The 114365-nt window shown below is 70.9% G+C and carries 101 protein-coding genes and 1 pseudogene (2 of these 102 only partly in view); 51 read left to right on the top strand and 51 right to left on the bottom strand.

Going from position 1 to position 114365, the window contains the following annotated elements:
• Both AB0M36_RS18045 and AB0M36_RS18040 read right to left on the bottom strand, forming a co-directional pair.
• Nucleotides 1–1090 carry the 5' portion of a methyl-accepting chemotaxis protein gene (locus tag AB0M36_RS18045; RefSeq protein ID WP_364158612.1) on the bottom strand. The gene continues 518 nt to the left of window position 1, outside the view, so 1090 of the gene's 1608 nt are visible here — the first part of the coding sequence; the start codon lies at nt 1088–1090; its stop codon lies beyond the left edge, outside the window.
• Between the two features lie 66 nt (nt 1091–1156).
• On the bottom strand, nt 1157–1612 hold the full coding sequence (locus AB0M36_RS18040; RefSeq protein ID WP_364158610.1) for a MarR family transcriptional regulator: 456 nt from the start codon (nt 1610–1612) through the stop codon (nt 1157–1159).
• Between the two features lie 185 nt (nt 1613–1797).
• On the opposite strand from AB0M36_RS18040, the gene AB0M36_RS18035 reads away from it, so the two are divergent.
• On the top strand, nt 1798–2163 hold the full coding sequence (locus AB0M36_RS18035; protein ID WP_364158608.1) for a PLD nuclease N-terminal domain-containing protein: 366 nt from the start codon (nt 1798–1800) through the stop codon (nt 2161–2163).
• A gap of 24 nt (nt 2164–2187) precedes the next feature.
• Here the strand turns inward: AB0M36_RS18035 and AB0M36_RS18030 are convergent, their stop codons facing one another.
• Nucleotides 2188–2508 carry a DUF4326 domain-containing protein gene (locus AB0M36_RS18030; RefSeq protein ID WP_364158605.1) on the bottom strand — a complete coding sequence of 107 codons (321 nt, stop codon included), beginning with the start codon at nt 2506–2508 and terminating at the stop codon, nt 2188–2190.
• A gap of 83 nt (nt 2509–2591) precedes the next feature.
• Here AB0M36_RS18030 and AB0M36_RS18025 point away from each other — a divergent pair, with 83 nt between their 5' ends.
• The 5 genes from AB0M36_RS18025 to AB0M36_RS18005 all read left to right on the top strand — a co-directional run bounded on the left by AB0M36_RS18025 (nt 2592) and on the right by AB0M36_RS18005 (nt 8473).
• Nucleotides 2592–3422, top strand: coding sequence for a PIG-L family deacetylase (locus AB0M36_RS18025; RefSeq protein WP_364158603.1), 831 nt, complete (start codon nt 2592–2594; stop codon nt 3420–3422).
• Between the two features lie 113 nt (nt 3423–3535).
• Nucleotides 3536–4873, top strand: coding sequence for an MFS transporter (locus tag AB0M36_RS18020; RefSeq protein ID WP_364158600.1), 1338 nt, complete (start codon nt 3536–3538; stop codon nt 4871–4873).
• 157 nt (nt 4874–5030) lie between these two features.
• On the top strand, nt 5031–6347 hold the full coding sequence (locus AB0M36_RS18015) for an ABC transporter substrate-binding protein (protein WP_364158598.1): 1317 nt from the start codon (nt 5031–5033) through the stop codon (nt 6345–6347).
• A 13-nt stretch (nt 6348–6360) separates the two neighbouring features.
• Nucleotides 6361–7743: a diguanylate cyclase gene (locus AB0M36_RS18010; protein WP_364158596.1), complete on the top strand. Its 1383-nt coding sequence runs from the start codon at nt 6361–6363 to the stop codon at nt 7741–7743.
• Between the two features lie 157 nt (nt 7744–7900).
• The gene (locus tag AB0M36_RS18005; protein ID WP_364158594.1) at nt 7901–8473 is read left to right on the top strand and encodes a hypothetical protein; all 573 of its coding nucleotides are present in this window, start codon (nt 7901–7903) and stop codon (nt 8471–8473) included.
• Here AB0M36_RS18005 and AB0M36_RS18000 read toward each other — a convergent pair.
• Entirely contained in the window at nt 8464–8865 is a 402-nt protein-coding gene (locus tag AB0M36_RS18000; RefSeq protein WP_364158592.1) for a hypothetical protein, read from the bottom strand. The two genes, AB0M36_RS18005 and AB0M36_RS18000, sit on opposite strands and share 10 nt — an antisense overlap.
• A gap of 252 nt (nt 8866–9117) precedes the next feature.
• Here AB0M36_RS18000 and AB0M36_RS17995 point away from each other — a divergent pair, with 252 nt between their 5' ends.
• Nucleotides 9118–9759 (top strand): flavin reductase family protein, encoded by a 642-nt coding sequence (locus AB0M36_RS17995; protein ID WP_364158589.1) that lies wholly within the window; start codon nt 9118–9120, stop codon nt 9757–9759.
• A gap of 260 nt (nt 9760–10019) precedes the next feature.
• Complete coding sequence (locus AB0M36_RS17990; protein ID WP_364158586.1) at nt 10020–13016, top strand: tetratricopeptide repeat protein; 2997 nt, start codon at nt 10020–10022, stop codon at nt 13014–13016.
• A gap of 15 nt (nt 13017–13031) precedes the next feature.
• On the opposite strand, the gene AB0M36_RS17985 is transcribed toward AB0M36_RS17990, so the two are convergent.
• The 6 genes from AB0M36_RS17985 to AB0M36_RS17960 form a co-directional block, all read right to left on the bottom strand.
• Complete coding sequence (locus AB0M36_RS17985) at nt 13032–13505, bottom strand: hypothetical protein (protein WP_364158584.1); 474 nt, start codon at nt 13503–13505, stop codon at nt 13032–13034.
• 11 nt (nt 13506–13516) lie between these two features.
• A complete protein-coding gene (locus AB0M36_RS17980) occupies nt 13517–16873 on the bottom strand; it encodes a TIR domain-containing protein (RefSeq protein ID WP_364158581.1) in 3357 nt (1118 codons plus the stop codon).
• A gap of 205 nt (nt 16874–17078) precedes the next feature.
• Nucleotides 17079–18074 (bottom strand): Dyp-type peroxidase, encoded by a 996-nt coding sequence (locus AB0M36_RS17975; protein ID WP_364158578.1) that lies wholly within the window; start codon nt 18072–18074, stop codon nt 17079–17081.
• Nucleotides 18075–18181: 107 nt separating this feature from the next.
• A complete protein-coding gene (locus AB0M36_RS17970) occupies nt 18182–19456 on the bottom strand; it encodes a S8 family peptidase (RefSeq protein ID WP_364158576.1) in 1275 nt (424 codons plus the stop codon).
• A gap of 74 nt (nt 19457–19530) precedes the next feature.
• The gene (locus AB0M36_RS17965) at nt 19531–19968 is read right to left on the bottom strand and encodes a hypothetical protein (protein ID WP_364158573.1); all 438 of its coding nucleotides are present in this window, start codon (nt 19966–19968) and stop codon (nt 19531–19533) included.
• Entirely contained in the window at nt 19965–27383 is a 7419-nt protein-coding gene (locus tag AB0M36_RS17960; RefSeq protein WP_364158571.1) for an RHS repeat-associated core domain-containing protein, read from the bottom strand. The genes AB0M36_RS17965 and AB0M36_RS17960 overlap by 4 nt, the downstream gene beginning before the upstream one ends.
• A 221-nt stretch (nt 27384–27604) precedes the next feature.
• Here AB0M36_RS17960 and AB0M36_RS17955 point away from each other — a divergent pair, with 221 nt between their 5' ends.
• The 4 genes from AB0M36_RS17955 to AB0M36_RS17940 all read left to right on the top strand — a co-directional run bounded on the left by AB0M36_RS17955 (nt 27605) and on the right by AB0M36_RS17940 (nt 31517).
• Nucleotides 27605–27916 carry a hypothetical protein gene (locus AB0M36_RS17955; protein ID WP_364158568.1) on the top strand — a complete coding sequence of 104 codons (312 nt, stop codon included), beginning with the start codon at nt 27605–27607 and terminating at the stop codon, nt 27914–27916.
• Nucleotides 27917–28031: 115 nt separating this feature from the next.
• Entirely contained in the window at nt 28032–29897 is a 1866-nt protein-coding gene (locus AB0M36_RS17950) for a hypothetical protein (RefSeq protein ID WP_364158565.1), read from the top strand.
• A gap of 13 nt (nt 29898–29910) precedes the next feature.
• Entirely contained in the window at nt 29911–30420 is a 510-nt protein-coding gene (locus tag AB0M36_RS17945; protein WP_364158562.1) for a hypothetical protein, read from the top strand.
• Nucleotides 30421–30446: 26 nt separating this feature from the next.
• Entirely contained in the window at nt 30447–31517 is a 1071-nt protein-coding gene (locus AB0M36_RS17940) for a hypothetical protein (protein WP_364158560.1), read from the top strand.
• A gap of 6 nt (nt 31518–31523) precedes the next feature.
• On the opposite strand, the gene AB0M36_RS17935 is transcribed toward AB0M36_RS17940, so the two are convergent.
• Nucleotides 31524–32387: a hypothetical protein gene (locus AB0M36_RS17935; protein WP_364158557.1), complete on the bottom strand. Its 864-nt coding sequence runs from the start codon at nt 32385–32387 to the stop codon at nt 31524–31526.
• A 21-nt stretch (nt 32388–32408) separates the two neighbouring features.
• Nucleotides 32409–33044: a TetR/AcrR family transcriptional regulator gene (locus tag AB0M36_RS17930; protein ID WP_364158554.1), complete on the bottom strand. Its 636-nt coding sequence runs from the start codon at nt 33042–33044 to the stop codon at nt 32409–32411.
• Nucleotides 33045–33139: 95 nt separating this feature from the next.
• Between AB0M36_RS17930 and AB0M36_RS17925 the strand changes: the two genes are divergently transcribed.
• Genes AB0M36_RS17925 through AB0M36_RS17915 form a run of 3 tightly spaced genes read left to right on the top strand, consistent with a single transcriptional unit; the run spans nt 33140 to nt 37220 of the window.
• A complete protein-coding gene (locus AB0M36_RS17925; RefSeq protein ID WP_364158551.1) occupies nt 33140–34474 on the top strand; it encodes a cytochrome P450 in 1335 nt (444 codons plus the stop codon).
• Nucleotides 34471–35964, top strand: a complete 1494-nt coding sequence (locus AB0M36_RS17920) for an NAD(P)/FAD-dependent oxidoreductase (protein WP_364158548.1) — start codon at nt 34471–34473, stop codon at nt 35962–35964. Before AB0M36_RS17925 ends, AB0M36_RS17920 begins: the two co-directional genes overlap by 4 nt.
• A gap of 26 nt (nt 35965–35990) precedes the next feature.
• Nucleotides 35991–37220 (top strand): MFS transporter, encoded by a 1230-nt coding sequence (locus tag AB0M36_RS17915; protein WP_364158546.1) that lies wholly within the window; start codon nt 35991–35993, stop codon nt 37218–37220.
• A 9-nt stretch (nt 37221–37229) separates the two neighbouring features.
• Here AB0M36_RS17915 and AB0M36_RS17910 read toward each other — a convergent pair whose 3' ends face one another.
• From AB0M36_RS17910 to AB0M36_RS17885, 6 genes are all read right to left on the bottom strand, one after another.
• Nucleotides 37230–38225 carry a zinc-binding dehydrogenase gene (locus AB0M36_RS17910; protein WP_364158544.1) on the bottom strand — a complete coding sequence of 332 codons (996 nt, stop codon included), beginning with the start codon at nt 38223–38225 and terminating at the stop codon, nt 37230–37232.
• 67 nt (nt 38226–38292) lie between these two features.
• A complete protein-coding gene (locus tag AB0M36_RS17905; protein WP_364158541.1) occupies nt 38293–39309 on the bottom strand; it encodes a 3-oxoacyl-[acyl-carrier-protein] synthase III C-terminal domain-containing protein in 1017 nt (338 codons plus the stop codon).
• Nucleotides 39306–39959, bottom strand: a complete 654-nt coding sequence (locus AB0M36_RS17900) for an SRPBCC family protein (RefSeq protein ID WP_364158538.1) — start codon at nt 39957–39959, stop codon at nt 39306–39308. The genes AB0M36_RS17905 and AB0M36_RS17900 overlap by 4 nt, the downstream gene beginning before the upstream one ends.
• A complete protein-coding gene (locus AB0M36_RS17895; protein WP_364158536.1) occupies nt 39931–41613 on the bottom strand; it encodes a thiamine pyrophosphate-binding protein in 1683 nt (560 codons plus the stop codon). Before AB0M36_RS17895 ends, AB0M36_RS17900 begins: the two co-directional genes overlap by 29 nt.
• Complete coding sequence (locus AB0M36_RS17890; protein WP_364158533.1) at nt 41610–42626, bottom strand: GlxA family transcriptional regulator; 1017 nt, start codon at nt 42624–42626, stop codon at nt 41610–41612. Before AB0M36_RS17890 ends, AB0M36_RS17895 begins: the two co-directional genes overlap by 4 nt.
• An 80-nt stretch (nt 42627–42706) precedes the next feature.
• Nucleotides 42707–43456 carry a DeoR/GlpR family DNA-binding transcription regulator gene (locus tag AB0M36_RS17885; RefSeq protein ID WP_364158530.1) on the bottom strand — a complete coding sequence of 250 codons (750 nt, stop codon included), beginning with the start codon at nt 43454–43456 and terminating at the stop codon, nt 42707–42709.
• Between the two features lie 48 nt (nt 43457–43504).
• On the opposite strand from AB0M36_RS17885, the gene AB0M36_RS17880 reads away from it, so the two are divergent.
• Nucleotides 43505–43879, top strand: coding sequence for a DUF4406 domain-containing protein (locus AB0M36_RS17880; protein ID WP_364158527.1), 375 nt, complete (start codon nt 43505–43507; stop codon nt 43877–43879).
• Here AB0M36_RS17880 and AB0M36_RS17875 read toward each other — a convergent pair.
• The 3 genes from AB0M36_RS17875 to AB0M36_RS17865 all read right to left on the bottom strand — a co-directional run bounded on the left by AB0M36_RS17875 (nt 43868) and on the right by AB0M36_RS17865 (nt 48100).
• Nucleotides 43868–44623 carry a ZIP family zinc transporter gene (locus AB0M36_RS17875; protein ID WP_364158525.1) on the bottom strand — a complete coding sequence of 252 codons (756 nt, stop codon included), beginning with the start codon at nt 44621–44623 and terminating at the stop codon, nt 43868–43870. The two genes, AB0M36_RS17880 and AB0M36_RS17875, sit on opposite strands and share 12 nt — an antisense overlap.
• A 63-nt stretch (nt 44624–44686) precedes the next feature.
• Complete coding sequence (locus tag AB0M36_RS17870) at nt 44687–46009, bottom strand: EAL domain-containing protein (RefSeq protein WP_364158523.1); 1323 nt, start codon at nt 46007–46009, stop codon at nt 44687–44689.
• Nucleotides 46010–46048: 39 nt separating this feature from the next.
• Nucleotides 46049–48100 carry a bifunctional diguanylate cyclase/phosphodiesterase gene (locus AB0M36_RS17865; protein WP_364158520.1) on the bottom strand — a complete coding sequence of 684 codons (2052 nt, stop codon included), beginning with the start codon at nt 48098–48100 and terminating at the stop codon, nt 46049–46051.
• Between the two features lie 137 nt (nt 48101–48237).
• Between AB0M36_RS17865 and AB0M36_RS17860 the strand changes: the two genes are divergently transcribed.
• The 3 genes from AB0M36_RS17860 (at nt 48238) to AB0M36_RS17850 (ending at nt 50904) form a co-directional block, all read left to right on the top strand.
• The gene (locus tag AB0M36_RS17860; protein ID WP_364158518.1) at nt 48238–49398 is read left to right on the top strand and encodes a branched-chain amino acid ABC transporter substrate-binding protein; all 1161 of its coding nucleotides are present in this window, start codon (nt 48238–48240) and stop codon (nt 49396–49398) included.
• A 151-nt stretch (nt 49399–49549) separates the two neighbouring features.
• Nucleotides 49550–49921, top strand: coding sequence for a response regulator (locus AB0M36_RS17855; RefSeq protein WP_364158515.1), 372 nt, complete (start codon nt 49550–49552; stop codon nt 49919–49921).
• A 173-nt stretch (nt 49922–50094) separates the two neighbouring features.
• Nucleotides 50095–50904: a DUF4142 domain-containing protein gene (locus AB0M36_RS17850; RefSeq protein WP_364158512.1), complete on the top strand. Its 810-nt coding sequence runs from the start codon at nt 50095–50097 to the stop codon at nt 50902–50904.
• 11 nt (nt 50905–50915) lie between these two features.
• Here AB0M36_RS17850 and AB0M36_RS17845 read toward each other — a convergent pair whose 3' ends face one another.
• The gene (locus AB0M36_RS17845; RefSeq protein WP_364158510.1) at nt 50916–51503 is read right to left on the bottom strand and encodes an XRE family transcriptional regulator; all 588 of its coding nucleotides are present in this window, start codon (nt 51501–51503) and stop codon (nt 50916–50918) included.
• A 79-nt stretch (nt 51504–51582) separates the two neighbouring features.
• On the opposite strand from AB0M36_RS17845, the gene AB0M36_RS17840 reads away from it, so the two are divergent.
• The 9 genes from AB0M36_RS17840 (at nt 51583) to AB0M36_RS17800 (ending at nt 60776) form a co-directional block, all read left to right on the top strand.
• Nucleotides 51583–52629, top strand: coding sequence for an alpha/beta hydrolase (locus tag AB0M36_RS17840; RefSeq protein ID WP_364158508.1), 1047 nt, complete (start codon nt 51583–51585; stop codon nt 52627–52629).
• Nucleotides 52626–53261, top strand: a complete 636-nt coding sequence (locus tag AB0M36_RS17835) for a class I SAM-dependent methyltransferase (protein ID WP_364158505.1) — start codon at nt 52626–52628, stop codon at nt 53259–53261. The genes AB0M36_RS17840 and AB0M36_RS17835 overlap by 4 nt, the downstream gene beginning before the upstream one ends.
• The gene (locus tag AB0M36_RS17830) at nt 53261–53758 is read left to right on the top strand and encodes a DinB family protein (RefSeq protein ID WP_364158502.1); all 498 of its coding nucleotides are present in this window, start codon (nt 53261–53263) and stop codon (nt 53756–53758) included. The genes AB0M36_RS17835 and AB0M36_RS17830 overlap by 1 nt, the downstream gene beginning before the upstream one ends.
• Nucleotides 53759–53977: 219 nt before the next feature.
• The gene (locus AB0M36_RS17825; protein WP_364158499.1) at nt 53978–54760 is read left to right on the top strand and encodes a GntR family transcriptional regulator; all 783 of its coding nucleotides are present in this window, start codon (nt 53978–53980) and stop codon (nt 54758–54760) included.
• 32 nt (nt 54761–54792) lie between these two features.
• The gene (locus AB0M36_RS17820) at nt 54793–55020 is read left to right on the top strand and encodes a ferredoxin family protein (RefSeq protein WP_364158496.1); all 228 of its coding nucleotides are present in this window, start codon (nt 54793–54795) and stop codon (nt 55018–55020) included.
• Between the two features lie 8 nt (nt 55021–55028).
• Nucleotides 55029–56429, top strand: a complete 1401-nt coding sequence (locus AB0M36_RS17815) for an ABC transporter substrate-binding protein (RefSeq protein WP_364158493.1) — start codon at nt 55029–55031, stop codon at nt 56427–56429.
• Complete coding sequence (locus AB0M36_RS17810; protein WP_364158490.1) at nt 56426–57283, top strand: ABC transporter permease; 858 nt, start codon at nt 56426–56428, stop codon at nt 57281–57283. Before AB0M36_RS17815 ends, AB0M36_RS17810 begins: the two co-directional genes overlap by 4 nt.
• The gene (locus AB0M36_RS17805) at nt 57280–58068 is read left to right on the top strand and encodes an ABC transporter ATP-binding protein (protein WP_364158487.1); all 789 of its coding nucleotides are present in this window, start codon (nt 57280–57282) and stop codon (nt 58066–58068) included. Before AB0M36_RS17810 ends, AB0M36_RS17805 begins: the two co-directional genes overlap by 4 nt.
• Entirely contained in the window at nt 58068–60776 is a 2709-nt protein-coding gene (locus AB0M36_RS17800; RefSeq protein ID WP_364158484.1) for a fumarate reductase/succinate dehydrogenase flavoprotein subunit, read from the top strand. The genes AB0M36_RS17805 and AB0M36_RS17800 overlap by 1 nt, the downstream gene beginning before the upstream one ends.
• Here AB0M36_RS17800 and AB0M36_RS17795 read toward each other — a convergent pair.
• The 6 genes from AB0M36_RS17795 to AB0M36_RS17770 form a co-directional block, all read right to left on the bottom strand.
• On the bottom strand, nt 60766–64296 hold the full coding sequence (locus AB0M36_RS17795) for a P-loop NTPase fold protein (RefSeq protein ID WP_364158481.1): 3531 nt from the start codon (nt 64294–64296) through the stop codon (nt 60766–60768). The genes AB0M36_RS17800 and AB0M36_RS17795 overlap by 11 nt on opposite strands.
• A gap of 121 nt (nt 64297–64417) precedes the next feature.
• Nucleotides 64418–65650 (bottom strand): hypothetical protein, encoded by a 1233-nt coding sequence (locus AB0M36_RS17790; protein ID WP_364158478.1) that lies wholly within the window; start codon nt 65648–65650, stop codon nt 64418–64420.
• The gene (locus AB0M36_RS17785) at nt 65634–66755 is read right to left on the bottom strand and encodes a ThiF family adenylyltransferase (protein ID WP_364158475.1); all 1122 of its coding nucleotides are present in this window, start codon (nt 66753–66755) and stop codon (nt 65634–65636) included. Before AB0M36_RS17785 ends, AB0M36_RS17790 begins: the two co-directional genes overlap by 17 nt.
• Before the next feature lie 431 nt (nt 66756–67186).
• Nucleotides 67187–68521, bottom strand: a complete 1335-nt coding sequence (locus AB0M36_RS17780; RefSeq protein WP_364158472.1) for a hypothetical protein — start codon at nt 68519–68521, stop codon at nt 67187–67189.
• On the bottom strand, nt 68521–69090 hold the full coding sequence (locus AB0M36_RS17775; RefSeq protein WP_364158469.1) for a hypothetical protein: 570 nt from the start codon (nt 69088–69090) through the stop codon (nt 68521–68523). The genes AB0M36_RS17780 and AB0M36_RS17775 overlap by 1 nt, the downstream gene beginning before the upstream one ends.
• Nucleotides 69091–69300: 210 nt before the next feature.
• Nucleotides 69301–69819 (bottom strand): hypothetical protein, encoded by a 519-nt coding sequence (locus AB0M36_RS17770; protein WP_364158466.1) that lies wholly within the window; start codon nt 69817–69819, stop codon nt 69301–69303.
• 153 nt (nt 69820–69972) lie between these two features.
• On the opposite strand from AB0M36_RS17770, the gene AB0M36_RS17765 reads away from it, so the two are divergent.
• The 5 genes from AB0M36_RS17765 (at nt 69973) to AB0M36_RS17745 (ending at nt 79231) form a co-directional block, all read left to right on the top strand.
• On the top strand, nt 69973–72714 hold the full coding sequence (locus tag AB0M36_RS17765; RefSeq protein ID WP_364158463.1) for a LuxR C-terminal-related transcriptional regulator: 2742 nt from the start codon (nt 69973–69975) through the stop codon (nt 72712–72714).
• A gap of 80 nt (nt 72715–72794) precedes the next feature.
• Nucleotides 72795–75044, top strand: a complete 2250-nt coding sequence (locus AB0M36_RS17760) for a membrane dipeptidase (RefSeq protein WP_364158460.1) — start codon at nt 72795–72797, stop codon at nt 75042–75044.
• A gap of 16 nt (nt 75045–75060) precedes the next feature.
• Complete coding sequence (locus tag AB0M36_RS17755) at nt 75061–76680, top strand: galactose oxidase early set domain-containing protein (RefSeq protein WP_364158457.1); 1620 nt, start codon at nt 75061–75063, stop codon at nt 76678–76680.
• Nucleotides 76681–76683: 3 nt separating this feature from the next.
• Nucleotides 76684–77808: an MFS transporter gene (locus tag AB0M36_RS17750; RefSeq protein WP_364158454.1), complete on the top strand. Its 1125-nt coding sequence runs from the start codon at nt 76684–76686 to the stop codon at nt 77806–77808.
• 94 nt (nt 77809–77902) lie between these two features.
• The gene (locus AB0M36_RS17745; RefSeq protein ID WP_364158451.1) at nt 77903–79231 is read left to right on the top strand and encodes a hypothetical protein; all 1329 of its coding nucleotides are present in this window, start codon (nt 77903–77905) and stop codon (nt 79229–79231) included.
• Nucleotides 79232–79559: 328 nt separating this feature from the next.
• Here AB0M36_RS17745 and AB0M36_RS17740 read toward each other — a convergent pair whose 3' ends face one another.
• From AB0M36_RS17740 to AB0M36_RS17730, 3 genes are read right to left on the bottom strand one after another with little or no spacing between them, the layout of a single operon-like run.
• A complete protein-coding gene (locus AB0M36_RS17740; RefSeq protein WP_364158448.1) occupies nt 79560–80072 on the bottom strand; it encodes a hypothetical protein in 513 nt (170 codons plus the stop codon).
• An 8-nt stretch (nt 80073–80080) separates the two neighbouring features.
• Nucleotides 80081–80209, bottom strand: coding sequence for a hypothetical protein (locus AB0M36_RS17735; RefSeq protein ID WP_364158445.1), 129 nt, complete (start codon nt 80207–80209; stop codon nt 80081–80083).
• Nucleotides 80210–80212: 3 nt separating this feature from the next.
• Complete coding sequence (locus AB0M36_RS17730; RefSeq protein WP_364158442.1) at nt 80213–80641, bottom strand: hypothetical protein; 429 nt, start codon at nt 80639–80641, stop codon at nt 80213–80215.
• On the opposite strand from AB0M36_RS17730, the gene AB0M36_RS17725 reads away from it, so the two are divergent.
• The 5 genes from AB0M36_RS17725 (at nt 80634) to AB0M36_RS17705 (ending at nt 83518) form a co-directional block, all read left to right on the top strand.
• A complete protein-coding gene (locus tag AB0M36_RS17725; RefSeq protein ID WP_364158439.1) occupies nt 80634–81353 on the top strand; it encodes a hypothetical protein in 720 nt (239 codons plus the stop codon). The two genes, AB0M36_RS17730 and AB0M36_RS17725, sit on opposite strands and share 8 nt — an antisense overlap.
• The gene (locus AB0M36_RS17720) at nt 81350–81595 is read left to right on the top strand and encodes an ATP-binding protein (RefSeq protein WP_364158436.1); all 246 of its coding nucleotides are present in this window, start codon (nt 81350–81352) and stop codon (nt 81593–81595) included. Before AB0M36_RS17725 ends, AB0M36_RS17720 begins: the two co-directional genes overlap by 4 nt.
• Entirely contained in the window at nt 81592–82296 is a 705-nt protein-coding gene (locus AB0M36_RS17715) for a response regulator transcription factor (RefSeq protein WP_364158433.1), read from the top strand. Before AB0M36_RS17720 ends, AB0M36_RS17715 begins: the two co-directional genes overlap by 4 nt.
• 86 nt (nt 82297–82382) lie before the next feature.
• The gene (locus AB0M36_RS17710; protein ID WP_364158430.1) at nt 82383–82817 is read left to right on the top strand and encodes a hypothetical protein; all 435 of its coding nucleotides are present in this window, start codon (nt 82383–82385) and stop codon (nt 82815–82817) included.
• 77 nt (nt 82818–82894) lie between these two features.
• Nucleotides 82895–83518 (top strand): hypothetical protein, encoded by a 624-nt coding sequence (locus AB0M36_RS17705; protein ID WP_364158427.1) that lies wholly within the window; start codon nt 82895–82897, stop codon nt 83516–83518.
• Nucleotides 83519–83533: 15 nt separating this feature from the next.
• On the opposite strand, the gene AB0M36_RS17700 is transcribed toward AB0M36_RS17705, so the two are convergent.
• Nucleotides 83534–83974: a cytidine deaminase gene (locus tag AB0M36_RS17700; protein WP_364158424.1), complete on the bottom strand. Its 441-nt coding sequence runs from the start codon at nt 83972–83974 to the stop codon at nt 83534–83536.
• A 73-nt stretch (nt 83975–84047) separates the two neighbouring features.
• On the opposite strand from AB0M36_RS17700, the gene AB0M36_RS17695 reads away from it, so the two are divergent.
• Complete coding sequence (locus AB0M36_RS17695; RefSeq protein ID WP_364158421.1) at nt 84048–84785, top strand: VOC family protein; 738 nt, start codon at nt 84048–84050, stop codon at nt 84783–84785.
• 27 nt (nt 84786–84812) lie between these two features.
• Here AB0M36_RS17695 and AB0M36_RS17690 read toward each other — a convergent pair whose 3' ends face one another.
• Nucleotides 84813–86345, bottom strand: coding sequence for an FAD-dependent oxidoreductase (locus tag AB0M36_RS17690; RefSeq protein WP_364158418.1), 1533 nt, complete (start codon nt 86343–86345; stop codon nt 84813–84815).
• Nucleotides 86346–86454: 109 nt separating this feature from the next.
• On the opposite strand from AB0M36_RS17690, the gene AB0M36_RS17685 reads away from it, so the two are divergent.
• Entirely contained in the window at nt 86455–87492 is a 1038-nt protein-coding gene (locus AB0M36_RS17685; protein ID WP_364158415.1) for an FAD-dependent monooxygenase, read from the top strand.
• Between the two features lie 6 nt (nt 87493–87498).
• Here the strand turns inward: AB0M36_RS17685 and AB0M36_RS17680 are convergent, their stop codons facing one another.
• The 3 genes and pseudogenes from AB0M36_RS17680 to AB0M36_RS17670 all read right to left on the bottom strand — a co-directional run bounded on the left by AB0M36_RS17680 (nt 87499) and on the right by AB0M36_RS17670 (nt 89072).
• Nucleotides 87499–87861: a hypothetical protein gene (locus AB0M36_RS17680; RefSeq protein WP_364158412.1), complete on the bottom strand. Its 363-nt coding sequence runs from the start codon at nt 87859–87861 to the stop codon at nt 87499–87501.
• A 49-nt stretch (nt 87862–87910) separates the two neighbouring features.
• Nucleotides 87911–88117, bottom strand: a pseudogene (locus tag AB0M36_RS17675) (DUF4184 family protein); the annotation flags it as partial.
• Nucleotides 88118–88130: 13 nt separating this feature from the next.
• Nucleotides 88131–89072 (bottom strand): hypothetical protein, encoded by a 942-nt coding sequence (locus AB0M36_RS17670; protein WP_364158409.1) that lies wholly within the window; start codon nt 89070–89072, stop codon nt 88131–88133.
• 196 nt (nt 89073–89268) lie between these two features.
• Between AB0M36_RS17670 and AB0M36_RS17665 the strand changes: the two genes are divergently transcribed.
• Nucleotides 89269–89841 carry a GNAT family N-acetyltransferase gene (locus AB0M36_RS17665; RefSeq protein WP_364158406.1) on the top strand — a complete coding sequence of 191 codons (573 nt, stop codon included), beginning with the start codon at nt 89269–89271 and terminating at the stop codon, nt 89839–89841.
• The gene (locus tag AB0M36_RS17660) at nt 89835–90701 is read left to right on the top strand and encodes a nicotianamine synthase family protein (protein WP_364158403.1); all 867 of its coding nucleotides are present in this window, start codon (nt 89835–89837) and stop codon (nt 90699–90701) included. The genes AB0M36_RS17665 and AB0M36_RS17660 overlap by 7 nt, the downstream gene beginning before the upstream one ends.
• Here AB0M36_RS17660 and AB0M36_RS17655 read toward each other — a convergent pair.
• Together AB0M36_RS17655 and AB0M36_RS17650 are read right to left on the bottom strand one after the other, a co-directional pair.
• Nucleotides 90670–91878: an amidohydrolase family protein gene (locus AB0M36_RS17655; RefSeq protein WP_364158400.1), complete on the bottom strand. Its 1209-nt coding sequence runs from the start codon at nt 91876–91878 to the stop codon at nt 90670–90672. The two genes, AB0M36_RS17660 and AB0M36_RS17655, sit on opposite strands and share 32 nt — an antisense overlap.
• A 45-nt stretch (nt 91879–91923) precedes the next feature.
• Nucleotides 91924–92103 carry a hypothetical protein gene (locus tag AB0M36_RS17650; RefSeq protein ID WP_364158397.1) on the bottom strand — a complete coding sequence of 60 codons (180 nt, stop codon included), beginning with the start codon at nt 92101–92103 and terminating at the stop codon, nt 91924–91926.
• A gap of 168 nt (nt 92104–92271) precedes the next feature.
• Between AB0M36_RS17650 and AB0M36_RS17645 the strand changes: the two genes are divergently transcribed.
• Together AB0M36_RS17645 and AB0M36_RS17640 are read left to right on the top strand one after the other, a co-directional pair.
• Nucleotides 92272–95691, top strand: a complete 3420-nt coding sequence (locus AB0M36_RS17645; protein ID WP_364158394.1) for an AAA family ATPase — start codon at nt 92272–92274, stop codon at nt 95689–95691.
• Between the two features lie 25 nt (nt 95692–95716).
• Nucleotides 95717–96058, top strand: coding sequence for an aspartate/glutamate racemase family protein (locus AB0M36_RS17640; RefSeq protein ID WP_364158391.1), 342 nt, complete (start codon nt 95717–95719; stop codon nt 96056–96058).
• Nucleotides 96059–96082: 24 nt separating this feature from the next.
• On the opposite strand, the gene AB0M36_RS17635 is transcribed toward AB0M36_RS17640, so the two are convergent.
• Nucleotides 96083–96553 carry an SRPBCC family protein gene (locus AB0M36_RS17635; RefSeq protein WP_364158388.1) on the bottom strand — a complete coding sequence of 157 codons (471 nt, stop codon included), beginning with the start codon at nt 96551–96553 and terminating at the stop codon, nt 96083–96085.
• A gap of 70 nt (nt 96554–96623) precedes the next feature.
• On the opposite strand from AB0M36_RS17635, the gene AB0M36_RS17630 reads away from it, so the two are divergent.
• The gene (locus AB0M36_RS17630) at nt 96624–97502 is read left to right on the top strand and encodes an MBL fold metallo-hydrolase (protein ID WP_364158385.1); all 879 of its coding nucleotides are present in this window, start codon (nt 96624–96626) and stop codon (nt 97500–97502) included.
• Nucleotides 97503–97524: 22 nt separating this feature from the next.
• Here the strand turns inward: AB0M36_RS17630 and AB0M36_RS17625 are convergent, their stop codons facing one another.
• The gene (locus AB0M36_RS17625) at nt 97525–99216 is read right to left on the bottom strand and encodes an endo-1,4-beta-xylanase (protein WP_364158382.1); all 1692 of its coding nucleotides are present in this window, start codon (nt 99214–99216) and stop codon (nt 97525–97527) included.
• A gap of 108 nt (nt 99217–99324) precedes the next feature.
• Between AB0M36_RS17625 and AB0M36_RS17620 the strand changes: the two genes are divergently transcribed.
• Both AB0M36_RS17620 and AB0M36_RS17615 read left to right on the top strand, forming a co-directional pair.
• Nucleotides 99325–99978, top strand: a complete 654-nt coding sequence (locus AB0M36_RS17620; RefSeq protein WP_364158379.1) for a response regulator transcription factor — start codon at nt 99325–99327, stop codon at nt 99976–99978.
• Nucleotides 99978–101126: a GAF domain-containing sensor histidine kinase gene (locus AB0M36_RS17615; protein WP_364158377.1), complete on the top strand. Its 1149-nt coding sequence runs from the start codon at nt 99978–99980 to the stop codon at nt 101124–101126. Before AB0M36_RS17620 ends, AB0M36_RS17615 begins: the two co-directional genes overlap by 1 nt.
• A gap of 28 nt (nt 101127–101154) precedes the next feature.
• Here AB0M36_RS17615 and AB0M36_RS17610 read toward each other — a convergent pair whose 3' ends face one another.
• The 3 genes from AB0M36_RS17610 to AB0M36_RS17600 form a co-directional block, all read right to left on the bottom strand.
• A complete protein-coding gene (locus AB0M36_RS17610; RefSeq protein WP_364158374.1) occupies nt 101155–102027 on the bottom strand; it encodes a phosphoribulokinase in 873 nt (290 codons plus the stop codon).
• A gap of 21 nt (nt 102028–102048) precedes the next feature.
• Nucleotides 102049–103074: a class 1 fructose-bisphosphatase gene (locus tag AB0M36_RS17605; protein WP_364158371.1), complete on the bottom strand. Its 1026-nt coding sequence runs from the start codon at nt 103072–103074 to the stop codon at nt 102049–102051.
• 98 nt (nt 103075–103172) lie between these two features.
• Nucleotides 103173–104066: a LysR substrate-binding domain-containing protein gene (locus AB0M36_RS17600; protein WP_364158369.1), complete on the bottom strand. Its 894-nt coding sequence runs from the start codon at nt 104064–104066 to the stop codon at nt 103173–103175.
• 101 nt (nt 104067–104167) lie between these two features.
• Here AB0M36_RS17600 and AB0M36_RS17595 point away from each other — a divergent pair, with 101 nt between their 5' ends.
• From AB0M36_RS17595 to AB0M36_RS17580, 4 genes are all read left to right on the top strand, one after another.
• On the top strand, nt 104168–105601 hold the full coding sequence (locus AB0M36_RS17595; protein ID WP_364158366.1) for a ribulose-bisphosphate carboxylase large subunit: 1434 nt from the start codon (nt 104168–104170) through the stop codon (nt 105599–105601).
• Nucleotides 105602–105609: 8 nt separating this feature from the next.
• The gene (locus tag AB0M36_RS17590; RefSeq protein ID WP_364158363.1) at nt 105610–106044 is read left to right on the top strand and encodes a ribulose bisphosphate carboxylase small subunit; all 435 of its coding nucleotides are present in this window, start codon (nt 105610–105612) and stop codon (nt 106042–106044) included.
• A complete protein-coding gene (locus AB0M36_RS17585) occupies nt 106041–107000 on the top strand; it encodes an AAA family ATPase (RefSeq protein WP_364158361.1) in 960 nt (319 codons plus the stop codon). Before AB0M36_RS17590 ends, AB0M36_RS17585 begins: the two co-directional genes overlap by 4 nt.
• A 168-nt stretch (nt 107001–107168) precedes the next feature.
• Nucleotides 107169–107897 (top strand): alpha/beta hydrolase, encoded by a 729-nt coding sequence (locus AB0M36_RS17580; RefSeq protein WP_364158359.1) that lies wholly within the window; start codon nt 107169–107171, stop codon nt 107895–107897.
• A 64-nt stretch (nt 107898–107961) separates the two neighbouring features.
• On the opposite strand, the gene AB0M36_RS17575 is transcribed toward AB0M36_RS17580, so the two are convergent.
• The 8 genes from AB0M36_RS17575 to AB0M36_RS17540 form a co-directional block, all read right to left on the bottom strand.
• Nucleotides 107962–108138 carry a hypothetical protein gene (locus AB0M36_RS17575; protein ID WP_364158357.1) on the bottom strand — a complete coding sequence of 59 codons (177 nt, stop codon included), beginning with the start codon at nt 108136–108138 and terminating at the stop codon, nt 107962–107964.
• On the bottom strand, nt 108135–108497 hold the full coding sequence (locus AB0M36_RS17570; RefSeq protein WP_364158354.1) for a hypothetical protein: 363 nt from the start codon (nt 108495–108497) through the stop codon (nt 108135–108137). Before AB0M36_RS17570 ends, AB0M36_RS17575 begins: the two co-directional genes overlap by 4 nt.
• Nucleotides 108498–108602: 105 nt before the next feature.
• The gene (locus AB0M36_RS17565) at nt 108603–109502 is read right to left on the bottom strand and encodes a siderophore-interacting protein (RefSeq protein WP_364158352.1); all 900 of its coding nucleotides are present in this window, start codon (nt 109500–109502) and stop codon (nt 108603–108605) included.
• Nucleotides 109503–109527: 25 nt separating this feature from the next.
• The gene (locus AB0M36_RS17560; protein WP_364158350.1) at nt 109528–111651 is read right to left on the bottom strand and encodes an iron ABC transporter permease; all 2124 of its coding nucleotides are present in this window, start codon (nt 111649–111651) and stop codon (nt 109528–109530) included.
• Nucleotides 111648–112631, bottom strand: a complete 984-nt coding sequence (locus AB0M36_RS17555) for an iron-siderophore ABC transporter substrate-binding protein (protein WP_364158348.1) — start codon at nt 112629–112631, stop codon at nt 111648–111650. The genes AB0M36_RS17560 and AB0M36_RS17555 overlap by 4 nt, the downstream gene beginning before the upstream one ends.
• Nucleotides 112628–113491, bottom strand: coding sequence for an ABC transporter ATP-binding protein (locus AB0M36_RS17550; protein ID WP_364158346.1), 864 nt, complete (start codon nt 113489–113491; stop codon nt 112628–112630). The genes AB0M36_RS17555 and AB0M36_RS17550 overlap by 4 nt, the downstream gene beginning before the upstream one ends.
• A 54-nt stretch (nt 113492–113545) precedes the next feature.
• Nucleotides 113546–114163: a GyrI-like domain-containing protein gene (locus AB0M36_RS17545; RefSeq protein ID WP_364158344.1), complete on the bottom strand. Its 618-nt coding sequence runs from the start codon at nt 114161–114163 to the stop codon at nt 113546–113548.
• A protein-coding gene (locus AB0M36_RS17540) for a PadR family transcriptional regulator (RefSeq protein WP_364158341.1) crosses the window boundary here: on the bottom strand, nt 114150–114365 show its end. The gene runs 327 nt beyond the window's last position; the window shows 216 of its 543 coding nt (coding positions 328–543); its start codon lies beyond the right edge, outside the window — the gene reads right to left on this strand; its stop codon occupies nt 114150–114152. Before AB0M36_RS17540 ends, AB0M36_RS17545 begins: the two co-directional genes overlap by 14 nt.

Raw genomic sequence — 114365 nt, 5'->3', positions numbered from 1 at the left:
GGTTGATGCTGTGGGTCGCGTCGGTGGCGACGGTCACGGCGTCGGAGGCGATGACCGCCGCGTCCGCGGCGTTGCGGGCGATCTCGGCGATCGAGGCGTGCATCTGCTCCGCGCCGCTCGCCATGGTGGTGACCTGGTGGGTCATCGCGTCGGCGGCGGTGTTCATCGACTGGGCCTGGTCGGCGGTGCCGGCGGTGACGTCGGTGATCTCGGCGCTGGCGGCCTCGAGTTGCGTGCTGTGCGCGGACAACGTCTCGGCGGCGGCGTGGAGCTGATGGATGATCTCGCGGTTGTTGGCGACCGCCGTGTCCACAGCCCGCGCCATGCGGGCCAGGTCGTCGTTGCCGGCCAGCCGCACGCGGGCGGTCAGGTCACCGGCGGCGACCCGTTCCAGGGTACGGCGCACCGCGCCGAGCGCGGTGCCGATGCGCCGCACGCTGCGCCAGGCGACGAGCATCAGCAGCGCCAGCCCGATGCCGCCCGCCAGGGCCTGGCCACGCGCTGCCAGCCAGGCCGCGTTGTCGATGTCGTCGACCCAGACGCCCGACCCGATGACCCAGCCCCAGTGGGGCACGCCCTGGACGTAGGCGATCTTCGGCTGCGGACTGTCGCTGCCCGGCTTCGCCCACCCGTACTCGACGAAGCCGGCGCGCTGGTTCTTCACCACCTCGACCATCTCGACGAACAGGCGTTTGCCGTCCGGGTCCGCGTCGTCGGACAGGTCGGTGCCCTCGAGCTCGGGCTTGATGGGGTGCATGACCATCTTCGGAGCCATGTCGGTGATCCAGAAGTAGTTGCTGGCGTCGTAACGCAGCACCTTCAGGGCGGCCGCGGCCTGCTTTTGCGCCTGCTCCCGCGTCAGCTCACCGGTCGCCTCCCGCGCGATGTAACCATCCACCACGCCGATGGCCGTCTCGACCAGTTGCCTGGTCTGTCGCTCGCGTTCGGCGTACATGTTGTCGCGCGTGGTGATCATGGATGCGGCCAGCATGACGATGACGCTGATCATGGCGATCAGGGTCAGAGACGCGAGTCGTTGGGTGACGCCCGGCTTGACGAGGTGTCGCAGCCGGTCGGTGAACGCGGACATGAAGGAGCTCCTTGTAGTGCCGACGAGCCGGCCGATCGGGTGAAGGGGTAGGCGAGGCAAGCCGCGTCAGGCAGCGTCGGACGGGACGACGCGGGTGAGCAGCTCGGTGAGGATCTGGCGTTCCTCGGCGGTGAAAAGTGCGTGGACGTCGGCTGTCGCGGTGTCTAACTCGGCACGGACCTGCTTGACCAGGCTCCGGCCGGCTTCGGTGATGTCCGCGAGGACGACCCGGCGGTTGTCGGTGTCACGCCGGCAGCGCACCAGCTCCCGCTGGTGCAGCAGGTCCGCCGCGACGGTCACCGACGACGCCGGCAGCCCGCCCCGTCGAGCCCACCGGCCCAGCGGGAGCGCCGTGTCGGCTTCCGCGCCGGAAAGCTCGGTCAGCACCCACCACGCGTTGGGGGTCAAGCCGTGGTCCCGCAGCACGCGGCCCAGCGGGGCTTCCATGCGTCGTCCGCTCAGCGTCAGCAGCCGACCCAGCACAGCGGGACGGATGTCCGCGCCGGTCAATTCCGTTCTCACGCCATGCCAGTTCGACAGCGAACGTTTCGCGTTGAACGATTCCGTTCTGACGGCCATGAGAGCCGCAGCACATCCGGCGCGGACGATCAAGAGTCGCGCGCCCGGCGCTCATGCGCACGGGATGATGCCGCCGCGCCCGCGAACGCCCAGGATGGCCACACCGGTTTCGACGGGAGGCGCAGGCCATGGACTGGTCGTTCGGCTCGTTGTTCTACCTGATGTTCCTGACGTGCTTCTGGTTCGGAATCATCTGGACGTTCATCGCCGTCTTCAACGATCTGTTCCGCCGGGACATGCCGGGCTGGGCGAAGGCCGGCTGGATCGCACTCATCGTTTTGCTGCCACTGCTCGGAACGCTCAGCTATCTGATCACGCACGCGACGGCGCCACGGGGTGGTGCGGCGGTCCCGCACGCCCCGGCGACCGGGAGTGTCGGCTCCGCGCACCGCCCCGCCGACGAGATCGCCACCGCGGCCCGGCTCCAGGACGAGGGGCGGATCTCCGTCGAGGAGTTCGAGTACATCAAGCGCCAGGCGCTGTCGAGCCGCTGACCGTGACCCGCGGCCGGCGTCCGGTCAGCGCGTCGCGGGTGGGGCGTCGGCGAGTTCGGCAATCACCTCGGCGTGGCACGCCAGCGGAACGCACCAGCAGCCGAGCCGGCGGCCACGCAGGCCCGGCAGAAGAGCCAACAGGTCGGGGCGGCCCAGAAGGTACGACCGGTACCTGGTCACGACCTCTTCCCGCGAGCCGTCCGGACCGGGGCGAAAGGGGCTGGCGAGAGGCGATTCCGCCAGCCGCCACCCTCCCCTGGTCATCGCGCGGCCCACGTAGACGACATCGGCGTAGTCCGGATCGTCGCGATGGCCCTTGAGGTTGACGACAGTCGTACGGTCCATGATCGAAGCTTCCTCCGGTGGTCAGAACCGTTCCATCTTCCACCCGGGGACGCATGCGCTGACCACCGCCGTAGGGTGGCTCCATGACTGAGCGCTCCCTGACGTTGATGGCGGTGCACGCGCATCCCGACGACGAGGCGACGAGCAGTGGCGGCGTCCTCGCCCGCTACGCGGCGGAGGGGATCACGACGGTCCTCGTCACCTGCACCGACGGCCGCTGCGGTGACGGACCGGGCGGGGTCAAGCCCGGCGACCCCGGACACGACCCGCTGGCGGTGGCGGCGATGCGCCGCGCGGAACTCGAGGCCAGCTGCGCCGCCCTGAAGGTCACCCACCTGGAGCTCCTCGAGTACGCCGACTCCGGGATGATGGGCTGGCCCACCAACGACGCGCCCGACTCCTTCTGGAGCACCCCCGTCGACGAGGCGGCGAAGCGGCTCGCCGAGCTGATCCGGCGCTACGAGCCGGACGTCGTCGTCACCTACGACGAGAACGGCTTCTACGGGCACCCGGACCACATCCAGGCGCACCGCGTCACCATGGCGGCGGTCGCTCTCACGGACATCCCCGCCAAGGTGTACTGGACGACCGCACCGCACTCGGCGATGGCCGACTTCGGCAAGGTGCTGCGCGAATTCGGAGTCGACTGGGAGGAGGCCGGAATCGAAGAAGACGCCCCCGCCCAGCTCGGCCTGCCCGACGAGGAGATCAGCACCTGGGTGGACACCCGCGCGTACGGCGCCCAGAAATACGACGCGTTGGCCGCGCACGCCAGCCAGAGCGAGAACATCATGTTCCTGCGCATGGGCAAGGAGCGGTTCACCGAACTGATGGGCATCGAGACGTTCCTGCGGGTGCGCGACCGTACCGGCGCGGCGCTGCCCGAGGACGACCTGTTCGCCGGGCTGCGCTGACCTGGTGCCGACGGCGTGACATAGCGCACCCGGGAGCTCGGAGATAATGGCGTGACATCAGTCTTCGAGGCCCGGAGACTCTCCGGGTGATTCTCGCTTCCGTCCTGCGTCAAGTGCGTCCCCCCTCACGGCTGGCCGGACGGTTGTCTGCCCAATCGCTGCTCTTCGCCATCGGCGAAGGCACCTTCATGACCGGCTCGGCGGTCTTCTTCACCCAGATCGTCGGGCTGTCCGCCGCCGAGGTCGGTCTCGGCCTGACCATCGCCGGGATCGCCGCGTTCCTGGCCGCGTGGCCGATGGGCAAGCTGGTCGACCGCTTCGGGCCGAAGAGGATGTGGGTGGTCGGCGCGGCCGGGCAGGCGGCGATGTTCGGGGTGTGGCCCCTCATCACCGGTTTCCACGAGTACGTCGCCATGGCCGTGGGGATGGAGGTCATCGGCGCCCTCGGCAACGCCGCGTTCGGCGCGTACACGATCGACGCGCTGCCGCCCGAGGAGCGGGTGAAGTCCCGGGCCTACATGTACTCGGCCCTGAACCTCGGCTTCACCCTCGGCTCTCTCCTCGGTGGCGTCGCCCTGGCGTTCCACTCCAACGACGTCCTGCACGCGTTGCCCTGGTTCACCGCCGCGGTCTTCCTGGTCAACGCCACCGCCATCAGCCGGCTGCCGCGGGCCCGGCATGACAATCGCACCCCGGTGGAACGCAAGGCGAAGGTTCCCGGCCCGGGACCGATGCGCAATCCCGGCTGGCTGCTGACGAGCTTCTTCACCGGGGTCTTCTGGACCAACCAGGTGCTGCTCAACGTCGTGATCCCGCTGTGGCTGGTCGAGCAGACGGACGCCCCACGCGTGCTGCTGGCCTTCCTGTTCGGCACCAACACGGTGATGTGCATCTTCCTGCCGATGGCGGCGGCACGGGGAGTCAGCGGCGTCTCCACCGCGCTGCGGGCGGTCCGACTGTCGTCGACTTTCCTCGTGATCTCCTGCCTGATCACGCTGGCGACCCACGACACCGTCGGCTGGATCACGATCGCCCTGGTGTGGCTGGGGCACGTCACCGTGACCGGGGCCGAGCTCTACCTCTCGGCGGCCACCTGGACGTTCGAGGCTGAGCTGATGGACCCTCGCCAGCGGGGCGCCTACCAGGGCGCGGCCGAGATGAGCAGCACCCTCGGCAAGGTGTGGGCGCCGGCGGTGTTCACCTTCCTCGCGATGAACTGGGGCGCCGCCGGCTGGCTGGTGATCGCCGGCATCATCGTGGTGGCCACCATCGCGATACACCCGTCGACCCGGATGGCGAGACGGTTCCTCCAGACGCACGTCCCCGCCGATGTGCTGGCCGAGGCCCGCGCCTCCGGTTCCGACCAGGAGAAGGACGTCCCCACCGCTCTGCCCTCGCTCGTCGGCACCGACCAGTCGGTGACAGACCACACCCCAGACCCGGTCCGGTAACTCAGCCCGCGGACGTCGACACAGCCGGGGCGGGCGAAATCGGCCTTATCCCGACAGCTTGGCGGGAAACTCTCCTCGATTTTCGTCACCGGAAGCCGGGCGTCCCTGACCGCATGGTTCGATGGTTTGGGGATGAATTGCTGCGGAAGGGGCGGCCATGCGGCGGTTGTGGGCGTTTCTGCTGCCGCTGACGTGCGTCCTCGCGGTCGGTTGCGGCGGCGAGGAGCCGGAGTCCGGCGGCGCCGCTTGCCGCCCGTACGGTGCGTATAAGGGTCAGGACGGTACGAAGGTCACCATTGAGGGGACCATCCGCGACGTCGAGGCCACCACGCTGGAGCGGGTCTGGGAAGCCTTCGAGCAGTGCACCGGCATTGACATCTCCTACGAGGGCTCGACCGACTTCGAAGCCACCGTGGAGTCGCGGGTGCGCTCCGGCAAGGGTCCCGACATCGGCTTCTTCCCGCAGCCGGGGTTGATCACGCGGATGGCGCGCGCGGGCCTGCTCAAGCCGGCCACCGCTGAGGTACGGGCCAACGCGGAGCGGTGGTGGTCGGCCGACTGGCTGCGCTACGGGACGGTCGACGGCCAGTTCTACGCCGCGCCCATCGAGGGCAACGTCAAGTCGTTCGTCTGGTATTCGCCCCGGCTGTTCCGGGAGAAGGGGTACGCCATCCCCAACAGCTGGGACGAGTTGATGACTCTGACCGCCCGGATCGCCGACGACGGGGTCAAGCCGTGGTGTGCCGGGCTCGCGTCCGGGGCCGCGTCCGGCTGGCCGGCCACGGACTGGCTCGAGGACGTCCTGCTTCGCACCGCGGGACCGGACGTCTTCGACAAGTGGGTGGCGCACACCATCCCGTTCGACGATCCGCGGGTGGTGGCCGCGCTCGACCGGGTCAGTGCCATCCTGCGCAATCCGGCGTACGTCAACGGCGGCCACGGCGGCGTGAAGAGCATCGCCACCACGGGATTCCAGGAGGGGGGCCTGCCGGTCCTGGAGCGTAAGTGCGGCATGCACCACCAGGCGTCGTTCTACACGAGCTGGCTGCCACCGAACGCCCGGGTCGCCGAGGACGGCGACGTCTTCGCCTTCCACCTGCCCCCGATCGACCCGGCGCACGGGCGGCCGATCGTCGGCGGCGGCAACTTCGCCGGCGCGATCACCGACCGGCCCGAGGTCAACCTGGTCACCGCCTACATGTCCACGCCGGAGTTCGCCAACAATCGCGCCCGGATCGGCAAGGTCATCAGCGCCAACCGCGGCTTCGACCCGGCCAACGTGGCGGAGCCCGTACTCAAGCTCTCCGCGAAGCTGCTGGCCGATCCGACGGTGACCTTCCGCTTCGACGGCTCGGACCTCATGCCCTCCGCCGTGGGCGCGGGTACGTTCTGGTCCGGCATGGTCGACTGGATCAACGGTGACGACACGGCCACCGTGCTCGGGCGGATCGAGGCATCGTGGCCGCCGGGTTGACGCGGCCGTCGTAATGGGCGCGGGACCGAGGGGCACGGCGGCCAAGCTCCGGTACGGGGCCTGGTTAGCGCGACTGCGCCGCCCGTTCGCCTATCTGCGCGTCGGCACCAAGATCGCGTGCGTCTCCCTGGTCGTCGCGGCGATCTTCGCGGGAGTCGGCGTGCTCGGCCTGTTCAGCAGCCGCGACCTCGCCGCGCAGCAGGACCACCAGTACCGGGTGAACGTGGTCGCCCTGGCGCACATGACGGCCATCCGGGCCGCGATCGGCACCCAGCAGGAGGCCGTGCTCGCCCACATCCTCTCCGACCGGGGCTTCTACCAGGACAACGCGGCCGCCACGATCGCGCACACCGACACCACGATCACGCTGCTGCTCGACAAGCTGAGCACCGTCGGGCTGCCCGACCTGGAACGCTCGCGCCTTGACTCCTTCACCGCGGTCCTGAAGTTGTGGCGGACCATCCGGGACACCGCGCTGCAGGCCAGCGCGGTGGGCGAGCGGCGGCGTGCCGCGTCCATCGTGCTGGTGCGTTCGGAGGCCATCGCCCGCGCGGTGAAGGAACGGGCCGACGAGTTCCTCGCCAACCTGGTCGACGCCGTCGCCGCGGGCGCCAAGAACGCGCGCGAGAGCAGCGAGAACACCGGCCGCATGATGATGCTGCTCCTCGCCTCGGGCACCATCGTCGCGATCGCCCTGTCGGTGCTCGCGGCCCGCACGATCTCCCGCCCCCTGCGGGAGGCCGTCGACGTGCTCAGCGGAGTCGGGCGCGGGGACTTCAGCCGCCGCCTCAACGTCAACAGTCGCGACGAGGTCGGGCAGATGGGCCGCGCCCTCAACGAGACCCTTGTCGCCCTCGAGGACGCCTTCGCCACCATGCGGCACCAGGCCTTCCACGACGGACTCACCGGGCTGGCCAACCGCACGCTCTTCCGGGAACGGGTCGCCCAGGCGATCTCCAGCGCCCGTCGGGGCTCACCGGTAGCCGTACTCCTCATCGACCTCGACGGGTTCAAACAGGTCAACGACGAGTACGGGCATGCGGTGGGCGACGCGCTGCTCACCGCCGTCGCGCAACGGCTGCGCGATCGCGTGCGCGGTCACGACACCGCGTCACGGCTGGGCGGCGACGAGTTCGCGGTGGTGCTCGACGGCCTCGACAGCCCGGACGACGCGCCGGCCGTGGCCCAGCGGATTCTCGCGGCGATCCAAGAGCCGGTCGTCGTGGGCGACCGCGAGATCCTGCCGTGCGCGAGCATCGGGGTCGCCAGGTGGCAGGGCCACACCGGGGTCGACGCGCTGCTGCACGACGCGGATGTGGCGATGTACGCCGCGAAGACGGCGGGCAAGGGGCAGGTCGTGACGTTCGACTCCGCCGACGCCGCCCGCACTCGCTAGGGGATATTTCCGACCTGTCCGCAATGCGTCAACTGCGTCGACGGGCGTTCGCCGCCAGCTCAGACTCGCGGAAGAGGCTCGATCCCGACGCGGCCATGACCGTCACACTCGCCGGCCGCCCGAGGACGAGCGACATCGTCCGCCGAAGGGATCAGCCATGCGAACCGAAGGGCCTACCTCGATCGTTTTCGCCACCGTGGCGCGCGGAGTCCGCGCCTGTGCGGTCGTCAGCGCGCTCACCGCGGTCATCCTCGCGACGACCTCCGGGGTGGCGCACGCCTCGATGTCCCAGGTACAGGACGGCTTCGAGGTCAATCCCACCGGCGCCTGGGTCCGGGCAACCGGCGGGCAGGCGTCCGCGGGTTTCGACATCAACCAGCGCACCGCCCGAACCGGCGCCAACAACGGCTGGCTGTTCGCCACCAACGGGTGGGCCTTCGAGGGATTCTGGGCACCGACGAACGCCGCTCCGCGCTATGCGCAGTGCGCCGCACAGATCTTTGTGCAGTCCGCCGGCAGCGCCCAGGTGGGGATCGAGGTCTGGGACGGGTACGCCCACCTGCTGTCCAGCAACTACCCGTTCGTCAACGGGAACGGATACCAGCCGGTGTGGACCAGCCGCTGGCCTCTCAACGGGGCGAACCCCGTCTTCGTGAAGGTCATCATCGGCAACACCAGCGGCGCGAAATTCGTGCGGGCCGACGACATGACCCTGCAGTGCTACTGGTGAACCGCGAGCTCCCGTGCCCTGGCCCGCACCGCGGTTTCCAGCTCGGCTACCTCCTTGTTGGTTAGCCCGTCGCTGAGCAGGTCGTCATGGAGCCGCTCGGGGAACATCTCCTTTACCCGCCCGTTGTCCCAGTCACCGTCCGACGGCATCTCGACCCGGGCAACAGGTTTCAGGTGCACGGCGATCGGCAGCAGAGTTCCTGACGGTTGGGCCGACCGCGTCTCGCAGAGCGCCCAGACGTAGACGGCTTCCACTTCCGCGATCGTGGTGGCTGAGGCCGGCTCCGTCGCCACCGGCCGCACGGCACAGGCCATGCGCCGGGCACCGGTCGTGCCGGACTGCCAGTCCATGGAGATCTTCTCCTCGACGAGCGGCGACACGTGAGTGGTCAATTCCGCCGCGAATGTCGCGGCGAACGCCGGCTCGTCCGAATCCGCGAGGCACCAGAACGCCGTGGAGGCGATCGCCGCGACCGCCAGTACGCCAACAACTGGTTTCAGAATTGTGCACCTCCCGCGTGCACCCTAAGTGCGGTAGGCGTGGTCGCGGAAACGCGTCGTCCGAAAACCGCCAGCGTCAAAGGGTCACCGGCCGGCATGGTTGTCGCCATTGAATGTCGAACCGGAACCGGCGAGAGGCAAGAGATGCACGTCGTACCCGACCTCAAGGTGTTGTACTTCGGCACCCCGGTCGTCGTGATCAGTAGCCGCAACGAAGACGGCACGACCAACCTGGCGCCGATGTCGTCGGCGTGGTGGCTCGGCCAGTCCTGCCTGCTCGGCCTCAGCAACTACAGCCAGACCGCCGCGAACCTCAAGCGCGACGGCGAGGCCGTGCTCAACCTGCCCGACGCCGGCCTGGTCGACGCCGTCGACCGGTTGGCCCTGACCACCGGACGCCGCGACGTGCCCGACTACAAGCGCCGGCAGGGCTACCAGTACATGCCGGACAAGTTCGCCGTCGGCGGTCTCAACGCCCAACCATCGGATACCGTACGGCCGCAGCGCGTCATGCAGTGCCCCATCCAGCTGGAGTGCCGGGTGGTGTCCACCCGCGCGTTCGGCGCCCCGGCCGTCGACGCCACGGCCTTCGAGGTGCAGATCTCGCGCACGCACGTGGAGGAGCACCTGCTGATCCCGGGCACGTCCCACGTCGATCCCGTGCGCTGGGACCCGCTCATCATGAAGTTCACCGAGTTCTTCGGCGAGGGCCGCAACGTGTATCCGTCCCGCCTGGCAGCGGGCTGGAACATGCCGGTGCTCGCTCGCGAAGCCGACCAGCTTTAGGGGGCTGCTCGCGGTCAGCGCCGGCTATGCCTGACGCTGACCGCGCGAGCCTGTCGCAGGGCAGGTCGCTCGTCGCCTCGTGCTGTCACCCTGACGTCCCGATTCCCCCGTACACGCTTGCGTAACCGGGCGAGGGCGACCTGTCCCCTGCAACGACGCCAATGCTCGCCGAGGGATCTTGTGCGAAGCATGGGAGACTCGTAACAGTCCTTGTGGATTTCTTGAATCCCCTGGTCGAGTGACGGGCGTGCGGAGGTCAGTTGGCGGCGGAGTTCGGTGTGCTCGGCGTGGTGGAGGCCCGGATCGACGGCCGGCCCGTCGACCTGGGGCACGCCCGGCAACGGTGCGTGCTGGGCGTGCTACTCGTCGAGACGGGCCGGCCGGTCACGGTCGACCAGTTGATCGACCGGGTCTGGGGCGAACACGCTCCGCAACGGGCCGCGGGCGCGCTCTACAGCTATCTGTCCCGGCTGCGGCGTGCCGTCGCGGGCGCGACCGGGGTGGAGATCCGGCGGGAGTCGGGCGGCTACCTGTTCACCGTGGATCCGCAGGCGGTCGATCTGCACCGGTTCCGCCGGCTGATGACGCTGGCGCGAACGGCGGAGTCGGACCGGACGGCCTCCGACCTGATCGTGCGGGCGCTGGACCTGTGGCGCGGTGATCCGTTCGCCGGCCTGGACACCCCGTGGCTGAGCGCGACGCGGCGCACGCTGCTCGGCGAACGGTTCGCCGCCGAACTGGACGGCAACGACGTGCTGCTTCGCCTGGGCCGGCACGGCGAGCTGCTGCCGGCGCTGACCGCCGCCGTCGCCGAGCATCCGCTGGACGAGCGGCTCGCCGGGCAGGCGATGCTCGCGCTGTATCGGTGCGGCCGCCAGGCCGACGCGGACGAGCAGTACCGGCGGATCCGCCGCAGCCTCGCTGACGAGCTCGGCAGCGACCCGGGCGCCGCCCTGCGCCGGTTGCACGAGCAGATTCTCGCCGCCGATCCCGCGCTGGCCGCGTCGGCGGGCGATGCCCGGGCGTCGGGTGTCGCACCCGCCGCCGTGACGGTGCCCACGCAACTGCCGGCTGACGTACGGGCGTTCACCGGGCGTACCGGAGAACTCGCCGCGCTGGACCGCCTGCTGGCGCCGCCGGACGGCGACGAACCGCCGTTGACCGTCGCCGTGCTGTCCGGCACGGCCGGGGTCGGCAAGTCCGCGCTGGCCGTGCGGTGGGCACACCGGGTCCGGGACGCGTTCCCCGACGGGCAGCTCTACGTGAATCTGCGCGGCTACGACGCCGAACAGCCGGTGGCGGTCGCGGACGCGCTGGCCGGATTCCTCACCGCGCTCGGGGTACGGGGGCCGGAGATCCCGCCGGGCACCGACGAGCGCGCCGGCCGGTACCGGTCCGAGCTCACCGGCCGTCGGATGCTCGTTCTGCTGGACAACGCGTCCTCGGTGGAGCAGGTCCGGCCACTGCTGCCCGGCACGGGATCGTGCCTCGTGCTGATCACCAGTCGCGACTCGCTGCCCGGCATGGTGGCCGTGCACGGCGCCGAGCGGGTCAACCTCGACCTGCTGCCGCTGCCGGACGCGGTCGCTCTGCTGCGCAAACTGATCGGCGCCCGGGTGGACCGGGAGGCGGACGCGGCCGCCGACCTGGCCGCGGCGTGCGCCCGACTGCCGCTGGCCCTGCGGATCGCCGCCGAGCTGGGCGCGGAGCGCACCGATGTGCCGCTGGCCGAGCTCGTCGCCGAGCTGGGCGACCACCGGCTCGACCTGCTGGACGCGGGTGGCGACCCCCGCGCCGAGGTGCGGGCGGTGTTCTCCTGGTCGTATGAGAACTTGCCCGCCGGCGCGGCCCGGACGTTCCGGCTGCTCGGGCTGCACCCGGGCGAGACCGCCCACGTCGACGCCGTGGCGGCGCTGACCGACACCGACGCCGCCGAGGCGCGACGGTGGCTCGGTGTGCTGGCCCGGGCCAGCCTGGTCCAGGCCGGCCGGGGCGGCCGGTACGGCATGCACGACCTGCTGCGCGTGTACGCCGCCGAGCTCGCCACCGGGCACGAGGCCGAGCCGGACCGGCGGGCCGCCGTCACCCGCCTGTTCGACCACTACCTCGCCGGATCCGTCGCGGCGATGGCCACGCTGTATCCGGACGGCACCCCGACGGCCGGCGACCCGGAGGCGGCCCGGGCCTGGATCGAGGCGGAACGGCCCAACCTCGCCGCGGTCTGCGCGTACGGCGCGGCGCACGGCTGGCACCGGCACACCATCGCCCTCGCCGAGACGCTGTTCCGCTATCTCGACGCGGGTGGGCCGGTCGCCGAGGCGGCTACCGTCACCGCGTCCGCCGTGTCCGCGGCCCGGGCCGTCGGCGACCGCGCCGCGCAGGCGCGGGCACTGTCCCACCTGGGCCGGCTGTACCGGCGGCAGGGCCGTCCGCAGGACGCCGCCACGACCTACCGGCAGGCACTGATCCTCTACGCGGACCTCGGCGAGCGCGCGGCCGAGGCCCTGGTGCTGCGCAACCTCGGCAGCGTCGACTGGCGACTGGGCGACTACCGACAGGCGGCGGACCACTACCGGCGGGCCTGGACGTTGTACCGGGACCTGGGCGACGACGCCGGCCAGGCCGACGCGCTCGTGAGCCTCGGCCTGGTCGACTCGCGGCTGGGCGACCACGCGCAGGCGGCGCAGCGGTTCGGTGCCGCCCTGGAGCTGTACGCCGCACTCGGTGACCGGTTCAGCGAGGCGTACGTGCTGTCCCTGCTCGCCCGGCTGCCGCACCGCCCGGCGCCGCTCGACCGTGCCGCCGTCCACCTCGAACAGAGCCTCGCCACCGTTCGGCGCACCGGCGACCGGACCGCGGAGGCGTACGCGCTGACCGATCTGGCCGCGGTCCACGCCCGCCAGGGCCGCCTGGCCGAGGCGGCCGGTCATCTGCGCCGCGCGCTGGTGCTGCACCGGCGCATCGGGGACCGCGCCAGTGAGGCCGAGGCGCTCAACGACCTCGGCCAGGTGCTGCACGCCGCCGGGGACGCGGCCGAGGCCCGCACTCAGCACAACCAGGCGCTGGTCATGGCCGAGGAGATCGGCGACCGGTACGAGCGGGCGCGGGCGCACGACGGCATCGCCGCGGCGTTGCGGCACACCGGCGACCTCGACGACGCCGGACCGCACTCCGACAGCGCCCGACGGATCTTCTCCGACCTGGAGGTGCCCGCCGCGCCGACCCTCGATGTCCCGGCGACCGCCCCCGGCCGCTAGGGAGTGTCCGGCGGATCAGGCCCGTCGCAGGCCGTCGATCCACAGCACGGTGACCGGGAGCCCGCGGGACCGGGCGTACGCCACGACGTCCCCGGTGCCGCCCAGCCCCCGGGCCGGCAGGCCGTCCCACACCGCGAAGAGATGGTCGCAGCGGTCGACCAGGGCCTGGCCGGCGGCGAGGAAGCCCTCCTCGCACGGCCCGGCATACGGCATGGTGATCACAGTCGCCGCCGCCCGCACGAGGTTGTCGAACCGGGCCCGGCTCCCGTTCGCGGTCAGCGAGTCGGCGTAGTCCGCCCAGGGCAGGACCGCCTCGAGGGTGCCGCCGGCCGCCAGTACGTGGGTGGCGAACAACTGGTCGGCGCCGTCGGCGAGGCTCGACACACCGCGCAGGCCGGCGCCGGTGGGCAGCGCGCGACGCCAGTGATCCATCGCGCGGTCGGCGATGCTCGGCGGCAGCGTCCGGTGACCGGTGACACCGAACCGCACATCGACCCCTGTCAACAGGTGGGCCGATGGGCGAGTTCGGGGATGTAGCGTGCCCATTCGTCGGCGTTGAGCCCACGGCCGCTGACCGCGCAGGCATGTCGGGCGGGATCCGCGGCGAGCTCCTTCGGCACCGTGGTGTCCCAGAGCGTGACGTTCCTGCTCGGGCGCCCGAAGGTGCCACCGGCGGCCAGGGTATGCCCGTCCGGGCTCAACGCCACATTGAGACTCTGCAGATCGGGGCTCTTCAGCGCGGCGAACCGGACAGGGGTGCCCGGTTCGGCGACGTCCCACAGCATCACGGCATTGTCCATGCTGGAGGTGGCCAGCGTGCGCCCGTCCGCGGTGAACCCCACCCAGAGCACCTGGCTGGTGTGGCCGACGAGGGTCGCGATCCGGCTCGGGCGGGCGGGGTCGGCGACATCCCACAGCACCGCTGTCGAGTCGTCGTCGGTGCCGGCCGCCAGGGTGCGCCCGTCCGGGCTGAACGCGAGCGCGTTCGCGGTGTGACCGGTGAACTCCGAGAGGGAGATCGACGTGAGCCGCGCCGGAGCGGCGACGTCGGCCATGTCCCACATCGACACGTTGTAGCCCTCGCCGACGGCCATGGTGCGCCCGTCCGGGGTGAACGCGATGGACGACAGGAACTTGCGGAGGGCGAGCGTGGCGCGCAGCGCCGGCCGCGTCCGGTCGGCGAGGTCCCACAGCGTCGCCTTGCCGTCGCGGTGGCCGATGACCAGGGTGCGGCCGTCCGGGCTGAACGTCACCACGTCCACGAAGTCTCCGTCGTCCTTGATCGTGGCCAGGTGGGCGGGAGCGGACGGGCGGGTCAGGTCGAGCAGCGTCACCGTCTTGTCCGAGCCGATGACGGCCAGGGTGCGGCCGTCATCGCTGAGGGTGGCCGCTTCGATCTTGCCACTGAGCAGCGGCACGGTCTCCCGCCGGACGGGGCCGGCCGGATCCGCCAGGTCCCACGGCACGGCCGACCCCTCCTGACCCGCGGCGATCAGCGAGCGGCCGTCCGGCCCGTACGCCAGTCCCACGATCCGCCCGGGGAACGGTCCGGGGAGCGTGGCGGTCGCCTCGCGCGCGAAGGCGCCCCTGGTGTTCCAGAAAGTCGCCGTCCGACGGTCGCCGGCGGTGGTCAGCCTTCGCCCGTCCGGACTGAACGCCATCGACCGAACGGGACCGCCGCGGGCGGTCATGGAGGCCAGAACGGTCGGCAGCCACGGCCATCCGTCGTTGTTCTCGACGGACCACAGCGTTGTCGTCCCGTCAGAGTCCCCGTAGGCCAGCATTCCTCCGTCCGGGCTGAACGCCATCGAGCTGAATTCGGCGCTTCCGGCCACCCCTGACTGGTGGGAACCCCGCTTCGGTCGGGCCGGGTCCTTCAGGTCCCAGAGCTGCACATCGCCGTCCTTCTGCTCGACGACCACGATCGGCAGCTTCGGGTTGAACTCGACGGCGGCGTCGACCCGGTCGCCGAAGGAAGTGAGCGCGACGCCCTTCACCGGGTGGGCCGGATCGGTCAGATCCCAGACGGTGACCGAGGCGCCGCTGGTCACCCCGGTGCGCCCGTCCGGGCCGAACTTCAACGGGTACGCCGCCGGCAGTGTCGCGAGCTTGGCCGGCGCCTCACCCCTGATGTCCCACAAGACAGTGTTCTTGTCACGGTTACTCGTGGCGACGGTGTTCCCGTCCGGGCTGAACGTCACTGCCACGATCCCCGCGGCGTCGCTCAGCGGCGCCAGCCGCGCCGGGCGGGCCGGGTCTGTCACGTCCCACAGCACCGCCTCCGAACGCCCGTCGACGACCGCGAGGGTCCGCCCCTCCCGGCCGGCCTCCAGGGTCTTGTCCGCCGTCCCGTCGGCCGGCAGCTGCGCGAGCCGGACCGGTTCGGCCGGGTCCGAGGTGTCCCACAGCGACACGGTCCCACCGACACCCGCGGTGGCGACAACCTGCCCGCCGACCGCCGCGACATCGATCACGTCGCCGAGGTCGCCGACGTAGTGCGTCGACATGGCGAGGTGGCCGAGCTGGTCACGGGTCCGCTCGTCGGAGTGCAGGCGCTCGGCGGCCACGCCCAGCATGAGGGCCTTCTTCGGGTCGTCGGAGATCATCGCGCGAGCCCGACCCATGAGCCGCCGGTTGATCCCGACGCGCTCCTGCAAGGCCGCCGCCTCGCGCTGGCGGCGGGCCTCCTCAGCCGCCTCCCGGGCCAGCTTCTCCTGGCGCTGGCGCTCCTCGTCAGCCTTCCGAGCCAGCTCGCGATGCCGCGCCGCGATCCGCTCCTGCTCCTTCGCCCGTGCCGTCGCCTCCCTCGCGAGCGCCTGCTGCCGCCTGGCGTTCGCCAGCTGCCGCTCGCCGTTGGCCTTCTGCCGCGCGGCCTCCTTGGCGGCGTCCTCGGCCAACGCTCGCTGACGTCCTGCGTTCGCCTTCTGACGTTCCGCGCTGGCCTGCTGACGGGCCGCACTGGCCCGATACCGTACGGCTTTGACCTGCTCCCGCTTCGCCTCCGCCGAGGCGTCCTTGGCCAGCGCCTGATGGTGACGGGCGAGCTGCTCCTGCCGACGGGTCTCGGCCCCCGCCGCCAGCGCCCGGCCCTCCTGCACCCGGGCGTTCTCCTGCTGCCGCTGCGACTCCTCCGTGGCACGTTCGGCGGTGGTGCGCTGCTGCGATGCCACCGACTGCTGCAAGCGGGCTTCCACCGCCGCCACGTTGGCCCTCTCCGCGTTACGCACCGCGACGACGCCGGTCAGCGACGCGACCAGGGTCAGCAGCACCAGCATCGCCACCGCGGCGGTCGACCACCGCCGCGTCCGCCGGTGCTGCCGGACGTCCTCACCCTCGAGCTCGTCCTTGCTCACCCCGTGCATCGGCGCGGCGAGCTGCGCGATGGCATCGCGGAACCGGGTGTGCTGCAGGCTCAGGTGCAGGTCATCGCGAGCCCACCGCAGGTCCAGAAACAACGGCTCCTCGGTGAACACGCCTCGAAGCGCCGCCGGCACCGCCGTCGAGTCGTCGGTGAAATCCCGGGTCTCGGGATCCCAGCGCCACACGCCGTCGGTCACCACCGGCAGGATGCGGTCCGCCGACTTCGTCGCCAACCAGTGCTCGATCTCCCGGTTGACCCATACCGACCGCGCCGCGTCGACGGAGGCCAGCAGCACGAAGTGTTTCGAGCCGTCCAGGGCCTCCTGAATGGAGGTCCACAGGGTGGGCGTCACCGACAGCCCGGTCTGATCCCGGAAGATCCACAGCGCGCGACGCTGGTGCCACGGCTTCGCCAATCGGTGCAACCCGCGCTGGACCGCCGGTGCGAGCCGCCCGTCGGCGGCATGACTGTACGAGATGAACCCATCGAATGGCATTACTGTCCCCGCGGTCGACTTGATCGGCGGGGACACATTCTCCACGCCGCCGGCCCACAGGTAAAGCGACCGAAATGCCTGGCCAGCACGGCCCGGGGGCACGGCGACACCGGCCGTCGGATCCCCCCGGCGGTGCCGCAGAGCCATGTGCTTTGATCTATGCGGCCGGGTATCTTTCCCCGTGGATGCCCGGCTCCCCCAAGCGTCAGACCCCGAGCATCGCCTCGCCGGGGTACGACGCGCCGGCCGGCGGCACGAAGTAGTAGCCGCCGCCGAACGGCAGCAGGTATTTCTCCAGCGCCTCCCCCGCCAGCCGCCGCTGCACGGTGGCGAATCCCATCTCCACGTCCTTCTGGTAGCAGACGAATATCTGGCCGACGTCGTCCGCGCCGGCCGGACCGTTCCGATACGACCACCCGCGCCGCAGGATCCGGTGCGCCGCCGCTTCCGGCGTACGCGGATTGGCCCGCCGGATGTGCGCGTTCAGCGCGATCGTCCGCCCGTCCGGATCCCCGGCGAAGTCCGGGACATCGGCCTCGCGGCCCAGGCCCAGCGGCGCGCCGGTGTCCTTGCGCCGGCCGAACACCTGCTCCTGCCGTTCGAGGGGTTCCGAGTCCCAGCTCGGCATCGCCATCCGGATCAACCGCACCACCTGATAGGTGCCGCCGGCCGCCCACGCCGGTTCCCCGCTGTCCGGCTGAACCCAGACGAGGCTGTCCATCAGGGGCTTGTCCGCGGCCTCCGGATTGCCCGCGCCCTCCTTGAAACCGAACAGGTTCCGGGTGCCGTTCGGATGGAACCCGTCGATACGCCAGCGCGGCCGGAGCCCGGGCACGGAGGTGGGAGCCTTCGCGGTGGTGGCACCGGCGACCTGGACGAGCAGGTCGCCGTGGCACCAGTCCGGATTTGGTACGTCCGCGGCGAAGGCCGGCATCGGCGTCAGCAGTCGAGGCGGCCGCAGTCCGAACCGCCCGTCGAACAGCGACGCGCCCAGGCCGATCGTGACGGTGGCGCCGGGAACCGGACGGCTCACGGCCCGCAGAGCGGCCGCCAGCCCGGCCCGGTCACCGGCCGTGACGTCGAACGCGGCGAACGAGCTGCGGGCGAGGGGCGGCGACACCACGCCCGGCTGATGCACCACCGGGACCTGGTCCACCGGGACCTGATGCACCGGGACCTGATGCACCGGGACCTGATGCACCGGGGCCTCCGGCGCCGCGGCGGGTCGCGCCCCCGCGCGGCATCCGGCCACGCCGGAGGCCGCCGCGGCGACAAGCAGCGACCTCCGGCGGATACCCGGCCTTGACGTCATCGTCGGGCGGTCGGGCCCGGCGCCGGGGCCTGGGTCGGGAACAGGTCGGGGCCGGCGTACAGGAGCTTGTTGGGTGAGGTGTCGGTGTTGGCCAGCTTGAGTGCGCCCACCGTCGCCGTGCCCACCAACGACTGGGTGACCTGCGCGGGTGTCGCCGTCGGGCGTTCGGCCAGGACCAGCGCCGCCGCCCCGGCCACGTGCGGCGACGCCATCGACGTTCCCCGCAGCACCCGGCTCGCCGCGTCCGTCACGTTGCTCGCCGACCGGATGTTCTCGCCGGGGGCGAAGACGTCGAGGCAGGTGCCGTAGTTCGACCCCGGCTCCGTGCCGCCCCAGTTGCGGGCCCGCTCGTCACCACCGTTGCTGGCGCCCACGGTGATCGCCGTCGGCTCCGACGCCGGGCTGTAGTTGCAGGCGTCCCGGTCGTTGTTCCCGGCGGCCACCACGTAGGTGATCCCGGTCGCCGAGGAGGCCGCGACCGCGTCGTTCAGCAGATCCGAGAAGGTGCTGCCGAGGCTCATGTTCGCCACCGCCGGACGCTGGGCGTTCTGCGAGACCCAGTCGATGCCCGCGAGGATCTTGCTCATCGGCCCCGGCCCGGCGCAGCTCAGCACGCGTACGGACACGAGGTTGGCCCTGGGCGCGACGCCGTAGGTGGCGCCGCCGACCGTGCCCGCGACGTGCGTGCCGTGTCCCTGGACGTTGCAGTCCTGACCGTTCCACCCGTCGTCGTAGGCGTCGAAGCCCACCGACGCCCGGCCGCCGAACTCCTCATGGGCGGTGCGAACGCCCGAGTCGAGGATGTACGCGGTCACCCCCTGTCCCGCCGAGGCCGGATAGGTGTACTCGTCGTCGAGCACGGAGCTGCGCTGGTCGACCCGGTCCAGGCTCCAGATCGGATAGGGCTTGGTGTCGGCCGGCCACACCAGCGTGTCCGCCTCGACCCGCAGCACGTTCGGGTCCGCGGCCAACCGGCGTGCCTGCGCCTCGGTGGCGGCCAGCGCGAAGCCGTGCAGCGCCTTGCGGTAGGTGTGCTCGGCCTTCCCGCCGTAGCGGGTGGTCAGCGACGTGGCCGACGAGCCCTTCAGCTGGACGATGTAGTGGCCCTTCAGCACCTGCGCCCCGGCCGGGACCAGAATCGGCCCGTCCGGCGGCACCGCGCGCGCCGCGTGCCCCACGCGCGCCGCGTGCCCCGCCTCGCTCATCGCCAGCGGCGTGACGGCCACCAAGGCCGCCAGCGCCACCGCCCATCGACGCCGTGCCCCACTCATGACGTTCCTCCCCGTGACGTGCGCTGACCCGTGCCGTGCGTTGACCCGTGCCGTGCGTTGACCGCCGTGCCGTGCTAGTTGGTGAGTGCTTGGGCGGCGCGTTCGGCTACCTGACCGGCCTGACGCACCGGCAACGTGTCCTTACGGCGCGCCACGGTGGTGCGGGCCAGTTCCGTGGCGTCGACGAGGTCGCGGGCGAAGACCCGCAGCGCCTCCTCCTCGGGCACGGCCTCCAGCTCGACGGGCACCGCGACCTGCACGGTGATCAGCCGTCGTTTGCGGGACAGCGTGCCGGTGCGCATGCCCGAGTAGTCCGGCGGCGCGATCAGCGGCCCGGTCACGTGGAAGACCACGTCGACCCCGGTCTCGTCCTCGCCGCCCGACCATTCGACGGAGTCCGCCGCCCGGGCCAGGCGCTGCAGGGCGTCCCTGATGGACCGGTTGCCCGGGGTGCCCCCGCCCACGATCGAGCTCACGTAGAGCGGCTTCCAGCCCGGTTCCTCATAGGTCACGGCGATCTCCCGTCGAATGGCCCCGGACTGAACGCCGGCTTGCTTCCCGCCCATTTTTCGTGATTGAGCGGGCCGGGCCAACGCTCGGTGAGGAAGCGCTCGTGGGCGGCCATGTCGGCCCGGGTGCCGTTGGCGATGATCGTCATGTCCTTGCCGGCCATCTCGGCCTTCGTGTAGCGCGCGAACGGATTCGGGTTGCTCGTGATGCCCCACTTCAGGTGTGCGCCGCTCACCTTGTCGGTGAGCTGGTAGAGCACCGTCGGGGCCGTGCTGTTGAGCGAGTTGCCGTGGACACCGCTGGACGGCGGCTTGACCGGGGTCGCCGGATTCGGCGCGAACAGCCCGCCCGGTCCGCGGAGGGCACCGTTGATGCAGTTGCAGGTGCTGCCGTGGGTCGCACAGTTGTGGACGAGGACGTCGGCGTCGCCGGCCGCCACGTAGTAGGTGTGCAGGCCCTCGACGGAGAGGTTGTGCACCCGCTGGGTCGCGGTCCGTTTGTCCACCGCGGTGACCTGCGCGTACGTGCCGGCTCCGGTGCGGAGCAGGTCACCCGCGCGCAGATCCTTGGCGTCGCGCCACTCGCCCGGCGTGACGACCCAGAACGGGTGCCCCCGCGTGGCGGTGACCGAACCGTCCGACTTGCCGTCGCCGTCGGAGTCGACCGCGACCTTCACCAGGCGCTTGACGCCGTCGCCCTCGATGGTGGCGTCGACTCTCTTGCCCGCGGTGAGTCCCGTCGCGGAGTCGCCAGCCAGCACCTTGTCGCCCGGCTCCACGTCGGCGATGCGTTTGTGCGAGCCGTCGGCCATCGCGACCTTGGTCTCCGGCGTGAAGCTGTTGCCGAGGCAGGGCTTGAGGCCATCGGGGTCGGTCCGCGCGGTCGGCTGGTTCTGCGCGTACGTGTACGGGCTGGCGTCACCCGAGTAGGCGCCGAGCGGGTCCTCGCTGATGAACCGCTGCAACACGGGGCTGTAGTACCGGGCCCGGTTGTACTGCAGCCCGGTGCCGTCGTCCTCCCGCCCGGTGTAGCGGTACGGGTTGCCGCCGTCGTTCCCGGTGAGTGTGGTCGTGCCGAACGGCCCGTACGTGTACGACGCGACGGCGCCGGCTCCGTCGACAAGCGCGACCGTGCTGCCCACGGCGTCGGTCAGGAACCGCCTGGTGGCGCCGCCCGACTCCCGCAGCTGCCAGGCGTCGATGCCCCCGCTGGTCATGGTCGCGGTGACCGCCCCGCCCACCTTCTCCTGCACCGGGTTGTCGCCGTCGTACAGGTAGTCGGTCGTGGTGCCGTCGATCGTGCGGCCGGTGCGCCTGCCGTCGGCGCTGTAGCCGAACGAGGCGGAGAAGCCGGTCCGGGACAACCCGGCGAGTTGACCACGGTCGTTCCAGGTGTAGGTGGTCCGGCCATCGGAGGTCAGGTTGCCGTCGGCGTCGTAGTCGACCCGGGCACCGTCGATTGTCGCGATCCGGTTCGCCGCGTCGTAGGTCGCGGGACCGAACGCGGCCGGCAGATCGGTCCGCGAGAACGCGCCCGTGGTGCGGATCGGCAGGCCCGCCAGGTCGTACTCGTAGGACAGGTCGCCGAGCTGGGTGGCACCGTTGCGGTAGGTGATCGTCTTGATCTCGCCCGCGTCGGTGTAGGTGTAGGCCTGATGAACCCCGTTGCCGGGCGCACCGATCTGCCTGGGCCGTCCGACCGCGTCCGGCGTCACCACGGTGACCTGTGCGCCGTTCTGCTGGATCTCGGCGAGCACGCCGCTGGCGTCGGACACGTGCCTGGTCGGCGTGCGGCCCGGAAGCGTCATGGTCCGGTCCCGGACCGTGGCGCCGTACGCGTACGACACCGTGCCCTGCGGCGTCGTCTCGGACTTGACCCGGTCGAAGTCGTCGTACTCCCGGGTCGTCACGCCGGCCACCGAGTCGGTCGTGCTCCTCAGCCGACCACCGAGGTCGAACGTGTAGCCGATCGTCGTGGTGCCGCCGATCCGGGTCGCCGAGCGGCGGTCCAGTTCGTCGTAGTCGTGCTCGGTGACGACGTCACGCCGGCTGGTGTGCTTCTTGAGGTTGCCGTTGGCGTCGTACTCGAAGGTCTCGGCCCTGCCCAGCGGATCGGTGATCTTCTCGACCAGGTCCATCGGGTTGTAGTCGTAGACGGTCTTGCCCTGGCGGGCGTCCGTCAGCTCGCGCAGGAAACCGTTGGCGTTGTACGCGTACGACGTGGTCCGGCCGAGCGGGTCGACGACCGAGCGCACCTTGCCGTTGGTGTTCCAGGCGGTGTCCGTCACGGCGCCGCGCGCGTCCACGGTGGAGATCGGCCGCCCGATCGGGTCGAACCCGGTCCGGCTGATCCGGCCCGCCGCGTCCCGCACCTGGACCGGGTCGGCGCCGACGTAGTCGGTGACCGTCGTCTTCAGGGCCGGATCGGTGACCTGGGTGGTCAGGCCGTTGGCGTCGACGACCACGCCGGTCCTGCGGTTCATCGGGTCGGTCACGCTCTTGATCGCGCCGCGGGCGTCGAGCTCGTAGACCGTGCTCTTGCCGTACGTGTCGGTGTACTTGGTCAGCTCGCCGTGGGGGCCGTTGTACTCCCATCTCTCGGTCTGCGCCTGCGGCGTGCCGTCGAGGTAGGTGAGCTGCTTGACCCGGCCCTGCGCGTCGTACTCGTACGCGGCGCGGCGGTTCAGCGCGTCGACGGTCGCCTTGACCCGGACGCCCGAGGCGTCGTACTCCGTGGTGGTCGTCTGTGCCTTCGCCGTGCCGAAGGCCTTGGTGTCGGTGAGGACGGATCCCTTGTCGTTGAAGGTGAACCGGCGCACGTGCCCGCGACCGTCGGTCATCCTGGTCTCGGTGATCACGCCGTTCGCGGCGACGTAGTCGAACGTGGTCATGCCGCCGTCGGCGGCCTTCTGGGACTTCACCCGTCCGGCGTCGTCGTACTCGTTGAGCAGGTACTCGGTGGCGCGCGGGTCCTTGATCGTCTTGAGCCGCCCGGCGGCGTCCCAGCCGTACTCGGTGACGCCCAGGTCCGGGTTGGTCACCTTCCTGAGGTGGCCGGTGGCGTCGTACTCGTAGCTGACCTTGCGGCCGATGTTGTCCTCGACCGAGCTGATCCGCGGCGGGTTGCCGGAGTCGTAGGCGAACTTGACCCACCGGCCGCTGGGCGAGGTGATCTGCGTGATGGCGCCGTTGAGCCGCACCTTGCCGTCGGTGCCCGGGCCCGCGGTGGCGCGGGTGATGGTCGTGGTGTTGCCGAACTTGTCGCGGATCGCCTGGATCGGCGCCTCGTCACCGAGCACTATCACGGTGCCGTCGCGCAGGGTGACGTCCCAGCCGTCGCCGTTCCACGCGACCGTGGACCCGTCGTACTGGGTGGGGGTGGGATCGGCGGCGAAGATCGCGCCGGCGTAGTCCTTGCCCGGCGACGTACGGTGATAGTGGATCTTCGAGCCGTCCGGCTGGACGAGGTCGAACTGCTGGAAGTCGAAGTTGCCGATGACGCCGGGCGACCACGGGAAGATGCCGTAGTCGAAGTTCATGCCGACGCCGAAGGCGCGAACGTCGGTGTCGCCCTGCTGGTAGGTCCGCTTGACCTGGATGGGCATCAGGTCCTCGACGGTCAGGTCGACGGCATCGTCGACCAGCAGGCCGGTGGCCGGATCGACCGGGTCGGCGACCCGGGTGCCGTTCGCGACCGGGGCCCGCAGGGGCGGGTTCATCCCCGGTACGGCGGTCATCGCGCCGGTGAGCCGGTAGAACCTGACGTTCGCGTCCGGGACGATCTGCTTGCCGTCGCGGGAGACCCGGCCCATGCCGTACAGGTGCCAGCCCTTGCCGTCCGGGTCGTAGTTCCAGAACTGGGTGCGGGAGCCCGGCGCCTCCCTGGTGTAGTTCGGGTAGATGATCGTGGCGCCTTGCGGGAACAGCACTCCGCCGCCGGGCTGCACCGTGAAGTAGACGGGAACCTTTGTCGGCGGCAGCGGGAACGGCGGCCGGTCGATCGGGATCGGCGTCAGGTTGAGCTCGGTGGCGACCTTGCCGTCGGCGTCCCGGATCACCGTGCCCTTGGGGATGTGCACCTCGAGGCCGGGAATCGCCTTGGTGGTGAGCACCACCTCCTCGGTGGTGGGGCTGCGCACGCCGACCGTGTTGGCGGTGTCCAACTCGGGCAGGAACACCGTGTAGGGCAGCACCATGACCTGGCCGCGTTCGACCTCGACACCGATGTCGAACAGCCCGTACTCGCTGCCCGGCACGCTCGCGGTCCGCCCGTCGACCCGCAGCGACAGGTGCCCGCCGGGCACGTCGGCCAGCGCGAACCGGCCCCGCGCGTCGGTGGTCGTCTTCTTGCCGGCCGCGCTGACGGTCACCTCGGCGAGCGGCTTGCCGACCGTGTTCAGCACCTTGCCGACCACGCCGGTGACGCCGACCGGGAACTGGAGTGCGCGGTCGCGCGCCGGCGCGGTCTGCTCGCCGGTGGTCCACTCCGCGCCGCTGAGGTTGCGGGCGTCCGGCTTCCAGCCGGCGTTGAGCTGGCAGGCGTTCGCCGGTGCGGGCTCGGGCGCGGGCTGCGCGCCCTCCCCCGGTGCCGGTGAGGTCGGCGCGTAACGCACCTCGGGATCCGTGTCGCAGACCGCGGACCCGGGCTGCGCCGGCGGCTTCGGCTTGTGGGCGGCCCGCCCGGCCCCGGCGAGCGGCGTGGTGCGGTTCATGATCCGCACGTCGACCTCGCCGGTGGCGCCCTGCGGCGGGTCGAGCACCAGCGTGTGGGTGCCCGTGGCGGTCAGCGTCGGCAGGATGTCGCGCATCCGGGTCGGATACCAGTGGTTCGCCAGCGTGCGGCCGTCCGGGCCGATCAGCGTGTAGTAGAAGGCCGTCCCGCTGGTCAGCGCGAGGCGGTCCATCATGAGGTCGAGGCGGGCGCCGCTGGTGCCGGCGAAGGTCAGCCGGGCGTTCTGCGCGGGCCGGGCGAACGGGATCGTCCTGGTGGGCCCGTCGATCGTGAAGACACCGGCGTCGTGCTCGGTGTTCACATACAGCGTCAGGTCGCCGATGTCGCGGTTCGGTGTGCTCAGCTCGATCCGGTAGTCGCCGGCCACGGTCATCACGGGCAGGTCGAAGCCCCAGGTGGTGTCCATGTTGTAGCTGGTGAACAGCGTGTTGTCGGGCTTGTAGACCCGGACCGTCAGGAACGGGATCGTCGAGGTGGTGCCGAGGCTCAGCCGCTGGCCGACCTGGCCGGGAACCTTGAGGATCACCTTCTGGCCGGGCAGCGTGATGTTCGCCGGCAGCGCCCGGTCGAGCGCCACCGTGCCGAGGTCGACCGGCTCCGCGGCGTAGACGTTGATCCGGCCGGTGCCGGAGGTCTCCGGGTCGACCTGGAGCCGGTACCTGCCGGTGTCGGGCAGCGCCGCGACGTCGAACGTACGGCCGGAGCCGAGGCTGACCAGGTTGCCGTTCGGCCGGTAGAGCCGCAGCATCACCTCGCCGGGGATCGCGTTGTCGATCGTTCCCATGGTGATCGGGCGCCCGGCGGTGCCGTTGAAGTCGAAGAAGGCGTCCCTGCCGGCCCGGTCGATCGTGACCGTCCGGCGCGTGTTCGGCCCGAGCACCCCGCCCTCGAGCGCGGTGGAGAGCCACGCCTTGACCGTGCCGACCGACTGCCAGCCGGTGATGAGCAGGTGGTGGGTGCCGGTCTTGCGCAGCGTCGGCAGGTTCTTGGCTTCGGCGTACCCGCTGGTGAGCAGTTCCCGCTGGACCTCGTCGGGCTCGATCAGCAGCGCACCGGGATATGCCGGGCGGTCGTTCTGCTGCAGCAGGTTCTCGGAGTAGCCGAGTTGCAGGTTCTGCCCGGTCGTGCCGGCGAACGGCAACCGCACGGACTGGCCGGGCCGCTCGATCCGCAGGCTCGCCTCGGCGCCGTTGACGCCGAGCGTGCTCCCGTTGATCACCGAGGAGAGCCACACCTTGGCGAAACCGAGCTCGTTCGGGCCGAAGGTGACGGAGAGCTTGTACGTCCCCGCCGCCTTGGCCTTGTAGACCATCGTCGGGATGTACTGGTCCATCGCCGCGTTCCAGCCGACCGACGTGCCGTCCGGCGCGGTGATCGTCACGACGAAGTGGTTGTGGATCTCGCTGAGTTCGGTCAGGCCGAGGCTGAGCCATTCGTTGGCCGCCGCGGTGAACGGGAACTCCTTGGCCTGCTGCGGCACGGTGATCTGGAACGGCACACCGGCGCCGTCCTTGGTGAGCCGGACACCGGCGAGCGTCCCGGAGGCGGTCAGCCGCATCGAGCCGGCCGCGCCGCCGTTCGGCTTGACCACCATCGCGTACAGGCCGGTGGCGGGCAGGGCGGGCAGGTCCTGGCTCAGCGCGCCGCCGGCCCAGAGGTCGATGGGGTCACCCAGCGAGCCACGGCCGAAGTTGCCGCCGAAGGGCGTGAACGTCCACAGTGCCGAGCGGACCGGCACGGTGTTGTTGTCGGTGGTGAGGTTGACCCGCTCCCCCGCCTTGCCCTCGAGCAGGACCAGCGCCGACTTGCCGGCTGGAATGGTCGCGGTGACGCCGGCCCGCGCCGCGCCGATCGTGCCCGCGTAGACCAGGTCGTTCATCACGAAGCCGCGCGGCGCGACCAGGAAGTCGGCGGGGCTGGTCGCGGTGCCGCCGGGCGTGCGCACGGTGATCCGGCCGGACCCGGCGGCGGCGGGGATCCGCACGGTGAGGCTGGTCGCGCTCGCCGCCTGGACCCGTGCGACGGTCCGGTGGAACATGACCACGTTGCGGTTCGCGTCGGGATCGAATCCGGTGCCGGTGATGGTGACGACGTCGTTCTTGTTGCCACGGTCGGTGGAGACGGCGGTGACCACGGGCGCCGGCGCGCCCCGGCCGAGGAGGAACGGCTTCGGGCTGGTCGCCGTGGCGTCGCCGACGCGCACCCGCACGACGCCGTCGGTGGTGCCCGCCGGGACCTGCACGGTGAGCCGGTTGACCGTGGCGGTCAGGACCGGCGCGTCGATCCCGTCGAAGGTGACGGTGTTGGCCGAGGCCGTCGCGGAGAACCCGGTGCCCTGAATCTCCACCTTGGCGCCGTCCGGGCCGCGGGCCGGCACGAGCGCGAAGACGGTGGTCTTCGACGCGGCGATCCGCTCGGTGCCGAGCAGATTGCCGGCGTCGTCATAGCGGTGGACCGCGATTTCGGTGCCGTTGCCGGTGGCGACCAGTTGCCCGGCGGCGTCGTAGAAGAAGTCGCGGGGGCCGGCCTCGGCGGGCGCGGCCGCCGCCGGGGCCGCCTGCCGTTCGGAGGGCTGAGGTGTGCGCGGTGACGCGGCCGCTGGCGGCGCCGCCAGCGTGGCGCCGAGCAGCGCGGCGACGGCGACGGCGAGTCGTTTGCGAAGGCTGACGCCCAGCGAAGCGCGCATTGATCCCCCCGAAGAATCATCACGGCTACCGAGTGTTGGTCCGCAGACAAGGTAAGCGGGAGCGGCGGCGCCCGTCTGCCCCGTGTGGACATTTATCGGGATCCATGTGGCACGAAGCCGCGTTGACCTCTGCGGCGAGGTTCGTGTCTGCTACGTCACAGGCGTAGCATATTGACAGCAGTGATTCTCGCGCTGAGGGGGAACCGGTTACGGTGACCGGCATGCGTACGACTCAACGCGTGCTTCCGGCCGCGGCTCTAGCCGTCCTCATCGCGGCCGGGGCCGGCGCCGCCGTCTGGCGGGCAGCCACCCCCGACGGCCCGACCCGGGCCGATCTCATCACCGCCGTCAAGAGTGATCCGCGGACGTCCGACGTTCCGGACGCGGCGGCCGGATGTGTCGCCGACTGGTACCTGACCTACGCGTCGCGGGACCAGATCGAGGGTCTCGTGGACCACACGGCCGTCGCCGGACCGCCCCTGAGCGACGAGGCCAAGTCCGCGATCCTGGAATGCCTGAAGAGCGCGACCTGACCACACGCTTGGCAACCCCACGATCGAAACCGGACCGACGGAGAAGGGCTATTGTCTATTGTCGATTCTTCGATGCCGATTCGGGGCGTCGACGCGACGACGGACGGGGCCGGGGATGGAGACGACGGGCGACAGCGGGCCGGGGACGCGGACCGCGGGCGTCAGCGGGCCGCGGGGCCGACGGACCTGGGTGATCGGGCTGGCGATCGCGCTGGTCGTTCTGCTCATCGGGGGTCTGGCGGCGTGGCGGGCGTGGCCGGGCGGGCCGGGACGGGAGCCGTTCGAGCGGGCGATCGCGAACCTGTCCAAGGCCGAGGCGGTCACCTACCGGACCTCGATCGCCGGGGTACGTGCCGAAAGCAGGGTGACCCGCCACGGTGACTCGCTCGGCACGCTCGCCCTGGCCGGGCAGGAGTTCCGGCTCCTGAGCGTGGGCGGAAAGACGTACCTGAAGACCCCGAGCGGTCTGCTGCCCGGCACCGGGGAAGCCGGCATGGGGCTGCGCAACCGGTGGGTGTCCGGCAAGAGCCTCGCCACCGCCGGCCAGTCGGCGATCACGCCGCGGGCGCTGGCCGACACGCTGTCCAAGCTGGTCGACGAGGCGGACGAGTTCACCGAGGCAGCGGTGGGCGGGACGGCCGCGTACCGGGCGCATGCCACCGCCGGCGACCTGTATGTGAGCCGGGCCGAGCCGAATCAGGTGTTGCGCTACACGCCGGCGGTCAGGGTGCCGTCGCTGCCGTCCATCCCGAACCTGCCGCCCCGCCCGTCGCGGTCGGCCACCGACAACGCCACGTCGCCCCCGGCACTGCCGTCCATTCCGGCGCTGCCGCCCATCCCGGACGGCCGCTCACTGCCGCCGCTCCCCGATCTGCCGGATCTACCAGACCTGCCCGGCACATTGCTGCGGGCGTGGCTGCACGGGCCGGCCGAGCCTCCCGCCGCACCCCGGCCGGCGGGCGAGATGGACGTCGAGGCGATGGGTCCCGAGCAGGTCGACAGCCTCTACGGGGAGTTGGAGGACGCCGCCACCGAACTGGTCGACGCGGCCGACCCGCAGGTGCGGTTCAACGCGCGGACCACCGGCCAGATCGCCTGCGGTGGCGCCTGCACCGTGAATGCCGCGGTGACCAGCGACGTCTCCGGCGCCGGGGACACGACGGTGGTCGACTCGCAGGTCACCGCGACGATGACCGCGACCGTCTCGGTCGACGGAACCCCGGCCGGGCTGTGCGTGAGCGCGCCGACGCCGGTCCCGGCCAATGGCACCGGCACGGTGACGTGCAGCGACGCCGCCTCCGGCGCGATGGCGCGGGCGCGGCTGGCGCAGAAACGAGCGGCCGCCAAGTCAGGCGTGGTCACGGTCGCGATCACCGCGCAGGTGCAGATCCAGGCGACCGCGATGACCACCGCCCAGGTGAAGCAGGAAGTCGAGCGGCTGCGCAACCAACGGCAGGAGGCCGCCGCCGGCCGCGCGCCGCCCGCGGTTCCGGCCGAGGGCCTGAAGGCCGGCAGGGTCGACCTGGGCACCCGCCAAGCCGGGACGGCCGCGCCGGTGCGGGTTCAGGGTCTGCAGAATCCTTGGAAGAGCCCGCAGGACCGCTTTACGATCGAGGACGCGCTGGGCGGCAACCTGCCCCCGCGCAGCAAGGGCATCGATGTCTACACCAGCCTCGACGGCGGCACCGCGATCAGCATCAAGACCATCGACCCCCGCGCGACCAGCTATCGGACGTCCGAGGGGCTGGGGCTGATGAGGGGCCAGGTCCGGCAGCAGATCGACGATCTCTACCACTACCGTACGGTGCCGGACCGCTCCTGGGGTGCGGTGATCCGACCCGACGACATCTCGGTCTGGGTGTTCCGACTGGCGTACCCGCGGTCCGCGGCGAAGCCCGAGTTCCTCGCCATGCTCGAGGAGATGATCGGGTACGGGGCGAAGAAGAACATCATCGTTCACCTGGTGCCCATCGACGGATGAGAGCGTGTGCGACATGAGCGAGGCGAACGTGGAGGGCCTGGTGTTCCGCGGCGACGCGGTCACCGGTGTCGCGGCAGGCCTGGTCGAGCTGGGGCAGAGCTTCCGCTATCTGCCGACAGGCACGGACGCGATGCGGGACTGCATCGTCCGGGCGCAGGTCCGCGGCTATGACGAGTACCTCAACGAGGGTGACGGAAGCTTCCTGGTCACCGCCGCGCTGCAGTGTGCGGGACTGACGGCCGTGCCGGGCGCCACGATCGCGTTCGTACGGCTGAGTGCCGACGGCGCGCAGGCCGGGTTCCTCTATCACGAGGTCGCCGAGGGCGCCGAGATCCCGGCCGACGCGCGAGAGACCTCGGTGGCACTCCAATGGCCGGGCCGCGGTTGGTCGGATTCGGTGCGGGTGACCGACGAACCGTCGGATCCGCCACTGCCCGGTCCCGCGATCAACGAGGCGCTTCGTGCAATCGGAGCCGCCCGCGGCACGTACCGTGACGAGGCCCAGGCGATCGGCCTCGCCTGATGGTTCAATTGACCGCGATGCTACGCATGAGTGCACTGACGCTGACTGTTCTCGCCACGCTGACCGGCTGCGCGTTCAGCACCGACGAGTCGGCGGCGAAGTCCGCCACGCCGTCGAGCTCACCGTCGGCGAGCGCGGCACCGACCACGACGCTGCCCGCCGACTATGTGGGGGTGAGCGAGCCCTCACCGGCCAACAGCACCGCGCCGGTCGGGATCGCCTCCGGCACGGGCTATCTGCAGGGCGCCGGCTGGGCGCTGCTGCCGCGCGGCGTGGAAGTCGGTGGGGTGATCCGCACCTACCAGCAGGTGTTCGACGCGAAGACCGGTGCGCAGACGGTCGGCAACTACCTGATCGGCCACGTCGACATGCGGGCCGCGCCGGGGCGCGAGCTGGTGGTCGCGGATCTGTCCGGCACGCTCACGCCGACGTCGCACGTGGCCGGCCAGAACCGGCCCGGCCGGGTGACAGTCCACATCGGCGGCGCGGTCCACCGGGTCAAGCTGGACAAGGACCTGCGGCTGGTGCTCAGCGTGCCGATCGGCGCGCCGGTCCGGCTCACCGTGGAGGACGCCGAGCCGCAGAGTCTCGACCTGCGTACCGGCGGCCGTGTGGCTACCCGAGCCGATCACCAGCTGTTCTACGCGCCGCTGAGCCAGAAGCAGCTCGATGGTCCCTTGTGCGGGTTCGCCGGCACGACCGTGGTGTCCAGCACTGTCCGGGCAACGCTGGTGCCTGGCGCTACGGCCGGTTACGCCCCGCCGGGGCGGGCCTTTGTCGTGGCGAGCCTGACGCTCACCTCCGTCGAGCGGATGTCGCTCGCACTCGACCCGTCGTCGATCCGGCTGACCGCCGGCGGGAAGACCGTCGACGCTCGCCCGCCGCTCCAGACGTCACTCACCAATATCGGCGACGCCGGAGTGCTCATGTTCCAGGGTGAGCTGCGAGCGGTCTTCGAGGTCCCCGACACCGTGCGGTCCGCGACGCTGAACATCGCGATGACCGGCCGGGCCACCACCGACGACGGTGTGAAGCACGCGACCCGGACCCCTCGCTGCGGCGACAACCAGACCTTGAAGCTCCAGCTAAAGCCCTAGAGTGCATCACGTCACTCTGGAGATGTTCAGCAGACCGGCCTCGAATACGGCGCGGCTGACGCGCCCGGCCAGCTCCACGAGCCGCGCACAACCGTCAGTGCCCAGCACGGCGTACGCGGGCAGGGCCAGCAGGTCGGTCCTCTCCTCGACCCACTGCCGCTGCGTCCGGCCCGCCTCGGTCAGTCCCGGCTCGTCACCGGCGTCGAGCAGTCCGCCGGAACGCAGACGTTCGACAGCAGAGTCCCACTCCGCCGTGCTCCAGCCACGGGTCCGCCGCAGGACCTCCGCCGGGACGCTGCCGGTCGCCGCGTGCAGGACCAGGGCCTCGATTCCGGAGCGTCCGGTCAGGAGCAGGGCGGCGACGTGGCCGTCGCCGCGGAACTCGCGCAGCAACGTCTGCGCGTGCCAGAGCACCAGATGCGGCTCGTCCGGCCACGGCAGTGCCGAGGTCGCCGCGAACAGGGGACGGCCCTCGGGGTATTCGCTCGCCGACTCGGCCGCCCGCCTGGCCAGACGCGCCGCCTCGGCCAGGTCGGGTGAGGTGAGCAGGTCCGGTTCGCAGGCCCGCCGGAGCGCGGCGTCGGCCGCTTCGAGCCGGATCCGGAGCATCTCGTCCGGTGCGACGATGCGCCACGCTGCGGGGATGGCGGCCCGTACCAGCGCGGGGTTGAAGTTGAAGAAGGTCGCGATGACGGTCTCCGCGCCGACCGGCCCGAGCGCGGCGGCTCGAGAGGCGAAGTAGCCCATCCGCTCGCGCATCCCGAGCGCGGCATAGCGCTGGTGGGCCTCCGGCGCGAAATAGATCATTCCGTGGATGGGCTCGGCGGTCCGCCAAGCCGTGCGGGCCAGTGCCGGTTCGAGCTCGGTCATCCCAGCCTCCATCGAACTACGTCAATGAGACCCCACACTAGTCGGAGCTTCCGGGCCGAGCAGCGCGAGGCAGGCCTGGATGGCGAACTCGGTATGGTCGCTGAGGCGGCCACCGTCCTCCCACGTCGTGGCCGTCAGCTCGCGGAGCCCGCCGTGCAGCATGATCGCGAGCTGCCGGGACACCGGGCTCGCGCGGACGGCACTCCACGCGGCGGTGCCGCAGAGCGTCTGGATCATGGCGACGAAGGCTTCCCGGTGGTCCCGTTGCAGATCCCGGGCCGCCGGGCCGAGTGAGGGCACCTCGCGGATCCAGCTGAGCGTGATCGCGGGCCGCGACTCGGCGCAGGCGATCCAGGCCTCGACGGCCTGTCGGACCTGCTCGGTCCAGGGCGCGGCCGGGTCGACGGCGGCGGAGATCTGGCCGATCATCTGGGTGTTCGCGTCGCTGAGCAGCGCGACGAAACAGGACTCCCGGTCCGGGAAGTGCGCGTAGAAGGTCCGCCGGGAGGTCCGCGCGCGCCGGACGATGTCGGCGACCGTGGTGTTGCGGTATCCAACCTCCACGATCGACGCGGCCAGGCCGTCGAGCAGCCGCCGACGGAAGTCGCCGGCCTCGCCCGGCGCGGCCGCCAAGGCCCGCTGCCGCACGGTCGTCACGCCCCACCCCCGCTCCGGCCACGCCCTTGTCCAAACTGGTACGTGAGCGTACCGTGACGGTACGTTTGCGTACCAGGCCGAGAAGGTGTTGTCAGATGACAGCCATCACGCTTCCTCCAGGTCCGACGTCTCCGCAACTGTTTCAGGCCCTCCGAGCGCTGGCCGCTCCCCGGCGCGGCATGCACCGCATGCGGGAGCGTTACGGCGACGCCTTCACCGTCAACGTTCCGCCTTACGGTCGTACCCTGGTCATCAGCGATCCGACCGAGGTCAAGCAGCTGTTCCTGGCGGACTCCGACGCCGTCGACAAACCGGACCGCAACCTCGGGCGCGTGCTCGGTCCGGGGTCGTTGTTCGCGCTCATGGGCGAGGAGCACCGCCGGCAGCGCAAGTTGCTCGTCCCGCCGTTCCACGGCCGCCGGCTGGCGGCGTACGAAAAGATCGTCGAAGAGGAGACGGTGCGTGAGTTGGCGTCGTGGCCGCAAGGCCGCGCCTTCGCCACCCTCGGTTCGATGACGCGGATCACGCTGAACGTCATCCTGCGGGCGGTGTTCGGCGCCGAGGGTGCCGAGTTCCGCGAGCTCCGCGAACTGCTGCCCAGGATGATCAGGCTCGGTTCGTGGCTGACCATGCTGCCCATGCCGAGGGCGGACCTCGGACGCCGGAGCCCGTGGGGCCGGTTCTGGGCGATGCGCCGCGAGTACGACGCGATCGTCGCACGGCTGATCGCCCACGCGGAGCGAGACGAGCACGACGACATTCTCGCACTGATGCTGCGCAGCCGCTACGACGACGGCACGGGGATGACCCGCGGTGACATCGCCGACCAACTGCTCACGCTGCTCGCCGCGGGGCACGAGACGACCGCGACGACCCTCGCCTGGGCGGTCGAGCGGCTGCGCCGCCACCCGAACGTCCTGCGCGCCCTCGCCGACGAGGTGGACGCCGGCGGCAGCGCCCTGCGCGAGGCCACGATCCTTGAGGTGGAGCGCACCCGTCCGGTGATCGACCTCGTGGGACGGCAGGTGCGGGTCGACGGATTCCGGCTGGGCCGGTGGACGGTGCCGAACGGTTACGTCGTGGTGGTCAGCATCGCGCTGATCCACGACGACGAGTCGGTGTTCCCGAACGCGGGGACGTTCGACCCGTCGCGGTTCCTCGGCACCCGGCCGGACCTCTACCAGTGGATCCCGTTCGGCGGCGGCGTTCGGCGCTGCCTCGGCGCCGCGTTCGCGAACATGGAGATGAACGTCGTCCTGCGCACCATGCTCCGCGACGTCATCGTGCTGCCGGCCGACGAACCGGACGAGCGCTGGCACTCACGGGGGGTCGCCAACGCTCCAGCCCGAGGAGGCCTCGCGGTCATTCGCCGCCGTGCCGGCGCCGCGCAGTCGCCCACCGCGGCCACGACAAGCACATCGCGCTCATGACCGAGCACCTCGACGTGCTCATCGTCGGTGCCGGTCTGTCCGGCATCGGGGCGGCGCACCATCTCCAGTCGGCCTTCCCCGGCCGGACCTACGCGATCCTCGAGGCGCGAGACACGCTCGGCGGCACCTGGGACCTGTTCCGCTATCCGGGCGTGCGGTCCGACTCCGACATGCACACGCTCGGCTACCGGTTCCGGCCGTGGACGCAGGCCAAGGCCATCGCCGACGGGCCCGCCATCCTCGACTACATCCGCGCCACCGCCGGCGAGTCCGGCATCGACCGGCACATCCGCTTCGGACACCGCACGGTACGCGCCGAGTGGTCCTCCGAGCGGGCACGCTGGACGGTGGAGGCGGTCCACCGCGGTGAAACCGTGCGGCTGACCGCGCGCTTCCTGCACCTCTGCACCGGCTACTACCACTACGACGCCGGCTACACGCCGGACCTGCCCGGCATCGAAACGTACGGCGGAACCGTCGTCCACCCGCAGCGCTGGCCGCGGGACCTCGACTACTCCGGCAAGACCGTGGTCGTGATCGGCAGCGGCGCCACGGCGGTCACCCTCGTACCCGCCCTGGCCCGACGGGCGGCACACGTGACGATGGTGCAACGCTCGCCCTCGTACATCATGAGCTTGCCGACCGAGGACCCGATCGCGCGCGGGCTGCGGCGTATCGTCGGGGTCCGCCGCGCCTATCCGATCGTACGGTGGAAGAACGTCGCCATCAGCACGCTGCTCTACCAGCTCAGCCGCCGGCGCCCCCACGTCGTTAGGGCCATGCTGCGGCGCTCGGCGATCCGGCAGCTCCCCGGTGGGTACGCCGTCGACACCCACTTCAAGCCGCGCTACCAGCCCTGGGACCAGCGGCTGTGTTTCGTGCCCGACGGCGACCTGTTCGCCGCGATCCGCTCACGCCGGGCGTCCGTGCGCACCGACCGCATCGCGGAGTTCACCACGAAGGGGCCACGCCTGGAATCCGGCGAACAGCTCTCGGCGGACATCGTCGTCACCGCCACCGGACTGCGGCTGCTCGCCCTCGGCGGCATCGATCTCACCGTCGACGGCGACCCGGTCGCCCTCCCCGAGACGATGGCCTACAAGGGCATGATGCTCAGCGGCGTACCGAATCTCGCTTTCACGGTCGGTTACACCAACGCCTCCTGGACGCTGAAGGCCGATCTGGTCAGCGAGTACGTCGTCCGGCTGCTGCGATATCTGGACCGGCACGACCTATGGTGCGTACCGGCGAACGACGACCCCACCGTCACCACGCGGCCCCTGCTCGACTTCCAGGCCGGCTACGTGCTGCGCTCCATCGACGACTTTCCCAAGGCCGGCTCCCGGTTTCCGTGGCGGCTCGGCATGAATTACGCGCACGACCTGCTGAAGCTGCGCCACGGTCCGATCGACGACGGCGCCATGCGGTTCTCGCGTCGGCCCACGACCCACGAGCCTGACCCGTGCGACCCTTCTACGCGCGTGAGTTGACGCGGTATCCGACCGGTTCCCGGCGGATGCGATACCTGCTGATGGCCGTACTGGCCAGCCTCATCGTCAACTTCGAGGGCGAGATCTCGCCCATCGTGCCGCTGCTGCTCGACGACCTCGGCATGTCGCTGACGACCTACGGCCTCATCGGCGCGCTGGCGGTGGCCGTCGGCGGCGTCTCGGCCGCGATCGGTGGCCGCCTCGCCGACCGGTACGGCCGCGTCCTGCTGCTGGTGCCCGCCCTGCTGCTCGCCGCCGTGTGCAACTACGCGACCGTGCTGGTCCACACACCGGCGCAGTTCCTGCTGGTCCGCTGCCTGCTGTTGTTCGTCGAGGGCGCCGCGACCACGACGACCGCCGGCCTGGTCCGGGACTTCTCGCCGAGGCTGGGACGGGCCACCGCGTTCGGGTTCTGGACCTGGGGGCCGATCGGGGCCAATTTCCTGGCCGCCGGCATCGCCGGCCTGACGCTGACGCTCTTCACGAGCTGGCGGTCACAGATCATCATCATGGGCACCATCGCACTGGCGTCCTGCGTCGTGGTCGTCTTCTTCATCGCCGACCTGTCGCCTCAGTTGCGGGCACGCGTCATCACCTCGGAGTCCGACATGGTGGCTCCGGACCCGGGCGCCGCCGATCCGCGCCCCGCCCGTGGACTCATGGCGAACCGGGTGTTCTGGGTCCACCTGGTGGGCATCACCCTGTGGCTGGTCTGGTACTGGACGCTGAACATCTTCGGCACGACGCTGCTGGTGCAGACGTTCGGCCTGAAGGAAAGCCTGGCCGCCATCGTCATGGCCGCCACCTGGGGATGCAACATGGTCGCACTGGTCGCGGCGGGATGGCTCTCCGACCGTCTGCGGACACGCAAGCCGGTCATCCTCATCGGCGCTGTCGGCGGGGTCGCCGGCATGGCCTACTTCGTCGCCCTGGTCGACCGTGGCCAGGCGGACCTCGGGCAGCTGATCGGGATCCACGCGCTTCTCGGAACCGCCATGGCGGTGGCGTTCGGGCCCTGGATGGCCCTCTTCTCCGAGGACATGGAGGATCTGCGGCCGGACCTGCAGGCGACGGCGTGGGGCGCCTTCGGCCTCTCCGTCCGGCTCATGATCGTCGCGGTGCTGATAGCGGCGCCGGTGGTCGCGGCCGGCGGCACGGGGTGGAGCCGGTGGCTGCTCATCGCGATGATCTGCAACCTGTTCTTCGTACCCCTGGTCTCTCTGCTCGGTGGCAGCCGGCGGAGAAGGCCTCGATGAACACCGCGGCTACCCGGTGACCGGTGTGGTCAGCACGACGAGTTTGCCGCTCACGGCGTTGCTCTCCAGGTCGCGGTGCGCCTGGTGGATCTGGTCGAAGCCGTACACGTGGGTCGGTCCGAGGGTGAACGTGCCCTCGGCGATGCGGTCCAGGACGCCCTGCAGGACCTCGGCGGGCAGGTCGGAGGCCTCGCCGCCGTAGGCGCTGAGTCGGACCCCGCGCGGCAGGTAGCCGATGGGATAGAAGTCCGGGACGGTCCACCGGTTGGACAGCATTCCGGCGAAGCAGACCGTGCCGTGGACCCGGGTGGCCGCCAGGGTGTCCGGCAGGGTCGGGGTGCCGACCAGTTCCAGAGCGGCGTCCACGCCGTCGGGAACGATGCGACGGACCTGCTCGGCGACCGCGCCGTCGTCCAGGATCGGGTGATCGACGCCGTACGCCGCCAGGGTGTCGAGCCGGTCCCGCTGGCGGGTCGTGGCCAGCACGGTGGCGCCGAGGTCGCGGGCCAGCGCGGCGGTGGCGTACCCGAGCGCGGAGGTGCCGCCGCGGATCAGCAGGGTCTGTCCCGCCTTCAGGTCCAGGCCGGTGGTCAGGGAGCCGTACGCGGTCTGCAACGTCTCGGGAACCGCGCCCAGGACCGCCCACGGCAGGTCCGAGCGGAACGGAACGACCTGGGCGCGGGGTACGACGGTGTACTCGGCGTAACCGCCGTCGAAGACCCGGCCCATCCCGCCCATCAGCGCGGCGACCTGCTGGCCGCGGCGCAGGTCACTGCCGGGTGCGGCGTCCACGACACCGACCGCCTCGATGCCGGGCACGACCGGCAGCCGGGCCCCTTCGGCCAGGCCGAGCCGCAGGTGCAGCTCGGAGCGGTTGAGTCCGAACGCCCGCACCGCGATGCGCACCCGGCCGGGCTCCGGTTGCGGGATCGGAAGCTCGCCGGTCCGCAGGTTCTCCACGGGGCCGGGCTCTGTCAGCACCACCGCGCGCATGGTCGTCGTCATTCGGATGATCCCCCTCGGTTCAGTAGGACCATGCAACCCGCGTCCGCGGAATCGTATTCCGGCCGCTTCAGACCGTGCCCTGCCAGCGGATCGCGGCCGCGCCGGCGAAGTCGCCCGCGTGGGCGAACCCGGCGAGCACGACGAGGTCGCCGGCGCCGACCCGGCCGGAACGCACCGCCTCGTCCAGCGTGATCGGAATAGCCGCGCCGAAGAGGTTGCCGCAGCGGTCGAAGGTGTCCGGGTGGCGCTCGGCGGGCACGCCCAGCGCTTCCCGCCAGTTCCGCAGGAACCGGCGGTTGGGCTGGTTGGTCACGAGCGCGCCGATGTCGGCGGTGGGCACGCCGAGCCGGTCGCAGAGGTCGGTGACGGCCGCGGGCACCAGCCGGTTTCCCCGGGCGAACACCTCGGCGACGTTCTCCTCGGTGAAGCCGATCCGCAGCTGCGACCGGCCCGGTTCCCAGTATCGGCGGCCGTCGTCGAGGGTCACGGTCATCTCGCCGGCGTACGCGCCGAGGTGCCACGCCGTGACGTCCACGATGGGCGAGCACGCGGAGGTCGTGAGGTATCCGACGCCGCAGCCGTCGCCGGGGATCGCGGCCTGGGGCAGCCGGCGCACCTGCGACTGGGTGAAGAGCTGACCGGCGGCCGTCTGCGCGTTGCAGATCAGCGCGGAGGTCGCGCCGGTGCCGCTCAGCAGCTGCCGGGCGAGCTTGAGCATGTAGACGAACGAGGCACAGCCGGCGTTCGCGACGTCCACCAGCCATTCCGGTGCCATGCCGAGCCGGCGCGCCACCTCGGTCCCGGCGCCCACGAACGGCACGTCGGGCAGCTGGCTGTGCACCAGCAGTGCGTCGACGCCGCGGATCGCGGCCGCGCCGTGCCGGTCGATGAGCGGCTGCACCGCACGTTCGATGAGGTCCACGTTGGATTCGCCGCGCCCGACGTGATGGCGGTATCTGGGCGCCTTGAACATGGCGCTGTCTCGCAGCGGGTCAGATTCGGACCGCTCGGGACCGAGGTCCGGCGCGATGGGCGGGCCGGGCAGGTAGCCGGCTACGTCGACGAGGCTGACCGTGGCCGTCATTGCGCGACCGTCGTGGCCGGTGGCACGCTGATCGGCAGGCCGTTGCGATGCCGGTGCTCCAGAATCGTCTTGAGGTTGCGCATCTCCAGCGCGTGGCCGGCCGCGAACAGGTCCCAGTACTGGCCGACCCAGGGCCGGTCCGGGCGCGGTGCCAGGTCGGGCCGGGGGTTGCGGTCGTAGTGGGGATGCCGGCAGTTGGTCCAGGTGACCACGGAACCCGGGCGGCCGAGGACCGCCTCGGCAGGGACCACCCGCATCAGGTAGATCATCCACAGGTCGTCACCGGTGTCCCAGGCGCAGTGGTAGTCCACCGTCATGGCCTCGGCCTGCGTCCGTACCCGGCAGTAGATCGCGGTGTCGAGGTCCAGCCGGTCGCGTCCGACCCAGAGACCCGGCAGGCCGGCCGGTCTGAAGTCCCGGACGCTGTACGTCCACTCCTCGAGGTGGTGGCCCCGGCTGAGGTACGCGTACGTGTCCCCCGGCGGGCAGTCGATGTGCTCGACGACGGTGCAGTGCTGCCCGTACACCTGCTCATGGGGGTAGCTGGGTCGGGTCATCTCCTGACAGCGCTCCATCAGCTGCGCGACGTCGGTGTTCTCGACCCGGACCAGGCCCGGGATGTCAGCCAGCATGGACTCGTCCGTGCTCACTGCGGCCTCCTGAAGACGGCTGGCCGGCGGCCAGAAACGGAAGGAACGGGGGCATCTCACGCGGATCCAGGTCCAGCGCCACGAACGCCGGGCCGGGTCCCTCGTTGGTGCGCAGCAGTGCCCGGCGCAGCGCCGCCGCGTCACCGGCCCGGGTCGCGTTCAGGCGGGGGAAGGTCGCGGCCACCCCGGCCGCGATGTCCGCCGGGTGGAACAGGTTGTAGCTGTAGTCGCCCGGGTAGAACAGCGTCTCGCGGCTGACGCACATGGCGTGGGCGTTGTTGTTGAGCACGACGAAGGTGACCGGCGCGTCGTATTCCACCGCCGTGTGCACCTCCATGCCGTGCATGAAGAAGGCGCCGTCGCCAGCGATGACATAGGTACGGCGCCCGGTGGCGAGCGCGGCGCCGATGCCGGCGCCGAAGGTGTACCCCATGCCGCCCATGCCGACGGCCACCACGAACCGTCCCCGTCGCGGAGCGGGCAGCAGGTGGACCGCCGCGGCGCCGATGTTGCCGGCGTCGACGAAGACGTGCGCGTCGGCGGGCAGCGCGGCGCCGACCGCGGTCACCGCCGCGGCGAGGGACGTGTCCGAGGCGGCCGGCAGGGGCACCGGCCCGGCGTGGGCCGGACGGGGACGGCCCGCCGGGTCCAGCCGTTGAAGCAGGTCCCGCAGCGTGCCACGGAGGTCGCCGCGCAGGGCGATGCCGGAGACGAACGGCGGCTCCGGGTCGACGGCGATCACCAGGGTGGCGGCGAGAGCCTCGTCCAGGCCGCCCCGGGCCATCATCGGCAGTCGCGTCCCGACGAGCAGGCAGATGTCGGCCCGCCGCAGGCACTCCTCGACGGTGGGATGCCCCATCACCCCGGCGACGCCGGCGAAACCGGGGTCGCGGTTGTCGAAGACGTCCTTGGCGTCGGGCGTGACCGCGACCCAGGCGCCTGTCCGATGGACCAGCTCCGCCAGTTCCGCGCGAGCGCCGGCCGCCGCCACGCCCTCCCCGGCGACGACCAGGATCCGGTCCGCGCCCCGCAGCGCGCGTACCGCCCGGTTGCGTACGCCCGGGTCCCCCGCCGGAGCCGGCGGCGCCAGCGGTGCCGGGCTGTCGGACGGCACCTCGATGGTCGCCTGCTGCACATCCTTGGGCAGCAGCAGGACCGCGGGCCCGCGCGGGTCGCCCAGAGCGGCCGCGATCGCGCGCGGCAGCATCTCCACGATCTCCGCGGGTTCGGTGACCCGGCGGCAGAAGCGGGCGATCGGCGCGAACACCTCGCCGGCGTCGAACGAACCGGCCAGACCGCTGGAGTCCTGGAACGCGCCGAGGCCCGCCACCGTCGTCGGCGGCTGGCCGACCAGAGCGAGCACCGGCACGCGCGAGGCATGCGCCTCGGCCAGGCCCGGCACCAGGTTCATCGCCCCGCCACCGGAGGTGGCGGCGACGACACCCAGACTTCCCCGGGTACGGGCGGAGCCGTCGGCCATCGTGGCGGCGGAGAACTCGTGCTTGGCGACGATTCCCCGCAGCGAGGGCGGCCCGGCGTGGACCGCGTCGTAGAGGTCCTCGATGTTCGCCCCGCCGACCCCGAAAAGATGCTCCACACCGGACCGGGCCAGCTCACGGACCAGGTAGTCGACGACGCGCAGGCGCTCGGTCATGCCGCGGGGATCCCGGCCTGCTCGGCGGCGGCGGCGAGGCCGGCCGGGGTGGTCAGCTGGAAGCGCTGTCGGTACTCGTTCGGCGTCAGCTCCAGCACCCGGCCGAAGGAGCGGAAGAACGTCTCCGGCTTCGTGAACCCGCAGCGGCGGGCGACCTGGCTGATCGGCAGGTCCGTCGTCTCTAGCAGCTTGCGGGCGCGGGCGATGCGCATCGCCTCGATGTACTGCCCGGGCGTCACGCCGACCTCGCGGCGGAACACCCGGGCGAAGTTGCGCGGGCTCATGGCGGCCTGCTCGGCGATCTCGGGCACGGCGAGCTGCCGCTCGAGGTTGTCCATGATCCATTCCTGGGCGGCGCGGATCGGCGGATGGTCGGCGAGCTGCGCGTCGAGAATCGCGCTGAACTGCGACTGTCCGCCGTGACGCTTGAAGAACAGCACCAGGAACCGGGCCACCTCGAGGGCGAACGGCGCGCCGTGGTCCTCCTCGACCAGCGCCAACGACATGTCCAGTCCGGTGGAGACGCCGGCCGACGTCACGTACGGGGCGTCCCACACGAAGATCGGCTCCGGGTCCACGATGACGTCCGGATAGCGGCGCGCCATTTCCGCGGCGAAGGCCCAGTGGGTGGTGGCCCGCCGCCCGGACAGCAGGCCCGCCTCGGCGAGCAGGAACGACCCGCCGCAGACCGACGTCACCCGGCGGGACCGCGCGGCGGCGTCCCGGATCCACGACACCAGTCGCGCGTCGGCGAGGGCGTCGTTCAGGCCCCAACCTCCGGGTACGAGCAGGGTGTCGATCGGCCCGCTCCCCGCCTCCAGCGGGGCCGCCTCGATCGCCATGCCCGAGCACGCGCGCACCAACGGGGCGTCGGCGGAGACGAACTCGACGCGGTACCCACCTTCCGTGTCACAGAGCAGCCGGTTCGAGGTGTCGAACACCTCGACCGGTCCGGTGATGTCCAGGGCCTGTGCACCCGGATAGGCAACCACTACGACTCGTCGCTGTTTCACTCACTGAGCGTCCAACGTGGGCACGGGGACGGCAATGTCAAAGCAGTGACGAATCCGGCCAGGACGGTCATGTCCGGCCGTCATGGAGCGTGGATGACCCGGACGTCGAGCGCCCGCACCGTCGGGTCGTCCGGGCTCGTGTCGGTGATGACCCCGGCGACCTCGCCGAGCGGCAGCACGGCGAACCGGGACGCCGCACCGACCTTCTCCGAACTGGCCAGCACATAGGTGTCGGCTGCCTGACGCGCCAGGGCGCGCTTCATCGCGGCCTCGTCGGCGTCGTCGGTGGTGAGTCCGGCCTCGGGGTGCACACCGGTCACGCCGAGGAGGAAGAGGTCGGCGTGCAGGCCGCGCGCGGCTTCCACGGCGGCGGCGCCGCACGCCACCATCGAGTGTTTGAACAGCCGCCCTCCGATCAGATAGACCTCCACGTCCCGGTGATCGGCCAGCGCGCTCGCCACGGTCGGGCTGTGCGTCACGACGGTGGCCCGCAGGTCGACAGGCAGCGCGCGGACCACGGCCAGCGCGGTGGTGCCACCATCGATGATCACGGTGCTGCCCGGTTCCACCATCGTCGCCGCGGCGGCCGCCACCCGCTGCTTGCCGGATATCGCCACATGCTGACGTGCCGCGTAATCGGCGATCGCCGGCGAGGCGGGCAGCGCACCGCCGTACACGCGCTGGCACAGTCCCGCGGTCGCCAGCTCACGAAGATCGCGGCGGATGCTGTCCTCGGAAATCCCCAGTTCGGCTGCCAGGCTCTTGGCGATGATCCTGCCGTCCGTACGCAGGCGCTCGAGCAGCAGATCCCGGCGTTGTGCGGCCAGCATGCACGTTCCTCCTTGTTTTTGCCGAGTCTTGCACACTATGGTCATCGCATGCTCATTCTGATCGCAGGCCCCTACCGCTCCGGCACCGGCGACGACCCCGACCTGATGGCACGCAACCTCGCCCGACTGGAGGAAGCGGCATGGCCGATCTTCCGCAGCGGCCACCTCCCGATGATCGGAGAATGGGTCGCCCTACCCGTCCTCCGCGGCGCGGGCGGCACCGGACCCACCGACCCCGTGGCCGAACAGATCATGTACCCGACCGCGGAACGCCTGCTGAGACACTGCGACGCGGTGCTGCGGCTGCCCGGCGAGTCCACGGGCGCTGACGAGGACGTCCGGATCGCCCGGGAACGCGGCCTACCCGTCTACCACCGGGTCGAGGACATCCCCGACTACCAGCCGGGGATGTCAGCCACCTGAGGTGGACAAGGCGAACGCGCACAGAAAGCCGAGCAGCAGAATCAGGCCCATCGCCAGATGCGTGCGCTCGAACGCTTCGGGAATCATCGTGTCGGCGACCATGGTGAGGATCGCTCCGGCGGCCAACGCGGTGATGAACGCCAACACGGCCGGCGTAGCACCACCCAGCAACAGATAGCCGGCGACCGCCGCGAGACCGCTGACCGCGGCGATGCCACCCCACAGGCCGAAGACATAGGCCCGCGAGCGACCGGCCCGGCGCATTCCGGCGGCACTGGCCAACCCTTCGGGCACGTTACTGATGAACACCGCCGCCACGGTCACGGCCGAGACGGCACCGCCGCCGAGCAGACTCGTCCCGATGACGATCGACTCGGGCACCCCGTCCAGCAGCGCGCCGAGCGCCAGGGCGGTCCCCGAACCGCCCTGGTCGCCCTCGGACGGCTGCTGGTCCCCGGAGCGTTTTCGATGCCGGGCCCCTCGGCGGGCCAGCAGCATGTTGCAGCCGGTGTAGACCAGCGCGCCGGTGACCGCGCCGATTGTCGTGGGCATCAGCCCGGCGCGTTCGTAAGCCTCGGCAACCAACTCGAACGACACGGCCGAGAGCAGGACGCCCGCACCGAACGCCATGATCGACGCGATCAGCTTCTGCGGGATCCGTACCAGGTAGCCGACGGCCGCGCCGCCGAGCAACGCCGAACCCGCCACCAAACCCCAACTACCCGCTACCAACCATCCCGGCACCGCCGCACCATGCCCCCGGCTTACCGCACCGAAACGTTCGCGAACAACTGCCGCCGGCCGTGGCTATGGGGCAGTCACGGTCCGACCGACCCGCTGGTCGGTGGCTGGCGAGGTCTGCCGTTCGGCGGCAGTACCGAGTCGCCGCAGCAGCATGCGGCCGATCGCGTGCACCAGGTCCGGGTCGTGGGTCAGCACGAAGTCCGCCTGGCCGCCGGCGTTGGGCCGGACGCACAGCGCTACCGCGCAGTGCGGGCCGATCACGGCCAGCACCGTCTCCGCCGATTCCGGACCGTCCGACGACGTCGTCGCGTGCCGCACCGAAGGCGGGGCGTCGCCCGGCAGCGCCGGACCGACCACGCCGACGAAGGCCGCCGATTCCGCCGCCGAGGCGAGCGGGGACAGCCAGGTGCGGCCGGTCGCTGGATCCGGGTAGGCGCCGAGCACCACCGCGTACGAGCCGGTGCCGGTCGCCTGTCTCCACAGGTAGTCGGTGAGGCCGTCGAGCATCGGCTGGTCGCCGGTGCGGCTGTGGTGGCGCGCCGCGGCGATGCTGAACGGGGTGCCGGCCGGTTCGTGCAGGTCCGGCCGTGACGGCCGCAGCCGTGCGGAGTGGTGGACCGGCCAGTCGGCGACCGCGCTGAGCGGGCCGGGCTTCGCGAACAGCCAGCCCTGCCCCCACCGGGCACCGAGGGCCTGGGCGATTTCCAGGTCGGCCTCGGTTTCGATGCCCTCCGCGAGCACCACAGCGCCGGTCCGATCCGCGTACGCGCCGGCCATCGCCGTGGTCTCGATGGTGTACGGGGCGTACGGGTCGCGCAGCAGGTGCATGTCGAGCTTGACCACTTCCGGCTCCAGGAGCGGCAGGAAGGCCATCGACAGGGGGTCGGCGCCGACGTCGTCCAGGGCGAGGGCGCCGCCTCCCTGGTGCACGACGCCGGCGATGTGCAGCAGGCCCGCCGGGGCCGCCGCGAGCGCGCGCTCGGTCAGCTCCATGACGATCCGGAACGACCGCTCGGCGCTGATCTCGGCGACCAGTTCGGGTGTCATGGCGTTGTCCAGCACGGCCGGTTCGGCGTTGATGAAGACCAGCGGCGGCGTCACGTCCCCGGCGGCTCGGGCCAGTTCCACCGCGCGGCCGAAGCAGAGCTGGTCGAGCAGGGGCAGCAGGCCGGCCCGGTCGGCGGCGCCGAACAGCACGTCGGGGTACTCCACCAGCGACCCGGCCGGCCCGCGGGCCAGCGCCTCGACGCCCACCATCGACCTGGTGGCGAGGTCGACGAGGGGTTGGTACAGGGGGAAGACCGCACGCTCGGCCAGCACCCGCGGAATGAGCGCCGCGGCGGCGTCGCACGGGGACCGGTCGGCGTCCCGAGTCGTGGGGCTCATGGCACTCCCAGCGTCGGATTCGGGTCTCCTGACCTATGCCTATCGGCAGGGCACGGTCGAACCTGAGGGTTCGTGGTTCGTCACGACGGCTGTCAGACCGAGGCGGGCGCGTCGTTCCGCCTCGTCGCAGGCGGCCAGCAACTCCTCCGCCGGGACCGGCCGCGCCAGTCCGAAGCCCTGAGCGTGATCGCATCCGAGGTCCCGCAGCACCGCGAGGACCGACACGTCCTCGACGCCCTCGGCGACCACCGATAGACGCAGACTGTGCGCGAGTTCCGTGGGGTTGCGCAACAGCGCCGCATCGTCCTGGGTGGCGAGGTCGCGGACGAAGAACCTGTCGATCTTCAGGCCGGTGGCCGGAAGGTGGCGTAGATGCGCCATCGAACTGAATCCGGCACCGAAGTCGTCGACGGACACCTGGACACCCAGGGTGTGCAAGGACCGGAGAACCTCCACGGCCTGCTGCGACCGCGTCATGATGGCTCCGTCGGTGAATTCCAGGCACAGCAGTTCGGCGGGCAGCTGGTGTCGATGGAGCGCCGTCTCCACCGTCTTGGCGAAGCCTTCGTCGAAGAGGCAACGCGCCGAGACGTTCACGGCGACGACCAGGGGCCGGCCCTGTTGATGCCACTGGTGCGCCTGCTCAACGGCCCTGTCCAGGACCATGCGGGTCAGTGGTGTCTCAAGCTCGGTTCCCTCGGCGAGCGGCAGGAACGCCGCCGGCGACAGCAAGCCCCGTTGGGGGTGTCGCCAGCGCAGCAGCGCCTCCGCACCGTCGGCCGCCCCGTCGCTGATCCGAATCTGGGGCTGGTAGTGCAGAACCAGCTGGTCCTGCGGATCGGCGGAGTCGATGACAGCGCGCAGGTCCTCGAAGAGCTGATCCCTGTCGTGTGTGCCGGTGTCGGCCTCCGCGTCGTAGATCGTCACCCCGGAGCCGGTGGTTTTCGCCCGGTACATGGCGGCGTCGGCGCGGCGCAACAACTCGTCGCCGTCGACCGGATCCGTCTCCATGGCGATGCCGATGCTTCCGCTGATCCTGACCGGTCCCGCCGACAGCAGGAAGTCCTCGCGAAGTGCGGCGGCGATGCGTTCGGCGACCTGTCGTGCCACCTCCGTGTCCGGCATCCGCGGCAGCAGGACGGCGAACTCGTCACCACCGAGCCGCGCCACCGTGTCGTACTCGCGCAGTGCCCCCTGGATGCGGCGCCCAGCCTCTACGAGCAGGTCGTCACCGGCCTGATGCCCGAGACTGTCGTTGACCGCCTTGAAACCGTTGAGGTCGATCATCATCACGGCCGCGGTGAGGCTCGACGCAGATCCCGGGCCATGGAGTGTCTCAGCGAGCTCGCGATGGAACTTCATCCGGTTCGGCAGGCCCGTGAGCGAGTCGTGGGAGGCGAGATGTTCGCTGGCATCGGCCTGCAACGCGAGGCGACGTTGGAAACCAAGGACCAGTCGCCAGATGACGGCGACCAGAAGCAACCCGACGAGAAATCCGACAACAATCGCGTACAACATGCGGACCTGCGCCTGCCGCAGCTGCGCGACCTGTTGCTGGGCGACGTCGTGATACCGGCGGGCGACTGTGTCGACGTCGTGTTGCAGTGTGTAGAAGGCCGGCGCGACTTCCGATCGGTCGAGGCGGGTGGCGTCCGGATCGGCGTTCGCCACGAGTTTCAGCAGCTTGTCCGCGGCCGCGCAGTAGGCGTCGTGCTCTCTCAGCAAGCGTCCGGCGTCCGCGCGGGCGTCGACGGAGTCGCTACGAGCGGCCTGCCGCAGCGCCTCCCTGGCGGCGGCCGTGGCGCTTTCGTACCGGACCCGCACGGTGGGCAGCGGCTCGAGCTGATATTGGCGGGTGTGCAATTCGGCGACCGAGATGGCGTTGCGGGCCTCACTGAAGTAGGCATCGACGGCGAGAGCCTCGCTCTGCGCCAACGTCGTCCGAGTCGTCACGAGATTGCCGTAGATCGTGAGCCCACCGAGGGTCAGCAACACGGCGGCGAGGGCGACCGTCGTGGCGAAGCTGCCCCGGCGATGGGTCCCCGACAAACGCTTGTCCACCGCCGGAGGCGCATCGGCGTCTCGGCCCACGGTGGTCTCCGATCTCGATGGCGTCCAGCATGATTCCCTTCGGCCACGTGACCACCGAGTTGAGTGGCAGGATCCTTCAGCCATCGGCCGGCCGCGCCGACGACTAGGGAGACATTCACGCGCCGAGAGGACCCCGCATGCCCCGACCCACGTTGGCTCGCCTCGTCGCTCTGGGAGCGGCCACGGTCACCCTCGGCGCCGGTGGATGCGCGTTGCCGGACCAGCCGGCCGCCGCCGCGCCGATCCGGATCGGCGCGTTGCTGCCCCTGTCCGGCGGCAACGCGCCGTCCGGCAAGGCCGACGCGGCTGCGGCCCGCCTCGCCGTTGACGAGGTGAACGCCGCCGGCGGACTGCTCGGCCGCCCGGTGGAGCTGGTCATCAAGGACGACGCGTGCGACCCCGCCAACGCGGTCGTCGCGGCCAACGAGTTGGTCGCCGCCGGCGTGGTCGCCTCGGTCGGAGGTTTCTGCAGCAACGCGACCATCCCCACCCTCAAGGTCTTCCACACCGCCGGTATCCCCGCTGTCGTGCCACTGGCAAATTCGACCGACCTGCTCGTCCCCGGGTACGACTCCGTCTTTCTGATCTCGGGTACCACCCGGGACGAAGCCGAGATGGCGCGCACGTGGATGCGCGAGCTTCGCGTCGAACGACTCGCCTTGGTCAACGACGGAACCAGCTACTCGGTGAGCCTGGCGCAGTCAACGGCGGCGGCGGTCGGCGTGCCGGGCACTGGCGCCAAGGTGGCTCTGCGGGCCGATCTGAGCCAGGATGCGGAGAACTACACCACCCTCGCCCGACGCGTCATCGACAGCCGCGCCGACATGGTGTACTTCACCGGCTACTACGTCGAAGCCGGCCGATTGATCAAGGACCTGCGCAGGGCCGGCTATTCCGGAAAGATCATGCTGGCCGACGGCTGCATCGATGCTGAGATCTTCAAGCACACCCCCAAGGCCGACGCCGAGGGCGTGTACGGCACCTCGTTCCCCATGCCGCAGTTCCAGCCGGGAATCGAGGACTGGGCCGCGCGCTACCGGACCGCGAACGGCGTCGACCCCGTGCCCACCACGCTCGAGACGTATGACGCGACCACGTTGACCCTCGACGCCGTGCGCCGTGCGGGAACCACGGACCTCCAAGCCGTACGTGCCGCAATCGCGTCCACCGACAGCACCCTGACGACCGGCCCGGTGCGGTTCGCCGCCGACGGTGCCCGGGAAAACCCGACATTCCTCCGGGTTCAGATCCGTAACGGCGCATTCACCCCAATGCCTTCGAGTGCGCCCAATCCGTGACGTTGAGCACGGTGTGACAACTGACAGCGTCGGTCGTTACACCGTGGTTGCACCTCACCGAGGCGTCAGTTCCGAGCGTCGCCGCCGATGATGCAAGGGACAGGGGCGTGACGTACGCCATACGGGTCTGCAACCAGGTTAGGAGTCCAGCATGCTGGCAATGGTCGTCGACGATTCCCGCGCGATGCGCGCGATCCTGCGTCGTCTCCTCGCACCGACCGGGTGTGAGGTTGTCGAGGCCGACAACGGGCGCAGCGCCCTGGAGGCCCTCGCCACCATGGAGACCATGCCCGACGTGGCCCTGGTCGACTGGAACATGCCCGAGCTCAACGGGCTGGAGTTCATCGGCGCCGTCCGGGCCCAACCACAGCTGCGCGACATCACCCTGATGATGGTCACCACCGAGAGCGACCCCCAGCAGATCGTACGGGCGATGGCCGCCGGCGCTCACGAGTACATCATCAAGCCGTTCACCTCCGACGTGATCACCGACAAGCTCTCCCTCCTGGGCCTGCTGGACTGAGCAGCACCGTTCGGAGTCCACGCTGACGGCCGCCCGCGGAGCCCGCGCGACCAGGTCACTCCCCCGTGAGCGCGAGAAATGTGCGGAAGCTCACCCGGGAGTTGATCCGTTACGGGTCCCCGCTCCGTATGAAGTTTCACCGAGATCTATTCAGGCCGTAGCTGGAGGTTGACGTGTTCGCTGTCGACTCGCCCCCGCGGTGGCGTCGTCGCTTGTCGGGTGCCGCGCTGGTCGCCGTGGCCCTGATTCTGTTCGACCCACAGTTGGCACACGCCGAACCCGGAATTCCGGATCCGCCGAACGGGCTGCTGACCGACCGGGGCAAGGGCGAGATCTCCGACGCGGACCGCGATTTCGCAGTGAAGGTCCGGCTTGCCGGTTTGTGGGAGATTCCCGCCGGCAAGATGGCTCAGGAGAAGTCGGACGATCCCCGGGTCCAGTCCATCGGGCGTGACATCGCCAACCAGCACGTCGCGCTCGACGGGCTGGTGCGCGACGCGGCGAAGAAGCTGGACGTCGCCCTGCCGGACAAGCCCAACGCGGACCAGCAGGGCTGGCTCGCCGAGATGCGCGACGCGGAGGGCGAAGACTTCGACCGGGTGTACATCGACCGGTTGCGGGCGGCCCACGGCAAGATCTTCCCGGCCATCGCCACGATCCGGGCGAGCACCCGCAACGACACGGTGCGCAAACTCGCCCAGCGCACCAACCAGTTCGTCATGACGCACATGACCCTGCTGGAGAGCAGCGGCATCGTCGACTTCGCCGCGCTGCCGACCGCGCCGCCTCCGGGGTCCGCCTCGGGCGGATCGACGAGCACCGCCCAGCTCCAGACAGCGAGTTCCCGGACGTCGCTGGCCGGCACACCGGTGCTGGCCCTCGTCATGGTCGCTCTCGCGAGTGCGGCCGTCACGGTCTTCATCTGCCGGCACTTCATCCAGGATTCCCGCCAGTCCTACCGGCGACGACGCAGTCGGTACTGAGTCTGATCCAACTACGGTCGCGGCCCGGTCGCGGGCGAGAGGTGGGCGCGTTCACCCTGGGCGCCGAAGAGGGTAAGCAGCTCCGCGGGTTGGGCGCCGGCGCTGCCGATCCGGTGCGGGGTGCGGGTGTCGAACTCCGCGGCCTCGCCGGGTCCGAGCCGGTACGTCTGGTCGCCGAGGTCGAGCTGGACGTGTCCGTTGAGCACGTAGAACCACTCGTACCCATCGTGGGTCTGCCGGGTGGCCGCGGGCGTCCTGCCCGCGGGCGGATAGATCACCTTGTAGGCCTGGATCCCTCCCGGACGTCTGGTCAGCGGCACGACGGTGAAGCCGGAGCGCCGCACCGGGCGCAGGTGGATGCGGGGATCGCCGGTGGGCGGCGCGGCGACCAGGTCGTCGAGCGGAACGCCGTGCGCGCGCGCCAGCGGCAGCAACTGCTCCAGCGTGGGGCGCAGCTTGCCGGTCTCGAGGCGCGACAACGTGCTCGCGGTCAGACCGGTCTCGGTGGCCAGCGCGGCCAGTGAGGTGTTCCGCGCCTTGCGCAGCGCGCGCAGGCGCGGGCCCACCCCGGCGAGGACGTCTTCCTGGGCCGTGTGCATGGCCCCATGATGCGGATCCGCAATTTTTCTCGCAAGTTCGAAACGCCGCTGGACATGCTGTGCGCGGAGGTAATCACCGATGCTCACTGCACCAACAACTAGAAAGACCGTGGCGGCCCTCGCGGCCGCGTTCATGCTGGTAGCCGGGTGCACGACGGCCGACCGACAGGCGCCGAACACGGCCATCGCACCCACGGCCCACGACTCGGCGACGCGTGACGACGCGGAGTTCAACCGTCAGTTCCGCCACGAGACCGCCCAGGTCGACGGAGTGACGATGCACTACGTCACCGGCGGCACCGGCGAGCCGCTCGTGCTGTTGCACGGCTGGCCGCAGTCCTGGTACGAGTGGCGCGGGATCATGCCGGCCCTCGCCGCGCGATACACCGTGTACGCGCTGGACCTGCCAGGGCTCGGCGACAGCGTCGGAGCACCATCGAGCTACGACAAGGCGACCCTCGCCCGATACGTCCACGGCCTGCTCGCCGACAGGCTCGGGCTACGCCGGATCAACCTCGCCGGGCACGACCTCGGCGCCGGCGTCGGATTCCAGTACGCCGCGCAGTTCCCGGACGAGGTCGTCAAGTACGCCCACCTGGACTACCCGCTGCCGGGGCCGGCGCTCAGCGCGGACCAATATCGCCAGGCGAGCTGGCACATGTCGTTCCACCACCAGGCCGGCTTTCCCGAGGCGCTCGTCGACGACGACGTACGCGAATATCTCTCGCTCTTCTTCGCCTACGTCGCCTACGGCGGGACCGCTTTCGGCGGGCCGGGCGCGAAGGCCCCGTTCACGGACGCGCAAGTCGAGGAGTTCGCCCGCACGTACCAGCGTCCGCGGGTCCTGACCGGCGGCTTCGCGCTCTACCGCACCCTGGCCCAGGACGAGCGGGACAACGTGACCGCCGCGGCGATCACCATGCCGGTGATGCTGCTGACCGCCGAAGGCACGCTGGCGTTCACCCGTTCCACAGTCGAACCGCGGATGACGCGGATAACCAGGGCCGTCGAGGTGCCGAAATCCGGCCACTGGCTGCCCGAGGAGAACCCGACGTTCGTCACCGCCGAACTGCTGAGATTCTTCGCGGGCGGCGGAGCGGGCGGAGCGGGCGGAGCGGGCCGATGACCGGACACTCACCGGGCGACGCCGAGTCGTTCTGGGAACGGCACTACCGCGCCCGGCGCTCGGGAGGCGAGCGCGTCAACCCCCTGCTCGCCGAAATCGCCGAGCCCCTGCGTCCCGGCCTGGCCCTGGACCTGGGATGCGGTGCCGGCGGTGACACCCTCTGGCTCGCCCGGCATGGATGGCGGGTCACCGCCGTGGACATCTCCCCCACCGCCGTCGACCGACTGCGGGATCGCGCCCGGGGGCTCGACGGCAGGGTCACCGGCGAACGGCACGACCTGGCCCGCAGCTTCCCGACCGGCGCTTTCGACCTCATCTCCGCCCAGTACTTCCACACGCCGTTCACGCTCGATCGCGCCCACGTGTTGCGCACCGCGGCGCACGCTCTCGCCCCCGGCGGCCTGCTGCTGATCGTCGACCATGGCTCCACCGCGCCCTGGTCATGGAACCAGGACCCCGACACCCACTACCCCACCCCCGGCGAAGTCGCCGCGGAACTCGGTCTCGACCCCGACCAGTGGCCCGTACCGCGCGCCGACATGCCACGCCGCCGAGCCGTCGGACCCGGCGGCCAGACGGCCACGATCACCGACAACGTCCTGCTCATCCAGCGCCGCGATCGGAGAAGCTGATGCCACCCACCCGAGCCCGCAAACGCGCAGACACCGGACCCGCGTGGACTGCTCCCGACGAAAAAGCCACCCTCGTGGGCTTCCTCGACTACCTGCGCGCCGCGATCGCGGACAAGGTCGCCGACGTCCCGGAGCCCCAGATCCGCACCGCCGGCGTGCCCAGCGGCACCAACCTTCTCGGGCTCGTCAAGCACCTGACCGCCGTCGAACGGTTCTACTTCCTCGAGGAACCGATCACCGACATGCGCCGCACCTTGCGACCCAGCCGCGACGAGACCGTCGAGAGGCTGCTCGCCGCGTACCGGGAGACCACCGCCCAGGCGAACAAGGTCATCGAAACCTGGACCGACCTCACCCGTCCCGCACCCCGGCCCCCGGGCCGGGCGCTGGCACCGTCCCAGCGATGGGTCCTGGTGCACATGATCGAGGAGACCGGCCGGCACGCCGGTCACGCCGACATCCTCCGTGAACAGATCGACGGCTCCACCGGTCGCTGACACCCCCGACGGCTCCGGGCCGACGGCGAGCCGTCGGCCCGGAGCCTGAACTCCCAACATGCGGACACCCGAACTGGCGCAACGCCCGGCCGGACGCACGTTTTCGCAGCTCAGTCCAGCCCAGCGGGCCGGTTCCGGTGGCGCAGCCCGGCACAGCTTCCCCTTCTCCTATGAGATTTATATGGTTTCCCGCACGCCACTCGACAAGGGGGACCGGGGATGGCAGCAGCGCCCGACCGGCCGCACAATCTCGATCAGGCGCGGCGTCGCCGTGCCGACCGCGCCCGACAGGTCGCCGACGTGCTGCGGCACCAGGTGCTCGCCGGGGCGTTCCCGCGCGGGCAACTCCCCCGTGAGCCGCAGCTCTGTCAGGACTTCGACGTGTCCCGCAACACCGTTCGGGAGGCGTTGGCACTGCTCGCCGACGAGGGTCTCGTGGAGCGCTCACCGGGTGTCGGCACGACGGTGCTCACGGAGAAGTACGCACACGGTCTGCACCGGTTGATGGGCCTCGGCGAGACCCTGCACTCGCAGGGTGCGATCACGAACGACGTCCGGACCGCCGCGCTCATCCGGGCGCCGGCGCCGGTGGCGCAGCGGCTCGGCATATCCGATGGCGAGCCCGTCGTGTATCTGGAGCGGCTGCGCCGCCTCGACGGCGTACCCCTGTCGCTGGATCTCACGTATCTGCCACGCGACATCGGCGAGCCGCTGCTGACCGCGGACCTCGCCGGTCAGGACATCTTCGTGCTGATCGAGCGGATCGCCGGACAGCCGCTCGGCACGGCCGACATCTCGTTCGAGGCGGTCAACGCCGACCCGCACTCGGCCGACCTGCTCGACGCGCCGGCCCGGGCGGCGCTGCTCATGGTGGAGCGACTCACCCGACTCGCCGACGGCCGGGCGGTCGACCTCGAATGGATCCGCTTCCGGGGTGACCGGCTGACCATGCACGGCCAGCTCCAGCGCGGCGCGGCGGCACCCCGGGTCATCGGCTACTGAATCCCATCAGCTCCCTCGACAGGAGACACTCCATGGCACTGGCCAACCAGCGGGTCGACGTTCCGGTCACGATCGACGAAAGCCTCTGCATAGACGGCTGCACCCTCTGCGTCGACATGTGCCCGCTCGACTCGCTCGCCATCGACCCCGAGACGAGCAAGGCCTACATGCACGTCGACGAGTGCTGGTACTGCGGGCCGTGCGCCGCGCGGTGCCCCACCGGCGCCGTCACCGTCAACATGCCGTTCCTGATCAGGTGAGGTTCCCGATGAGAGTTCGCCGTACCGCCCCGCTGGTCGCGCTGGTCACCGCCCTGGCCGGCTGCACGGTCGCCGGGCAGGCGGCCGACGCGGACGCCGAGGCCGTCGTCGTGGGCTACCAGTCCAAGACGATCAACACGGTGACCGCCGGCACGCTGCTGCGCGAGAAGGGGTTCTTCGAGAAGCGGCTCGCCGAGCTCGGCCAGCGCACCGGCAAGAAGTACGCCGTCACGTGGCAGGACTACGACACCGGCGCGCCCATCACGGCGCAGATGATGGCCGGCAAGATCGACATCGGTTCGATGGGCGACTACCCCCTGCTCATCAACGGCGCGCGGGGCCAGCAGTCCGCCGAGACCCGCACCAAGATGGTGGCGGTCACCGGCTACAACCTGCGCGGAGCGCTGAACACCGTGGTGGTGGCCCCCGGCTCTCCGGTCCGCTCCCTCGCCGACCTCAAGGGCAAGGTCGTCTCCGCCAGCTCCGGCTCGGCGGGCCACGGCCTGTTCGTCCAGGCGCTGCGCAAGAACGGGATCGACCCGAAGGACGTCAAGGTCGAGAACCAGCAGCCGCCCGTCGGCGCGTCCGCCCTGCAGTCCGGGAACGTCGCCGCCCTGTCGCAGTTCGTCGCGTGGCCCGGCCTGCTCGTGCACCAGGGCAACGCCACCGTGCTGTACGACGGCGGCGAGCTCGGCGTACCCACACTGCACGGGACCGTCGTGCGGGAGAAGTACGCCACCGGCAACCGCGACGTGGTCAAGGCGTTCCTCCAGGCCCAGCTCGACGCGAACCAGCTGCTGTGGAGCGAGCCGCTGGAGTCCGCGCGGACCGTGGCGAAGGCGACCGGCCTACCGCCCGAGGTGGTGTACCTCTACAACGGCGCCAACGGCGTCGCCACGTTCGACCCCACGCTCAAGCCGCGGCTGCGCGCCGCACTCGACCAGGACGTACCGTTCCTGAAGTCGATCGGGGTCCTGCAGCAGATCGACCTGTCCGCGTTCGTCGATGACAGCTACCTGCGCGAGGTCTACGGCGCCGGGTACGACGCCGACCTCGCCAGCACCGCCAACAAGGCGGCGCTGACCGGCACCGATCCGGTCTGCGGCAAGCCGGTCGGCGACGCGGCGCTCGCCGGCGAGCTGTGGGTGGGCGACCGCACCCAGCCCGCCGCCGACCCCGCCTGTCTGCTGCGCGCCGTCAAGGCCGCTCAGTCCGCCGGGCAGCGGATCACAGCCGCCTATGTGCCGGACGCCGGCACGGGCACCCGCTGGTTCGCCGACAAGAGCGTGTGGGTACGCGACGGTGCCGCGTTCCGCCCGTTCCTCGGCGCGGCAGCCGCCCAGCGCTATGTGGCGGCGCACCCCGGCGCGACGGTCGTGACGTACGCCGAGGCGGTGGCGTCCTCATGACCACCGTCTCCACCGTGGCGCCCGCCGCCGAGCCCGTCTCCGCTCCGGCCGTCCGCGGCGCCGGCCGCCGGCCGCACCCGCGGCGCTGGGCGGTCCGGATCGGGTCGCTCCTGGGCGCTCTGCTGCTGTGGCAGTGGCTGACCGCCGCCGACGTGACACTGTGGGTGCGCTTCGACCGGCTGCCCACGCCGCTGGCCGTGGCGGAGCAGCTCGTCCACGTCGCCGGAGACCCCGTCTACTACCAGGACATCGCGCAGAGCCTCGTACGCATCCTGACCGGCTTCGCCCTCGCCGCCGTCGTCGGAATCTGCGCGGGGATCGCCGTGGCCCGCTCGTGGCTGCTGTCCGACGTGCTGCAGCCGCTGTTCGAGGTGGTCCGGCCGATCCCGGCGATCGCGCTCGTGCCGGTGGCGATCCTGCTCTTCCCGCGCAACGAGGAGGGCATCGTGTTCATCACGTTCACCGCGGCGTTCTTCCCGATTCTGGTCAGCACCCGGCACGCGGTGAGCGCGCTGCCGACGGTGTGGGAGGACGCCGTCCGGACGATGGGCGGCGGCCGCTGGCGGGTGCTCGCCAGCGTCGTCCTGCCGGGTGCGCTGCCGGGCGTGTTCGGCGGCCTCTCGGTCGGCATGGGTGTGTCGTGGATCTGCGTGATCTCCGCCGAGATGATCTCGGGGGACTTCGGCGTCGGCTACCGCACCTGGCACGCGTACACCATCGTGGACTATCCGTCCGTGCTCGTCGGGATGGTGACGATCGGCGTCCTGGGCTGGGCCACCGCGGCCGCCGTGGAACTTCTCGGCCGCCGCGTCACCCGCTGGCTGCCCGCCCGCCACGCGGGAGGGGTGCGATGACGCTCACCGACGTGTCCGCGGCGACGGGCCGGCGATCCGGCCTGCACCTGAGGGTCGAGGGTGTCAGCCTCGGCTATCCCGGCGGCGAGCCGGTGATCCGCGACCTGACACTCGACGTGACGCCCGGCGAGGTCCTGGTGGTGGTCGGTGCGTCGGGGTGCGGAAAGTCCACCCTGCTGCGAGCACTCGCGGGACTGCTGCCGGTGGCCGCCGGCACCGTCGCGGCCGACGGCTCCCCGATCGCGGGCCCGTCGCCGGACCGGGCCCTGGTGTTCCAGGACGACGCGCTGCTGCCGTGGCGCACCGCGCGACGCAACGTCGAGCTTCCGCTGAGCATCCGCCGGGTGGGCCGCGCCGACCGCCGCGCCCGGGCCGACTCGTGGCTGGCGCGGGTGGGCCTCGCCGGCAAGGAGTCACGCCTCCCGGCGCACCTGTCGGGCGGCATGCGCCAGCGCGTCCAGTTGGCCCGTACGCTCGCCGGCGGGCCCCGGGCCATCCTGATGGACGAGCCGTTCGGTGCCCTGGACGCCCAGACCCGCGCCGCGATGCAGCGGCTGCTCGTCGACGTCCTGCGCGCCACCCCGGCCACCGTCGTGTTCGTCACCCACGACGTCGACGAGGCCCTGTTCATCGGCGACCGCGTCGCCGTGCTGGGCGCGACGGGCGTCCACACGGTGGTCGACGTGCCGCAGCCCCGCGACTCCGCCACCCGCGGCACCCCGGTGGTCCGGGCCGCCCGCGGCACGATCCTCGCCGCACTCGGCGCAGACGACAGGACCGACTGATGCAGATCCCCTCCCCCACCGAACGCCGCGAACTGAGCTGCGACGTGCTCGTCGTCGGCGGCGGCACCGCCGGCACGATGGCCGCCCTGTCCGCCGCCGAGCACGGTGCCCGGGTGCTGCTGCTGGAGAAGGCCCACGTGCGACACTCCGGCGCCCTGGCCATGGGCATGGACGGTGTCAACAACGCCGTCATCCCCGGCAAGGCGACGCCGGAGGACTACGTCCGGGAGATCACCCGCGCCAACGACGGCATCGTCAACCAGCGCACGGTCCTGCGGACCGCCACCCGCGGCTTCGACATGGTGCGGCGCCTGGAGCGCTACGGCGTCAAGTTCGAGAAGGACGAGTACGGCGAGTACGCGGTGCGGCAGGTGCACCGCTCCGGCCGGTACGTGCTGCCGATGCCCGAAGGGCGCGACGTCAAGAAGGTGCTGTACCGGATCCTGCGCACCCGCGAATACCGGGAGAAGATCCAGATCGAGAACCGGGTCATGCCGGTCCGCGTGCTCACCCACGAGGGGCGGGCCGTCGGCGCGGTCGGTTTCGACACCCGCACCGGCGAGTTCGTCACGGTGTCGGCGGGCGCCGTCATCCTGGCGACCGGGCCCTGCGGGCGGCTCGGCCTGCCGGCCAGCGGCTACCTGTACGGCACGTACGAGAACCCGACCAACGCCGGCGACGGGTACGCGATGGCGTACCACGCGGGGGCGGAGCTGTCCGGCATCGAATGCTTCCAGATCAATCCGTTGATCAAGGACTACAACGGGCCGGCGTGCGCGTACGTGGCGAACCCCTTCGGCGGGTACCAGGTCAACAACCGGGGCGAACGCTTCGTCGACTGCGACTACTGGTCCGGGCAGATGATGGCCGAGGTGGCCCGCGAGCTGGAAAGCGATCGCGGCCCGATCTACCTGAAGCTCTCCCACCTGCCGGAGGAGACCATCGGTCAGCTCGAGGGAATCCTGCACAGCACCGAGCGACCGACGCGCGGCACCTTCCACGCCGGCAGGGGCCACGACTACCGCACCCACGACGTCGAGATGCACATCTCCGAGATCGGGCTCTGCGGTGGACACTCCGCGTCCGGGGTCTGGGTGGACGAGAACGGCGCCACCACCGTGCCCCGCCTGTACGCGGCCGGCGACCTGGCCTGCGTGCCGCACAACTACATGATCGGCGCGTTCGTCTTCGGCGACCTCGCCGGCACGCACGCCGCCGCCCTCCCCGACGCCCCGGCGCCGCTGCCCGAGGATCAGATCACCGCCGCGCACGAGCTGATCTACCGGCCGCTGCGCCACCCGGACGGCCCGCCGCAGCCGCAGGTGGAGTACAAGCTGCGTCGGTTCGTCAACGACTACGTGGCCCCGCCGAAGTCCGCGGCGAACCTGGAGATCGCCGTCGAGACGTTCCAACGGATGGCCGACGAGATCGCCGGCATGGGCGCGCGCACCCCGCACGAGCTGATGCGCTGCGCGGAGGTGATGTTCATCCGCGACTGCGCGGAGATGGCGGCGCGGGCGTCGCTGGTGCGCACCGAGAGCCGCTGGGGGCTCTACCACGACCGGACCGACCACCCTGTACGCGACGACGCGGACTGGTTCTTCCACCTGAACCTGCGCCGCCGCGCCGACGGCGACATGGAGTTCGTCAAGCGGCCGGTGAACGAGTACCTGGTGCCCGTCGACGACCTGCTCCCGCCGGGCGGGCCGGCGGAGACCGTCGTCGCGGAGGTGCGCCGCTTCCGGACGGTGGCCCCCGGCGCGGCGGACACCACGTCGACGGTACGGCTCGACACACCGGCCGCGGACCGGATCCTGGCGGTGCTCGCGTTGGCCGAACGCGACGAGACACTGGCGGCGTTCCGGCCGTTCCTCGACGATCCCGATCCCGATGTACGCCGCACCGCGGTGGCGACGCTCACCGAGGCGGCGCCCGAAGGGGTGGCCGACGCCCTCGTCGACTCGCTGCACGACGGGGACGCCGAGGTCCGCTCGGCGGCGGTGACCGGCCTGCGGGAGCTCGCGGACGTCCTGCGGGCCACCGACGCCCTGGCCGCCCGGCTGCGGCACGCCGCGGCGAGCCCCGACCCGCTGGTACGCCAGGTGGTCGCGGAACTGCGGCGGACGACCGGTGTCGGCCGGACCGCCGATTTCCGCGCCGCCGCCGACGACGTCGACGCGAGCGTCCGCCTGCTGGCCGTCCGCGGCATGGTGCGCCTGGACGACATCGACGGGCTGGCCGCCGCGGCGGCCGACGCGGCGCGGGAGGTACGGGTCGCCGTGGCGCACGGCGTAGGCACGGTCGCGGACCCGCGGGGCGCCCCGACCCTGCGACGGCTCTCCGCCGACGCCGACCCGCTGGTCCGCGCCGCCGCGTTGCAGGCGGCCGGCGAGATCGGTTGCCACGGCGAACTGGCCGCCGTGGCGGTGGACGCGATGGTGGACGAGGTCTGGCAGGTGCGCGAGGGTGCCGCGAAGGCCCTCGGCGGGGCCGAACCGGAGCTCGCCGTCCCGCCGCTGACAGCGGCCACCCGGGACGCCAACCTCGACGTACGGCGCGCCGCCGTCCGGTCCCTGGCCGGGTGGGCACACCGGGCCGAGGTGACGGCGGTGCTGCGGTCCGTCTCCGCCGATCCCGACGCTGACGTGCGCGCGTACGCCCGGAGGGCACTCGCCGAAACCATCGGCGCTCGGTCGGCTACGGGTTGAACGAGAACCGGGCGACCTCGGGTGCCCAGTCGGCGAAGCGGTGGCTCGGCGCGTCACCGAAGCGAGGGTGCTCCTCGACCCATCGGTGCACGGCGACCAACGCGGGATCGGGATCCTCCGTCGCCGACCGCAGGCTTCCGTTCGGAGACGCCAGCCTCGCGGTCGTCAGGAGGATCCGGGCCGCGGCGGGCTGACCGGTGATCACGGCGAGCAGGAAAGCGACAACCTCGTGGTCGCCGATGCCGCCGCGCCGGTGGTCGAACTCGCGCGGATCCTTCACTCGCGCCTTGAGCAGGCGGTAGGTGTTCACGAACCGCTTCACCGTACGCGGTGTGGTGCCCACGAGCGGAGCCACCGCCGACATGGCGGCCGCCTCCGCCTCGGTGATCTCCAGGACCTCGGCGGGCAGGTGGCGTCGCGGCGAGCGTGCATGGTGGACGGAAGTTTCCTTGCCGGATAGGGCAGTCACGGGTGCGCTCGCGGGCCGCGCCGGAGGCGAGGTGTCATCGGTGGAGGCCGGCGAGTCGGTGGAGTGGAGGTCGGGCCGCGCTGCGGACGAGTCGTTCGGGGCCCGGCCCGTCAGACCGGTGATCATCTTGCGGACCAGGCTCTCGTCGAGCGGCACCAGCCGTACCGGAATCTGAATGATCTTTTCCAGGTAGTCGGACGGTGCCGCGGCGTCGGTGCCGCCGAGGAGTTGGTGGTAGCGGATCCGCAGGGACTGGTCCAGCCAGCGGGTGTCGACCGCTAGCACGACCACGAACATCGGGAAATTGAACAGCAGGTGCACGGCCTCGAGGACCTGGACGACCTTTTCGGCCGCGCACCGGTCGAGGTCGTCGATCGCGATGACGACCCGGCGGTTGTCTCGGACGAAGGCCTTGTCGATGACGTCGAACCGCTCGCGGGTGCGGGTCACGAGGCTCAACTGCTCCCGATATTCGGTCAGCGTGGACAGCTGCCCGAGCACCGCGCCGACGTGGTCGGATTCCGCCTGCCGGCACAGTCGGTCCGCCTGGGTCCGCAGGCGGGTGGCTTCGGTTCGCGCGGCGCGCTGCTCGTCCAGGAGGTTCTGCCGGTGCGCGGCGGCCGCCCGCGCGGACTCCTCGGCGGTATGACCGGTGAACCGACCGACGGCGCCGAGACCCGCGCGCCCTGTCTCCGCGATCTCCGCCGCCTGACTCCGCGCGTTACGGATCTGGGCAGTCGCCGCCGCCACGTAGCCGATGACCGCCGTCGCTCCACTCACCGCCGCGAACACGACGCCAGCTCCTCCGGCGACCACCGCGATGACCGCCGCCACGGCGAACAGCATGATCACACCACCCATGACCCAGGCTGTACGTCGTCGCCGCACCAGACGCGACGTGGCCTGCTCGACCGCCGCGTCAGCCTTGGCCAGCTCCCGGTCGACCCGGCTGACCTCCTCGACCGCGGCGGCGGCCTGACGCAACGCCTGCTCCACTTCCGGGATGTCCTCGATGGCCGGCGGAACGACCTTCCGCAACACCTGGTCGACGAGGCTCGCCCACAGATTCGTCTCCGCGTAGTGCCAGGCGTTGAACGTGACGATCGTGATGTCGTCGACGTAGCCCTGGTCCTTCGACGCGGCGAGGTCGGTGAGCATGGCGACGATCCGATCGAGGACGAACGTCTTGCCCGATCCCCATTCGCCGAACAGGCCGATCGCCAGCGGAGGACGCAGGCGTTCCGACGCGATCAGGCCGGCCAGCGCCATGGCGTCGCGTTCGGTGTCGAGCAGATCGACACCGAGCACACTGTCGGGGTGGTAGCCGGCAACGCCGCGAGACACGGGACGTGACCTGGCCACCGGCCATACCGAGAGCCGCCTACCGCTCGCGGTCGCGAGGCAGTGTCCGCTCACGTTGGTGGCCAGGGCGTCGATCGGCGATCCATCGGCCAGGATGTTTGCGATGTGCGGCCCTCCCGGCTCCGCGACCGTGACGCGGTCGTCCTTGGTGACCACCGCGATGGCTACCCGCTTGCCCAGGACGATGAGCGCCGACGGTCCCTCCGGCCGACGGATGTGCCCGATCTTCGCCGCAAGCTGGCTCCCCGCGGACGGCTGATCCTCCGTGAGGGTGCTGACCAGGATGGCGTCGTCACCAACCCCGACGAGGCCACGCCGACCGGTGCCGTCGACGGCGAGCACCGCGTGGGCGGATGACACGATCGTGTCATCCGCCCGCTGGCCGGGACCCCACCAGCGGAAGACCTCGTCAGGGCCCACCAACCACGCGGGCAGACCGCTGCCGAGCCGGCCAGCGGTCACGTTGGGCACCCGGCCGACGATCATCCCGGTCTCCACCCGGATGATCTCCGCCACGCCACCGCCGAGGCACAGACCGAGAATCCCGTCGCGGCCCCAGCCGAGCGAGACCAGCGGAACGTCGACTTCGCCGACCCGGCGGGTCGAGCCGTCCGCACCGACATCGAAGACCTCGCGGCCGACGAGAGCCGCGACCCGGTCGCCAGCCGGAGAGAACGCCAACAGGGACGCGGGCGCCGGCAACGTCGTCGACCACTCCGCGGGTGCGCCGAGCGCTGTAGCCAGCATCGGCTGGTCTTCCGCGATGTCCCGCCCGGCCTGGCTGAGCAGTTCCCACAGGGTGCCGTCGCGATCCGTCGCCCACCGCGCCGTCAGCGCACCGACAGCTCCGGAGACAAGCAGCGGCCAGCCGACGCGGGCGTCCAAAGCCAGACCCAGCACGAGATGGGTACGCCCGAACATCGGGACGCGCTCCGTCGACCACCACTTCCGAGCGGCCTCGAGATGGTCGTTGATCGTGCCGGTGCCGCCGGCAGCGACAAGATCCTCCGACGTCGGGGCCGGTGCGGACCCACCCGGGTCCATCGCCATCGCCGTGGCAGCGACAGCACCGGCCGTGATCTGCTGGTCGGCGAACCGCTGCACCAGGCTCTGGACTTCCTCGCTGTGCCTCGCGGCGACCTCCGCATTTCCCTCGCCCTCATCCTCGGCTCCGGGTTCCGGCAGCAGGGGGCGCAGACGGTCGACGAGTCGCTCGGACAGCACGTGGATCCGCAGCGTCGCGGCCCGGTGGGCGGTCTCGGAGAACCCGGCGACAATGGCGCGCATCGACTGCTCGGGCGCCAGACCGCCGGCGCCCGCGGCCAGCAGCGGAACCGCGACCACGGCATCCGCGCTGGACGCGAGCTCGCCGATCCGGCTCGCCGCGCCGCGCACGAGGTCAATGCCGCCGGCGCGGTCGGAGTCCCTGGAACCCGCCACCAAGGCGAACACGACGGTCACGCCACGCGCCGAGGCACTGGCGGGAGCGGCGATTACCTGCCCCGGTGTGAACGGGCCGACGGGTAGCTCGGCACCCAGGCGGGTGACCTGGTTACGAACCTCCGCCGTCATGGTGCCCCGCACGCTGCACGGCGCGACCAGAATCTGGGCGTCGCTCTCGAAAAGGTCGCCGAGGATCAGCTCAACCCGTCCGCCCCCGCCGATGGCCGATTCCGCTGTCTGAGTCACGTCGCATTCTCGAACCAGCCGGCGAGACCAGCAATCAGATCACGGACAGCCTCAACCTTTCGTCGGTGAAACCGAAGCCCAGTCCGCTACCAGGCCCATAAGCATTCCCCACCGCCCGAGGTCATCGCCGTCGTCGTTCGGTCACCATCGACCATGTCCATGCGGCGCCGTGGGCGGCCACCAGCGCGATGAAGCCGACTCCCTCCCAGAAAGCGGCCGTCTTAGGGCCGAGGAACAGGCCGGAGGCGGCGATGCGCAACATCGTCAATGTCGCGGGGACGGTCAGTAGCGCGAACAGGCTGAGCGTGGCGGCGGTCCCGACCAGGTATACGGGGGCGTACCAGCCGATGATTGTCAACTCGCGACGCGGTATATCGCTGAGGTCGTCGCGGGCGTGGATTCCCCACGTCCGCCGGGCCCGGGCGGTGAGGAATCGCCGGGTGTCCCTCATCAAGTTGCCCACACGCAGCCGCTCGGCGACGACGAAATACATGTCGGTCCGCATGAACACCGACAGTTGGAAGATCATGCTCAGGCTCAGCAGGTAGATGAGACTTCGGGGTACGGCCTCGGCGAGCCCCGCGAGTTGCAGGCACAGGCACGTGAACACGACGCAGAGATCCCACGTCATCCCCGCCAGATAGGCCGCGTAGCGGCGGGCCCGGGGAACGGCGCGCACTCCGCTCATCTCGGTCTGGGCGACGAGAAACCACAGTCGATGGCTCAACGACAACCGGCCGACGCAACCCAGCGCCCGTACGGCGATGGCGTGGGCCATCTCGTGAAAGAGGACGAGAACCCACCCCAGAGCAGCCATCACCACCGCATTGGTCAACACCCCCGGCAGGAGCAGAGCGTCGCCCGGGATCGGTCGCAACCACGGCACGACGATCAGCAAGACGGCCACAGCCGCCCACACCGCCTGGTAGCTCGATCGCATGGGTCGACTAAGCAGCCACGCCACTCGCTCCCGCGGTAGGTCGGCGAAGATTCGCACGCCGCGTGTGCGAGAGCTGCCGGAATCGCCTTCGGCGCCAGGGCCGTCCGGCGGGTACGGGCGACCGTCGACCGAGCGGACGAAGCCACAGGCGGCCAGGGCCCCCAGGAAGGCCGTGATGTCCGGCGGTTCGCCGTACGTCTCGACGAATCGCCGGCGCACCTGCCGCAGCGGAAGCCCGGCCGCGAACCATTTCACCAGCGCCACGCCCTCCGCCGGAAGGGCGACAAAGACCCCGGTGTCCACGCGGCCGACCTCGTGCTCCTGGTGCTCACTGTCGCCGACGTGCAGGTGAAACAGTTCCACCACGCTGTCGTCGTGCAGGCCGGCCGCGGCGGCGCTAGGCGACGAGGACATCGCCCGTCACTCCCGAGCCGCACTTCGGGCAGTCGTCGAGCCGCTTTCCCTCGGCGAATTCGGTCTCCATCCGCTGCATGTCGACGATGAGCTTGCGACCGGCGATCAAGGGATCCGCCATGCCGTTGAGAAACTTGACCGCTTCGAGAGCGGCGACGCTGCCGATCATCCCGGCCATCGGGGCGGTGCAGGGATTGACAGTGCGATCACCGATGACGTTGACCATGTGGTTCACCGTGGGGAGGTATTCCGGCCGGCTCTCAGCCGCCTCGCGCTCGACGCAGGCGAAGCACGCGGTCCGGTACGGCACGTGCAGGAACAGATTGACGGTCAGGCCGTCGTTTCCGCCTCGGATCCAGGCGACCCGCTCGGCGAGAGCCGCGTCGTTCAGCCAGTGATAGATCCTCAGTCGGGGCCGGTCCGCGGCGCAGACCAGCAGGTCCCGGTCCGACATGCAGCGTCGCGCGGCGGCGACGCCGTCCACCATCTCCGCTCGGACGGCGACGTCGACGTGTGGGTTCACCGCAGCCAGGTGCTCGGCGGCGGCTTCCACCTTGAGGCGACCGACATCGGTGTCGGTGTAGAGAATTTGGCGGTTGAGGTTTGCCAGCTCGACCCGGTCGTGGTCGACGAGGGTCAGGTGGCCGACGCCGACCGCGGCCAGGCTCAGTGCGACGTACGATCCGAACCCGCCGACGCCGAGCACGGTGACCCGCGCGTCACGCAGCCTGAGCTGGAAGTCCCCGGGCGTCAGCGGCGGCCGGTGAAAGAACGAGAAGAATTCGAGGTTGCGCCGGTACCGCTCACGCTCCGCCACTGACAGGGCCGCGGGCAGGGGACTGGCAGCGTCCTCGACGAATCCCATGTCGATCAAAGTGTCGATCGCATTGTCGACCTCCTCCCGCGTTGCGGCCGGAAAACGCTCGTGTACGTCGGCCGCGAGCCGCGGGCGGGTGCGCGTGCCGTCCATCAGGTTCAGAAGGAGCCACACTTCGCCGTTCTCGTCGGCTATCTCGGAGGCTATGCCGAAGTCAGCCCCGAGGCGTACGCGACCGTCGCCCAGGGGAACGGGTGGAAACACGCTCTTGATACGTGGCAGATACATCCTGGTCCTCCTCGTCGGGTCGAACCGGCCCCGGGGAGCCGGAAACAATCCGGTCCCGCGCCGAGCGACGCGGGACCGGCAGTGGTCAGCAGTCCGTGCAACCGCAGCAAGCGCATGCACCGGTGGTCTCGATCTTCTCGAGTCGCCTGATCTTGATCGTCATGGAAATCACCTCCCTCATCGATGGCGTGCGGTGGCGTGACGTCAGCCCGTCCGTTCCGCACAGCACCACCCTCGATTGCGGACCCTCCGGCCCGCTTCCGAGGAAACCCCCACCCGGGCCGGGTACGTCGGCTCGCGCGACGCCGGTGATTCCCCCGGCCCGGCGAGGGCCCGCCACCCGCGGACATGATGATGCGAGCGGTCCACCGGACCGGGAGCCCGGAACGCGACCGTGAGTTGGCGGCGTTCCGGTGCGGACCCGGGAGGGCTCAGAGCAAGTAGGCGCCGAGCGTGGCGGCGACGGCGAGAGCCAGCAGGGTGCCGGATCCGCGCCGGATCAGCACCGGTGCGGAACCGGCGAGCGCCAGCAACGACAGGGTCATGCCGAGGGAAGCCAGGAGTACGGCGACCTGGAGGGTGTCGCCGCGTTGGCCCGCACGCTCCGCGAGATCGACCGCGCGATTCTGTTCCTTGCGCAGCGCCTCCCACTGCGTCGGGCCGGTGGCGGCTATCCGGCTGGTTCGCGGGTCCACGCCCGACGCTGGTTCGGGCAGCCGGGTCATCGCTTCGACCAGCGGCCGTAGCCGTGGAAGCGCCTGCTGGTCGGCTCGAGCGACGACGGTCCGCGGGGCCGCCTGGAGCTCGTCGGCCGTGTCGACGGCGGCCAGTTCGCGGGCGTACCCGCGCAGTTCCGTCAGGACGAGCGCCCGCTCGCCCTCGGCTTGGAACGTTCGGACCACGCTGCTTGCCGTGATCGCCGTACTGACCTTCGTCGCACCCCGCGTCGCGATCGAGTGCGCGCGCTGTTCCTGGTTGCCGGCGACGATGATCCCGGCGGGAAGGACGGAGATCAGGATCCAGCCGAGCAGGGCGACAGCGCCGAAGGGGCCGGCCGTCCGCCGCTCCGGGTCGGGGCCGGGAACGAGTCCGACGTCGGGTACGGCGCTGCGCGCACGGGCTCCGCGCCGGACCGCACGGGCGCCGGACCAGAGGATCAACCCACGCAGCACGACGAAGACGGCGACGAGCGGCACGGTGGCAAGCGCGACCGTCACCGCCTGCCGCATGGCGGCGTCGCCGTCGGCCATGGCGCCGGCCGGATCGCGGTCGCGTAGATCCGGGTGAGCGCCGCGCATGTCCGCGAGGCGCCGCGCGATGTCGTAGCCGCCTTCCGGGAGGCGGTACCGGTCCCCATCGAGCAAGCCGCCGCTGCCTTTGGCGGCCTGCCGAAGGTGTCCCACGGTCTGCGTCTCGGCCAGTGACTCCCAGGCCGCGAGGTCGCCGGCCGAGCCGGCGTCGCCGGCCGCCAGCCGCAGGGCGCGGGCGCGGGAGTCGGCGATCGCGACGTGCAACGCGAACGGCGCCTCGTCGCCGTACACGTGGCGAAGGTCCTCGACCAGCGCGGCGGACCACGTGATCTCCTGCCGCGACGCGTCGTGCCATTCGCCGCTGGCGCGGGAGGAGAGCACGGCGGAGGCCGCGACCCCGACGGCTACCGCGACCGTTATCGCCGCTTGCAGCAGGTTCAGCCATGAGCCCGTTCTGGTGCGGGGCAGTGGCCGAACGGCGGCCCGGCCACGGGCGACAGGCGGCCGGGTGTCCATCACTGCCGCCGGTAGGTGACGGTGATGTCCTCGTCGTCGGTCAGCAGAAGCTTGTCGCCGCTCATCCGCCAGCGCAGTACCTTCGGTGTCGTGTCGGCCGGTCGCTGCCAGCCGCCGTCGGGCGAGTCCGGGTCCTTGAGTGTCTGGGTGCCGCGCTGCGGCCGCAGGGTGATGCGGGTCCGGGTCGCCCGCGCGGTGCCGGCGGCGCCGACCTCGAAGCTGAAGAGACCCGAGGGTCGCTGCTGCATGAGCACGCCCGCGTACCGGTACGTGCCATCGGCGTCGAACTCGTAGATCATCTCTGCGTTGCCCTCGCCGGTGCTGACCCAGGAGCCGACGAGCGTCGCGGGGAGAGCCGCGGGAACGGTGGTCGGGTCGGGCCGGGCCGGCACGGTGGTCGGCGGTGTCGTGACAGCGGTGGTCGGATCGGGACGGGGCGTTACGGTGGTCGGTCGTGTCGTGTCCGGCGAACCATCGAAGTCGGGATCCGTGGCCGGTGCGCCGCAGGCGGACAGCAGCAGTACGACCGCCAGCGCGGCGGACGCCAACGCCGGGAGTAGGGGTTTCATGACTCGCCCTTCGGTGCCGAGGGATGTTTCGACCACCCTCGCGCCCAGGGCGTCCGAACCGCTTCGGGGAAAACCCGGGGTCGGATCGCCCCGCCGAGTGCTCCCGCCAGCCCGGCGTGCAAATGTCCAGCCAGGACGGATCGGGGTGTGGGCGAGCGGATCGCCGAGCACTCCGCCGCCGTGGCGTCGTCAGCGGCGGAGGGCGTCGGCTCAGCCGGCGTCGTCGGGGCGGCGTGCCAGCTTGGCGGTGGCCTCGGTGAGGCGGTCCGGGGGCTGCGGCAGCCGCTGCAGGACGTCGCCGATCGCGCGGATGGCCCGATCGGCGAGATCGCGGTCGGCGTCGCCGAGCCGGACCAGGGTGCCCAGCGCGATCTGGAACCAGGTCCCGCAGAAGTGCGCGGTCGGCGGGAACAGGGTGACGCAGGCGTGGTCGTCACAGTCGACCCGGACCACCTGCAGGTGGGTGAGGTGGTTGCCGAGCTGGTGCGGGTCGCCCGCGCTCGGCGACCAGGTCGCCATCACCAGGTACTGCCCCGGCGGGACCTCGAACTCGGCGTGGCCGCAGTGGGTCTCGATATTGGTGTACGGCACCGCCTCTCGTCCGTCGCGGCACCAGTGGAGGAAGTCACCCTCACAGGTGAGGACGTGGACGTACCACCGGTGCTCCAGGTCGATCTTGCACGGTTCACCGATCCCGGTGATCCAGACGTTCAGTGTGGCCGTACCCATGGTTTCCTCCAGGAGTCTCGGGAATGGACTGCCGTCATCGAAGCGCGCGGACGTGCCGTTCGCGTCCGGGAAATCCCTGGGTCGGCTCGAAGCGTCCTGAGGCCGACAGTGGAACGTATCGCGATCAATTCGTCACGGACGGTACGTTGGGGCGTGCTGTTCGGACGGGAGGTCGAGACACGCCAGATAGGCAAGCTGCTGGATGCGGCCCGTCAGGGTCTCAGCGGTGTCCTCGTCCTGCGCGGTGAGGCGGGCATCGGCAAAACCGCCCTGCTGGAGTGGGCGGTCTCCGCCGCCACCGGGATGCGCGTGCACCGCATTCGTGGCTGGGAACCCGAGCAGGAGCTCACCTTCGTCGGCCTCGCCCAGCTCGTCCTGCCGCACCGACACCGCATCGACGAGCTGCCGCCGGTCCAGGCCCGCGCGTTGCGCGGCGCCGTCGCGCTCGGTCCGGCCGAGGCCGCCGACCGCTTCTCCGTCTATGCCGCGACCCTCGGCCTGTTGAGCCTGCTCGCCGACGAGGCACCGCTGCTCCTGGTGGTCGACGACGCCCACGTGCTCGACGCTCCGTCCGCCGAGGCCCTGGCCTTCAGCTGCCGCCGCCTGGTGGCCGAGGGCGTCGCGGTGCTGGCGGCGAGCCGCTCACCCGAGCCGACCGGCGGCGCCGCGACCGCCCTGCCGTCGCTGGTGGTGAGCCGGCTGAACGAGGAGGCCACGTCCCGCCTCGTGGTGGAGCTTCGAGGCGAGCTCCCGCACCGAGATCTCGTGCGCCGGCTGACGCGGGGCACCGCGGGCAACCCGATGGCGCTGCTCGAGGTCCTCGACCACTTGTCACCGGCACAGGTCGCCGGCCGCCAGCCGATGCCCGGCCTGATCCCGGCGGGCACCACCGCCGGCCTCCTCTTCTCCCGGCGGGTCGCCGCACTCAGCGAAGACGCGCGGGTCGCGCTGCTCCTGCTCGCCTCCAGCACCTCGGCACGGCTGGCGGCCGTGCTGGAGGCCGCCGAGATCATGCGGATCCCGCGCGAGACCTTCGCCGAGCTGGAGGCGGAGCGGCTGGTCGGCTTCGAGGGTCAGGTGGTGCGGTTCAGCCATCCGCTGCTCGCCACAGCCGCGCTGTCGACGGCCCGGCCGGCGCAGCGCCGGGCGGTCCACCGGGTCCTCGCGGCGGTGCTCACGGCGCCGGAGCACGCCGCCGAGCGGGCCATGCACCTGGCCGAGGCCACCCTCGGCACCGACGAACAGGTCGCCGCCGCGCTCGAGGAGGTCGCCGGCACAGCCCGCGCCCGCAGCGGGTATGCCGCCGCGGTCAGCGCGCTGGAACGGGCGGCCGCACTCAGCGAGGACGACGCGTCGCGCGCCCGCCGCATGTACCTGGCCGCCGCGGACGCGCAGCTCGCCGGCCTCAACACACGGGCCCGCGAGATGCTCATCGCCGCCGACGGGCTGGCCCACGACGTGCACATGCGCGTCGCCGTCGCCGCCGGCCGCAGCCGCGTGGAGGCGTTCACCGGGCACCCCGCGCTCGCGCACCGCATCCTGCGCGAGGCGGCCCGGTCGCTCTCCGACGAGGAGCCGGCCCGCCGCGCCGAGCTGCTCACCGACGCCGCCATGGCGGCCCTGCTGGCCGGTGACACCGGGGCCGCGATCGCGGCCGCCGACGAGGCGCGGCGGATCGCCACCGATCCGTCCGCGAGCGTGAACCTGGTGACCAGGCTGGTCCAGGGCATCACGCTGATGCACCTCGGGCGTCACCGCGACGGTGTGCTGTTGCTCGCCGGCTGCGCCGAGCTGGCCCGCCGCACCGGGCCGGACCGGCCACCCGTCGAGTACGTCATCCTCGCCTCGGCGGCGCTGTCCTGGACCGGTCAGCACGACCTCGGCCGGGACATGGTGGTGCCGCTCGTGGACGACCTGCGTACCCGGGGAGCGTTGGGCCTCCTACCGTTCGCGCTCTACGCGCTCGGATCCGCGGCGGTCCGGGCCGGGCGGGTGAACGCGGCCCGCGCGGCCGCGACCGAGGCGGCCGAGTTGGCGGCGACCACCGGCGACCTGCTCTGGCGCTACCTGGGGCTGAGCCTGCTCACGCTGGTCGAGGCGATCCGCGGCGATGTCGCGGCCTGCCGGGAGCACGGCCGGGCGGCGCTCGAGCTGTGCGGCCCGCAGACCGGCTATCCGCGCGACGCCAGCGAAGCCCTCGCCCTGCTCGAGCTGAGCCTGGGCCGCTACGACGAGGCGATCGACCAACTGCGCCAAGGTGTCCAACTCCCGGACGCGGGACCGGATCTCATCGAGAGCAGCCGGGACATGATGGAGGCCTACCTGCGCAGCGGCCGCCGACTCACCGGGCCGATGCGGGAGGTGCTCGCGGAGCACCTGCGAGGCGCGAACCTCTCGATCGACGTGGCGGTCGCCTGGCGGATACGGGGGCTGGCCGGACCCGATACGGAGGTCGACGAGTGCTTCGAGAACGCGTTGAAGGAGCACGCCGCCGCGGCGTGCCCGGTGGAGACGGCACGCACCCACCTGGCGTACGGAGAGCGACTCCGTCGTGCCGGGCGCCGGGTCGACGCCCGGGTCCAGTTACGCCTCGCGCTGGAGCTCTTCGAACGCCTCGGCGCCGCCGTCTGGGCGGAGCGGGCCCGGCAGGAGCTGACCGCCACCGGGGAGACCGTGCGGACCCGACCGGACAGCATCCCGGTCGAGCAGCTGACCCCGCAGGAATACCAGGTCGCCCGCGCGGTCGCTCGAGGTGCGACCAACCGCCAGGCGGCCTCGGAGCTGTTCCTGAGCACCAAGACGGTCGAGTTCCACCTGGGCAACGTCTACCGCAAGCTCGGCGTGCGCTCCCGCACCGAGCTGGCGGTGCGGCACCGGGAACTGGCCGCCGCATGAACCCTGGGGCATTCCCGGAAGCGATCGTCGCCGCCGGTGGGCACGGTGGGGGAACCGCACCGTCTCCAGGGAGGGCTTCGATGTCCGAACCCGACACCGGTCTCTTCGGCCTCGCCGACACCCACGTGCACTTTCGGGCCGAGCTCGGCTTCGGCGGCCGAGCCATCTTCGGCTCCGCCGTACCCGTCCGGCGCGGCGGTGGCCCGGCGTCCGCCCTGCCGCACTGCACCGCGGCGCACGGGCCGTGGGGTCTGCTGCCCACGCTGGACGGCATCGGCCACCGGGTGGGCGGCTTCCCGCAGTTCGACGGCTGGCCGCTGCACCGCACCCAGGGGCACCAACAGGCGTACGTCGACTGGATCCGGCGCGCCGTGGACGGCGGCCTCCGGCTCGTGGTCTGCCTCGCCGTCAACAACGAGTTGCTCGCCCGCCGAGCGGGGTGGCCGTTCGGCCGGCGCGCGCCGGCCGACGACATGTCCGCGATCGATCGCCAGATCCAGGGCATGCGCGACCTGGTGAACCACGTCGACGAGCAGTGCGGCGGGTCCGGCCGGGGCTGGCTGGAGATCGCCGAGGATCCCGCGCACGCCCGGCGGATCGTCCTGGCCGGCCGGGCCGCGATGGTGGTCGGCGTGGAGGTCGACGCCCTCGGCAACTGGCACACCCCGGCCGCCCTCGAGCGGCAAGCCGACGCCGAGGGCCGTACGCCCGAGGACTTGATCCGCACGCTGGTGCAGCGCCTCTACGACAAGGGCGTCAGGCACGTGTTCCCTCTGCACACCACGGACAACGCGTTCGGCTCGCCGGCGATCTTCGCCCGCACCTACGACGCCGTCAACTACACCAGCACCGGGCACAGCTTCGTGGTCGAGGAGGCGCCGAGAGAGCTCGGCATCGCCTACCGCCTCGACGAGGACGACTTCGACGGCGGCGGGTTCGCCGAGCGGTTCGCCTACCACGGGTGGTCCGCCGTGTTCCGCCGGGGCGGCCCGCCGCGCAAGACCAACTGGGCCGAGACGCCGGGCGGGCACATCAACGCGGGCGGGCTTACCGCGTACGGCCGTACCCTGCTGGCCGAGCTGATGCGGCGCGGCATGATCATCGACGTCGACCACTCGGGTCACCGGACGCTCGACGCGATCCTGAGCCTGTGCGAGGAGCTCGACTATCCGGTCGTGTCGGGCCACAGCACGCCGCGCGAGATGCGGCACGGCTGGCGGCCGTCGCTGCCCGATCCCGACGCCACCTACTCCCGCGTCCGCAACGCCGCCGATTTCGGCACCGCCCGCGCCCGTAACCTGGCGACCGAGAACAACCGGTCGCCGGAGCAGCTCGACCGGATCCGCCGGCTCGGCGGCCTCGTCTCGGTGTTCCTGTACCAGCGCGACGTGCGGGCCGCCGCCGGTGCGCCCGCCAACGACTGCGCCGGCTCGGCCCGCTCCTTCGCGCAAGTGCTGCACCACGTCCACGCTGTGATGGACGGCCGGGTCGCCTTCGGCAGCGACGTGAACGGAGTCGGCCAGTTGCCCGGCCCCCGCTTCGGGCCCAACGGCGCCGCGGGCATCCGCGGCCGTGCCGACCAGGTCGTTCGGGAGGTCCTGGGACGGCCGCTGCGGCGCGACGAGGTGCTGCGGCAGACCGACGGCGTCCGGTACGCCACGCCACCCCTGGACTACCGCGCACCCCGCTTCGCGCCCGGCGACGGACCTCCGATGACCGTCATCGAACAGCAGTTCTGGGAAGCCCTCACGACGTGGCGGGCGGGCGTCGCCCCCGAGTCGGCCGACCACCCGCCGTGGTGGCGCCGCTCCCCCGTCACCCGCAACCTGATCATCAATCTCGGCTACGGCCTGCGCGCCGAGAGCCGCGCGGACCTACCGGTCCCGATTCCGTTCCGGCCGCCGGTCCAGCCGTGGCCGCTGTTCCGGGTACTGCCGGCCGTGCAACTGGCCGCCTTCCTCGCCCGCCACGGCGAGCCGGCCCGAGAGACCGATCCGGCGACGGCCCGCCGGCTGACGCCGCCGCTGACCAGGATTCGGGCGCACTGGGCCGCCATGGAGAGCGGCCCCGGTCCGGTTCCCTGGATGCTGCGCCGCTTCGGGCCCACCGGATCGGAACTGTACGCGGACGACGGCGCGCTGGCCCGCTCGACGGCGGGCCGCCGCGACTTCGACGTCAACGTCGACGGCGTGGCCCACTACGGTCTGCTCCCCGACTTCCTTCAGGACCTGCGCAACGCTGGCGCCCCGGCTGCCGAGGTCGACGCGCTCTACCGGGGCGCCGAGCACTACATCCAGGTGTGGGAGCGGTGCCTCGAGCGGGCGCCCTGACCGTCAGGAGCGGGACGTGCCCGATCGGTGGGAGATCATTCGCGGCGGCGACGACACACCGCTGCTCGCGGACATTCTTATGATTCACGTGGCCCTGCTGCCCTCCGGCGAGGTCCTCGGCTTCGCCGGCTCGCAGCACAGCGAGGATCCGCAAAAGCCGTATCGCTGCGTCCTGTGGGATCCGGCCGACCCGCACCACATGACGGTGCTGCCGGCGCCGGAGCTCGACCTGTTCTGCGCCGGTCACTGCCTGCTGCCCGACGGCAACGTACTGATCGCCGGAGGCACCGCGAACTACGACAAGGAGCCGGGCAACTCGCACCGGCCGTACCACTTCACCGGCATTCCCGACTGTTTTCTCTTCGACTGGCGCTCCAGGACGTGGTCACGGGTGGCACCGATGGCGTACGGCCGGTGGTATCCGACGTTGTTGCCGCTCGCCGACGGGCGGGTGCTGACAGTCAGCGGGCACGGCGGTCCCGAGCTGCCGAGCCACGAGGTGCTCGAGACGGAGATCTACGACCCGGCCGCGAACCGGTGGGAGCCGGCCCGCCCGCCCGACCCTCGGCTGGAGGACACCGGCAAGTTCTGGCTGTTCGTCACCCTCCGCCCCATGGTCTATTACTGGCGGATGCACGGGCTCGCCGACAGGCGGGTGTTCTCCTCGACCGCCCTGCAACAGGTCGGCGGCAAGCGGCGCACCCGCGTGCTCGACGTGCCGACCAACATACTGACCACGGTGGGGCCGGCACCCCGCGGCATGCTCGTCCCGCTCATGTCGCACGTGTACTCGAGGTCGAACTTCACCTCGGTCCTGCTGCCACTGCTGCCGCCGGACTACGCGCAGCATGTCCTGATCGCGGGCGGCCGGCGGGCGTACCGCTTCGAGGTCGGCGGTCCCCGGCGCGAGTGGCGCCGAGCCGGCCGGCGCCGTCCGTACAAGATGCGGGCGTACACCACGGGACTGCTCCTGCCGGACGGGTCGGTCGTGTGCGTTGGCGGAGGGAAGTCGGAGAAGGTGCCGCGGTGGTACTGGCCCTGGTCGGAGGTCGGTGGCTACGACCGCGACTCCAACCCGGTGCCGGAGCGCTACCTGCCGGACAGCGACACCTGGGTCGCCGGTGCCGCCCCGGCCGACTATCCGCCGATTCCCCGCATGTACCACACGTCCGCCATCGTGCTGCCCAGCGGCCAGGTCCTCGTCTGCGGCTCCAACCGGGACAGTCAGCGCAGCAGGGGCGGCGGGGCGGGGCACGAGCACCACGGGCAGGACACCCGGGAACTGCGTTTGGAGCTCTACTCCCCGCCGTACCTCTTCGACAGCGCCGGAAACCCGGCGCCTCGCATCGAGGTGACCCTCTCGCGGACCGAAGCCGGGTACGGCGAGCAACTCACGCTGCGGTCGCCGGACGCGGAACGGATCCGCCGGGTGACCGTGCTGCGCTGCGCCTCGGTAACCCACGGCTACAGTTCCGACCAGCGGCTCGTCGAGTTGAGCATCGGCGCCCGAACCCACACCGAGGTCACTGTCACCACGCCGCCCACCCCGGAGATCGGGATCCCCGGCTACTACCTGCTCTTCGCGCTGGATCGCGACGGTGTCCCCGCGCACGGTCGCTACCTGCGTCTCGGCTGAGCGGTGGGCGCGTCGCGGCATGCGCTGCTCGTCGTCTTCCTCGCGCAGGGTGCCTGCTTCGCGACCCTGGTCAGTCGGATCCCCGCACTGCGCGACCGGTACGCCCTCGGCGATCTGGGCCTCGGCCTGGTCCTGGCCCTCGTCCCGCTGATCGCCGGAATCGGCAGCCTCGCGGCGGATCGGGTGGCGCGCCGCCGCGGTGTCGTGCCGGTCCTGCGCGTCGCCACACCGACGGTTTGCGTAGTGCTGGCCGTCGTGGCCGTGGTCGGTAGCCTGCCGGCGCTGGTGGCCGTGCTCGCGGTCTTCGGCCTGGCGCTTGGCGCGGCGGACGTCACCATCAACGCGTACGGCGTCGCGGTGCAACGGGCCGGCGGCCGCCCGATCATGTCAGCTTTCCATGCCGCGTACAGCCTCGGCGGCATCCTCGGCTCGGTCACGGCCGCGACCGCCGCGGCGCGCCACCTTCCGCTGACAGCGCACTTCGGCGCCGTCGCTGCCGCCGCGAGCCTGGCGTGCGCCGTGGCCGGGCGCCGGCTGAGTCCGGCGTTCGAGCCGACGCGGCGTGATCCCGAGGCTGTCGTGCCCCGGCTGTGGCGCCGGATCACGGTCGTTGGCGCCGCGATGACGGCGCTCTTCCTGACCGACTCGGCGGTGTCCAACTGGGGTGCCGGCTACCTGCGGGATGTGCTGGGCGCGCCCGATCACGTCGCCGCGCTCGTCTACGGCGGCTACGCCGCGGCCACCCTGCTCGGCCGCACCGTCGGCGACGTCGCCGTGGACCGGTTCGGCGGCGCCCGGGTGGCCGGAGCCGGTGGAGTGCTCGCCGCGGCGGGGATGTCGATGGTCGTCACGGCGGCCACCCCCGCTACCGGTCTCGCCGGGTTCGCCGTCGTCGGATGTGGTCTGTCGGTGATCGCACCGTTGGCGTTCACGGCGGCGGGCCGCGCGGTGCCGGAGCTGCCGACGGCGGCCGTGGCGAGGGTCAACCTGTGCGTGTACGCGGGATTCGTGCTCGGCGCGCCGCTGGTCGGCATGGTCGCGTCGCTGGCGTCGCCGCGTGCCGCCTTCGCCGTAACGCTCGTCATCATCCTGGGGGTCATCGCGGCCGCGCCGAAGCTCGGCCGCTGAGCCCTGGGGCTTTCCCCGAAGCGACGGGCCGCCTCCGAAGCGAACCGTGGAGGTGTCCCCGCGGCATGCGGGGCCGTCCCGCAAAGGAGAAGAAATGGCCACCTACGACGCGGTAATCGGCACGGACGAGTTCGCCCTCGACGAGTTCGTCCGGGCGGTGTACGACGCGACCCACGACAACCTGCTGACCGGCAGCGTTCCCGTCTCATTACCGCCGCTGACCGTCACCGCCATCGACTACGACATCGCGACAGCCCCGCTGATCTCGCTACGGCCGTCGGCACTGGTCCGGCAATGGCGGGAGAAGCAGTTGCGGCAGGTGGAGGGACTCGCCGACGACGCGATCGCAGCGGCCGCCGCGGCCGAGTCGAGCGCCTCGTTCGATCTCACCGTGCGGCAGCTGGCCGTCACCGTGCACTACAGCGGTGATCAGCCGCCGACCCGGATCGACGCGTCCGTACGCGCGGGCCTGCAGTTGACCGTGGTCGCGGGTGGGGTGATGACGCCCGACCTCATCGCCCTCAGCGTCGAGATTCCCGACAACCCGGATCTCGCCGAGATCGTCAACCGAGGCCTGGCGTCGAAGCTCATGGCTGTCATAGAAACCTTCCTCAAGCCCATCCAGATCCCGCCGATCGGCCTGGGCAACCTGCACCTGGCCGCACCGGTCGTGGCCACCGGGGAGGGTCGCCTCCTCGCCACCACCTCGGTGCTGCCCGACTTGCCGGAGGCCGCGCCGCTCGTCGGCGCGTGGCCGGACCACACCCTCTTCGTGGGAGTGCTGCCGAAGGTTCTGGACGTGCTCTTCAACGACGCACTGGCCGCAACGCCGATCACCGGTCACTGGGAGAAGCGGTTCGACTTCGTCTTCTTCTCGATCACGTTGAAGGCGGAGTTCACGGCCCGCGTCTCCCAGGTCGCCCTGGAGCTGGTGCCCGGGCAGAAAGGGCAGGTGCGTGGCACCGCCCGGATCGATGTGGACGCGCGTTTCTGGGCGAAGAACCTGGTTTCCTTCTCGGCGACCGGCGTCGCTCGGCCGACCGTGCACGCGACGGCCGCCGTGAACGGCGCCAACGAGGTCACCGTCGACCTGGACAGCATCGACGCGATCTCGTTCGACCTCGACTTCCACGGCGTCCCGGCGATCCTCGACAACCTGCTCGAGACCATCGTCAACGGATTGGCGCCCGTGATCGTCAAGGCCGTACAGGGCGAGATCGCCAAGCTGCCGCCCCAGCCGGTGACGAAGATCCCGGAGATCACGGTCCCGCTCAACGGCACCACCGTGGTGGTGACTCTCAAGAACGTGGACCTGGCGACGCTGGGCACGCCGGACGGCAAGACCTGCCTCGCGGCCACCGGGGGCGCGGACGTCAGGGTGACTCCGATGGCCGTCAAGCACAACGTCGCCCGATTGTCGTGACTCTTCAGTCAGGAGACCTGTCATGCCTTCCACTCAGTCCGGCGCACTGATCGCTACCACGGCGCTGTTGCTCACGCTCGCCATGGCCGGCTGTCGCGACGAGGAAGCCGAAGTGGGACCTCGCATCCCGGCGCCGCCCGCGCGGACCGTCCACCCTCGGCTTCCGCCGCAGCCCGACCGCAACGACCCACCGACCGATCCGTGCGCATTCCCGGGCGACCCTCTGTGCCCGGACACGGACATCACTGTTCCGGGCCCGCACCTCCCGGATTGGTGAGCCGCGAACGTCCACCGGGCTGGCGCGCCCCCGCACCGGCCCGGTGTGCTCTCACACTGGCGCTTTTCCCACCACGTTGAGGATCAGGCACCCCGAGGCGAGGAGAATGCCGAGAGCGACAGTCGCGATCGCGGACCACAGAAAGCGCGCCTTCCGTGAATTCAGCCGTCGGGACCGCTTGATGACCGAAAAGTGCACGGCGGCGATCTGGGTACTTGCCACGAAGTCGGGATCCAGCCAGTTGTCGGAAATGACGGCGAGTATCCGCTTCTCCTCCAAGCCGCCGTACAGTAATGGCATCGCGCAGAGCAGTCCCAGCATCGCGCTCAGGACCAGCGAGGCGAGGCTGATCAGCAGGAGGATCTCCGACACGCCGGACCATCGGGACAAGGGCATGTCGCGACTGACGTTGAGAAGAAGTGCGATGAGGACTCCGGAGAGCGAGAGTACGCCGACGCCCCTCTGCTCGAACGACGTCGCGCGCTCTCGTTCAGACTTGACCTCGTCGTAGAGGTACGCCGCCCACAGGAAGCTCTTCTTCTCCAGGAAGGGCTCGGTCCGCACGGGCCTTTTCAGAACGGCTTCCTCGGGGGATTCGGGTTCTTCGAGATGTTGTTGATGACCCAGGTCAATGCCTCCTTCAGCGCTTTCGCGGCCAACTCGGCCGCCTTCCTGGCCGCCTCGTCCGCGGGTCCAGCCATGACTCAACCTCCCATGACATCGAAGCGGCCGAAGAAGGCCCGGATCCGACGGAACTTGCCGGAGCTCATCGACGGCCTCATGGCTCCCTTGAGCTGGGTGATGAGGAATTCCCAGTCGGTCAGGTCGATGTCGTCCTCCTCGAACAGGTCGATGAAGGAGTAGGCGAGCCACAGCGTGAAGCCGGCGTTGAGCATGCCGTTGATCCCGGAGCCGGTCACCATGCCGACGCCGGGGATCTTCGCGAGCACCCAGGTGAACAATTTGCAGCCGACCCAGTAGCCGCCGGCCGCGCCGAGGACCCCGAGAGCGACCTTCTTGCTGCGGTATCTCGGCGTCCGCGACCACGTCGACCTATCCCACTTCGGGCAGGTCACGGCGTACAGCACGACCTGGGCGCGAGTCGGCACGTACACGGCCGTACCGATGATCATCACCGCGGTGGTCCTCATCATCCGGCACTGGCGGGACTCGTCCGCGGCGCAGCGCCGGGCCTACCGGGTCTTCTGGCGCGCCGCCGCCAGCGTCGGCGTGGTGGCGTTGGCCGCGGTCGCCGCGGAGTTCACCGACAGTGACCTGCCTCAGCAACTCGCCCTGCTCGGCTACGTCGTGGCCGTCACGGTCGCGCCGGCCGGCGTCCTGTTCGGAGCGCTCGCCGAACGAAACGGCCTGCGCGACGTCGTCGAACTGCTCGCCGCGGGCCGCGACGACGACCTCAGCCGAATGATCGCCGCCGCGGTCGGCGATCCCGGACTGCGCCTGTACGAACGAGCCGGCGACCGGTGGCAGGACGACGACGGTGTGCCCGTCACACCGATCGTCAGAGCCGACGACTGGACCACCCTGGTCGCCACCTCGCAAGGAAGCATCGCACTGCTCGTACATGATCGAGCGCTGGCCGCTCAGCCGTCCACGGTCCGGGTATGCGCGGGACTGGCCGTCACGTTGATCGCCCGGCGCACCGCCGAACGCGAGCAGAAGGCGCTGCGCCGGGCCACCAACGTCCGCATGGTGCAGGAGCACTCGCGGAACGGGAACGCGTCCAACACCGGACCGACTGGGACCCCGACCTGCAGGCGGTCATCTATTTCACGATCAGCGAGGCACTGGCCAACACAGACCGACACGCCCGCGCGACCGCGGTGACCATCAAAGGCTGGCAGGACGGCGACACCATCGCAGTGGAGATCGTCGACGACGGCATAGGCGGGGCCACCGAGGCACGCAACGGACTGGGGCTGTCCGGAGCACGGATCCGCGCCGAGATGCTGGGCGGCACGTTCGAGATCGACAGCCCACCGGGCCACGGCACCAGACTGAAACTGACCCTGCCCGACATGAAACTGCCCCGGCTGGCGCCGGTCGAGGCCGAGGAGACGATGCGATGACGCCCCTGACCGGCGTACGCGTGGCCGTACTGGAGAACAGCCCATGGGCCCGCCGCGACCTGGTGAACCTGCTGACCGGCGCGGGCGCCGAGGTGGTCGCCGAAGCCGGCTCGAACGACGAGTTCGACGCGGTCTACCCGGCCGCCGGCGCCGACGTCGTCGTCGCCGACGTGCACCTGGGCGAGCGGTACAAGAGAGAGAACGTCGACGGGCTCAAGGTGGTCAGCCGGCTCAGAGCCGACAACGAGCGCGTCGGGATCCTCATGGTCACGAACTTCGACCGGGTGTCGTACATGCTGCGGCTGATGAGAATCGGCACCACCGGAATCGGCTACCTGCTGAAGGACAACGCCACCGACCAGCGACTCCTCGACGCCGTCGCCAAAGTCCGCGACGGAAAGAACTACTTCGACGACGCGGTCTTCGACGAGATCGCGACGCTGCAGAACAGGATGCATCCCGCCGAAGCCCTCACCCGTCAGGAAACCCGGGTATTGCGGTACGTGGCCGAGCTGAGCCTGCCGACCAGGGCGATCGCCGACCTGATGCACCTGAGCGAGAAGACTGTGGACCGGCACTTGAACTCGATCTACCAGAAGTTCGACATCGACAAGTCCAAGGAGAACTGCCGGGTCGCCGCCGCCCTTCGATACGTCCGCGACCTCCAGAGCTACTACTTCACCCAGGACGAGGTCCCCTGAGCTCACGGCCAGGCTGAGCCGACTCCAGCGCGCGACCGTGGCGATGTGCGGACATTCCCACTGCGCACGAGGCAGAATGCTGCGGTGTGGCACTCGACAAGTTTGGGGAGTTGTGGCGTGGGGATGACTCCGCCGACCTCGCGGAGTACATCCGTCATTTCAAGGCCGGCGGCTATCCGGTAACCACGGTGGTGGAGTCGCGATGCGGCGAGTGCGACGGCCGCGCTTTTCGCATCAACATCGACGAGGAAGAAGCGACACAGCGGGTATGTCTGGCCTGTGGCGCCGTCGCCTTCATCGGCGACAGCGCCGAACACTGGAGCGAAGACGAGCACGACTCGTGTGCATGCCCGTGCGGCGGTGAGGAGTTCGCCGCCGCTGTGGGCTTTGCACTATTCGACGATGGCGAGGTGCGCTGGGTCAGCGTCGGCCTGCGGTGCCTAAAGGACGACACTCTCGGCGTCTACGCCGACACGCAGATCGATTACAGCCCCTCGCGTCATCTTCTGGGTCAGGCGTAGCCGTCGAAGGTCATCCGGCCCGCGCTCGTCGTCCTCGGATGCGTGGTGGTGTCGCCGACCGCTATAGCGTGGCCGACGTGACGGAGCACGGCTACAGCGCGGCGGACATCACGGTCCTAACGATGGCTGATGCTGCGCGGAGGCGACCCGGCATGTATTTCGGCGTTGGTCCGGGCGATCCGAGTCTGGCGACCCGGGTGCTGTGCACGGTTGTCGGCCACGCGTTTCATCCCGCGACCAAGGTTGCCGCCAGCCACGCTGCTCACGTCGTCGCGGACATCACCGCCGATCTGGCCTTCGCGGTGACGGACGACCAGGCAGATCTCCCCACCGGCCAGGGCATGCCTCGGCTCGGCTACGAGAAATCGCTGCTGACACCCGATCGCTGGTCGAGCGCTGCCGCCGCAGCGGTCAGCACACGAACCAGCGTCGAAGTCTGGCGAGACGGCCGGGGATTTCGGCAGACGCTTGTCGGGCTACGTCCGGTCGAGCCACCCCGAGCCTTCTCCGCCCCCACGGGAGCGGGAACACGTGTGGAATACGTCCTGGATCCAGACTTCTTCGGCACGGCCAGCATCACGACCGCCCTCGCAGACCTCGACATACATGGACCGGACTGTCGAGACGCCGTCGGTCTCGGCGAGGTTGTGGTCCGCGATCACCGGACCCAAGGCGGTCCAGCCGAATATCGATACACATGATCGATGAGGGTGCCGTTACGCGCAATGCTGTGCCGACGATGGCCAGAGCCCGCCGTCGGCGAATCGAGCACCCCAGTAATACGGATTGACCTCGAGCAGCGTGCGCACCGCCCAGCCGGACGGACTGCCCGGGTCGCCGACGCCGACCCGCACCTCCGGGCCCCACAATGCGAGCCGCTCCTGGCAGATGCCGCACGGCGCCAGCACGACGATCTCCGTACTGTCCGCCTCGCGAATCACACACACCGACGCGGTCACTCTCTTGTTCAGCGTGTAGGCCTGGCAGATCGCCCCCGTCTCATGGCACAGCGAGACGCCGCCGTTGAGATTGTCGAAACCGACGCTGGTGAGGATCTGGCCGTCGTCCAGACACACGGCCGCGGCACCACCGGCCTCGCCGGCGAGCCACCGGCGGTTCATCTGATCGACCGCGGCGTCGACGAGCCGCTGGTTCATGGTCACCCCGGAGACCCTGCCATACTCAGTACGGCCGATCTTGGTGTGCCGGGCGGCCGCTAGCATCGTGGGCATGGCAACGCGGCTTGTGCAAATCACCATGAAGGCTCGGGACGAATCCGCGCTGGGCGGTTTCTGGGCGCAGGCGCTCCGCTGGGAGTTGTCCAGCGAGGGACCCGGCGTGATCAACCTCGAACCCAAGGGCTTCGTCTATCCGGATCCCGTCGCCGTCTGCCTGGACCTCGTTGCCTCCGCGGAGCCCAAGACGGCGAAGAACCGCGTGCACGTCGACCTCGCCACCACCTCGGCGGACCATCGGGCGGAGCTGGTCACGCGCCTGAGGGATCTCGGCGCCACACCGACCGACGTGGGCCAGGGTGATGTCTCCTGGACGGTCATGGTCGATCCGGAGGGCAACGAGTTCTGCGTGCTGGACTGGCACGACCCGGTCCGGGACACCGGACCGATCGCCTCGGTCGTGGTCGACTGCGCGGACCCGCGAGTGATGGCTCGCTTCTGGGGCGAAGCCATGGACTGGACCGTACACAAGGTGACCGACAATAGTGCGGTGCTGCGTTCCGCCCGGGGTGTCGGCCCGTATCTGCAGTTCCTCCGCGTACCCGACGCGAAGATCGGGTGGAACCGCGTCCATCTCGACGTTCGCCCGTACCCGGGTGACGAACTGGAGGCCGAGGCGGCCAGACTGCGGACTCTCGGCGCCACCGCCATCGACCTGGGGCCGAGTGAGGTTTCGTGGACGGTCCTCGCCGATCCGGAAGGCAACGAGTTCTGCCTCCTCGCCCCAGGCTGACGCAACTTTCCCCGGCGGGCCGAACACCTAGGGCGTGTCCCGCGGCTGCAGGGGCCGGTTGGCCGGGCCCTGGATCACGGTGCCGTCGATGGCGAACCGGGAGCCGTGGCACGGGCATTCCCATGCGGTTTCGGCGTCGTTGAAGTGGACGATGCAGCCGAGGTGGGTGCATCGGGCCGACACGGCATGGATCTCGCCGGTGTCGTCGCGGTAGGCGGCACACTGTCGCCCGCGTACCCGGACGACGGCGCCGGTGCCCGGTTCGATGTCGTCGATCGAATCGACGCGGGAGGGCCGTACCCGGTCACCCACGAAGTGGGCGGCGGCCATGGCCTGGAGTTTCATCATCGGTCCCGCCTCGCGCGCCAGGTTGAGCCGCCGGGGGTCGTAGAGGCCGGCCCAGGGCGGTTCGGCTCCGGTGATGCAGGCGGTGATGAGCTGGCCGGACAGTACGCCGGTGCTCATGCCCCAACCGCCGAAGCCGGTGGCGACGTAGACCCTGTCGGTGCCGAGGTGGAAGCGTCCGATGAAGGGCACCTGGTCGGTGGTGGTGTTGTCCTGGGTCGCCCAGCGGTAGGCGATCTCCGTGCCGGGGAAGCGCTGCTGAGTCCACTCGACGAGGTTCTGCCATTGCTCGGTGACGTTTCCCGCGCCCGGCGTGAAGTGTTCGCCGGTGACGATGAGAAGACGCTGCCCGTCCCGGTAGGGGGCGGTGCGTACCGACCGGGTGTTCTGCTCCGGGGTGAGGTACACGCCACCGGGATCGCGCCCGGCGGGAATCGCGGTGGCGACTACCAACTCGCGGCGTGGTTCGAGGCGGGCGAACAGCATCGCCCGGTCGAAGACTGGGTAGTGGGTGGCGACCACCACATGTCGGGCGGTGATCGTGGGACCGCCTTCGGTGGTCACGGTGCACGGGTCCCCTTCGGTCAGCCCTGTCGCGCGGGTCCGCTCGAAGATCTGTCCGCCGTGGCGCGTGAGGTCGTCAGCGAGGGCGAGCAGGTACTTGCGGGGGTGGAACTGGGCCTGGTCCTCGACGCGGACGGCACCGGCGACCGGGAACGGCAGGCCGGTCTCGGTGACGAAGGAGGCGGCCAGTCCCGCGTCTGCCGCGGCGTCGGCCTCGGCGCGGATGCGGTCCAGGAGGTCGGGCGACTCGGCGTAGGTGAACGCGGGTACCCGCTCCAGATCGCAGTCGATGTGCAGCCGTGCGGCCACCGCTACTACCCGCTGGACCGCGCGCTGCTGGGACTCGGCGTAGAGCCGTGCCGAGTCCGGACCGAAGGATGTGCGTACCTTGTCGTAGATCAGCGTGTGCAGCACCGACAGTTTCGCCGTGGTGTATCCCGTGACGCCCGCCGCGATCCGGTCCGCCTCCACCAGCGCTACGGTGCGTCCCGCCTCGGTCAGTTCCCACGCCGTGCACAGTCCGGCGATGCCACCACCGACGACAGCCACGTCGACCTCGACATCGGCGGTCAACGCCGGGTAGCTGGTCGTCGAGGTCGTGTCCATCCAGTAGGACTCGTCGGTGCCTGGCAGCGTGGGCGATGGGGCCACGGGGCGCTCCTAGCGGTGTGGGTGCGGGGACAGCTGGGCGCGTACCCGGGCATTGACCCGGCAAACCGCGAGGGCGGCGCGCGATGTGGATGATGGGGCAGGATGGGGCATGACCGTAAGCAAAGTGATCATCGCCGGTGGTGGTGTCGCGGGGACGGCGACCGCGCTCGCACTGCGGAAGGTCGGCATCGAGGCTGAGGTGTACGAAGCGCACGCGTCCGGCGGCGCGGCTGCCGGCGCGTTCCTCACCGTGATGCGCAACGGCATGGCCGCGCTCGCGGAGATCGGCGCGGCCGAGGCGGTGAACGCGGTGTCGTTCCCGGCGCGGGCCGTGGCGTTGCTCAACGCCCAGGGCCAGCGGCTCGGGCACCGGCCGATCGAGGGGCCGGCCCGATCGCTCACGCGCGCCGCGCTCTACCGGGCTTTGCAGGAGCTCGCGACCACGCGAGGCATCCCGGTGCACCACGGCAAGCGGATGACCGTGGCCTCGAGCGGCCCCGATGGCGTCGAGGTCAGCTTCGCCGACGGCAGCCGGGTCACCGGGGACGTACTGGTGGGTGCGGACGGCATCCATTCCCGGACCAGGCGGCTTATCGATCCGTACGCGCCCGAGCCCCGCTACTCCGGGCAGCATGTCGTGTACGGCTACGCGCCCGGCAACCCGGCCGGTCTCGACGTGGACGAGTACCACATGGTTCGCGGCAGCCGGGCGTTCTTCGGCCTCACGGTGCCCGACGGTGACGGCCGGACCTGGTGGTTCGCCCGATTCCACGGCGAGCAACCGGCCGCGGGGCGCAGCCCGGATCAGTGGCGCGACCTGGCCCTGGAGATGTGCCGCGACGATGCCACCGCGGCCCACGCGCTCATCGCGAGCTCCGGCGCGGACATCGTGGGCAGCGACTCCTATGACATTCCGACCACCCCGCGTTGGCACAACGCCCGCATGGTTCTGGCCGGCGACGCCGCCCACGCCGCGGTGCCGGCCGCCGCGCAGGGCGCGTCGATGGCCATCGAGGACGCCGTGGTCCTGGCGTCGGCGTTGCACGACCATGACGAGCCGGTGACCGCCTTCACCGCCTACGAGGACCGCCGCCGTGCCGAGACGGAGGAGATGGTCGCCGCGAGCGCCCGGCTGGGCTCCCAGTGAAGGGCGTCACCGCCGGGTGCTGGCCGTTCGCGCGTCTCGGCGTGGTCGTGCGGCCCGGGCGATGGCGGTGGCGAGCAGCAGACCGAGGACCGTCGCACCCAGCCAGCGGGCACCCACCACCCAGATGCCGATGTCGTTGCCCGGCAGTCTGGCCGAACCCACGGCGAGTGCCACGCTCGCCAGCACGGCCGCCGGCCAGAACACGAACGGTTGGGCCGCGAGAGCGGGAGCCGGTCCGTGCCATGCGACCAGCAGCCGACGCCGGGCGATGCGGACGACCAGGGCGACGGTGACGACCACGCCGACGAGTTCGGACAGCAGGTGCACGATCCGCCACCAGGGCAGGTCCGCGAAAGCCGTCGCGTGCATCGCCGGCAGATCCGACGACGGGCTCAGGAACACCGTAGTCGCGAAGGCTTCCGGGCAGGTGTGCCGCGACGGTGGGCGCCGCGCGGCGCACCACCCACGTCAAGGCGACGACGACGGGCAGATGAAACCAGACCAGTGAGTGCCACGCGTGCGACGAGGGCTCGGCGATCCCGGCGAGGACGTAGCCGATGTCCGGCGCGGCAGACCCGATCACCAGCGCGACGCCGTCGAAGCGGTTCGGGAAGCGGACTCGGATATGGTCGGCCCCGTCAGCGCGGGTGGTAGACGACCGCGCGGCTGATGCCCCAGGCGGGGCGGATCGACGCGACGATGCGCCCGCGGGCGTCGAGGTCGACGACCTCGCCGTCCGTGCTGACCCCGGCGAGGCTGAGGTCGTGCAGGACGCCGCGTCGCCACAGCGCCGGGCGGGCGGAGCGGTCGGTGGCCTGGGAACTGGCGAGGATCTCGCCGCGGTTGTTGATCGCCCGCAGTTGGGTGAAGCTGCCGCCGAGGGTGCCGACGTCCAGGGCGCGGCCGTCCCGCCAGAGAATTCCGCGCTCGAACTGATCGGCCGAGAAGTGCCAGCCGATCACCCAGCCGCGGTCGTTGAGGGCGTGCGTGTTGCTGCGGTCGAAGGGCCCGGCGCCGAGGTCGATGACCCGGGCACGCCGCCACACGGCGGCGTGGAAGCCGCCCGGCACCGCTACTCCGCCGGAGATCTGGCCGCGCTCGTTGATGTCGGACACGTCGGTCAGCGGCAGCGGCCGGGCGCGGCCGTTCGTCCACAGGATCGAGCCCGTGTCGGTGCGTCCGACCACCTGGCCGCGGTCGTTGATCGCCACGGGGAAGGCGGGCGGGCCGCCCAATGGCCGCAGGACACCACGGTGCCAGACGTAACCTCCGGAGCCGTCGTCGCGGATGCCGACGACCTCGCCGCGGTTGTTGACGTCGATCGGATCGAAGTCGCCGAGATCGATCATCCGGCCGTGGCGCCAGAGGAACCCACGGTAGGTGCCGTCGGCGCCCTGGGCGCGGCCGACCACGTCGCCGCCGTCGTTCATGGCGGTGGCGTAGCTGCTCTCGCCGCCGAGGGTGCCGAGGTCCACCATGCGGTATTCGGCCGGGGCGGAGGCGCCGGGTGTAGCGGGCGCCGCGGTGGGTGCGGCCGTCAGGGCGGCCGCGAGGAGGGCGGTGGCGAGGACAGATGGCATAGGACGGCTTCCTCCGAAGGGTCGCCGGGCGAAAAGCTCCCTCAGCGTAGGCGCTTTCCGCCGGCCCGCCGGGGTGCCGTCACACAGCCGACAGCCTAGCCGGACCAACTCCGTCACCTAGGCAAATGAAAATCGTTGCTATTAACATCGCCTTGGCGATCGAGGTCGGGACTTACACGATAGGAGAAGGCGAAGCATGTCAAGCCCTCAGAGAACGGGCCTGGTCGAACCCTCGGAGCTGGTCGTCGCGCTCGCCGCGCCGGCCGACCTGGTCGAAGCGGAGGCGGTCATGCGGGAGGTTCTCCGCGCCGACCTCGGCGGATACCGCGCGCAGTGGCATCGAGATCTCGACAACCTCGAGGCAGCCTATCTGCGTCGAGGTTGTGCGTTGATCGTGGCCCGCGACGAGAGTGGCATTCTGGGCACCGCTGCCATCAAGCCGTGCCTGCTCGCCAGCCCGCCGAATCCGGACTGGCTCGCACACGAGTACAACCAGCCGGGCGTCTGCCAACTCGTGCGGGTGTGGGTCGCGGCTCGGGCACGCCGCCGTGGTGTGGGTCGCGCCCTCGCCGAGCGGGCAGTCGGCTGGAGCGTCGGCCCAGGCGGATATCGCCGGGTGTACCTGCACACCGACGCCGGCGTCCCCGGCGCGGAGGCGTTCTGGCGTTCGATGCCGACCCGCGAGGTCCACGATGGCCGGCCCGACCCGTTCAACACGGTGCACTTCGAGATCGACGTCGACGCGGTGCTGCGGGCGTCCGGATGCTGAGCTTGTCCACCGCGCCCGACTGGGACGTCGACCCGGCCGGATTGCTTTCCTGCCGCATCCTCAGCCTGTACGAGCGACTCCGCGCACAAAGCGATCTTTCCCCCTCCCCCGTGGTCAACGCGCTGTTCGCCGAGCTGGTGAGCGCCTGCGTCCATGCCGACGCCGGGGATGCCCCGTCGGTCCTGTCCGATCCGCGGATCGGCGAGGTGCGGTCGGACCTGATCCGGCTGTGCGCGCGGGGCGAGTCCCTGCTCGAAGACGCGTGGGCTCGAAGGGTGCTGGCATCCGACGACCCGGGCGCCGAGACGGCCGCGTTCCCGTACTTCGGAAATTACGAGCAGCTGGCCCGGCTCGAGTTGCACGCGTTGGCGGGGGCCGGTCACCGGCCCGAGACCGCTCGCCGGCTCTGCTTCATCGGCGGCGGCCCGTTGCCGCTGAGTGCCATCCTGCTGGGCCGCGGTCTGGGGGTCGGTGTCACGGTCGTGGACCGAGACCGCGAAGCCGTCGAGCTTTCCCGTCGCCTCGTCGATCGGCTCGTCCCGGCGCAGCGGATCAACGTCGTCCTGGCCGATGCGGCGTCCCCGTTCGACATGGCACGCGCGGTCGCCGAGTGCGACGTCGTCGTTGTCGCCGCTCTCGTCGGAACGACCCGGGCGCAGAAGCGGGCGGCGTTGCGAGCCATCGGCATGGCGGCAGAGCCGGGGACCCAGGTCGTCATCCGCAGCGCCGACGGCCTGCGTTCTCTGCTGTATCCCACGGTCGACATCGGTGACGTCCAGGACGCCGGCCTGGCACCGGAGCTCCTCGTGCACCCGCTCGGAGAGGTCGTCAACTCGGTGTTCGTCGCCCGGCGTCGCTGACGACGGACCGTCCGCGCAGGACGACGTCCCGAATCCGGGTGAGAGCGAGGACGTCGCGCTCCACGTCGCCGTCGACGACGACCAGGTCGGCCACCATGCCTCGGCGAAGCCTTCCGACGGTACGGGCCAGACCGCATGCCTCGGCGGCCTCCGATGTCGCGGCCGCGACCGCGGCCCGCACGGGCAGCCCCGACCGGACCAACTCGTCGACCGCATGGGCCAGCACGCCGTGCGGCTTGGCCGGATGGATCCCGGCGTCCGAGCCGGCGAGCAGGGGCACCCCGGCGGCGTGGAGCCGGCCGACCTGGGCGAACCGGGCCTCCAACGTCATCCCGGTGCGGCGCATCACCTCGATCGCCTGCGGGGACGGCGGCAGCGTGGGCAGCCGGCCGAACGTCGGGCACACCGTGATCCGACGTTCGGCCAGTCCGGCGATCACCGCGTCCAGGGTGTGGATCCCGTCCGGGGTCAAGCACGTGCAGTGCTCGATGCCGTCGACGCCCGCGGCCAGGCACACCTCGACAGCGGACACCGGGTGGGCGTGCGCCGTCACCGGCAGCCCGCGCCGGTGTGCCTCGTCGACCACGACGCGGACGTCGGCGACATCGAACTGCAACCGCAGCAGATCCGAACCGACGGTCATCGCACCGCCGCTCACGATGACCTTGACGATCTGGGCACCGTGGTCATCCCGCTCCGCGACGGCGGCCCGCAGCGCGGCCGTTCCGCTCACCCCGCCGCCGAGCGCGGCGCAGTGCCCGTCGACCGACGTGATCGGCGGGCCCGACCCGACGACCGACGGCTCGTCGTGCCGAACCGTCCGATCCAGGACCGCGAACCGGTTGTCGCCCAGATCCCGCACCGTCGTCACCCCGGCACCGACCTGCGCCAGCAGGGCCCGGCGGATCACCAGCTCACGGTCGGCGGCGGACCGTCCGGCATCCAACGCGAGGGCGTCGGGTTCGCCACCGGCCACAAGATGAACGTGGGTATCGATCAGGCCCGGCAGGACGGTGGCGTCCGGCCGGTCCACAACCGGCTGACCAGGCGGTAACGGCGCGCGACGCGGCCGAATATCGACGATGCGATCGCCCTCGATGTGGACCTGCAGCCCGTCGGAAAAAAAGGCCTCCCCATCAAACGCATGGGCCGCCCGGACCACAAAGGAGCTGTCCATGCCCGGAACGTAGCGCCTCGTGACGACGAAGACAACGTCAGCTGATCAGCGACGCAGGATCGTCCGGATCAGCGCGGCGAGCGAACGCAAGATCTCGGCCAGGCCGGCCCGGTCACAGCGGATCAGCGCGATCACGTGGCAGACGCCTGCCAACAGCAGGGCGGCGAGGATGACGAAAAGCAGGTGGTGGGCGTAGAGGTCGGCGAGCTGTGCGACGAGTTCCATCAGGATTTCCTTCCACGACAGTGGTGCATTTGGCGCAGGGAACCCATCACGCCGCCAATTTGTCCGGCAAACCGCGAACGTCGGCGCGGTAATGTTCGCCATTCCGCGAACATCGAGAGGACCCCGGTGCCGCCAAAGACCTCCGGGCCCGGCCGGCCGCTGGGCCCCGTGACCGATGCCGAGCCCGCCCGCTCGTACGCGCTGGGCCTGCGCGCTTGGACGGCTCGGGCCGGATTGAGTAACGCCGAGCTATCCCGGGCGACCGGCAAAGGCACCTCGGCGATCACCGAGCTCCTCAATGGCCGTCGCGGATGGAGGGGAACCGCCAAGACGCTCGCCCTCGCCACCGAGATCATCGTCGCCTGCGGCGGTTCCGGGGACGACGTCGAAGCCTGGCAGCGCTACCACACCGCGCTGCTGGCTCTCCCGTCCGACCGCCGACCGCCGGCGGCGCCCGAGCCGGCTCGTGACCGCAAGCGGCCACACCCCTACTGGGCGACCGTCGACGACGTTCGCCGTCGTACGCCTGAGCTGCGCGAACGAGACCGGGAGCTGGCCGCGGTCACCGCCACCACCGGTGGCTACACCTGGGTGCGCGGGCCGGCGTACGCCGGGAAGACCGCCCTGCTGGCGCACGCCGCGACCACCTTGCGCGCCGCCGGCGAGGCCGACGTGATCAGCTACTTCCTGTCCCTGCGCGAGGCGACCGCGGACGCCGGACGGATGCTGGCCGTCCTCGTCTCACAGCTGGCGGAACTGCTTGGCGAACCGGCGCCGATGCCCGACCCCATGCATTTGGCGGACCTGTGGTCGAGGGCCGTCGACCGGGCGGAGACCGCCGGCCGGCCGCTGTTGATGATCGTCGACGCGCTCGACGAGGAGCGGCCGCACACCGACCGGATGCCGGCGTACGGGCTGCTGCCGGCCCGGGTGAGCGCCCTGGCCGGGGTGCTGATCGGGACCCGGGACGGTTACGCGATGCCGGCGCTGCCCCCCGGTCATCCCGTCCACATCCACCGGGAGATCGACCTCAGCCCGCTCGATGAGCCGCGACAGGCGGCGCGGCTGGCCCGGGCCGAGATCGACAAGCTGCTCGACTCGGCCAACGACGAGGCGGTGGAGATCGTCGCGCTGCTCGCCGCGGCCGGAGGTCCGATCGCGCTCGACGACCTGTTGGAGATCCAGCAGGCGAGCACCGTGCCGGCGCAGCGCCGCAGGGTACGAAGAATTGTGGACGCCCACCTCGCGCACAGCCTGGAGCGGGTCGGGACCGCGCCGAGACCCCGCTACCAGTTCCGGCACCTGGCTCTGCTCGAACACGCCCAGGCGCACCCGGACCTCGATACGCCCGAGCCCCGGCAGCGAATCCACGCCTGGGCGCGCGGCTACCGGGAATTACGCTGGGATCCTGAGCGCACGCCCGCCTACCTGCTCGACACCTATCCGGCCACGCTGCTCGGCGAGCCAGGGTTGCTGAACGAACTGGTGGGGGACGTGGCCTGGCTGCTCACCGCTATCGCCGGGGTGGGCGTCGACGCGGTGCTGCCCCACCTTCGAGGGATCGATCCGCTCTACCGCGCGGTGTGGGCGCAGGCTGTCGCGCTGCGGGAGACCAGGACCGGCGGGCGCCGCCGGTTCGCCGCCCGGCAGCTGATGATGCAGGCACTGGAGGACGACAACAAACGCCTCGCCAAGCCGCTCTTCGCGGAGTTGAGAGCGGAACCGCGGCCGCATCTGTATCCATTCCGGACCACGCGGGTCTCCGAACCGGCGCTGGTCGCGCGCAGTCGCCGACTCGACGATCAGGTGATGTCCCTGGCCCCGCTGCCCGACGGCAGCGTGGCGGTCGCCGCCGGCGATCGGCTCCTGCGGTGGGAGCCGGAGGGACAGCTCACCGAACTCGCCCGGCACGGCTCGCGGGTGCTCTCGGTCGTCGCGCTCGCCGACGGCCGCGTCGTCACGACCCTGTGGGGCGACGGCGTCGTACGGATCCACGACCCGCGCCGCCCGGCCGCGCCGCCGGTGCCGCTGGGATCGGCGGACAGCGGAATCCGGGCGGCGGCCGTACTCTCCGACGGCCGGATCGTCACGGCGACCGACACGGACCCGTCCCGGCTGTCGGTGTGGGACCCGGCCGCTCCGGGCGCCCCGCCCGTGCCGGCCGGGCACGACGAACGCCGGATATGGCGTGTCGCCGCGCTACCCGGCGGAGGATTCGCCACGGTCAGCGACCAGACCAGGGACTCCCGCAACCGGCCTACCGAGCCTGGCGACGGCGGTCTGGTCCGGCGCTGGGAGACGATCGACGACGCCACACCTCCACTGGTGGGCTGCCATCCCGACGACGCCCGAGCGATCGCGCTGCTGCCCGGCGAGCGGATCGTCACCGCAGGCCGTTCCGGCCTTCTGCTGCTCTGGGACCCGGCCGCGGCGGCACCCGTCGAACTCGGCCACCATCCGGACGCGGTGTCCGCTCTGGTGGTACTGCGTGACGGCCGGTTGGTCAGCGCCGGCGAATGGGGTGGCTTCCTCCTGGTGTGGGATCCGGACCTGCCCGGTGAACCGCAGCGCTGCCTCGGGCGCCACGACGGCGGCGTCACGGCGATGATCATCGACGGTGACCGGATCGTGACGGGCAGGAGCGACCTGCGGTGCTGGGACGGCTCACGCTGGCCGGATCTCCCGCGGCGGCCCGTGCCCCCGATGGTCAATCCGGCCGCTAAGGCGCTGAAAGCCCCGGACCACGGCTACCTGTCGTGGCGGGAGGAGCCCGCTGACACTCTCCCCCGCGAGCTGGGGCACCACGGTTTCGGCTCGACGACCGTGGCCGAGCTGACCAAGGGGTCCGTCGGTTTCGGGACCGGCTGGGCCTGGTCGCCAGTCCCGTCCGGAGCCGAAGGCGAGCTGCTGTTCGCGTCCGGCCCGATCAGCTTCGTGGGCGTCATCGCCGCCCTCCGCGACGGCCGGTACGTGCTCAGCGACGAGCGTGGCAATCTCACCCTGCACAATCGCGGCGAGGCGCCGGTCGTACTGGGCAAGCTCGACGGACCGCTCGGCATGGCCATGGCGGCGCTGCCCGACGGCCGGGTGGTGACCGCCGCACCCGAGAAAGCATCGTTCCGGAGTCGGATCCTGGTCTGGTCTCCGCCGGCGGCCGAGCCGGTCTGCCTCGGCACCCAGCGGACCGTCACCGCGATCGCGGTCCTGCCGGACGGCCGGGTGGCCACCGGCGACCTGTTGGACGGCAGGATTCTGGTGTGGGATCCGGAGCGACCCGGTCAGGACCCGGTCGAACTGGGCCGGCACCACGGCCGGGTGACGGCCCTGGCGGTGCTCGCCGACGGCAGCCTGGTCTCCGGCGGCCGGGACGAGGACCTCGTGCAGGTGTGGGACGTGGGCTCCGGCGAGGTCCTCGCCCGCGTCGGCTGCTCGGTGGAGAACATCGCGACAGCCGCGCTCGGCAATCGGTCGAGCCTGGTCGTCATCGCACACCGCGGCGGCGACTGGTCGCTGTGGTTCCACGGCGTCGGGCAACTGTTCCACAAGCACGAGGCCGAGCAGCTGGTACTGGCACTGGTCGAGGAATGAGGGATGCGGATGGTAGGAAGGACGCATGCTCACGATCGGGATGCTGGGCGGGATGAGCTGGGAATCCAGCGCTCACTACCACCGATTGGCCAACGAACTGGTCCGGGACCGCCTCGGCGGCCTGCACTCGGCGCGATGCGTGCTGTATTCCGTCGATTTCGCCGACGTGGAGCACCTGCGGAGCAGCGGGCAGTGGGAACAAGCAGGTCGCCTGCTCGGTCAGGCCGCCGCGGCGTTGCAGGCCGCCGGCGCCGACCTGTTGCTGCTGTGCACCAACACCATGCACAAGGTCGCCGACCAGGTCGAGGCCGCCGTCGACGCTGCGCTGTCCGACCGGACCGCGCAGCTCAGTCCCGCCGCGGAATAATGCGGAGTAACCCGCCCGGAACAGTCAGGCCGCTCCGGCCCGTGCCTCCGCGGCGACGCGAAGCCGGTCCAGCGTCTCGGTCATCGTACGGCGGTTGTGGGCGTCCCGGTCCTTGATGCCCAGCGCCGCGATGCCGAACAGCTTGAGCACCAGCCCGCGACGGTCGGTGTACGTCTCGGTCACCTCGCAGCCGTCGTCGACCGGGCGGAACGCGTACGTCCAGCGGGCCACGGTGAGGAAACCCCCACCGACCACGTCGAAGCTGAACTCGCGGCCCCGATCGGCGGCCACGACGGTGCACTCGGTGCGCCATCGCCGTCCCCGGTAGGCGTTGGTGCCGGCGAAACGGGCTCCCGCACGAGGGCCGGGCGGGTCGGTGAGCCAGCGGCAGCGGGTGGTCTCGGGACTCCACTGACCCATGCGGGTGACGTCGGCGACGAGGTCCCACACGTCCTCGGGCGCGGCGCCGATGCGGGTGGCAACGGTGACAGGCATGGCGCCATCGTGCCCCAAACGGGCCGTCACGGCGCACCCGGGCCTGTTACGTTTTTCCATCGGAGGCGTCATGAGCGGCAACAGGCACCCGATCGACTTCACCGCTACGCCCTCAGAGGGGCGCGGTCTCGACGTGCGATGGATCCATGGCTCTGTGTCGGCCAAGCACAACACCGACCCCGACATCCAGGTGTACGCCCACGACCCCCACACCCTGATCCTCCGGCAGAACATGGCGGTCCACTACGAGGCGCCCTTCCTGTTCCTGCTGTTCGGCAACGACCGTGCCGTCCTGATCGACACCGGGGCCACCGCCGAGGCGGAGTTCTTCCCGCTGCGGCGTACCGTGGACGACCTGATGGCGCGGTGGCTGACCGCACATCCCCGCGACGGGTACGAACTGCTGGTCCTGCACACGCACGCCCACAGCGACCACGTCGCCGGCGACGGGCAGTTCGCCGACCGGCCGGACACCGTCGTCGTGGGCGCCGACCGCGCCACCGCCTGGGCCTATCTCGGACTCGGTGCCGACCTGGACCGGGTGACCACCCTCGACCTGGGCGGACGGGTCCTGGAGTGCCTGGCCAGCCCCGGCCACCAGGAGGCGGCGGTGACCTTCTACGACGCCTACACCGGCTTCCTGCTCACCGGCGACACCGTCTATCCCGGGCGCCTCTACGTGCAGGACCTGGCCGCCTTCCGCGACACGATCGACCGGCTCGTACGGTTCACCGACACGCGCGCCGTCAGCCACGTCCTCGGCTGCCACATCGAGATGACCACCACGCCCGGTGTCGACTACCCGATCCGCACCACCTACCAGCCCGACGAGCCGCCGCTGCGGCTGAGCCCCGGGCGGCTGCGAGACATTCGCGCCGCCATCGACGAGGTGGGCGAGCGGACCGGCCGGCACCCCTACGCCGACTTCGTCATCTGCTGGGAGCCGTGATGGACGGCCACCCGAAGGCAGGCTAACGGGCCGCCGACAGCACGTCCCGTAGGGCGTCGACGGCGGGTTTCGGGCGCAGGTCCGCGTCCCACAGCAGTTCGTCGCCCGGTTCGAGGGGGTAGCTGTCGTGCTCGGCGGTGGAACCGTAGCGGTCGGTGATGCCCCAGGTGGTGAACGAGGTGCAGGTCGGCTCGGACAGGCAGGCGCCGAGCGCGCCGGCGTACTGGGTGGCCTGGGTGCGCGGGGATTCGCCGTACACATCGATCTCGGATATGCGTGCGGAGACGCCGAGCCGGGCGAGGTCGGCGATGTGGGACCGGAGCACGCCGGGGTCGATGTGGTCGCCGGCCTCGTGGACGTGGGTCTGGAAGCCGACCCCGTCGATGGGCGCACCTCGCTTCTTGAGGCGGGCGACCAGGGCGTACAGGGCGTCCCAGCGGGGGCCGTCGGCCTCGGCGCCGAACTCGTTGAGGTAGAGCTTCGCCGCGGGGTCGGCGGCGCGGGCCGCGTGGAACGCCTTGTCGATGTAGGACTCCCCCATGGCCTGCTGCCACAGGTGCTCGCGCAGGCCGGGGCCGCCGTCGGGGCCGTCGTCGTCGGGGGACAACGGCTCGTTGACGACGTCCCACTCCGCCACCCGTCCCCGGTAGTGGCCGGCGACGGTCGTGATGTGGTCGGTCATGACGCGTTCGCGGCCGGCCGGTGGGACCTGCCGCATCCAGCGTGGGTTGGCCTCGCCGAAGACCAGGGTGTGCGCGTGCACGGTCAGGTGGTTAGCGGCCGCGAAGTCGACCAACAGGTCACCCTCGGTGAAGTCGTAGGTGTCCGGCCGCGGGTGCACGAACTGGGGTTTGAGGTCGTTCTCCGTGGTGAGCATCGAGAACTGGGTGGCGGCGAGGGCGCGGTAGTCGCCGTCGCTCATCAGCGGCGCGGCCGCCATCGCGGCCCCGATCCGACGGCCGGCGGCGTCGGCCAGCGCGCGCAGGGCGTCCGGCGGCGTCGGTGGGCCCGCCATCGGGGTGTCGTGCGTCGTGACGCTGCCGCCGTCGCGGGCCGTGGCCGCCAGCGCCGTCAGGGTCCAGTCGGGCCGCTCGGGGTCGGCGTCGACGCCGAATGTGACGGAGCCGGCGGCGAACACCCCCGGGTCCGGGAGGGATACCCGTACGTCGCCGGCGGACAGCACCAGGTCACGACCGTGGCGTTGGAGCGCGACAGTGAAGGAGGGCGTGGCCGGCGCGGCGCGGTCTGTGACCGGCGTGGCGGAACGGCCGTCCCAAGCGGTTAGGCGCAGCTCGCGGTCGGAAACCGCGACGCGCAGCCCCCGCCGGTGCTGTCGCCACTCGTCGTAGACGATCGGCGTCTCGCCGTAGAGGTACAGCGAGGCGGTCTGGCCCGCCGGACGACGCAGCGTCGCGCTGACCTCGAAGTCGCCGCTGACCCGAAGCCGCGGGCCGCGCAGGTTGACCGGCGGATTGGGCTGCCCGCCGGTGCCGTCCTGGCGCACGATCTGCCGTCCCAGCCCGTGGACGCGCACGCCGTCGGCCTCGACGCGCGCCCCGGCGAGGTGGCTCCAGTCCCCGGCGAGCAGATCCACCCGGCCGGGCGGCGGCGCGGCGCCGGACGGGCCCGGCCGGGGATCCGGCTCACACGCGGCGGTGCCGATGAGGAGCGGAAAGAGCAGGAAGAACGCGCGGGCGCGGTGGACGATCGGCACGGATCCTCTTGAAGTCGGCGATGTGCTGGCCGGTCGACGGTACCGACCGCGCGCACGCGATCCATGGACGAAGCTGAATGCGGCAGCGAAGGCCGCTACGGTGGAGCCATGCCGCCGATCCGCGTTCTCCTGGTCGACGACCACGAGATGGTGCTGCACGGCGTGTCCGCGATGTTGTCCCGGTTCCCCGACCGGGTGCAGGTCATCGGGACGGCGAGCGAGCTGCCGTGCGCGGTGCGCGCGGTCACCGACGATCGGCCGGACATCGTGCTGTGCGACGTACGGCTGCGCCGGGCGAGCGGGCTCGACGTCTGCAAGGCGATCCGTGACGTCGACGCCCGGGCCAAGGTGGTCTTCCTGACGGTCTACGACGACGAGCAGTACCTCTACCAGGCGTTGCGGGCGGGCGCGGCGGGCTACCTGCTCAAGCGGTTGGACGCGCACGAGCTGGTGCGCCACCTGGAGAACGTGAGTCTCGGGGAGGTCGTCATCGATCCCAGCCTCGCCGGCCGGATCGCCACGTCCGCCGCGCACCTGCAGAAGGGCGAGTTCTGGCCGGGCGCCCGGCTCGGCCTCACCCAGCGCGAGAGCGAGGTGCTCGCCCTGCTGGTCGGCGGGCTGTCGAACAAGGCGATAGCGGCCCGGCTGGTCGTCAGCGACGACACCGTGAAGTCCCACCTGCGGGGCCTCTACCGCAAGCTGCAGGTCCGGGATCGTGGCGGCGCGGTCGCGACCGCGCTGCGGGAGGGCCTGTTCCACTGATGGAACGCCGGGACGCGCTCGTCGCCGCCGCCGTGCGGTGGGTGACCCGTGAGCCGGAGCTGACCGTCGTCCTGACCCGGGTCGCGGAGCTGCTCACCGAGGCGCTCGGCGCGGACGGCTGCCTGGCGTTCGTCGTCGAGAACGGCGGCGACCTGGTGCTGGCGGCCAGCCATCCGGCGCCGCCCACAGCGGGCGCGCCGCTGCGGCTGCCCGCGGGCCCAGGCGTCGCCGGCCGGGTCGCGGCCGAGGGGATCCCGGTCGTCCTGATGGACGACCATCCGCGCCACCCCCGGCACCGCGCGTTGCTCGGCCTGGCACCCGGGCAGTCCGTGTCGCGTTTGTACGTCCCGGCGCGGGTGCCCGGTGGCGGCAGCTCCGCCGTGCTGGCCCTGCACAGCCGCACCCGACGCGAGTTCGGCCCGTCCGATCTGGACGCCGCGCAGCGGGTGGCGGACCTCGTCGGGTTGCGCGTCTGCGTCGCGGCCGCGCTGACGACGATGCGCGACTACCGGGACGAGTGGGACACGGTCGTCGCCGGCGCCGTCGCCGCCCAGGAGGCGGAACGCCGGCGGGTGGCCGCGGATCTGCACGACGGGGTGACCCAGGCGATCGCGAGCCTGTCCTTCCATCTGTCCGCGGCGGACGTCGCGCTCGGCGACGGTGACGTCGGGTTCGTAGCCGAGCAGGTGGCGGCGGCCCGGTCGCTGGCCGACCTGGCGCTCGACGAGACGCGCAGCGCGATCACCGGGCTGCACAGCCCGGTCCTGGACGACCTGGGGCTGGCGGCCGGCCTGGCCAGCATGGCGCGCGGCGTGCCCGGCCTGAGCATCGAGGTGGACGCCGCGGAGTTCGCGCTGCCCGAGCATGTGAGCACCTCGCTGTTCCGCATCGCCCAGGAGTCGGTGCAGAACGTCGTCAAGCACTCCGGGGCGGGCAGCGCCGTGATCCGCCTGGCCAAGCACGGCCACATGGTCATCCTCAGCGTCACGGACGACGGGACGGGGTTCGATCCGCCGGACAGCCCCGGCTCCGGCTACGGGCTGACGGGCATGGCGGAACGCGTGCACCTGCTCGGCGGCCGACTGCGCGTCAAGTCGCGGCCGGGGGCGGGCACCACGGTGGAGGTGACCGTACCCAATGTGCTCTAGACCCACTGTGCTCTAGACCCACTGTGCTCTAGGCCCGACGTCTTCGCTCCATCAGCCGCAAGACCATCGGCGTCAGGATCAGCTGCATCGCCAGCTCCATCTTTCCACCGGGTACGACGATGATATTGGGTCGCGACATGAACGAGTCGTGCAGCATCGCCAGCAGGTACGGAAAGTCGATTCCCGTGGGGTCCGCGAACCGGATGACCAGGAAGCTCTCGTCGGCCGTCGGAATGTAGCGGGCGATGAACGGATTGGACGTGTCCACCGTGGGCACCCGCTGGAAGTTGATGTGCGTCCGCGAGAACTGCGGGCAGATGTAGTTCAGGTAGTCCGGCATCCGGCGCAGGATCGTGTCGACGACCGCCTCGCTGCTGTAGCCCCGAGCGGTCCGGTCCCGGTGCAGCTTCTGGATCCACTCGAGGTTGATGATGGGTACGACGCCCACGATCAGGTCGGTGTGCCGCGCGACATCGATCTTGTCGCTGACGGCCGCACCGTGCAGCCCCTCGTAGAAGAGCAGGTCGGTGCCGGCCGGGATGTCCTCCCACGCGGTGAAGGTGCCCGGCTGGAGACCGTACGGCGCCGCTTCCTGTTCGTCGTGCAGATATCTGCGGATCCTGCCGGACCCGTTCTCGCCGTAGCCGCGGAAGAGTTTCTCCAGGTCCTCGAGAAGGTTGGCCTCCGGGCCGAAGTGGCAGAAGTGACGGTTGCCCTCGGCTTCCGCCCGAGTCATCTCGGCCTGCATCTGGGCCCGGTCGTAGCGGTGGAACGAGTCGCCCTCGACCATCACGGGCGCGATCTCCTCCCGGCGGAAGATCTGCTGCATCGTCCTGGTGACCGACGTGGTGCCGGCGCCGGACGAGCCGGTGACGGCGACAACGGGGTGTCTGACTGACAAGGCGTGGCCCCTCGGGATGCGTCACGGACGGAAAAGCGAGCGGGTGTTGAACAGCGAGAAGTCGTCGTCGTGCAGATCGACGCGGTCGCGGTGATACCGCTCGATGCGCTCCACCTCGTGACGCGAGCCGAAGATCAGCGGCACCCGCTCCGGCAGGCTGCCGGGAACGCAGGTCATCAGCCGCTGCCGTCCGGTGCTCGCGAGACCGCCGGCCTGCTCGACGACGAACGCGATCGGATTCGCCGCGTACAGCAGTCGCGGCCGGCGCCGGCGTCCCGCGCCGCCGTCGTCCGGGTCGAGGAAGACGCCGCCCCGGGTGAGGATGCGGAACGTCTCGGCGGTCAGGCAGGCGACCCAGCGCATGGTGAAGTCGCGTTCGCGCGTACCCGAACGGCCGGCCAGGCATTCGGCGACGTAGCGCTTCACCGGTGGTTCCCAGAAGCGTTCGTTCGAGGCGTTGATGGCGAACTCCTCGGTGCTCTCCGGTATCCGCATGCGCGGATGGGTGAGGATGAACGCGCCGATGTCGCGGTCCAGCGTGAAGCCGTCCACGCCGTCTCCGGTGGTGAGCACCAGCACCGTCGACGGCCCGTACAGTGCGAATCCGGCGCAGACCTGCGCGACGCCCTGCTGCAGGAAGTCCGCGGTGCTCGCGGGCGCGTTCGGGTGGGGACTGCGCAGGATGGAGAAGATGGTGCCGACGGGGATGCCGACGTCGACGGTGGTGAAGCCGTCGAGCGGGTCGAAGGCCAGCAGATACTTACCCCGCCGGTACGGCTGCGGGACCGGATAGATGTCCCCCGTACGGTCGGAGGTCATCGCCGCCAGATGACCGGTCCACTCCGTCTCGCCGATCATCACCTCGTTGCTGATCCCGTCGAGGTTCTTCGGAGCGCCGACGAGGGCGCCCTTGTTCACCTGGTTCGCGATGATCTTCACTGCCGTGCTGATCGCGTTCAGCAGGCCGGAGAAGTCACCGGTCGAGTCTTGATGCCGGTGCTCCTGCTCGATGGTGTAGCGGGTCAGCGTCTTGTGCGCCTCCGGCACGGCGGGCCCCCTCTCGGCGTTGCTGGCGACCGTAGGCCGGATGACACCGTGGGGGCCTCACCCGCACGGGGGGCCGTCGGGGTGAGTGTGGGAACCGCTCAGCGGCGTGGCCTGAACGCCAACTCCCCCGCGCCGTCGGAGTCGGTGATGTGGTCGAGGAACAGCGCGGCGGTGGCGGTGGGGGTCGCGGTGGAGACGGCATGCCAGGGACGGCGCAACGGGGTTCCCCGCACTCCGACGCGCTGCAACGTTCCCTGCCGCAGGTGCCCGGTCACGGCGTCGGCGGACACCAGCGTCACGCCCAGGCCGAGCACCGCCGAGGCCACGACGGCGCCGTGCGAACCCAGAGCCAGAGTCGGCGGCGTCACCTGCAGGGCATCGAGCAGCGCGAGGGTGGTGTCGCGGGTTCCCGAGCCGGGCTCGCGCAGCAGCCAGGTAGCGGTCGACAGTTCCGGCACCGGACCCGGCGCGGCCACGACGATCAGCGAGTTCGGTCGGGTGGCCCTGCTGGTCAACCCGCGGCCAGGTCGGCCGCCGATGACGATGTCGAGCCGGTGGTCGGCCAGCAGCGCGGACACCCGGTCGCGGACGCCGACGTCGAGGGTCACGTCGACCCGCGGATACACCGACCGGAACGACGCGAGCAGCCCGGGAACGAGGTACTCCCCGGCGGTGGTGACGGCGCCGAGCCGGAGCCGGCCCCGCTCGGGGTCCCCGCTCTGCCGGGCGGCGCTCAGTCCCTCGTCGATCAGCCCGAGGATGCGCCGCGCGTAGCCGGCGAAGATCCGACCGGAGTCGGTGAGGCGTAGGCCGCGACCGTGCCGCTCGAACAGCACGACGCCGGCCTCGCGGTGCAGTGCGGCCAGCGCCGCCGACACGGCGGACTCGGTCACCGACAGCCGTTGCGCCGCGGCGCGCGCCGAGCCGTGCTCGACGATCGCGAGAAAGGTCCGCAGCCGGGCCGGCGTCACGGTCCCAACGTAGTCAAGCATTCGCTCATGTGTCCACGGCAAACACTCGCTAGACCTTTCAAGGCAAACCGGCGAGTGTGGATGGTGCGCCCGGGGATGCCGGGCCGACCCTAGGAGGCGCCGTGACCGAGCCGAACCGATGGGACCCAGGCGTGCACAGCTACGCCAGCATGGGCTACTACGACGCCGACTACCGCCCCAAGGACACCGACGTGCTGGCGGTGTTCCGGGTGACCCCGCAGCCGGGCGTCGACCCGGTGGAGGCCGCGGCGGCGGTCGCGGGCGAGTCCTCGACGGCGACCTGGACCGTGGTGTGGACCGACCGGCTCACCGCCAACACGCACTACCAGGCCAAGTGCTACCGGGTGGATCCCGTTCCCGGCAGGGAATCCGAGTACCTGGCCTACGTCGCCTACGACATCGACCTCTTCGAGGAGGGTTCCATCGCCAACCTCACGTCGTCGATCATCGGCAACGTGTTCGGTTTCAAGCCGCTGAAGGCCCTGCGCCTGGAGGACATGCGCATTCCGGTGGCGTACGTGAAGACGTTCCAGGGGCCCGCCCACGGCATCGTGATGGAGCGCGAGATCCTCAACAAGTTCGGCCGCCCCCTGCTGGGGGCCACCATCAAACCGAAGCTGGGCCTCTCGGCGCGTAACTACGGCCGGGTGGTGTACGAGGCCTGCCGCGGCGGACTGGACTTCACCAAGGACGACGAGAACATCAACTCCCAGCCCTTCATGCGATGGCGCGACCGGTTCCTCTACGCCATGGAGGGAGTCAACCGGGCAATGGCGCAGACCGGCGAGATCAAGGGCCACTACCTCAACATCACCGCCGCGACGGTCGAGGACATGTACGAGCGCGCGGAATTCGCCAAGGAACTCGGCAGCGTCGTCGTGATGATGGACCTGACGGTCGGCTACTCCGCGATGCAGTCGATGGCGCACTGGGCCCGCAGGAACAGCGTGCTGCTGCACCTGCACCGCGCCGGCCACAGCACCTACACGCGGCAGAAGACGCACGGCGTCAGCTTCCGCGTGATCGCCAAATGGTCGCGGCTGATCGGCGTCGACCACGTCCACGCCGGCACGATCGTGGGCAAGCTCGAGGGCGACCCCGCCACCACCAAGGGCTTCTACGACACGCTGCGCTTGGGGCACGTCCCCGCCGACCACGGCAACGGGATCTACTTCGACCAGGACTGGGCGAGCATGCCCGGCGTCATGCCGGTCGCCTCGGGCGGAATCCACGCCGGACAGATGCACCAGCTGGTCGACCTGCTCGGCGAGGACGTCATCCTGCAGTTCGGCGGCGGCACCATCGGCCACCCGCTCGGCATAGCGGCCGGCGCCGAGGCCAACCGGGTCGCGCTCGAAGCCGTCGTCAAGGCCCGCAACGAGGGACGCAACCTCATCAAGGAAGGCCCGGACATCCTCCGGACCGCCGCGCGAGGCAACCGGCCGCTGGAGGCGGCGCTCGCCACCTGGGGCGACGTGACGTTCGACTACGCCGCCACCGATGCCCCCGACGCCGTACCCACGGCAAGCGTCTAGGAGCCGACATGTATCTGCGCCACGGTTCGTTTTCCTACCTGCCGGAGCTGACCGACGACGAGATCGCCGCGCAGGTCCGCTACGCGCTGCTCCACGGCTGGCCGATCTCGGTGGAATACACCGACGATCCGCACCCCCGCAACGTCTATTGGGAGCTGTGGGGCCTACCGATGTTCGACCTCGCCGAACCCGACGGCGTGCTCCGCGAGATCAACGACTGCCGCGCGGCCTTTCCGGACCACTACGTCCGGGTACTGGCGTACGACGCGAAGCTCGGCCGCCAGACCACCGCCATGAGCTTCGTGGTGCAACGCCCGGCAGAGGAGCCCGGCTTTCGGCTGGACCGCACCGAGGGCAACAACCGGGTGCAGCGGTACGGCGTACATTCCTATGCCACCGAGTCACCCAGCGGCTCCCGCTACGGCCGTGACGGCTCCCGGTGAGCGCCGGCTTCTCGATGCACCGGCCGGGAAGCGCCCCCGCGACCGCCGACTCCCCGCCGGAGCCGGTCCTCGACCCCCAGGCCAGGGTCGACATGCAGGCGGACGAGGCGGCCACGCGGGTCCGGGAGGTGCTCGCCGCCGTCGACGCGGAACTGGTCGGGCTGGCCGGCGTGAAGCGCCGCATCCGCGAGATAGCGGCGCTGCTGATGGTGGACCGGGCCCGCGCACGGTTCGGCCTCTCGGCGAGCAGACCCTCCCTGCACATGAGCTTCGCCGGCGGACCGGGCACCGGCAAGACCACCGTCGCGCTCCGCATGGCCGAGATCCTCCACGCGCTGGACTACCTGCGGGCGCCGCGGGTGCACCCGGTCACGCGCGACGACCTGGTCGGCCAGTTCATCGGACACACCGCGCCCAAGACCAAGGAGGCGCTAGCCAGAGCCGCCGGCGGCGTCCTGTTCATCGACGAGGCCTACTACCTGTACCGCCCGGACAACGAACGCGACTACGGACAGGAAGCGATCGAGATCCTGTTGCAGGAGATGGAGTCGGCACGCGGCTCGCTCGTGGTCATCTTCGCCGGCTACGAGGACCGGATGGAGACGTTCTTCTCCTCGAACCCCGGACTGAGCTCGCGGGTCGCCCACCACATCCAGTTCGAGGACTACGCCACGGATGAACTGGCCGAGATCGCCGAACTGATGCTCACCCGGGACGACTACTGCTTCACCGAGGCGGCACGGGAGGCGTTCGGCGAGTACCTCGACCGTCGGCGCACGTTGCCGCGCTTCGCGAACGCGCGCAGCGTCCGCAACGCCCTCGAACGGGCCCGCCTCCGGCAGGCCAACCGGCTCGTCGCGCTCTCCGGCCAGGTCGGCCGCGACGACCTGATGCTGATCACGGAGGAGGACGTCCGCCGCAGCAGGGTGTTCACCCTTCCCTCGTCCCGAGACTGAAAAGCCGTTGGCGGGCCACGGCGAGTACTGCTACCTTCCCCGAGACCGTGCCAGGACGAGGAGGTGGTACCCGTGAACGTATCGACGTGGGTGCTCCCCTCCGGGGTCACGGTCGGACGATAGATCGTCCGGGAGCGCCGTTCACGAGCACTCCCGAAAGGCACGACCATGCGATTCACCTCCGAACAGCGTCTCGACGACGGCGTCCTCGAACGCGAATTCACCCTCGGCGAGATCCCCGGCACCCTCTGGACACCTGGATCCGCTCCGGCCCCGGCCCCGCTGATCCTGATCGGCCACAACGGCGGCTTGCGGACGCGGGAACCGCGCCTGATGGCCCGCGCCCGGCACTCCGCGGCGGAGTACGGCTACGCGGTGGCCGCCATCGACGCCCCCGGGCACGGCGACCGCCCCCGTTCCGCCGGCGAGGAGCGGATCCGCGCCGACCTGCGCCGGGCGAAAGAGTCGGGCGAGCCGATCGACGAGATCCTCGAAGCCCTCATCGCCCCGCTGGTCGACCGGGCCGTCCCGGAATGGCAGACCACCCTGGACGCCCTCCTGTCGCTACCCGGGATCGGCGGCCCGGTCGGGTACTCGGGGATGACCGCCATCGGCATTCGACTGGCGGTGGTCGAGCCGCGCATCGCGGCCGCCGGCTTCTTCGCCGGAGGCTTCGTGCCCAGCGCCCTGCGCGAGGAGGCCCGGCAGGTCACCATCCCGCTGTTGTTCCTGCTGCAGTGGGACGACGAAGGCAACGACCGGCGGCTGGCCCTGGACCTGTTCGACGCCTTCGGCAGCGGGGAGAAGACGCTGCACGCCAATGTGGGCGGGCACACCGGCACCCCGTGGTTCGAGGTGGACGACGGAAACCGGTTCTTCGACCGACACCTGAAGTAAGGCCGCGCCCTCAGCTCCCGGAGCTCCTTGAGGATCATCCCGTCCTCCGGCAGCACCGGAAGGCTCAGGTGGAAGCGAGTGAGACGTCAGGTCTCACTCGCAACCCCAGAACGAACATCGCGGCGCCCGTTCCGGCCAGGATCGCGATGGTGGCGAAGACCAGGCGCGAGCCGGCGAACTGGAGTGCCGGCCCCGCAGCTACGGAGCCGATGAACCCAGCGAGGTTTTCGGTGGTGGTCACCGCAGCCAAGACATGCGGTCTGCGATCGGGCGGGATGTGAAACGCGTGATGAGTGTCGCCGCGAGCAGACGAGCACGATCAAGAACGAGACGAAATACGTCCCGGCATCGATCCAGAGCACCTCGGCCCGGGCCGAGCAGCGCGATGAGGACGCCACCGACGGCGGGCCCGGCGAGCGCGGCGATCCTGGTCGCCCCGTCGACGAGGCTGTTGGCGCGGCCGACGAGTTTCTCGTCGGCGCCGCGCACCGGACCCAGGAGGTCGGGCACGATCAGTCGCTGGGACGAGACGTACGGGGTGGTGAACGCCCCAAGCCCGAACGACACGCTGAGCTTCTTGGTCAAGACCGTCCATGACATTAGGCAGAGATGATGCTTGCATGAAGACAATTGCCCAGAATCACGCATCGGCCGTGATTTGTAGGCACTTGGCCCTGCATCACGGCCTGAATGCCGCGGGACGCGTCAGGTCTGTTCGGCGCGACCCGCCCGCCAGTAGCCCATGAACGCCACGGCTCGGCGGTCGATGCCCCGTTCGGCGACGAGGTACCGCCGCAGGAGCTTGATGGTCCCCGCCTCCCCGGCCAGCCATGCGTAAATTCCGCTCGTGGCCGCGGGTGCGTCCGGCACCTCCCAGAGGATGCCGGCGTCGATGTCGATGTCGTCGATCGGGTGGTCGCCGAATGGTGCCGGCGCGGGCGCCAGCCGTTCGGCCGCCGCCTTGACACCGGGGATGAGCATGGTGCCGTGTGCGGCGCCGCCGCGGGCGAGCCAGGTCGTCCGGACGCCGGCGGGAGCATCGAGGGCGAGCGCGTCATCGGTGTGGGGTACTTCGAGGATCACCTCGCCGCGGGCTGTGCGTGACAGTCCGGACAGGATGGAGGCGATCGCGGGTACCGCGGTCTCGTCGCCGGCCAGCAGCAGCGCCTCGTGGTGCGGTGGGCGGAACGTGATGCCGCCGTGGTCGCCGGGGAAGCGGACATCCGGGCCCATCAGCTTCAAGGGCTCGCCGAGCCGGGCACGGTTGGCCCAGCGTGAGGCCGGTCCGCCGTCGCCGTGCAGGACAAGGTCGACGTCGACCTCGCGGCGGGCGGGGCGCACGGCGCTGACGGTGTACGTGCGCAACGGCGCCCGGCGCTGGTGCGGGAGCGCACGCCAGCGCGGATACCAGTCCGGGCCCTCGGGCAGGTCGTCGTAGCCGCCGACCTGCGCCGGAAAGACCAGCTTGATGCGCTGGTCCCGGCCGTTGTCGGCGAAGGTGTCCAGGTCGGCGCCGGTGAACGTGACGCGCAGGAACGACGGGCTGAGCCGCCGCAGGTCGCCCACCCGGACGCTGAAGAAGCGGTACGGCGTATCGACCGTCACCTGTGGACCCTCTTTCATCCGATGCCTATCCCCCGGCTCCCCCGGCCGTCCGGGCGCGGGAACGCCACAGCAGCCAGACGAAGTACGGGGTGCCGATCATGGCCGCGACGAGGCCGGCGGGAACCTGCGCGGGTGCGATGACGGTGCGTCCCACGGTGTCGGCGAGGCTGACCAGCAGGGCGCCGAGCAGCGCCGCGACGGGCAGGACGCGACGGTGCCGGCCGCCGACGAGGGCGCGGGCCGCGTGGGGTGCGACCAGCCCGACGAAGCCGATGACGCCGACCGCGGAGACGGCGGTGGAGGTGAGCAGCGCGGCGGCGGCCAGGGTGAGCAGGCGGGTGCGTTCCAGGCGGATGCCGAGCACCCGGGGTGTGTCGTCGTCGAGGGCGAGCAGGTCCAGCCGCCGGGTCACGCCGGCCAGCGCTGGAGTAAGGAACAGCAGTGCCACCGCGACCGGGGCTACCTGCACCGCGGTACGTCCGTACGTGGATCCGGACAGCCAGGTGAGCGCCTTGCCGGTGTTCCACGGGTCGGTGGAGATGATGATGAACGTGATGACGGCGGTGCCCGCGGTGAACACTCCGACGCCGACGAGAATGAGCCGGTCGGAACTCAGCCCGCCGCGCCACGCCAGCGCGTAGACCAGAGCGAAGGTGAACAGCGCGGCAAGGCCGGCGACCGTCGACATGGCCCACACCCCGGCGAGGGGAACGTACGTGAGCAACGCGACCGCGCCCACGCCCGCGCCGGCGGTGACGCCGAGGATGCCGGGCTCGGCGAGCGGGTTACGGCACACGGCCTGCACCGTGGTGCCGGCCACGGCCAGCGCGGCTCCGGCCAGCAACGCGGCCAGCACGCGGGGATAGCGCTGATCGAGCACGTATGTGACCGCGGGACCGGCCCGCCCACTCAGCCAGTTGGCCACGTCGCCGGTGAGCAGCCAGGTGTCCCCGGCGAGCACGCCGAGCAGGGTCCCGCCGACGAGTGCGGCGGCACAGGTGACCACGACGACACGGACGAAGGCGACCGACCGCACCCGGGCCAGAGGGCTCGTGCCGGCGGCGTGGGTCGGACCGGCGTCGCGGTGCCCGCGGGCGAGCCAGACCAGCACGACCGCGCCGAACAGCGACGTGACGACCCCGGTGGGAACGTCGACGCCTGCCTGTCCGCCGAGGAACTGCCGCAGCAGGATGTCGGAGCCGAGCACGACGATGATGCCGGCCACGCCGGAGAACGGCATGAGCAGCCGATGCCGGTGCAGGCCGGGCGCGAGCGGGGCGAGCAGGCGCACGATGACCGGGGCGCACAGGCCGACGAAGCCGACCGGGCCGGCGATGGTCACCGCGGCGGCGGACAGCAGGACGGCCAGGACGGTGCCGGCCATCCGGGTACGGCGCACGTGCAGGCCGAGCACGGTGGCGGTGTCGTCGCCGAGGGCGAGGATGTCGAGCCGGCGGCCGATGACCAGGCATCCGACCACGCCCAGCGCGATGACGGGCGCCATCTGGGTCACAGCGCGCAGATCGCTCTGCACGAGGGTGCCGTTGCCCCAGGCGTAGAAGCCGACGGTCTCGCGCTGGAACAGCAGCATGAACAGCACGGTGAGCGCGTTGAGCGCGAACGCGGTCGCGGAGCCGGCGAGGATGAGCCGGGCGGGACCGGAGGTGCCCCCGGCCGACAACAGCAGCACGAACCCGGCGGCGGCGAGCCCGCCGCAGAACGCCAGCCCGCCGGCGGGCAGGACCGGCAGAGCGAGGCCGAACGCGGCGGCGGCGACGACGGCGAGGTGGGCGCCGGCGTTGACGGCGAGAGTGTCCGGTGACGCGAGCGGGTTGCGGGCCAGCGACTGCAGAGCGGCACCGGCGACGCCGAGAGCGAGCCCGACCGCGAGCGCGGCGAGCAGCCGGGGCAGGCGGGCCGCCACCAGCACGCGGACCGTGTCGGCGTCGCTACCGCCGAAGAGCAGCCCGAGCAGCTCGGCGGCACCGACGTCGCTGGTGCCCTGGGTGAGATGCACGGCCGCGAGCAGCAGCACGACGGCGACCGCCGCGGCCGTCAACACCAGGACGCGGACCGCCCGCACCGGCGCCGGCGCGGGTGGGGCCGGTGCGGTGACCGGCCCCGAGAACGCCTCGACGATCTGGCTCAAGGGGCGTAGACCTTGACGAGCTGGTCGACGTACTGCTGGCAGGACAGTGGACCGCCGAAGGTCCAGATGCCGTCGGGCATCTTGTGCAGCTGGTTCTTTTGTACGAACGGCAGGGCCTTCCAGATCGCGTTCGTGCCCAGTCCGTCGGCGAAGACGTCGGTGCCGTCGGAGGCGTTGTAGAAGAAGTGGACGTCCTTGTCCTTCAGCGCGTTGAGCCCCTCGACGTCGGTCTGCCCCAGACCCCACACCGGGTCGGCCTTGCCGGCCCAGGCATTCTGCAGTCCGAGCGCGATGCCGACCTGGGACACCAGTGCGCCCTGACCGAACATCCGGATCGAGATGGTGCTGCCTTCCTTCCACCCGTCGGCGATCGCGAAGTGCCGGCCGCCCGCGCCGGCATCGGCGATCTTCTTCTTGCCCGCGGCGAGGGCCGCGTCGAAGTCGGCGAGCACCTGCTTGGCCTTGTCGGTCTTGCCGACCGCGGTCGCGATGAGGGTGAAGTCCTCACGCATGCGGGTGAGGTTGCGGCCGGCGTCGCTGCCCTTGGTGACCAGCACCGGCACGAACTTCTCCAGCTGCGGCGCGAGCGTCGCGGCGGCGTCGGAGCCCATCACGACGAGATCGGGTTTGAGGGCGGCGATCGAGTCGACGCTCGGCTCGCCGCGGGTGCCGACGTCCTTGACGCCCGCGTCGAGCTTGACCGCGGTGTTCCAGGTGGTGAAGCCCTTGACGTCGGCGACGCCGACCGGCGCGACGCCGAGGGTCGCCAGCATCTCGACCTCGCCCCATTCCAGCCCCACGACCTTGGTGGCCGGCGCGGCGAGCGTGATGGCCTTGCCGCGGCTGTCGGTGACGGTGACCGGCCCACCGCCGGCCGGGGCCGCGCTGGTGCCGGCGGCCGGTTCTTCGGTCGTGCCGCAGCCCGTCAGGAGTAGGCCCGCCGCCAGAGCGGAGGCGGCAAGGGTACGGAGTTTCGTCATGAAGGTGCGCTGCCGTTCGTTGAAGGGTTGGTGATGACGGTCGAGAGGCGGCGGCTGTGCCGCCCGACCGGGCGGGTGGTGACCAGGCCGGTGTCCGGCTCGGTGACCACCTCGACAGGGATGCCATACGCGGTGCTCAGCCGCTGTGGGGTGAACACCTCGACCGGGTCGCCGCTGGCCAGCACCGCGCCACCGTGCAGCAGCACGACCCGGTCGGCGACCGCGGCGGCCTGGTTGAGGTCGTGCAGCACGACGCCGACCGCCACGCCGTGCTCCTCGGCGAGGTCCCGCGTCAGGTCGAGAATCTCCACCTGGTAGCGCAGGTCGAGGTAGGTCGTGGGCTCGTCGAGCAGCAGCACCCGCGTGTCCTGTGCCAGGCAGGTCGCCAGCCATACCCGTTGCAGCTCACCGCCGGACAGCTCGTCGACGGCACGCCCGGCCATCGCGGCGACCCCCGTGACGTCCATCGCCCAGGCCACGGCGCGCGGTCCGTCGGGGTCGTCGCCCCGCCACCGGCCGCGGTACGGATGACGGCCGTACCCGACCACGTCGTGCACGGTGACCCCGCTCGGGGTGGGCCGGCTCTGCGCGAGCAGCGTGACCCGCCGCGCGAGGTCCTTGGCCGACATGGCTAGCGCCGACGTGCCGTCGGCGAGCAGCACGGTGCCGCCGGTCGGGCGATGCAGGCGCGCGAGGGCGCGCAGCAGTGTCGACTTGCCGCTGCCGTTCGGGCCGACGAGCGCGGTCACGGCGCCGGCCGCGAGCGTGATCGAGGCGGCGTGGACGACCGACTTGCCGTGATATCCCAGATCCAGGCGGTCACCACGCAGACCCACCGGCACGTCATCAGCTCTGAACACGCGGTTAGGTTAGCCTAACCTCCCTGACGCGCAAAACCGCCCCGATATCGCCGCTCACACCTGACTGTCGACGGTGACCGGCTGCCGGAGAATCGTGCGCCGCTTGTCGGGTGCGACCCTGCGGAAGTCGCTGAGGTAGATCTCGTGGTGGGTGCCGCTCATGCGAAGGCCGTGGTCAGGGATGAACTGATGATGCAGTTGCGCGAGCACCTCGGCCTCGTCGTCGAAGGAACCGACGTGCAGCGTCTGCACGCACCGCCCCTCGGACAGCGCCTGGAGGCGTACGTCTTTCGCCGCGGTTTGCTCGACGGCGGCGGTGACCATTGTCTGGTCGATCCAGTCCGGCACCATGAGCATCAGCGTCCACTCCCACCGTGACTTGTCCCGCACGGTGGTGAAGGAGTCCATGTCCTCGGCCCACCACAGACCTTCCAGCGGCGGAACGACGTAGTCGCGCCCGAGATCTCGCTTGCTGGCGAACTTCAGCTTGTAGGCCACCGGGTAGAGCGCCTCGACCGCCTCGGTGTAGGCGGGCGAGGTGTTGGGGTCGCCGTGACCGTCGACCATGAGGTACCGCATGTCGGGTACGTCGAATATCCGGAACCGGCCCCGTTGCGCCTGGTAGGCGTCGAGGGTCTTCTTGAAGTCGGTCTTGGCGTCAGTCTGGTTCATCAGCGGGCACCTGGGCTCGGGTGGCGAGCCACTGCCTTTCCGCCTCCATGAGGCTCAGGGAGTAGGAGAACACCTCACGCGCCGCGAGCGGGAGAACGGCTTGTTCCTGCTGCACGACCCGGGCGGCCCGGACCGCGGCGATCCGGGCTTCGATCTGCGCCAGCCGGGTGCGCAGCGCCTGCGCGTACTGCTGCGTCGAGAG

It is taken from the genome of Actinoplanes sp. NPDC051346, assembly GCF_040682215.1.
Classification (GTDB): Bacteria; Actinomycetota; Actinomycetes; order Mycobacteriales; family Micromonosporaceae; genus Actinoplanes.
The sequence above is the reverse complement of the archived record's forward strand: the minus strand, read 5'-3'. Positions and strand labels throughout refer to the sequence as shown.

Excerpts from the sequence above, each read along its gene's own strand:
- AB0M36_RS18035 (WP_364158608.1), top strand. The coding sequence starts at position 1,798 with ATGGACTGGTCGTTCGGCTCGTTGTTCTACCTGATGTTCCTGACGTGC.
- AB0M36_RS18030 (WP_364158605.1), bottom strand. The coding sequence starts at position 2,508 with ATGGACCGTACGACTGTCGTCAACCTCAAGGGCCATCGCGACGATCCG.
- AB0M36_RS18025 (WP_364158603.1), top strand. The coding sequence starts at position 2,592 with ATGACTGAGCGCTCCCTGACGTTGATGGCGGTGCACGCGCATCCCGAC.
- AB0M36_RS18015 (WP_364158598.1), top strand. The coding sequence starts at position 5,031 with ATGCGGCGGTTGTGGGCGTTTCTGCTGCCGCTGACGTGCGTCCTCGCG.
- AB0M36_RS18010 (WP_364158596.1), top strand. The coding sequence starts at position 6,361 with ATGGGCGCGGGACCGAGGGGCACGGCGGCCAAGCTCCGGTACGGGGCC.
- AB0M36_RS18005 (WP_364158594.1), top strand. The coding sequence starts at position 7,901 with ATGCGAACCGAAGGGCCTACCTCGATCGTTTTCGCCACCGTGGCGCGC.
- AB0M36_RS17995 (WP_364158589.1), top strand. The coding sequence starts at position 9,118 with ATGCACGTCGTACCCGACCTCAAGGTGTTGTACTTCGGCACCCCGGTC.
- AB0M36_RS17980 (WP_364158581.1), bottom strand. The coding sequence starts at position 16,873 with ATGCCATTCGATGGGTTCATCTCGTACAGTCATGCCGCCGACGGGCGG.
- AB0M36_RS17970 (WP_364158576.1), bottom strand. The coding sequence starts at position 19,456 with ATGAGTGGGGCACGGCGTCGATGGGCGGTGGCGCTGGCGGCCTTGGTG.
- AB0M36_RS17960 (WP_364158571.1), bottom strand. The coding sequence starts at position 27,383 with ATGCGCGCTTCGCTGGGCGTCAGCCTTCGCAAACGACTCGCCGTCGCC.
- AB0M36_RS17955 (WP_364158568.1), top strand. The coding sequence starts at position 27,605 with ATGCGTACGACTCAACGCGTGCTTCCGGCCGCGGCTCTAGCCGTCCTC.
- AB0M36_RS17950 (WP_364158565.1), top strand. The coding sequence starts at position 28,032 with ATGGAGACGACGGGCGACAGCGGGCCGGGGACGCGGACCGCGGGCGTC.
- AB0M36_RS17945 (WP_364158562.1), top strand. The coding sequence starts at position 29,911 with ATGAGCGAGGCGAACGTGGAGGGCCTGGTGTTCCGCGGCGACGCGGTC.
- AB0M36_RS17940 (WP_364158560.1), top strand. The coding sequence starts at position 30,447 with ATGAGTGCACTGACGCTGACTGTTCTCGCCACGCTGACCGGCTGCGCG.
- AB0M36_RS17935 (WP_364158557.1), bottom strand. The coding sequence starts at position 32,387 with ATGACCGAGCTCGAACCGGCACTGGCCCGCACGGCTTGGCGGACCGCC.
- AB0M36_RS17925 (WP_364158551.1), top strand. The coding sequence starts at position 33,140 with ATGACAGCCATCACGCTTCCTCCAGGTCCGACGTCTCCGCAACTGTTT.
- AB0M36_RS17920 (WP_364158548.1), top strand. The coding sequence starts at position 34,471 with ATGACCGAGCACCTCGACGTGCTCATCGTCGGTGCCGGTCTGTCCGGC.
- AB0M36_RS17915 (WP_364158546.1), top strand. The coding sequence starts at position 35,991 with ATGCGATACCTGCTGATGGCCGTACTGGCCAGCCTCATCGTCAACTTC.
- AB0M36_RS17910 (WP_364158544.1), bottom strand. The coding sequence starts at position 38,225 with ATGACGACGACCATGCGCGCGGTGGTGCTGACAGAGCCCGGCCCCGTG.
- AB0M36_RS17905 (WP_364158541.1), bottom strand. The coding sequence starts at position 39,309 with ATGACGGCCACGGTCAGCCTCGTCGACGTAGCCGGCTACCTGCCCGGC.
- AB0M36_RS17895 (WP_364158536.1), bottom strand. The coding sequence starts at position 41,613 with ATGACCGAGCGCCTGCGCGTCGTCGACTACCTGGTCCGTGAGCTGGCC.
- AB0M36_RS17885 (WP_364158530.1), bottom strand. The coding sequence starts at position 43,456 with ATGCTGGCCGCACAACGCCGGGATCTGCTGCTCGAGCGCCTGCGTACG.
- AB0M36_RS17880 (WP_364158527.1), top strand. The coding sequence starts at position 43,505 with ATGCTCATTCTGATCGCAGGCCCCTACCGCTCCGGCACCGGCGACGAC.
- AB0M36_RS17870 (WP_364158523.1), bottom strand. The coding sequence starts at position 46,009 with ATGAGCCCCACGACTCGGGACGCCGACCGGTCCCCGTGCGACGCCGCC.
- AB0M36_RS17860 (WP_364158518.1), top strand. The coding sequence starts at position 48,238 with ATGCCCCGACCCACGTTGGCTCGCCTCGTCGCTCTGGGAGCGGCCACG.
- AB0M36_RS17855 (WP_364158515.1), top strand. The coding sequence starts at position 49,550 with ATGCTGGCAATGGTCGTCGACGATTCCCGCGCGATGCGCGCGATCCTG.
- AB0M36_RS17845 (WP_364158510.1), bottom strand. The coding sequence starts at position 51,503 with ATGCACACGGCCCAGGAAGACGTCCTCGCCGGGGTGGGCCCGCGCCTG.
- AB0M36_RS17840 (WP_364158508.1), top strand. The coding sequence starts at position 51,583 with ATGCTCACTGCACCAACAACTAGAAAGACCGTGGCGGCCCTCGCGGCC.
- AB0M36_RS17835 (WP_364158505.1), top strand. The coding sequence starts at position 52,626 with ATGACCGGACACTCACCGGGCGACGCCGAGTCGTTCTGGGAACGGCAC.
- AB0M36_RS17830 (WP_364158502.1), top strand. The coding sequence starts at position 53,261 with ATGCCACCCACCCGAGCCCGCAAACGCGCAGACACCGGACCCGCGTGG.
- AB0M36_RS17825 (WP_364158499.1), top strand. The coding sequence starts at position 53,978 with ATGGCAGCAGCGCCCGACCGGCCGCACAATCTCGATCAGGCGCGGCGT.
- AB0M36_RS17820 (WP_364158496.1), top strand. The coding sequence starts at position 54,793 with ATGGCACTGGCCAACCAGCGGGTCGACGTTCCGGTCACGATCGACGAA.
- AB0M36_RS17815 (WP_364158493.1), top strand. The coding sequence starts at position 55,029 with ATGAGAGTTCGCCGTACCGCCCCGCTGGTCGCGCTGGTCACCGCCCTG.
- AB0M36_RS17810 (WP_364158490.1), top strand. The coding sequence starts at position 56,426 with ATGACCACCGTCTCCACCGTGGCGCCCGCCGCCGAGCCCGTCTCCGCT.
- AB0M36_RS17805 (WP_364158487.1), top strand. The coding sequence starts at position 57,280 with ATGACGCTCACCGACGTGTCCGCGGCGACGGGCCGGCGATCCGGCCTG.
- AB0M36_RS17800 (WP_364158484.1), top strand. The coding sequence starts at position 58,068 with ATGCAGATCCCCTCCCCCACCGAACGCCGCGAACTGAGCTGCGACGTG.
- AB0M36_RS17790 (WP_364158478.1), bottom strand. The coding sequence starts at position 65,650 with ATGTCCTCGTCGCCTAGCGCCGCCGCGGCCGGCCTGCACGACGACAGC.
- AB0M36_RS17785 (WP_364158475.1), bottom strand. The coding sequence starts at position 66,755 with ATGTATCTGCCACGTATCAAGAGCGTGTTTCCACCCGTTCCCCTGGGC.
- AB0M36_RS17780 (WP_364158472.1), bottom strand. The coding sequence starts at position 68,521 with ATGGACACCCGGCCGCCTGTCGCCCGTGGCCGGGCCGCCGTTCGGCCA.
- AB0M36_RS17775 (WP_364158469.1), bottom strand. The coding sequence starts at position 69,090 with ATGAAACCCCTACTCCCGGCGTTGGCGTCCGCCGCGCTGGCGGTCGTA.
- AB0M36_RS17770 (WP_364158466.1), bottom strand. The coding sequence starts at position 69,819 with ATGGGTACGGCCACACTGAACGTCTGGATCACCGGGATCGGTGAACCG.
- AB0M36_RS17760 (WP_364158460.1), top strand. The coding sequence starts at position 72,795 with ATGTCCGAACCCGACACCGGTCTCTTCGGCCTCGCCGACACCCACGTG.
- AB0M36_RS17745 (WP_364158451.1), top strand. The coding sequence starts at position 77,903 with ATGGCCACCTACGACGCGGTAATCGGCACGGACGAGTTCGCCCTCGAC.
- AB0M36_RS17735 (WP_364158445.1), bottom strand. The coding sequence starts at position 80,209 with ATGGCTGGACCCGCGGACGAGGCGGCCAGGAAGGCGGCCGAGTTGGCC.
- AB0M36_RS17725 (WP_364158439.1), top strand. The coding sequence starts at position 80,634 with ATGATCATCACCGCGGTGGTCCTCATCATCCGGCACTGGCGGGACTCG.
- AB0M36_RS17730 (WP_364158442.1), bottom strand. The coding sequence starts at position 80,641 with ATGATCATCGGTACGGCCGTGTACGTGCCGACTCGCGCCCAGGTCGTG.
- AB0M36_RS17715 (WP_364158433.1), top strand. The coding sequence starts at position 81,592 with ATGACGCCCCTGACCGGCGTACGCGTGGCCGTACTGGAGAACAGCCCA.
- AB0M36_RS17700 (WP_364158424.1), bottom strand. The coding sequence starts at position 83,974 with ATGAACCAGCGGCTCGTCGACGCCGCGGTCGATCAGATGAACCGCCGG.
- AB0M36_RS17695 (WP_364158421.1), top strand. The coding sequence starts at position 84,048 with ATGGCAACGCGGCTTGTGCAAATCACCATGAAGGCTCGGGACGAATCC.
- AB0M36_RS17685 (WP_364158415.1), top strand. The coding sequence starts at position 86,455 with ATGACCGTAAGCAAAGTGATCATCGCCGGTGGTGGTGTCGCGGGGACG.
- AB0M36_RS17680 (WP_364158412.1), bottom strand. The coding sequence starts at position 87,861 with ATGCACGCGACGGCTTTCGCGGACCTGCCCTGGTGGCGGATCGTGCAC.
- AB0M36_RS17670 (WP_364158409.1), bottom strand. The coding sequence starts at position 89,072 with ATGCCATCTGTCCTCGCCACCGCCCTCCTCGCGGCCGCCCTGACGGCC.
- AB0M36_RS17665 (WP_364158406.1), top strand. The coding sequence starts at position 89,269 with ATGTCAAGCCCTCAGAGAACGGGCCTGGTCGAACCCTCGGAGCTGGTC.
- AB0M36_RS17660 (WP_364158403.1), top strand. The coding sequence starts at position 89,835 with ATGCTGAGCTTGTCCACCGCGCCCGACTGGGACGTCGACCCGGCCGGA.
- AB0M36_RS17655 (WP_364158400.1), bottom strand. The coding sequence starts at position 91,878 with ATGGACAGCTCCTTTGTGGTCCGGGCGGCCCATGCGTTTGATGGGGAG.
- AB0M36_RS17650 (WP_364158397.1), bottom strand. The coding sequence starts at position 92,103 with ATGGAACTCGTCGCACAGCTCGCCGACCTCTACGCCCACCACCTGCTT.
- AB0M36_RS17640 (WP_364158391.1), top strand. The coding sequence starts at position 95,717 with ATGCTCACGATCGGGATGCTGGGCGGGATGAGCTGGGAATCCAGCGCT.
- AB0M36_RS17635 (WP_364158388.1), bottom strand. The coding sequence starts at position 96,553 with ATGCCTGTCACCGTTGCCACCCGCATCGGCGCCGCGCCCGAGGACGTG.
- AB0M36_RS17630 (WP_364158385.1), top strand. The coding sequence starts at position 96,624 with ATGAGCGGCAACAGGCACCCGATCGACTTCACCGCTACGCCCTCAGAG.
- AB0M36_RS17620 (WP_364158379.1), top strand. The coding sequence starts at position 99,325 with ATGCCGCCGATCCGCGTTCTCCTGGTCGACGACCACGAGATGGTGCTG.
- AB0M36_RS17615 (WP_364158377.1), top strand. The coding sequence starts at position 99,978 with ATGGAACGCCGGGACGCGCTCGTCGCCGCCGCCGTGCGGTGGGTGACC.
- AB0M36_RS17600 (WP_364158369.1), bottom strand. The coding sequence starts at position 104,066 with ATGCTTGACTACGTTGGGACCGTGACGCCGGCCCGGCTGCGGACCTTT.
- AB0M36_RS17590 (WP_364158363.1), top strand. The coding sequence starts at position 105,610 with ATGTATCTGCGCCACGGTTCGTTTTCCTACCTGCCGGAGCTGACCGAC.
- AB0M36_RS17580 (WP_364158359.1), top strand. The coding sequence starts at position 107,169 with ATGCGATTCACCTCCGAACAGCGTCTCGACGACGGCGTCCTCGAACGC.
- AB0M36_RS17570 (WP_364158354.1), bottom strand. The coding sequence starts at position 108,497 with ATGTCATGGACGGTCTTGACCAAGAAGCTCAGCGTGTCGTTCGGGCTT.
- AB0M36_RS17555 (WP_364158348.1), bottom strand. The coding sequence starts at position 112,631 with ATGACGAAACTCCGTACCCTTGCCGCCTCCGCTCTGGCGGCGGGCCTA.
- AB0M36_RS17545 (WP_364158344.1), bottom strand. The coding sequence starts at position 114,163 with ATGAACCAGACTGACGCCAAGACCGACTTCAAGAAGACCCTCGACGCC.